The sequence below is a fragment of the Chloroflexota bacterium genome, from assembly GCA_016235055.1.
Lineage (GTDB): Bacteria > Chloroflexota > Anaerolineae > JACRMK01 > JACRMK01 > JACRMK01.
This window is the reverse complement of record JACRMK010000020.1, coordinates 57,672-138,861: the sequence shown is the minus strand read 5'-3', so window position 1 is coordinate 138,861 and position 81,190 is coordinate 57,672. Positions and strand designations below refer to the sequence as shown.

General features: G+C 64.3%; 72 protein-coding genes, 3 tRNA genes and 3 rRNA genes (1 of these 78 running past the window's edge). 50 read left to right on the top strand and 28 right to left on the bottom strand.

Translation table 11 applies throughout. The annotated features are described in order from the left end of the window. Window positions 1-530: 530 nt before the first annotated feature. Entirely contained in the window at window positions 531-1,220 is a 690-nt protein-coding gene (locus HZB53_05770; GenBank protein MBI5877136.1) for a hypothetical protein, read from the bottom strand. Window positions 1,221-1,400: 180 nt separating this feature from the next. On the opposite strand from HZB53_05770, the gene HZB53_05765 reads away from it, so the two are divergent. The 6 genes from HZB53_05765 to HZB53_05740 all read left to right on the top strand — a co-directional run bounded on the left by HZB53_05765 (window position 1,401) and on the right by HZB53_05740 (window position 6,066). Beyond that, window positions 1,401-1,766 carry a DUF1232 domain-containing protein gene (locus tag HZB53_05765; GenBank protein ID MBI5877135.1) on the top strand — a complete coding sequence of 122 codons (366 nt, stop codon included), beginning with the start codon at window positions 1,401-1,403 and terminating at the stop codon, window positions 1,764-1,766. 5 nt (window positions 1,767-1,771) lie between these two features. Then, the gene (locus tag HZB53_05760) at window positions 1,772-2,368 is read left to right on the top strand and encodes a MerR family transcriptional regulator (GenBank protein ID MBI5877134.1); all 597 of its coding nucleotides are present in this window, start codon (window positions 1,772-1,774) and stop codon (window positions 2,366-2,368) included. A 78-nt stretch (window positions 2,369-2,446) separates the two neighbouring features. Next, window positions 2,447-3,487, top strand: a complete 1,041-nt coding sequence (locus HZB53_05755) for a hypothetical protein (GenBank protein ID MBI5877133.1) — start codon at window positions 2,447-2,449, stop codon at window positions 3,485-3,487. A 7-nt stretch (window positions 3,488-3,494) separates the two neighbouring features. Beyond that, window positions 3,495-5,084 carry an AAA family ATPase gene (locus tag HZB53_05750; protein MBI5877132.1) on the top strand — a complete coding sequence of 530 codons (1,590 nt, stop codon included), beginning with the start codon at window positions 3,495-3,497 and terminating at the stop codon, window positions 5,082-5,084. Between the two features lie 5 nt (window positions 5,085-5,089). Beyond that, entirely contained in the window at window positions 5,090-5,740 is a 651-nt protein-coding gene (locus HZB53_05745; protein ID MBI5877131.1) for a dTMP kinase, read from the top strand. Continuing rightward, window positions 5,737-6,066: a cyclic-di-AMP receptor gene (locus HZB53_05740; protein ID MBI5877130.1), complete on the top strand. Its 330-nt coding sequence runs from the start codon at window positions 5,737-5,739 to the stop codon at window positions 6,064-6,066. The genes HZB53_05745 and HZB53_05740 overlap by 4 nt, the downstream gene beginning before the upstream one ends. A gap of 151 nt (window positions 6,067-6,217) precedes the next feature. On the opposite strand, the gene HZB53_05735 is transcribed toward HZB53_05740, so the two are convergent. After that, the gene (locus HZB53_05735; protein MBI5877129.1) at window positions 6,218-6,604 is read right to left on the bottom strand and encodes a zinc ribbon domain-containing protein; all 387 of its coding nucleotides are present in this window, start codon (window positions 6,602-6,604) and stop codon (window positions 6,218-6,220) included. A gap of 70 nt (window positions 6,605-6,674) precedes the next feature. Between HZB53_05735 and HZB53_05730 the strand changes: the two genes are divergently transcribed. The 5 genes from HZB53_05730 to priA are packed head-to-tail and all read left to right on the top strand — an operon-like array spanning window position 6,675 to window position 12,319. Further along, on the top strand, window positions 6,675-6,998 hold the full coding sequence (locus tag HZB53_05730) for a DUF370 domain-containing protein (GenBank protein ID MBI5877128.1): 324 nt from the start codon (window positions 6,675-6,677) through the stop codon (window positions 6,996-6,998). Then, window positions 6,961-7,638: a guanylate kinase gene (locus HZB53_05725; GenBank protein ID MBI5877127.1), complete on the top strand. Its 678-nt coding sequence runs from the start codon at window positions 6,961-6,963 to the stop codon at window positions 7,636-7,638. Before HZB53_05730 ends, HZB53_05725 begins: the two co-directional genes overlap by 38 nt. Window positions 7,639-7,654: 16 nt before the next feature. Next, window positions 7,655-8,908: a rhomboid family intramembrane serine protease gene (locus HZB53_05720; GenBank protein ID MBI5877126.1), complete on the top strand. Its 1,254-nt coding sequence runs from the start codon at window positions 7,655-7,657 to the stop codon at window positions 8,906-8,908. Between the two features lie 41 nt (window positions 8,909-8,949). Then, window positions 8,950-9,780, top strand: coding sequence for an AmmeMemoRadiSam system protein B (amrB, locus tag HZB53_05715; GenBank protein MBI5877125.1), 831 nt, complete (start codon window positions 8,950-8,952; stop codon window positions 9,778-9,780). A 16-nt stretch (window positions 9,781-9,796) separates the two neighbouring features. Beyond that, window positions 9,797-12,319: a primosomal protein N' gene (gene priA / locus HZB53_05710; protein ID MBI5877124.1), complete on the top strand. Its 2,523-nt coding sequence runs from the start codon at window positions 9,797-9,799 to the stop codon at window positions 12,317-12,319. Between the two features lie 71 nt (window positions 12,320-12,390). Here priA and HZB53_05705 read toward each other — a convergent pair whose 3' ends face one another. Further along, window positions 12,391-12,732: a type II toxin-antitoxin system PemK/MazF family toxin gene (locus HZB53_05705; protein ID MBI5877123.1), complete on the bottom strand. Its 342-nt coding sequence runs from the start codon at window positions 12,730-12,732 to the stop codon at window positions 12,391-12,393. Beyond that, window positions 12,729-12,962: a ribbon-helix-helix protein, CopG family gene (locus tag HZB53_05700; GenBank protein MBI5877122.1), complete on the bottom strand. Its 234-nt coding sequence runs from the start codon at window positions 12,960-12,962 to the stop codon at window positions 12,729-12,731. The genes HZB53_05705 and HZB53_05700 overlap by 4 nt, the downstream gene beginning before the upstream one ends. A gap of 494 nt (window positions 12,963-13,456) precedes the next feature. Here HZB53_05700 and HZB53_05695 point away from each other — a divergent pair, with 494 nt between their 5' ends. The 24 genes from HZB53_05695 to rpoD all read left to right on the top strand — a co-directional run bounded on the left by HZB53_05695 (window position 13,457) and on the right by rpoD (window position 42,442). Further along, the gene (locus HZB53_05695) at window positions 13,457-15,169 is read left to right on the top strand and encodes a helicase-associated domain-containing protein (protein MBI5877121.1); all 1,713 of its coding nucleotides are present in this window, start codon (window positions 13,457-13,459) and stop codon (window positions 15,167-15,169) included. A 249-nt stretch (window positions 15,170-15,418) separates the two neighbouring features. Further along, complete coding sequence (locus tag HZB53_05690) at window positions 15,419-16,567, top strand: hypothetical protein (protein MBI5877120.1); 1,149 nt, start codon at window positions 15,419-15,421, stop codon at window positions 16,565-16,567. Further along, window positions 16,552-17,736 (top strand): galactokinase, encoded by a 1,185-nt coding sequence (gene galK, locus HZB53_05685; GenBank protein MBI5877119.1) that lies wholly within the window; start codon window positions 16,552-16,554, stop codon window positions 17,734-17,736. Before HZB53_05690 ends, galK begins: the two co-directional genes overlap by 16 nt. A 348-nt stretch (window positions 17,737-18,084) precedes the next feature. Next, window positions 18,085-19,605: ribosomal RNA gene (locus tag HZB53_05680) — 16S ribosomal RNA — on the top strand. A 127-nt stretch (window positions 19,606-19,732) separates the two neighbouring features. After that, a tRNA-Ile gene (locus tag HZB53_05675) sits at window positions 19,733-19,806 on the top strand. 62 nt (window positions 19,807-19,868) lie between these two features. Further along, window positions 19,869-19,941, top strand: a tRNA-Ala gene (locus HZB53_05670). Window positions 19,942-20,217: 276 nt separating this feature from the next. Then, window positions 20,218-23,201, top strand: a 23S ribosomal RNA gene (locus HZB53_05665). An 88-nt stretch (window positions 23,202-23,289) separates the two neighbouring features. After that, window positions 23,290-23,406: ribosomal RNA gene (gene rrf, locus HZB53_05660) — 5S ribosomal RNA — on the top strand. The 16S, 23S and 5S rRNA genes sit together here with 2 tRNA genes alongside, the layout of an rRNA operon. A 182-nt stretch (window positions 23,407-23,588) precedes the next feature. Continuing rightward, window positions 23,589-24,392 (top strand): RNA methyltransferase, encoded by an 804-nt coding sequence (locus HZB53_05655; GenBank protein ID MBI5877118.1) that lies wholly within the window; start codon window positions 23,589-23,591, stop codon window positions 24,390-24,392. Between the two features lie 49 nt (window positions 24,393-24,441). After that, window positions 24,442-24,732 carry a GIY-YIG nuclease family protein gene (locus HZB53_05650; protein ID MBI5877117.1) on the top strand — a complete coding sequence of 97 codons (291 nt, stop codon included), beginning with the start codon at window positions 24,442-24,444 and terminating at the stop codon, window positions 24,730-24,732. Between the two features lie 180 nt (window positions 24,733-24,912). Beyond that, window positions 24,913-24,983, top strand: a tRNA-Gln gene (locus HZB53_05645). 149 nt (window positions 24,984-25,132) lie between these two features. After that, window positions 25,133-25,672 carry a sigma-70 family RNA polymerase sigma factor gene (locus tag HZB53_05640; GenBank protein ID MBI5877116.1) on the top strand — a complete coding sequence of 180 codons (540 nt, stop codon included), beginning with the start codon at window positions 25,133-25,135 and terminating at the stop codon, window positions 25,670-25,672. A 13-nt stretch (window positions 25,673-25,685) separates the two neighbouring features. After that, entirely contained in the window at window positions 25,686-26,471 is a 786-nt protein-coding gene (locus HZB53_05635) for a hypothetical protein (protein ID MBI5877115.1), read from the top strand. Between the two features lie 435 nt (window positions 26,472-26,906). Further along, a complete protein-coding gene (locus HZB53_05630; GenBank protein ID MBI5877114.1) occupies window positions 26,907-27,881 on the top strand; it encodes a DUF4349 domain-containing protein in 975 nt (324 codons plus the stop codon). Between the two features lie 1,176 nt (window positions 27,882-29,057). Next, window positions 29,058-29,702, top strand: a complete 645-nt coding sequence (locus tag HZB53_05625; GenBank protein ID MBI5877113.1) for a hypothetical protein — start codon at window positions 29,058-29,060, stop codon at window positions 29,700-29,702. Between the two features lie 157 nt (window positions 29,703-29,859). Further along, complete coding sequence (locus HZB53_05620) at window positions 29,860-30,504, top strand: hypothetical protein (GenBank protein ID MBI5877112.1); 645 nt, start codon at window positions 29,860-29,862, stop codon at window positions 30,502-30,504. A 350-nt stretch (window positions 30,505-30,854) separates the two neighbouring features. Further along, on the top strand, window positions 30,855-31,691 hold the full coding sequence (locus HZB53_05615) for an alpha/beta hydrolase (GenBank protein MBI5877111.1): 837 nt from the start codon (window positions 30,855-30,857) through the stop codon (window positions 31,689-31,691). A 172-nt stretch (window positions 31,692-31,863) separates the two neighbouring features. After that, window positions 31,864-33,210 carry a bifunctional UDP-N-acetylglucosamine diphosphorylase/glucosamine-1-phosphate N-acetyltransferase GlmU gene (glmU, locus tag HZB53_05610; GenBank protein ID MBI5877110.1) on the top strand — a complete coding sequence of 449 codons (1,347 nt, stop codon included), beginning with the start codon at window positions 31,864-31,866 and terminating at the stop codon, window positions 33,208-33,210. After that, window positions 33,210-33,602 (top strand): cytidine deaminase, encoded by a 393-nt coding sequence (gene cdd, locus HZB53_05605; protein ID MBI5877109.1) that lies wholly within the window; start codon window positions 33,210-33,212, stop codon window positions 33,600-33,602. The genes glmU and cdd overlap by 1 nt, the downstream gene beginning before the upstream one ends. 216 nt (window positions 33,603-33,818) lie before the next feature. Further along, window positions 33,819-34,580 (top strand): DNA repair protein RecO, encoded by a 762-nt coding sequence (gene recO, locus HZB53_05600; GenBank protein MBI5877108.1) that lies wholly within the window; start codon window positions 33,819-33,821, stop codon window positions 34,578-34,580. A gap of 223 nt (window positions 34,581-34,803) precedes the next feature. Then, window positions 34,804-36,147 (top strand): glycine--tRNA ligase, encoded by a 1,344-nt coding sequence (locus tag HZB53_05595; GenBank protein ID MBI5877107.1) that lies wholly within the window; start codon window positions 34,804-34,806, stop codon window positions 36,145-36,147. A 44-nt stretch (window positions 36,148-36,191) separates the two neighbouring features. Then, complete coding sequence (locus tag HZB53_05590; GenBank protein MBI5877106.1) at window positions 36,192-38,957, top strand: pyruvate, phosphate dikinase; 2,766 nt, start codon at window positions 36,192-36,194, stop codon at window positions 38,955-38,957. A 282-nt stretch (window positions 38,958-39,239) separates the two neighbouring features. Then, a complete protein-coding gene (locus HZB53_05585) occupies window positions 39,240-41,144 on the top strand; it encodes a DNA primase (GenBank protein MBI5877105.1) in 1,905 nt (634 codons plus the stop codon). Beyond that, the gene (gene rpoD / locus HZB53_05580; protein ID MBI5877104.1) at window positions 41,141-42,442 is read left to right on the top strand and encodes an RNA polymerase sigma factor RpoD; all 1,302 of its coding nucleotides are present in this window, start codon (window positions 41,141-41,143) and stop codon (window positions 42,440-42,442) included. The genes HZB53_05585 and rpoD overlap by 4 nt, the downstream gene beginning before the upstream one ends. Window positions 42,443-42,602: 160 nt before the next feature. Here rpoD and HZB53_05575 read toward each other — a convergent pair whose 3' ends face one another. From HZB53_05575 to HZB53_05540, 8 genes are all read right to left on the bottom strand, one after another. Next, window positions 42,603-43,127, bottom strand: a complete 525-nt coding sequence (locus HZB53_05575) for a hypothetical protein (protein MBI5877103.1) — start codon at window positions 43,125-43,127, stop codon at window positions 42,603-42,605. A gap of 20 nt (window positions 43,128-43,147) precedes the next feature. After that, complete coding sequence (locus tag HZB53_05570; protein MBI5877102.1) at window positions 43,148-44,287, bottom strand: acyl-CoA dehydrogenase family protein; 1,140 nt, start codon at window positions 44,285-44,287, stop codon at window positions 43,148-43,150. Between the two features lie 478 nt (window positions 44,288-44,765). Continuing rightward, window positions 44,766-45,542: a hypothetical protein gene (locus HZB53_05565; protein MBI5877101.1), complete on the bottom strand. Its 777-nt coding sequence runs from the start codon at window positions 45,540-45,542 to the stop codon at window positions 44,766-44,768. Further along, on the bottom strand, window positions 45,539-46,789 hold the full coding sequence (locus HZB53_05560; protein MBI5877100.1) for a 4Fe-4S dicluster domain-containing protein: 1,251 nt from the start codon (window positions 46,787-46,789) through the stop codon (window positions 45,539-45,541). The genes HZB53_05565 and HZB53_05560 overlap by 4 nt, the downstream gene beginning before the upstream one ends. A 143-nt stretch (window positions 46,790-46,932) precedes the next feature. After that, window positions 46,933-48,438, bottom strand: a complete 1,506-nt coding sequence (locus tag HZB53_05555) for a hypothetical protein (protein MBI5877099.1) — start codon at window positions 48,436-48,438, stop codon at window positions 46,933-46,935. Window positions 48,439-48,549: 111 nt separating this feature from the next. Continuing rightward, window positions 48,550-49,767 (bottom strand): FAD-binding oxidoreductase, encoded by a 1,218-nt coding sequence (locus HZB53_05550; protein ID MBI5877098.1) that lies wholly within the window; start codon window positions 49,765-49,767, stop codon window positions 48,550-48,552. Between the two features lie 9 nt (window positions 49,768-49,776). Next, window positions 49,777-50,799, bottom strand: a complete 1,023-nt coding sequence (gene add / locus HZB53_05545; protein ID MBI5877097.1) for an adenosine deaminase — start codon at window positions 50,797-50,799, stop codon at window positions 49,777-49,779. A 154-nt stretch (window positions 50,800-50,953) separates the two neighbouring features. Then, window positions 50,954-52,417, bottom strand: coding sequence for an FAD-binding protein (locus HZB53_05540; protein MBI5877096.1), 1,464 nt, complete (start codon window positions 52,415-52,417; stop codon window positions 50,954-50,956). Window positions 52,418-52,645: 228 nt separating this feature from the next. On the opposite strand from HZB53_05540, the gene HZB53_05535 reads away from it, so the two are divergent. The 8 genes from HZB53_05535 (at window position 52,646) to holA (ending at window position 60,830) form a co-directional block, all read left to right on the top strand. Then, window positions 52,646-52,864, top strand: a complete 219-nt coding sequence (locus HZB53_05535; GenBank protein MBI5877095.1) for a cold-shock protein — start codon at window positions 52,646-52,648, stop codon at window positions 52,862-52,864. Window positions 52,865-53,206: 342 nt separating this feature from the next. Then, on the top strand, window positions 53,207-55,099 hold the full coding sequence (gene acs / locus HZB53_05530) for an acetate--CoA ligase (GenBank protein MBI5877094.1): 1,893 nt from the start codon (window positions 53,207-53,209) through the stop codon (window positions 55,097-55,099). A gap of 60 nt (window positions 55,100-55,159) precedes the next feature. Then, window positions 55,160-55,921, top strand: coding sequence for a fumarylacetoacetate hydrolase family protein (locus HZB53_05525; GenBank protein ID MBI5877093.1), 762 nt, complete (start codon window positions 55,160-55,162; stop codon window positions 55,919-55,921). 466 nt (window positions 55,922-56,387) lie between these two features. Then, window positions 56,388-56,813, top strand: coding sequence for a VOC family protein (locus tag HZB53_05520; protein ID MBI5877092.1), 426 nt, complete (start codon window positions 56,388-56,390; stop codon window positions 56,811-56,813). Then, entirely contained in the window at window positions 56,810-57,946 is a 1,137-nt protein-coding gene (locus HZB53_05515; protein ID MBI5877091.1) for a phosphotransferase, read from the top strand. Before HZB53_05520 ends, HZB53_05515 begins: the two co-directional genes overlap by 4 nt. Before the next feature lie 19 nt (window positions 57,947-57,965). Next, window positions 57,966-58,457: a hypothetical protein gene (locus HZB53_05510; protein MBI5877090.1), complete on the top strand. Its 492-nt coding sequence runs from the start codon at window positions 57,966-57,968 to the stop codon at window positions 58,455-58,457. A 9-nt stretch (window positions 58,458-58,466) separates the two neighbouring features. Beyond that, window positions 58,467-59,675, top strand: coding sequence for a class I SAM-dependent methyltransferase (locus tag HZB53_05505; GenBank protein ID MBI5877089.1), 1,209 nt, complete (start codon window positions 58,467-58,469; stop codon window positions 59,673-59,675). Between the two features lie 135 nt (window positions 59,676-59,810). Beyond that, entirely contained in the window at window positions 59,811-60,830 is a 1,020-nt protein-coding gene (gene holA / locus HZB53_05500) for a DNA polymerase III subunit delta (protein MBI5877088.1), read from the top strand. An 88-nt stretch (window positions 60,831-60,918) separates the two neighbouring features. Here holA and HZB53_05495 read toward each other — a convergent pair whose 3' ends face one another. The 8 genes from HZB53_05495 to lexA form a co-directional block, all read right to left on the bottom strand. Then, entirely contained in the window at window positions 60,919-61,353 is a 435-nt protein-coding gene (locus HZB53_05495) for a TfoX/Sxy family protein (protein MBI5877087.1), read from the bottom strand. Between the two features lie 4 nt (window positions 61,354-61,357). Continuing rightward, window positions 61,358-61,624 carry a MoaD/ThiS family protein gene (locus tag HZB53_05490; protein ID MBI5877086.1) on the bottom strand — a complete coding sequence of 89 codons (267 nt, stop codon included), beginning with the start codon at window positions 61,622-61,624 and terminating at the stop codon, window positions 61,358-61,360. Then, a complete protein-coding gene (locus HZB53_05485; protein ID MBI5877085.1) occupies window positions 61,621-62,766 on the bottom strand; it encodes a glycosyl hydrolase in 1,146 nt (381 codons plus the stop codon). Before HZB53_05485 ends, HZB53_05490 begins: the two co-directional genes overlap by 4 nt. A gap of 108 nt (window positions 62,767-62,874) precedes the next feature. Continuing rightward, window positions 62,875-63,237, bottom strand: a complete 363-nt coding sequence (locus HZB53_05480; protein MBI5877084.1) for a VOC family protein — start codon at window positions 63,235-63,237, stop codon at window positions 62,875-62,877. Between the two features lie 98 nt (window positions 63,238-63,335). Further along, window positions 63,336-63,728, bottom strand: coding sequence for a hypothetical protein (locus HZB53_05475; protein ID MBI5877083.1), 393 nt, complete (start codon window positions 63,726-63,728; stop codon window positions 63,336-63,338). Then, complete coding sequence (locus HZB53_05470; protein ID MBI5877082.1) at window positions 63,725-64,018, bottom strand: hypothetical protein; 294 nt, start codon at window positions 64,016-64,018, stop codon at window positions 63,725-63,727. The genes HZB53_05475 and HZB53_05470 overlap by 4 nt, the downstream gene beginning before the upstream one ends. 11 nt (window positions 64,019-64,029) lie before the next feature. Further along, window positions 64,030-65,079 carry a DNA translocase FtsK gene (locus HZB53_05465; GenBank protein MBI5877081.1) on the bottom strand — a complete coding sequence of 350 codons (1,050 nt, stop codon included), beginning with the start codon at window positions 65,077-65,079 and terminating at the stop codon, window positions 64,030-64,032. Between the two features lie 135 nt (window positions 65,080-65,214). Next, window positions 65,215-65,859, bottom strand: a complete 645-nt coding sequence (lexA, locus tag HZB53_05460; GenBank protein MBI5877080.1) for a transcriptional repressor LexA — start codon at window positions 65,857-65,859, stop codon at window positions 65,215-65,217. 479 nt (window positions 65,860-66,338) lie between these two features. Between lexA and HZB53_05455 the strand changes: the two genes are divergently transcribed. The 3 genes from HZB53_05455 (at window position 66,339) to HZB53_05445 (ending at window position 67,691) form a co-directional block, all read left to right on the top strand. Continuing rightward, window positions 66,339-66,572 carry a hypothetical protein gene (locus tag HZB53_05455; protein MBI5877079.1) on the top strand — a complete coding sequence of 78 codons (234 nt, stop codon included), beginning with the start codon at window positions 66,339-66,341 and terminating at the stop codon, window positions 66,570-66,572. Beyond that, window positions 66,569-67,030, top strand: a complete 462-nt coding sequence (sixA, locus tag HZB53_05450; protein ID MBI5877078.1) for a phosphohistidine phosphatase SixA — start codon at window positions 66,569-66,571, stop codon at window positions 67,028-67,030. Before HZB53_05455 ends, sixA begins: the two co-directional genes overlap by 4 nt. 439 nt (window positions 67,031-67,469) lie before the next feature. Next, entirely contained in the window at window positions 67,470-67,691 is a 222-nt protein-coding gene (locus HZB53_05445; protein ID MBI5877077.1) for a hypothetical protein, read from the top strand. Between the two features lie 38 nt (window positions 67,692-67,729). On the opposite strand, the gene HZB53_05440 is transcribed toward HZB53_05445, so the two are convergent. Beyond that, window positions 67,730-69,139 carry an MBL fold metallo-hydrolase gene (locus HZB53_05440; GenBank protein MBI5877076.1) on the bottom strand — a complete coding sequence of 470 codons (1,410 nt, stop codon included), beginning with the start codon at window positions 69,137-69,139 and terminating at the stop codon, window positions 67,730-67,732. 130 nt (window positions 69,140-69,269) lie between these two features. Beyond that, a complete protein-coding gene (locus HZB53_05435; protein MBI5877075.1) occupies window positions 69,270-71,219 on the bottom strand; it encodes a carboxypeptidase regulatory-like domain-containing protein in 1,950 nt (649 codons plus the stop codon). Between the two features lie 348 nt (window positions 71,220-71,567). Between HZB53_05435 and dnaA the strand changes: the two genes are divergently transcribed. Beyond that, window positions 71,568-72,956: a chromosomal replication initiator protein DnaA gene (gene dnaA / locus HZB53_05430; GenBank protein ID MBI5877074.1), complete on the top strand. Its 1,389-nt coding sequence runs from the start codon at window positions 71,568-71,570 to the stop codon at window positions 72,954-72,956. A 279-nt stretch (window positions 72,957-73,235) separates the two neighbouring features. On the opposite strand, the gene HZB53_05425 is transcribed toward dnaA, so the two are convergent. Next, window positions 73,236-74,852 (bottom strand): Na/Pi cotransporter family protein, encoded by a 1,617-nt coding sequence (locus HZB53_05425; protein MBI5877073.1) that lies wholly within the window; start codon window positions 74,850-74,852, stop codon window positions 73,236-73,238. Between the two features lie 110 nt (window positions 74,853-74,962). On the opposite strand from HZB53_05425, the gene HZB53_05420 reads away from it, so the two are divergent. The 3 genes from HZB53_05420 to HZB53_05410 are packed head-to-tail and all read left to right on the top strand — an operon-like array spanning window position 74,963 to window position 77,433. Beyond that, entirely contained in the window at window positions 74,963-75,583 is a 621-nt protein-coding gene (locus tag HZB53_05420; GenBank protein MBI5877072.1) for a M23 family metallopeptidase, read from the top strand. Between the two features lie 18 nt (window positions 75,584-75,601). Continuing rightward, window positions 75,602-76,399: an N-acetylmuramoyl-L-alanine amidase gene (locus HZB53_05415; protein ID MBI5877071.1), complete on the top strand. Its 798-nt coding sequence runs from the start codon at window positions 75,602-75,604 to the stop codon at window positions 76,397-76,399. 59 nt (window positions 76,400-76,458) lie between these two features. Next, entirely contained in the window at window positions 76,459-77,433 is a 975-nt protein-coding gene (locus HZB53_05410) for a Rieske 2Fe-2S domain-containing protein (GenBank protein ID MBI5877070.1), read from the top strand. 309 nt (window positions 77,434-77,742) lie between these two features. On the opposite strand, the gene HZB53_05405 is transcribed toward HZB53_05410, so the two are convergent. The 5 genes from HZB53_05405 to HZB53_05385 form a co-directional block, all read right to left on the bottom strand. Further along, window positions 77,743-78,315, bottom strand: a complete 573-nt coding sequence (locus tag HZB53_05405) for a hypothetical protein (GenBank protein MBI5877069.1) — start codon at window positions 78,313-78,315, stop codon at window positions 77,743-77,745. Between the two features lie 38 nt (window positions 78,316-78,353). Then, complete coding sequence (locus HZB53_05400; protein MBI5877068.1) at window positions 78,354-79,262, bottom strand: acetamidase/formamidase family protein; 909 nt, start codon at window positions 79,260-79,262, stop codon at window positions 78,354-78,356. Beyond that, window positions 79,259-79,837 carry a GNAT family N-acetyltransferase gene (locus HZB53_05395; GenBank protein ID MBI5877067.1) on the bottom strand — a complete coding sequence of 193 codons (579 nt, stop codon included), beginning with the start codon at window positions 79,835-79,837 and terminating at the stop codon, window positions 79,259-79,261. Before HZB53_05395 ends, HZB53_05400 begins: the two co-directional genes overlap by 4 nt. Further along, on the bottom strand, window positions 79,834-80,787 hold the full coding sequence (gene speB, locus HZB53_05390; protein MBI5877066.1) for an agmatinase: 954 nt from the start codon (window positions 80,785-80,787) through the stop codon (window positions 79,834-79,836). Before speB ends, HZB53_05395 begins: the two co-directional genes overlap by 4 nt. Window positions 80,788-81,057: 270 nt before the next feature. Continuing rightward, window positions 81,058-81,190 carry the 3' portion of a RidA family protein gene (locus tag HZB53_05385; protein MBI5877065.1) on the bottom strand. Its footprint extends 338 nt past the window's final position, so 133 of the gene's 471 nt are visible here — the last part of the coding sequence; its start codon lies beyond the right edge, outside the window; the stop codon is at window positions 81,058-81,060.

Below are 81,190 nucleotides of genomic sequence, written 5' to 3'. Positions count from 1 at the left end.
CAGTACTCAGCATGGGCGTTGATCGATTGGTTGACCCGCTCAACCGCATGGGATGACGCCACAGGCAGACTCGCTCACATACATCAACCCCACCCCCGACCCCTCCCCGCTTTCGCGGGGAGGGGCGAAAAACAAAGGGGAGGTGCGCGGCGGCGCAGCCGCCGCGCACCTCCCCAAGAACGATTCCCCTTCTCCCCCGCAACGCGGGGGAGAAGGGGCCAGGGGATGAGGGGGCGAGGCACTGCAGGTAAGCTGTTAATTGAGAGTTCAATACGGGCCGTGCCAGAAACATCGTGCATGCGGCTATCGCGTGGTTGTCTTGGCCAGATATGCAATGAATACCCGTCCGCAGACGTGGTAAACAATTACAATCCGCGAATAACGCGAATGGACAACCTGCCCGCGGCTGCCTGAACTGCTCATCACGCAAACCGCAAAGCGCGCCAAGAGCGCAAAGACAAGGCCTGCTTTCGTCTCCGCGCGCTCTGCGTGCTTTGCGGTGAGTCCCCTGTTGTGCGCGCGGGCTGCTGCTAATGGTCGGACATCCAGCGCAGATGCCAGCCATAAATGCCCACGACCAGCGTGAAGAAGAACAGGTCGCGTCCATAGACGTGAAGCCCGTACAAACCGTGCAGCGCCGCCGGCGCGGCGCCGAGCCAGGCGATGTCGAGCGAGATCATGAAAGCGAACGCGCCAAGGATAATCAGGGCCAACAGTCCCGACGCGGCGATGACCTTGACATACGAATCTTGCTTGACAGCGTACAGGAGCGCGCCGTACCGGACGTATGTCACCGCGCAGTGCAACAACACGCCGCCGGCCGCCACAAAGACATAGGTGTTGTTGAGAATCGAGTAGGCCGGGGTTGCGTCAAAACCCGCGAGGTAGAGGGTGATGGCGCCGCACAGCACGCCGGTGACCAGCACCACGCCGACTCCTTTCCCCAGCTGGCTCGTGAGTTCCGGCAGCACCAGCGACGCCTGACGCATGGCATCGGGGATGGTAAACTCACGCGCGGGTGCGAAAGACGCCAGGTGCCCGGCGGCGGCTACGACGAAGATCGCGCCGGCCAGGAGCCACGCCTCCCCGTCCGGGCGGACGCGGTTCGTTGCGTGCATGAACGCGGCGAGCTCCGCGTAGAGGCAGGCAAAGCCCAGCGAGCTGACGACCGCGAAACCGCGGTATCTGTCCATGACCGAATGCACCGCCGGTGCCGTCATAATTTCCTCCGCACAGGGAAAGTTGCCACGAGTGCAGGGCTAGCGTACGGGTAAACGCCCGTGCTGTCAATCTGTGATGCCAACCGGGCACAAATCTCGGGCACGCGCAAAGGGTATTGCCAAAAATATTTTTGTCCCATATAATACCCAAAGGACACCGTATTGACAGTAAGAGACGCCATGAATAGCCCAACCACGAATAATACGCCCGATCGTGCCGGCCTGCTGCAGGAGTTGATCCGCAACGCAAGCCTGGCCTGGCGGCTGCTGGTCGATTCGCGCGTGCCGCTGCTGGCGAAGCTGCTGCCGGCCGGCGTGCTCCTTTACGTGCTGTCGCCGGTTGATCTGGTGCCGGATGTGATCCCGTTGTTCGGGCAGTTGGACGACCTGTTGGCGATTGTGCTCGGCGTGCGCGCATTCATCGCGTTATGCCCGCCGGAACTGGTGCGCTTTTACCAGAGCGGGGCGCACGGCTATGCGCCGCCGGACGATAGCCATGACGACAAGACTGTGGATGGCACATTTCGCGTTATGGATGACCGCTAAGGGCGATGGATTCCACATTCTATAACGCCGACGATGTCGCCGCACAGTTGCAGGTTACGCCCGACGTGCTGCGACACTGGACACGAGAGTTTGCCGCACAGCTTTCGGTGTCGGCGGCCGGCTCCAGCTATTATCGTTACACGGCCGACGACCTGCGGCGCTTGCGGACTGTCCGCGACTTGCTCGGTCAGGGCAAATCCATGGATGAGGTGACGAGCCATTTGGCGCCAGACACACATAACGCAGCCGCAACGCCGGACCCGGTTCAGCCGGCGCCCGGCTCGGCCGTCGTCATTCACCCGGGCGACCCCGATAGCGGGACCGGCTCCATGGTCCTGCGCGAGGTGCTGACCGGGTTTGCGGCCGGCCAGGAAGCGATTCTGAACAGCCAACAGGCCAACCGCAATCTGATGGGCGTCGTGATTCAGGATAACTTCAGCCTGAAAGAGGAGAACGCCAAGCTCCGCGAGCGGATGATGAAGCTCGAGCAGGAACTGAACGAGTTGAAGCGCCAGCAGGCCGAGCAGCGCGCGCATTTGGAGCTCCGGCTGCGGCAGGTCGAGCAGCGGCGCGACTGGCTGAGCCGCCTGGTGGGGTTTTAGGCGCAGCGAGCGCGCCATTGCGGCCAGACGGCCGGCAGGTCGCTGGCCGGCTGGCCGTTTTTGTTACCCGGCGATCCCATGATACGCAGCTTCAGTTTGCAGGATGCGGCGCTGGTTTCGCAGTTGCAGTCCAGCGGAACCACTCTGGACCTGCGCCGCGCCCTGCTCTGGCCGCAAAATTCGCTGGCCTCTGCCGTCATGACGTTCATGCCGCTGGGGCGGCACGGCGCGCGCACGCTGGTCATGCGCGAGTCGCTCAATGGCGCGCCCGTTGCCGGTTTCGTGCAGTACCGCGAGCGGCACAGCCAGCCGGAAGCCGATATCCTGTTCTGCGCGCCCGCCATCGACCGCGCCGATGCGGAGGCGAATGGCCAGCATATCTGGCACCGCCTGATGTCCGCGCTAACGGTGCGGCTGGGCGAGGGCGGCTGCCAGCGCCTGTATGCCCGCGTGCTCGACGGCGCGTCGGAGCTGGATCTGTTCTGGCAGTTGGGGTTCAGCGCCTATGCCCGCGAGCGGGTCTTCGCCCGTGAGGGAATGCCCGCCGATCCGCCGCGTGCCGCGTCAGTGTGGCGGCCGCAGCGCTCGCGCGACGCCTGGGCGGTCGGGCAGTTGTATGCCGCCGTTACGCCGAAGCTGGTGCAGCAAGCCGAGAATCTGCCGCGCGCCGACGCGCTGGCGCCATACCGCGAGAGCTTCGGCTACGGCATCGACCGGCGCTACGTCGTTGCGCAGGCGGACGAGATCAGCGCCTCGCTGCGGGTCATTCGCGGCCAGCAGCGTTGCTGGCTGCAGTTGATGATCAACCCGGCGGCGCTTGACCGCGCCGACGAACTGGTGCGCGACGCGCTCGCGCTCGCGCCCGCCGGTGCGCAGGCGGCGTACCTGAGCGTGCGCGAATACCAGAGCGAACTGCAGGGCGCGATTCGCCGCGCCGGTTTTGCCGATTTTGAATCCGAGATGATGATGGTGAAACACACCACCGTCATGGTCAAGAAGGCGGTGCTGAAGCCGCTGCCCGTCATTGAGGGCATCGAGGTGCGCCCGACGGGCATCTGGCGGCACACGCCGCGCACGTCGGCGTCCGCGCCGGCCGAACGCGCTCCGCTGGCCCGCTGAAACTTCTATGCAATATCAAACCACAGACGATCTGGAACTGCTGCTGGCGGTCCTGCCGCCGTACATCATCGACGCGCTGCGCAAGGAAGACAAGTTCGACCGGCTCCTTGAAGTGGTGCTCGATCTGGGGCGCCGCCCGGAGGCGCGCTACGTCGGTCGCGAGATCGACCTGAGCGAGCATGAGGTGACGTCGGCCGAGCTGGAGTATCTCACCGGCCGCATCGGCGACTTCGGCGACGACAACCGCGCCGGGATCGAGCGCACGCTGCACCGCATCTCTGCGATTCGCAACCGCAAGGGGCGTGTTGTCGGGCTGACCTGCCGCGTCGGCCGCGCTGTGTACGGCACGCTCGAGATCATGCAGGACATCATCGAAGAGGGTAAGAGCGTGCTGCTGCTGGGCCGGCCGGGCGTCGGCAAGACCACGGTCCTGCGCGAAGCCGCGCGGGTGCTCGGCAACAGCAAGCGTGTCGTGATCGTGGACACCTCCAACGAGATCGGCGGCGATGGCGACATCCCGCACCCGGCGATCGGCCGCGCGCGCCGCATGCAGGTGGCCACGCCCGCCCTGCAGCACGAGGTGATGATCGAGGCGGTCGAGAACCACATGCCGCAGGTCATCGTCATCGACGAGATCGGCCGCGAGCTCGAAGCCGAGGCCGCCCGCACGATTGCCGAGCGCGGCGTGCAGTTGATCGGCACGGCGCACGGCAACTCGCTCGACAATCTGATGATGAACCCGACGCTGGCCGACCTGATCGGCGGCATCCAGAGCGTGACACTCTCCGACGAGGAAGCGCGCCGCCGCGGCACGCAAAAGTCGATTCTTGAACGCAAGGCGCCGCCGACGTTCGAGGTGATTGTCGAGATTCAGGATCGCGACCACTTCGCCGTGCACCACGACGTGATGAAGGCGGTGGACATGCTGCTGCGCGGCCGGCAGATACCGCCGGAACTGCGCTTCCGCGACGCCGACGGGCAGATTCGCATCGAGAATGCGCCGCCGCCCGCTCCCGCGCCGCAGGCGCGCGCGGCGCACGCCGACCATGCCGAGCGCCCGTTGCCCGTCGCGCATCCGTCGCCCGTGTTTGAAGCACGCGCGCCCGCCGCGGCGCTGCAGCCGGTGCGCACGCTACGCGCTTACCCGTATGGCGTCAGCCAGTCACGCATGCAGCAGGCCGCGCGGCGTTTGCAGGTGCCCGTGCTGACCACGACCGAGCTTGACGACGCCGATGTGGTGCTGACGCTCAAGAACTATTACCGCAAACGGCCGCAGCGCATCGCCGAGGCCGAGCGGCGCGGCGTGCCGATCTACGTCCTGCGCGCCAACAGCCCGCTGCAGATTGAAAGCTGCCTGGCGGAAATCTTCGGCGTCGAGCGGCGCGAGCAAGCGTCGCCCGACGACGAAGCGGAGGCTGAAACACGCGCGGCCATCAACGAGATACTGGCCGGCCGCCGCGGCTCCGTGGAGCTCGCGCCGCAGGGGCCGGTGGTGCGCCGCATGCAGCATGAAATGGCGCGCGAGGCCAACCTGCTATCGCGCAGCCACGGCAAGGACCCGCGGCGCGGCGTGCGCATCTTCCACAACAACGGCTAGGCGGCGTGTTCATTACGTTTGAGGGGCCGGAAGGCAGCGGCAAGACCACCCAGATTCGCCGCCTGCACGCGGAGTTGACCGCGCGCGGCGTGCCCGTCGTGCTGACGCGCGAGCCGGGCGGCACGCCGATCGGCGAGATGGTGCGCCACATCATCCTCTCGCCGGAGCACGCGGAGATGAGCGCCGTCACCGAATTCCTGCTCTTTTCGGCGTCGCGGGCGCAGTTGGTTGCCCAGTTCGTGCGGCCGCACCTGGCCGCCGGTGCGATCGTGCTGTGCGACCGCTTCGCCGACTCGTCGCTGGCCTATCAGGGGTATGCGCGCGGGCTGGATCTCGCTGCGCTGCGCGCCGTCACGCAATTCGCCACGAGCGGTCTGACGCCGGACCACACGTTCTATTTTGATCTCGACGTGCGGGTGGGGTTGCAGCGCAAACAGCACGCCGATCAACAACTGGATCGACTTGACGGGCAGGCACTGGAGTTCCACGAGCGGGTGCGGCGCGGGTATCTGGAGATGGCGGCGCAGGCGCCGGAGCGCTGGGTCGTGATCGACGCGGCGGCCGGGCCGGATGCGGTGCAGGCGGAGCTGCAGCGGCACATGACGGCGCTGCTCGCTGCGCGCGAGCGGTTCTCGTCCCTCAAGGAGGACGCATGAAACTGGTTGTCAGCATTGTGAATGGCGACGACGAGCACGACCTGACCGAGGCCCTGAAGAAGGCCGGCTTCCAGTCCACGAAGATCAGCACGACGGGCGGCTTCCTGCGCGCCGGCAATGTGACGATCCTCATCGGCGTCGAGGATGACAAGCTGACCCGCGTGATCGACCTGATCCGCGATAATTGCCATCGCCGCACGCAGTACGTCAACCCGCTGCCGCCGGTCATGGAGCCGGGCGAGCTGTACATGCCCAACCCGGTCGAAGTGGAGGTGGGCGGCGCGACGATCTTCGTGCTGAACGTGGAGAAGGCCGAGCGCGTATAGGGTCGTGTCGCTATAGCGGTTTGCGGAATGATCCGATATGGTGCTGCACGACGCATGTAGGGACAGGCCTTTGGCCTGTCCGCTGGGCAGGTCAAAGACCTGCCCCTACCCGGCGAACCGCATGGCGTGCCCGATGTTTCTGCAAGATGCTCTAGGCGGGCAGGTCGCCGCCGAGCGCGCCGTCGAGTTGGTCGCCCATGGACGACTCGATCGACTCCGGGCTTTCGCCCGCTTCGAGCCGGTCGACCATCTCGCCGAATTCGGGCGGCATCTCCTCGCCGGCCTCGTCGCCCATGTGGCGCATCATGCGCGCCACGCTGCGCGGATCGTCCTCGTCGAAGTTGGCGAGGCCGGTCGGATCGGCCAGCGCATCGAGGCGCGATGCCTCGGAGCGCAGCACGGCCACGCGCGTGAGCAGTCGCTTCTGGTCGGTCGCGCCGCAGTGCGGGCAGGCCGGCGCCTCCGGCGGGTTGAAGCCGCGCACTGTGTAGGCGTTGCGCCGCCGGCATTGCGCGCAGCGGTATTCGTAGGTGGGCATGCAGACTCCTGACGTATGATGCCATCCGATTATAAACCAGGTTCGCGCCGGCGCTGAAGCCGAGGCCTCTATGCATACCGAGTTCGTGCACGTGGGTTACGGCGGCAACATCGCGGTGCATCGCGTGCTGGTCGTGGCCAGCCCTGACTCCGCGCCGCTCAAGCGCCTGATTCGCGAGGCGACCAAAGAGTCGCGCATCATCAACCTGACGTACGGCCGCAAGGCCAAGTGCGTCATCGTGCTGGACAGCGGGCATATCGTGCTGGCCGCGTTCCAGCCGCAGATCATCTTGCGGCGCATCGCCTTGCTGCGCGCCGGCGGCGCGCAGATTGACTTGGGTGCTGCCGAGCTTGCCAATGCGCCCGCGGCCGAGGAGGCCCAACGTGAGCACTGATTCCGGGGCTGGCGTGTTGCCGGCCGATCTCGATCCGTACCGGCGGGTGGAATCGCCGCTGGTGATCGTGATTTCGGGACCCTCCGGCGTGGGCAAAGATGCCACCCTGAAGAAAATGAAGGAAATCGGCTACCCGTTTCACTTCGTCGTCACGGCGACGACGCGCCCCAAGCGCGACCACGAAGTGGACGGCGTGGACTACTTCTTCATGGGCGTGGGCGATTTTGCGCACTTGATCGAGCAGGGCGAACTGCTCGAGTATGCCGTCGTCTACGGGCAGTACAAGGGCATCCCCAAGCAGCAGGTGCGCGAGGCGCTGTCCAGCGGCAGGGACGTGCTCATGCGCATCGACGTGCAGGGCGCGGCGACCATGCGGCGAATTATGCCCGAGGCGGTCTTCATCTTCCTGACCGCCGAGTCCGAGGATGCGCTGGTGAAGCGACTGCTGGAGCGCAAGACCGAGTCGCCCGAGAACCTGAAGATTCGCGTGGCGACCGCCCGCGAGGAGTTGAAGCGCATCACCGAATTCGACTATGTGGTGGTGAACCGCGAGTGCAACCTGAAAGAGACAGCGTACGCCATCGCGTCGATCATCAGCGCGGAGAAATGCCGCGTCAAGCCGCGCGTCGTGCGGCTGTGAGCGCGCCGTTCCACCCATGAGCACGCCCCCCGACGCGCCGGCAACGCCCGGCCCGCTGTACTGCTACCGCCACCCCGAGCGCGAGACGCTGCTGCGCTGCGCCCGCTGCGACCGGCCGATCTGCGCGGAGTGCCAGGTGCGGCACCCGGTCGGCATCCGTTGCCCGGAATGCTCGCCGATGCGGCAGAGCGGCGCCGTCAACACGCGCCTGGCCTCGCGGCAGGCGGTGGTCACGTACGCGATCCTGGCGATCAACGTCGCCATCTGGGGTCTGATGGAGCTGACCGGCGGCTCCGCGAATACGGCCAACCTGGTGCGCTTTGGCGCCAAAGTCAACGTCCTCATCAACGATGGACAGGTCTGGCGGCTGCTGTCCGCTATGTTCCTGCACATCGGCTTCATCCATCTGGCGGTCAACTCGTATTCGCTGTACAACCTGGGCGCACTCCTGGAGCCGCTGCTCGGCTGGCGGCGTTATCTGACACTGTACGTGCTGGCCGGCCTGTGTGGCAGCCTGTCCAGTTACTGGTTCAACCCGCGCGCGACGTCGGCCGGCGCGTCGGGCGCTATATTCGGCTTGGTCGGCGCCATCGGCATGTTCTTCTTCCTGCACCGCAAGGTCTTTGGCGAAGCGGCGCGCCGGATGATGATCAATGTCGCGATGATCGCGGCCATCAACCTGTTCTTCGGTTTCAGCACGCGTGGCATCGATAACTTCGCGCACCTCGGCGGCCTTTTCGGCGGGCTGGTGCTCGGCGCCATTCTCTCGCCGCGCTATGGCGGCATGCTGCTTGACCGCCCGCAACTCTACGCCAAGGACGACTCGCCGCTGCGCGCATGGCTGCTGGCGCTGCTCTTCGCCCTCGGGCTCGCTGTGGCGACCTTCATGGCCATCCGGGTGAATGCCGAGTCGGCTGGAACCTACTTTGCGCGCGGGGAAACGTATTACTGGGACGACCGCACCGATGAGGCCGCGTTGCAGTTCCAGCAAGCGCTGGAGCGCGATCCCGCGCTGGCCGACGCGCACTACTATCTGGGCCTGATTGCGATTGGCCGCAACGATTTGGCGGGGGCGGCGCGCTCGTTCGAGGCGTCGGTGCGCGGCGATCCGTCCGACGCGTCGGCGCAGTTCAATCTCGGCCTGTGCTACGAGCAACTGACGCGGAGCGCCGACGCCCGCGCTGCTTACCAGCGCGCTTACGACCTGGCGCACGACGACGATTTGCGCACCCGCGCCGAGACCGCCCTGAACCGGCTCGCGCCTCGCTGAGCGTGCCGGCCCGGCGCGCTGCGCACAAAGGAGCGTGTGTCATGGTTGCGCATGCAGCAATCCGGCATTCCCCCATTGCCGGAACATGGTACCCCGGCACGGCGCGCGCGCTGCGCGCGACACTCGACGAATTCATGTTGGCCGTCCCGCCCCAAACCTTGTCTGGCGACCTGCGCGCCCTCATCGCGCCGCATGCCGGTTACGCCTACTCCGGTCCCACGGCGGCGCACAGCTACCGCCAACTGGCCGGGCGCGCATACGATACGGTGGTCGTCGCCGGGCCGAGTCATTTCGCCTGGGTTGGCGACTTCGCCATCTCCGCCGAGAGCGCCTACGAAACGCCGCTCGGCACGGTGCCACTGGACACGGAGTGGATTGCGGCGTTGGAGCGCCTGCTGCCGATGCGGCGCGTGCGCGGCGACCGCGAGCACTCGATCGAGATTCAATTGCCGTTTCTACAGCACATGCTGGGCGACTTCCGCTTCGTGCCGCTCCTGATGAACGCCGACACGCTCGACGCCTGCGCCGCACTGGGCCGCGCCATCGCGGACGTCTCGCGCGGCAAACGCATACTGCTGGTCGCCAGCAGCGATATGAACCACATGGACAACTACACCGACGTCCAGCAGTATGACGCGAACGTGCTACGCGCGATCGAGACGTTCGATCTGCTGTCGATGGCCGCCGTGCTGCTCGACCCGGCCTATACCGTCTGCGGGCGCGCGCCGGTGCTGACCATGGCGGCGGCCGCGCAGGCACTCGGGGCCGCGCGCGCGCAGGTCCTGCACCACACGACATCCGGCGATGTAACCGGCCGCACCGAGCCCGGTAATTACACCGTGGGCTACCTCAGCGCGGCGATGGTCGCCTGAGCGCCGGCGCGCACCGATGTTTGCCGAGATTGTCGTCAATGCCCCGCTGAGCCGTCGTCGCGTGCCGTTCGTCGAGCGCACCGAGGGCTTTGCCGCGCTCGCGCAGACGTTCACCTATAGCATCCCGCCGGCGCTCGAAGGCCGCTTGCAGCCCGGCCACCTCGTCACCGTGCCGTTTGGCCCGCGCAAGCTGCAGGGCATCGTCGTGGCGCTTTCGGCGCAGACGGCGGTCGAGAAGGTCAAGGACGTCTTCGACCTGGTCGATCCGCTGCCGGTGCTCTCCGCCGCGCAGGTCGCGCTGGCGCAGTGGATGAGCGACACCTACTTCGCGCCGCTGATCGACTGTGTGCTGCAGATGTTCCCGCCGGGGTTGGAATCGGAGGTGCAGACGCTGATCGTGCTAAACCCGAATGCGCCGGACGGTGTGGCGGGCGACAATGCGGCACAGCAGGCGCTGCTGGAACGGTTGCAACGCGACCGGCAGGCGCCGCTCGACGATCTGGTGAAGGGCGCGTCCAAGACGGAGACGCTGCGCGCTATTGACTCGCTCGTGCGCAAAGGGCTGGCGTCCAAGCAGTCGGTGTTGTTGCCGCCACGCGCCCGCGCGCAGACCGAGCGCACCGTGCGCCTGATCGCCGAGCCGACGCCGGAACTATTACAGGCGGTAAAGGGTGATCGGCAGAAAGCGGTCCTGCAGTACCTGGTCGCGCAGGGCGGCCTGTCGGCGGTCAAGACGGTGCGCGAAGTGCGCGATGCGACGCACGCCCCGCAGGACACATTGGCCACCCTGGAGCGCGCCAACTATATCCGTGTTGACCAGCGCGAGACGTTCCGCGACCCGCTGCGCGGCATGATCGTCGAGCCTGCGGCGGCGCCTGACCTGACGCCGGACCAGCAGACGGTCTGGGACGCCATCCGGCCCGCGCTCGATGGCGCAGAACCGGCGTCGACGACATTCCTATTGCACGGCGTGACTGGCAGCGGCAAGACCGAGATCTACCTGCGCGCGGTCGCGGAAACGATCGCGCGCAGCCGGCAGGCGATTGTGCTGGTGCCGGAGATCGCGCTGACGCCGCAGACCATCCGGCGCTTCGCCGCCCGCTTCGGCAGCCGCGTGACGATCGCGCACAGCCAGCTTGGCCTCGGCGAGCGCTACGACCAGTGGCGGCGCATGCGCGCGGGCGCGATCGATGTGGTCGTTGGGCCGCGCTCGGCCGTCTTTGCGCCGCTGCCGCGCCTCGGCCTGATCGTCCTCGACGAGGAGCACGAGGGTAGTTACAAGCAGGACCGCGCCCCGCATTACCACGCGCGCGAAACGGCGCGCCAGTACGCCGCGCTGTGCGGCGCGACGGTAATCCTCGGCAGCGCCACGCCGTCGCTGGAGTCGATGTTTCAGGCGCGCCAGGGCGCGTACCGCCTGCTCACGCTCCCCCAGCGCATCGAGACGCGCCTGCCGGGCGCAGGCCCGCAGGCGGCGGCGATCAACCGGCAGCCGCTGATCGTCAATCTGGAACTGCCGCACGTGGACATTGTGGATATGCGCGCCGAGTTGAAGGCGGGCAACACGAGCATCTTTTCGCGCGCCTTGCGCGATGCGCTGAGCGAGACGCTCGAAGCGCGCCAGCAGGCGATCCTGTTCCTCAACCGGCGCGGCGCGGCGACGTTCGTGATGTGCCGCGACTGCGGCCATGTGCTCAAGTGCCGCAGGTGTGACAACGCCCTGACGTACCATTCCGACGAGTCCGAACTGATCTGTCACCATTGCGGGCGGCGTTACGGCATGCCCGCGTTGTGTCCGGCCTGCGGCAGCAAGCGTATCCGGCAGTTCGGCGCCGGCACGCAGAAGGTGGAGGAAGTCGTCTCGCAGTTGTTCCCCACGGCGCGCACGCTGCGCTGGGATCGCGACGTGACCGGCGCGCGCGGCGCGCACGATGAACTGCTGCGACGCTTCGCCTCGCACGAAGCTGATGTGCTGATCGGCACGCAGATGATCGCCAAGGGACTCGACCTGCCGCTCGTGACGCTGGTCGGCGCGGTCTCGGCCGATACCGGTTTGAACCTGCCGGACTTCCGCGCCGGCGAGCGCACGTTCCAGTTGCTGACCCAGGTGGCCGGGCGCGCCGGACGCAGCCGCCTGTCGGGCCGCGCGATCCTGCAAACGTACATGCCCGGCTACCCCGTCATCACCGCTGCCGCGCGGCACGACTACGCGGCGTTCTACGAGGCGGAGATCGAGTTTCGCCGCCGCCTGCACTACCCGCCGTTCAGCCGCCTGATCCGGCTGATCTTTGCGGGCGCGCCGGACGCGCGCGTACAGTCCGAGGCCGAATCGCTGCACCGCAACCTATCCCAGCGCGTGCGCCAACTTGGGCTGGCCGGCCTGGAAATCATCGGCCCCGCGCCCTGCTTCAACCACAAGCTGCGCGGCATGTTTCGCTGGCAGGTGATCGTCAAAGGCGCCAATCCGCACGCGCTGCTGCGCGCGTTCAACCTGCCGGTCGGCTGGCACGTGGACGTGGATCCGGTGAGCGTGCTGTAAAGCAAATCCCAAGTCCCAACCTCCAAATCCCAAACACAGACGTTCGAGCTTGCTTGCGGGGGTACGTTCAGCTATCTGTGCTCTGGCAGAGGAATATCGACCGCGATGGCAAGCGCCTGATTGAGGGCGTTGAGCTTTGCGGGTGCCAATTGGCCGACGTAATTGGTAAGGGCCGATTTGAGGATGCTCACCAGTTCATCACAGTGTATACTGCTGTCGTGTTTCAATCCCTCGTCTGGGCCGACCGGGATCTGCGTGGATAGCCCATCGTAAGATGTGTATACCGGCGCGCAAATGACCGTCGAGTAACGCGAGTCGATCAGCACTTGGCGGCTCACGACGACGAAAACGCGCTGGCGTTTGGGGTCGCTGTCTGTGGCGCGCGACACCCGATAGAACTCGCCGCGTTTCATACGGACGCCTGGAAAGCCAGCACCTCTTCTGCTTCGGCGTTCAACCGATCGGCGTGCTGGTTCAGAATAGCCAGATCTTTTGCATTCTGTTCGGCGCGCGCCAACTGCACGAGATACGCACGCACAGCCGTCTCGATCAGATCCGAGCGGCTTGTGCGGGCCCGATGAGCTTGGCGGTCGACGACGCGCAGTGTGGCTTCAGATAGTGTGATTGATGTCTTGACTTTCATACTACTAAGATACTACCGATGATCGTGCGCGTCAAGTTTGTTGAAACCTCTGTACGCCATAGGGATCTGCATATCTCCTGCGTACTTGTTTACCGGGTAGTTGTCATGAGTGTCTAACCAGCCGTACTCCGCATGGGCGTTGATCGATGGCTTGGCCCGCTCGACCGCGTGGGATGACGCCACGGGCAGACTCGTTCAAATACATCAACCTCACCCCCGCCACCCCTGTGCCCGCGCCTGCGGCGCGTTGGCACGGCTTCGCCGTGCGGCGCAGGGCAGGCCTCCCCGCGCCGCGGGAGAGAAGGGGCCAGGGGATGAGGGGTGCAGGTACTCCTGCAAGCTCTCAATTGCGAGTTAAATACGGGTCGTGCCAGAAGTATCGTGCATGTGACCATCGCGTGGCTGCCTGGGCTGGACACGCGACAATGCTAATGAATACCCGTCTGCAGACGCGGTAAACAATTACTCTCCTCCCAATGCTATAATTACCGCCAATGAAATCCCTTCGCGAAGCCCTGCTGGAGCAACCGCCCGCTTTGTTGCGCGGCATCGCGTCGCTCAACGGCATTGTGCTGCCGGAAGGCGGCGCGCGCGACCAGTGGGCGACGTCGCTTGCGGAAGAACTGGCGAACCCCGAAGTGATTGAGCGTGCCTGGCGGTCATTGTCCGAGGTCGAGCGCGCTGCGCTGTCGCGGGTGATCGCGAACGGTGGGCGCATCAAGGCGTTCCAGATGCTGCGCGACTACGGCGAGATCCGCCCGTTTGGCCCGGTGGCGCTCTCGCGTGACAAGCCGTGGCTGTCGCCGGTTAACATCACCGAAAAGCTCTGGTATCTGGGGCTGATTCATCACGCGTACGACATGCTTGGCGAGTCGCGCGGCGAGATCTACTTCGTCCCCGACGTGATCATGCAGTACCTGCCGAAAGCCGAAGCCGGCGATTTCGCCGTGCGGCACGCGCCGACGCCGGATGCCGCGCAGGATGATGACGACGCGCTCATGTGGGATCTGTTCATCCTCATGGCGTGGGTGGTCCGCGAGGAGCCGCCGCTGGACACGCACACCGACCTCAATCCGGCGGACCTGTACCGGCTGCACGCGCAATTGACGGTGCCCGACTCAATTGGCGAGAGCGGCGTTGCCGCCGCCCCGCGCCTGTCGTTCCTGTTGCGTATTGCGCGCTCCGCGCGGCTGATCAAGCGAGTGACCGCGACCGGCCTGCGCCTCGGCCCCGATGCGAAGACATGGCTGCGTCTGAAGCGCGAGAAGCGGCGCCTGGCGCTGGTCGAGGCCTGGCGGCGCGAGCGAAGCTGGAATGAGCTGCACTACGTGCCGTCGCTCAAGGTGCAGGAGACCGGCTGGCGCAATGACCCCGGCCTGGCGCGCACGACCGCGCTCGACTATCTGGCGCGTTGCCCGCGCGGCGCCTGGCTCTCGCTGCCGTCGTTCGTGTCGGAGGTCAAACGGCTCGCGCCGGACTTCCAGCGGCCCGACGGCGATTACGACCGCTGGCATATCCGCGACGCGCGTACCGACAAGCTGTTGCTCGGCTTCGCGCAGTGGGACCACATTGAAGGCGCGCAACTGACGTTCCTGTTCGAGGGACCGCTGCGCTGGCTCGGCATCGTCCGGCTCGGCGGCAAGCCGGGCGAGGCGCGCGCGTTCCAACTCACGCCGTTTGGCGAGTGCGTGCTCGGCCTCAACCCGGCGGAACTGCCGGAGCCGAAGGAACAGTCGTTCGTCGTGCAAGGCGATTTCGAGGTACTGGTGCCGCGCGACGCGTCGTTCTATGCGCGCTTCCAGCTCGAGCGCGCGGCGGAGCGGGTGCAGTGGGACCGCACGAGCACCTACCGCCTGACGCGCGACTCGATCACGCGCCTGCTGCGGCGCAACGCCACCATCGACCAGGTCCTGGCGTTCCTGAAGCGCGTGGCGCGGCCGCCGTTTCCGCGCAACGTCGAATACACGCTGCGTGAGTGGGCAACGAAGTACGGTGAGATCACGCTGCGCCGCGCCGCCATCCTGCACACGCGCAACCGCAACCTGCTGACCGAGTTGCAGCAGCACCCGGAACTGAGCGCCTACATCATCGAGGTGATCTCGCCGACGGTCGCGCTGGTCGTGCCGGAACGGCTGGACGAGTTGCACAAGCGCCTGCAGGCGCTGCATTATTCGCCGCGTATCGAGGAGAACGATTCGCAGCACTAGGGCGAAATGATGCGCGCGATTTTATCCTCTGCATACCATCTTCCGATCGCTGTCTGGACCGTTGTGGCCATCCTGTCGGTCACGGCATTAGGCGCCAGTTGTCGGCTGTCCGGTGCGCCCACCGCGATGGCGCCTGTGACCATGGGGCCGCCGACGCTCGCGCCCAGCCGTACGCCGGTCCCGGTTCCAAGCCACACGCTATCCCCCGCGTCATCGGCCACGCCGTCGCTAAGCGCGAACTCAACGCGTATGCCAACCGTGACAGTGACGCCGCGCGCCGCAATGCCCGTTGCGACGCCGCCGGCGCGCCCGGCGCGCTTTGACGGCTTTCCCGGGGCGATCCTGGATTACCTGAACATGTACGGCGCGGATTCGTCCGCGCTGCTTGCCCTGCTGCGAAGCTGGGGCGCCCTGCACTGGGAGATTCCGAAGCCGAACTTGACGGAAGCACGGAACGTCGTGGTGGACGATCTGGACGGCGACGGTCGGGCGGAAATCGTCGTTGCCATCGTGTCGCCGGAGGATTGCTGCCTATCGATGCTCCTCATCTATGCGCGTTCCGGGGCGACCTATCGTCTTGCCCAGCAGGTGGGCGCCGCGAACCGTTCTGGGTCAGACGTGGCAATCCAATCGCTGCACATCCTCGCTGTGCGCGATCTAACGGGGGATGATCGACCCGAATTGGTTTACACTCCGTGGTTCTGCGGCGCACACACCTGCGGTGCAGACGTGAACATCGTTCGCTGGGATGGCGAGCGACTGGTGTCGTTACTGACCCAGCCTGCCAACATGGCCGAACCCGAGATCCGCTTCGTCGAAAGCGGGCACGGCACGGTGGACCTGGTCATGTATGGTGGACTGATCAACTCAGCGGGCGCCGGCACCATGCGCGCCCGTACGGACGTGTATCGCTGGAACGGCGACAAGTTCACCCTGTTCGCGACGACCGTTGACGCATCGAACCTTTTGTATTTTAAGGTTGTGGACGCGAACACGGAATTCGCTGCCGGACGCTACGCTGCGGCCATCGACCTGTACTGGGAGGTCATCCAGAATCCACGCCTGAAGACGAGCGGCGACTGGCGCGGCGTGCCGACGGAACGGGATGACCTGCTGGCGTTTGCGCGTTTCCGCGTCGGCGTTGCCTACCTGCTCACCGGCGACCGACCCCGGGCGCAGGCGGCGCACGACGAATTGCCGAGACGCCAGCCCGATCATGTATACGCCGAGGTGGTCCGCCGGTTCTGGGCTGCCTATCCGACTCAGGCCAGCATCGCCGCGGGATGCGCTGCAGTGACTGATTTCGCGCGCACCGATCAGCGGGTTGCTGATGTTCTCAAAGGGTTTGGTTATGGTAACCCAAATATTAGAGCTGAGGATGTATGCCCGATTCGCTAGCTGAGGGTCAAGTCGGCGATGCAGCACAGCGGCTGCGCGCCGCGTTTCGCTCCCGCTACCAGGCGGAGCCCGCGCTGGTTGCGCGCGCGCCGGGCCGCGTCAACCTGATTGGCGAGCACACCGACTACAATGATGGCTTTGTCATGCCGCTGGCGATCGACCGCGCGGTGTGGATTGCCGCGCGGCCGCGCGACGACGGGCGCGTGTCGCTGCACTCGCTCAATTTCGGATGCGACGACGAGTTTGCGCTCGACGGCATTGCGCGCGCGGGAGGGGCGGCGGCCTGGAGCAACTACCTGCGCGGTGTGGCGGTCATGCTGCAGCAGGCCGGTCACCGGCTGCGCGGCATGGATGCGGTTGTCTGGGGCGATGTCCCGGTCGGTTCCGGCCTATCGTCCTCGGCGGCGGTGCAGGTGGCTGCGGCGCTGTCGTATGCCGCCGTGTCGGGGCTGAGCATTGCGCCGGTCGAAGTGGCGCGGCTGACGCAGCGCGCTGAAGTGGAGTTTGTCGGCGTCAACTGCGGGATTATGGACCAGATGATTTGCGTGCTCGGCCAGGCCGGGCACGCGCTGCTGATCGACTGCCGTTCGCTGGAGTATTGCGCGGTGCCGATCCCGGACGGGGTGGCGATTCTGGTGGCCGACACGATGAAGCGGCGCGAACTGGTCGATTCACATTACAACACCCGGCGCGCCGAGTGTGCAGAGGGTGCGGAGCGGCTCGGCGTCAGCAGCCTGCGCGACGTTACACCGGACCAGTTCCGGCGGCAGCAGGCCAGCCTGCCCGAGCCGGTGCGCAGCCGCTGCCGGCACGTTATCGGCGAGAATGTGCGTGTCGAACGCTGCCTGGAAGCGTTACAGGCCGGCGATCTGCGCGGCGTGGGCGCGCTGCTCAACCAGTCGCATGCCAGCCTGCGCGATGACTACGACGTCAGTTGCCGTGAACTCGACGTGATGGTGGCTGCAGCACAGTTGTTGCCCGGCGTGTACGGTGCGCGCATGACGGGAGCCGGTTTCGGCGGGTGTACCGTCAATCTGGTGGAACAGGAGCAGGCCGATTGGGTGGCTGCCGAGTTGGCGGCGACGTACAAGGAGCAAATAGGCATTTACCCGACTGTTTATGTGTGTCATGCCACCGATGGAGCTTTGATCGTTACTGAAAGATTCTGAGAGTATTTTTCACAAACCACTTGACAAGGTGGGAACGCTATGATATATTACTCTACGCAGTACGGAATAGTGATCTCGTTCGCAATACGGCGAAACGATCTAACAATTTCAGAAATCCAAGGAGGCAACAGGGAACGAAAGTCATAGGTTGTTTCTGACAACATGTGCGGTTCCTTGTTTGCCGCCGAAGAGTCATCTCGGCGGTGTTTTTGTCTCTGGATGATCTGTGCAGCAGGACTGAAGGATTCCGCCGAGAGGCGGAGAGCACTTTAACAACTGAAGAGTGGTAGAGATTCGTGTGAGCATGGCTCTATACCCCGTTATACGATCGCGAGCAATCGCGAACAATTTACGGAGAGTTTGATCCTGGCTCAGGATGAACGCTGGCGGCGTGCCTCATGCATGCAAGTCGAACGGGGACTTTTTGGGTAGCAATACTTGGGAAGTCCTAGTGGCGATCGGGTGAGTAACACGTAGGTGACCTACCCTGAAGTGGGGGATAACGGTCCGAAAGGACTGCTAATACCCCGTGTGATTGGCGATCCATTTTGTCAATGATAGGTTTCGCAAGATTCCGCTTCAGGAGGGGCCTGCGGCCCATCAGGTAGTTGGTGGGGTAATGGCCTACCAAGCCGATGACGGGTAACTAGTCTGAGAGGACGATTAGTCACACTGGCACTGACACACGGGCCAGACTCCTACGGGAGGCAGCAGCAGGGAATATTGCACAATGGGCGAAAGCCTGATGCAGCAACGCCGCGTGAAGGATGAAGGCCTTCGGGTCGTAAACTTCTTTTGTAGAGGACGAGAAGGGACGGTACTCTGCGAATAAGACACGGCTAACTACGTGCCAGCAGCCGCGGTAATACGTAGGTGTCGAGCGTTATTCGGATTTACTGGGCGTAAAGAGCACCGAGGTGGCTTCTTAAGTTGGATGTGAAATCTCCTGGCTTAACTGGGAGACGCCATTCAAAACTGGGGAGCTTGAGGTCAGCAGGGGAAAGTGGAATTCCCGGTGTAGTGGTGGAATGCGTAGAGATCGGGAGGAACACCAGTGGCGAAAGCGACTTTCTGGGCTGCACCTGACACTCTAGTGCGAAAGCGTGGGGAGCAAACAGGATTAGATACCCTGGTAGTCCACGCCCTAAACGATGGATACTAGGTGTGGGGGGTATTGACCCCCTCCGTGCCGAAGCCAACGCGTTAAGTATCCCGCCTGGGGACTACGGCCGCAAGGTTAAAACTCAAAGGAATTGACGGGGGCCCGCACAAGCAGCGGAGCGTGTGGTTCAATTCGATGCAACACGAAGAACCTTACCTAGGCTTGACATGCAAGTGGTAGCGAAGCGAAAGCGGAGCGACCCGCAAGGGAGCTTGCACAGGTGTTGCATGGCTGTCGTCAGCTCGTGCCGTGAGGTGTTGGGTTAAGTCCCGCAACGAGCGCAACCCTCGTCGTTAGTTACATGTGTCTAGCGAGACTGCCGAGATAAACTCGGAGGAAGGTGGGGATGACGTCAAGTCAGCATGACCTTTATGCCTAGGGCTACACACACGCTACAATGGGCAGCCACAGCAGGTTGCGAAGCCGCGAGGCGGAGCCAATCCTCAAAACTGCCCTCAGTTCAGATTGCAGGCTGCAACTCGCCTGCATGAAGTCGGAGTTGCTAGTAAACGCGGGTCAGCTATACCGCGTTGAATACGTTCCCGGGCCTTGTACACACCGCCCGTCACGTCATGGGAGCTGGCAACACCTGAAGCCGGTGGGCTAACCCGCAAGGGAAGCAGCCGTCGAAGGTGGGGCTGGTGACTGGGACGAAGTCGTAACAAGGTAGCTGTACCGGAAGGTGCGGCTGGATCACCTCCTTTCTAGGGATTTAGGCGAGGGCTTGCCCGAGCCGATTTCCAGGTCAATCGTCATCGCAAGATGACGCCTTGTTTTGCCGTGTTTCTACAATCTCTACCACTTCTCAGTTGTTAAGGCGCTCGACAAAGGCACGGGCCTTTAGCTCAGCTGGTTAGAGCGCAGTCCTGATAAGACTGAGGTCTCTGGTTCGAGCCCAGGAAGGCCCACTCGCGCAGTCCAGCGTTTGCGGCTCCAGGTCTGACGACGGCCAATAGCCAGTTTACGATCCGGGGCCGTAGTTTAGCTGGGAGAACGCTTCCTTTGCAAGGAAGAGGTCAGGGGTTCGAATCCCCTCGGCTCCATGTCTTGACAGACGAGGAAACGCGCTTATAATTTAGATTGTATGGCATATATGATCGCGGCGGTGAAAATCGCATAGCGTAACATCGGACACTGCGGCAGACACTCCGGCCTGACGTAATGTCTGGCCGATTTTTGTCTCTCGGTGCGGCCCCTGTGGGCTGCCGGCGCGCAAGCGTCGTCAGCCTCTAGCGGCCGAAAGGCTTAATCAGCTGGAGTGCAGCAAGCACTTTAATAACTAAATAGCGTGTGTAAATCTTCACACCGAATCGCGTTGGTGCCAAGCTACTAAGGGCGTACGGTGGATGCCTTGGCACGAAGAGCCGAAGAAGGGCGTAGTTGGTTGCGATAAGCCGCGGGGAGTCGCCAGCAGACGTTATATCCGCGGATGCCCGAATGGGGAAACCCGGCAGGCGTCATGGCCTGTCACTGTTCAGTGAATACATAGCTGAACGGAGGTAAGCGGGGGAACTGAAACATCTAAGTACCCCGAGGAAGATAAATTCTGCGAGTAGTGGCGAGCGAAAGCGGAATAGTCCAAACTCGTCTCATGTCAAGCCTGCAGGCGTTGTGAGACGGGGGTAATAGGATACGATCGCGCAGTTGCAGCTGCGTAAAACAGTGACAAATTCGATCTCAAGTCGAGCAGTTCAGGAAAGACTGACCGTAGAGGGTGATAGTCCCGTAGACGTGCGGATCGAACTGTTTTCGTTTTCCTGAGTACCACGGGGCACGCTAATCCTGTGGGAATTCGCCAGGTCCACCTGGTAAGACTAAATACTCTTCGTGACCGATAGTGAACTAGTACCGTGAGGGAAAGGTTAAAAGAACGGCGGTGAGCCGAGTGAAATAGAACCTGAAACCGTATGCCTACAAGCAGTCGGAGCGCGGTGCCCGTAAGGGCCGCGTGACGGCGTGCCTCTTGGAGAATGAACCGGCGAGTTATTGTGCGTCGCGAGGTTAAGGGAGACACACCCGAAGCCGTAGCGAAAGCGAGTCTGAACAGGGCGTTCAGTGGCGCACAGTAGACCCGAAACCAAGTGAGCTACCCATGGGCAGAGTGAAGCGGCGGTAACACGTCGTGGAGGCTCGAACCCGCTACTGTTGCAAAAGTTTGGGATGACCTGTGGGTAGTTGGTGAAATGCCTAACGAACTTGGAGATAGCTGGTTCTCCCCGAAATAGCTTTAGGGCTAGCCCTTGGCGTTTAATGGCGGAGGTAGAGCACTGGATTGGCTAGGGGGCAAATAGCTTACCGAACCAAACCAAACTCCGAATGCCGCCATTCCATAGCCGGGGAGTTGGTCCGTGGGGGATGAGCTTCATGGACAAAAGGGAAAAAGCCCAGATCATCAGCTAAGGTCCCGAAATGTAGACTAAGTGGGAAAGGATGTGGGATTACTCAGACAGCCAGGAGGTTGGCTCAGAAGCAGCCACCCTTCAAAGAGTGCGTAATAGCTCACTGGTCTAGTGATCCTGCGCCGATAATATAACGGGGCTCAAGTCTACTACCGAAGCTGTGGGCCAGACGGTCGTCGTCTGGCGGTAGGGGAGCGTTCTGCTCGAACGATGACGGTCGTTCTTTGCTGAGAAGCCGGACCGTGAGGACTGGTGGAGCGAGCAGAAGTGAGAATGCCGGTATGAGTAGCGTAATCCCTGCGAGAAACAGGGACACCGTAAACCTGAGGTTTCCGACGGAAGGTTAATCCGCGTCGGGTTAGTCGGGCCTAAGCCGAGGCCGAAGGGCGTAGGCGATGGACAACAGGTTAATATTCCTGTACCACGAAAGATCGTTATCAGAGATGGAGTGACGCAGTAGGGTAGGTGGGCCGGCCTATTGGACATTGGTCGGTCTAAGCGCAAAGGCGTTGAGGGTGGTAGGCAAATCCGCCACCTGAGCTGAAGCGTGGGCGAGGCGCAAGCCAGAAGCCACTGAGCCCAAGCTGCCGAGAAAAGCTTCTATCGAGATCGACGTGCCCGTACCGCAAACCGACTCTGGTGGGTGGGTAGAATATACCAAGGTGATCGGGGAAACCCTCGTTAAGGAACTAGGCAAAATAGCTCCGTAACTTCGGGAGAAGGAGCGCCTTGGAGCGTGTTGAGCGCTCTGAGGCCGCAGTGAAAGGGCCCTACTGACTGTTTAACAAAAACACAGGTCTCTGCGAAAGCGCAAGCTGACGTATAGGGGCTGACTCCTGCCCAGTGCTGGAAGGTTAAGGGGATTGGTTAGCCGCAAGGCGAAGCTTTGAACCGAAGCCCCAGTGAACGGCGGCCGTAACTATAACGGTCCTAAGGTAGCGAAATTCCTTGTCGGGTAAGTTCCGACCCGCACGAATGGAGTAACAAGTGGGGCGCTGTCTCAACGAGGGACCCGGCGAAATTGAAATAGGTGTGAAGATGCATCTTTCCCGCACTAGGACAAAAAGACCCCGTGGAGCTTTACTATACCTTGACATTGAGTAAGGGCTTGATCTGCGTAGGATAGGTGGGAGCCGACGAAGCTGGGCTTGCGGGCTCGGTGGAGGCGTCGTTGAAATACCACCCTGATTGAGTCTTGACCCTAACCGGCGCGCCTGAATCGGCCGCTGAAACAGTGTCAGGCGGGTAGTTTGACTGGGGCGGTCGCCTCACAAAATGTAACTGAGGCGCCCAAAGGTTCCCTCAGGCTGAATGGAAACCAGCCATAGAGTGCAAAGGCATAAGGGAGCTTGACTGCGAGACCCACAAGTCGAGCAGGGACGAAAGTCGGGCTTAGTGATCCCACGGTACTGAGTGGAAGGGCCGTGGCTTAACGGACAAAAGCTACCCCGGGGATAACAGGCTGATCTTGCCCAAGAGTTCACATCGACGGCAAGGTTTGGCACCTCGATGTCGGCTCGGCGCATCCTGGGGCGGTAGTACGTCCCAAGGGTTTGGCTGTTCGCCAATTAAAGCGTTACGCGAGCTGGGTTCAGAACGTCGTGAGACAGTTCGGTCTCTATCCAGTGTGGGCGCAGGTGACTTGAGGGGGGCTGACTCTAGTACGAGAGGACCGAGTTGGACAGACCTCTGGTGTGTCGGTTGTTCCGCCAGGAGCATTGCCGAGTAGCCAACGTCTGGTTGCGATAACCGCTGAATGCATCTAAGTGGGAAGCGCGCCCCAAGATTAGGTCACCCATGGCTTAAGCCAGTAAGACCGCAGGTAGACCACCTGTTACTATAGGCGGCAAGTGTAAGGCAGTAATGCTCAGCTAAGCCGTACTAATGGTCGAGGGCTTGATACATCGACGCGATTCACTGTGTAGGTTTGCCACGCTATTTAGTTATTAGTTGCTAGCGATTAGTTGCTAGTTACTAGCTGCTCATCGTTCTCTTGGTGATTTGAGCGGAGGGGGCACACCCGGTCCCATCTCGAACCCGGCCGTTAAGCCCTCCAGCGCCGATGGTACTTGGACCGCAAGGTCCTGGGAGAGTAGGCCATCGCCAGGGGAACTGCAATCATTCGCGAGCGACCGCAAGGTCGCTCGCGCTTTTTTTTGTCCACGAAGGGACACGAAGTGTCACGAAAGCCTGCGCGCGGCACGTGCTGGTCTTCACCTTTACTTCCTCGCTCTGGCTCGCTTCTTGTGTCTTCGTGTCCCTTCGTGGATTTCAGGTAGAATACACTCGCTATGCCCCTCCAAATCACCAGTCTGCAAAACCCGCGCGTTAAGCAGGTCGTGCGCCTGCGCGACAAGCGCGACCGCATCCGCGAATGGCTGATGCTGGTCGAGGGCCGCGACGAGCTGCTGATGGCGCTCGAAAGCGGCGCCGTGCCGCGCACCTGCTACTATTGCCCCGCGCAGATTCGCGATGCCGACCAGGCGCAGATCCTGGCGCGCCTCGCCGGCATCGGCGCCGAGCTCGTCGAGGTCGCGGAGCCGGTCTTTGCGAAGATGGCTTACCGCGAGAACCCGGACGGCTGGCTGGCCGTCTTCCCGCGCCCGGACCGCACCCTGTCCGGCCTGCGCCTGCCGCCCGCGCCGCTGCTCGTCGTCGCCGAGGCGGTCGAGAAGCCCGGCAACCTGGGCGCGATCCTGCGCTCCGCCGACGCCGCCGGCGTCGATGCGGTGCTCGTCTGCGATCCGGTCACCGATGTCAGCAATCCGAACGTGGTTCGTGCCTCGCGCGGCACCGTCTTCACCGTGCCGGTTGTCGAGTCGCCGGCCGCCGACGCCTTCCGCTGGCTGCGCGAGCGCGGCATCCGCATCGTCGCCGCGACGCCGCACGCCTCGATCGACTTCACGGCCGCCGACCTGCGCGGCTCGGTGGCGATCGCCGTCGGCGCGGAGGACATGGGCCTCTCGCCGCTCTGGATGGACGGGGCCGATGTCGCCGTGCGCATTCCGATGCGCGGGCGCGTCAACTCGCTCAACGTCGCCACCTCCGCGACGCTGATGATGTACGAGGCCTTGCGCCAGCGCTCTACCGGGTAGGGTGGGGTTGTCATGCCGGCGAAAGCCGGCATCCAGATTAGGCGCTGCGATGACCAAGCAACCCTGCGTCTATCTGCTCGCGAGTCGCCGCAATGGCACCCTCTATGTCAGCGTAACCTCGAATCTGTTGCGCCGTGTGTGGCAGCACAAGAGTGACGAGGTCGATGGTTTCACCAAGCGGTACAGTGTACATTTACTCGTTTGGTATGAGTTACACGACAGTATGGCGAGTGCCATTGCCCGCGCGAAGACCATCAAAGAATGGAAGCGGAAGTGGAAATTGGAGTTGATCGAAGCGTCCAATCCGGAGTGGCTCGACCTGTCAGTCGATTTGGCTTGACTGGATTCCGGCGGTGCTCTGCGGCCTCAAGCCGCAGAGCGTTAACCGCCCGCTGGCCCGAAGCCAGCGGGCAACCCGCCGGAATGACGTCTGGGATTCGCAGCGAGCATTGGGTAAGCAGTGGATCAATCGCGCGGCAATTTGGGGGGCGCTTCCGGCTATGTTAAAATGACTCATCAGTGGGGCGTGGTGCAGTGGTAGCACATCGGACTTTGGATCCGCTGACGGTGGTTCGAATCCATCCGCCCCAGTCTGCGTCACAATCAGCCGAGACAACCGTCTCGGCTTTTCTATTGCGCGCAACCCTCTGTTTTCTGCATACCCTGTCATATTTCTTCCCGCCATCCGTTATTATTAGCAGAAGCACATCATCGATGTTAACACGATCTGGAGTGTGTCTGTGACTTTCCTGTGGCGCTCATCGCCAGGCGAGGCTCCGCTGGCCGATGCCGATTCATTTGCCGCGATGTACGAGAAGAATCATCTGCACGTCTTTCGCTTCCTGATGGCGCTCTGCGGCGGGCAAGCCCAGGACGCGGAAGACATGACAGCCGAGACGTTCCTGCGCGCCTGGGACGCGCGGCGGCGCTTCCGTGGAGATGCCGATGCCGTATTGCGCTGGCTGTTCACCATCGCGCGGCGCATCCTGATCGACCGCCGCCGCTACGCCGGGGCCCGCCCTGAGGCTGACCTGGACGAAAACGCGCCGGACGACGCGCCCGAATCCGAGGCGATTCTGTTGCGCGCGGAGCAGATGCAGGAGGTTGTGCAGGCGTTGCAGCGCCTGCCGGTCGCCCAGCGCGAAATGGTCGTCCTACGCTATGTGATGGGCTGGCGCGTCAATGCGATCGCCGCGCACCTGCAGATGCCGGAGAACACGGTCTCGGTGTCGTTGCGGCGCGCCCTGCAGCATCTACAACGCTGGCTGTCGCCAGCCTGAGGAGGAGTTCACGATGAATAACAAGCAGAATGATCGGCGCTCGCTGGCGGACCTGCTGCGCGGCTATGCGCCCCGCCCGGGCCCGGCGTTTCAGGCGCGCATGACCGATGCGCCGTGGCAGAAGCCGGCACGCGCGCCGGGATGGGGACTCTGGCCGCGGCTGGCCGTCGTGGCGGCGAGTCTCCTTCTGATCGCCGTGGCGGTCACGCTGGCGACCCCGGAAGCGCGCGCTTCGCTGTCAAGCTGGCTCGGGCTGGGCGTCAGCCCGTCCGCGGTGGTGACGCCGCCCGCCGTGATGCCGGCCGATCTGGTGTCGAGCGCGAAACTGTCGGAGATTTCGCAGAGCGCCGGCTGGACGGCTGCCGCGCCCGGCTGGGTGCCCGAAGGGTATCGCTTCGGGCAGGCCAACTATGATACACGTAACGGCCTGGTGTATATGTCGTTCCTGGCGACGCGGCAACTGCCCGGCGGCGACCCGAAGCTGACGCAGACGAAGGCGCTGTCGCTGGTGCAGGCGCGCCAGAACACGCTGATCCCCTTGCAGGTCGCGCCGACCACGAGCGTGCAGGACGTGACGGTGAACAAGCAGCCCGCCGCCTATGCCGTCGGCGCGTGGAAGTCGGAGTTTGTGCCCAAGGCCGGCGAGCCCGGCGGCGGCCACATGGAGTCGCGCTGGCGCGGCGACCTGGCCGTGCAGAACGTCTTCTGGCAGGTCGGCGCGGTATACGTGGTGCTCATCAGCGATGACGCAGCCGTGACGCGCCAGGATCTGCTGAAGGTGGCCGACAGCGTGCGGTAAGTCTGAATGTGAGGGCAGGCCGGTGTCGCGGAAAAATGTCGCAGACGCCCGATCTGCCGGCATGCCCAAACAGTCATTGCGAGGAGCGCCGTTTGCGACGAAGCAACGCTAAAGCACCGCTTCGCTGTATCCTCAACGCGGAAGTCGAGATTGCTTCGTCGGCACAAAACGCCTCCTCGCAATGACCATCCGAGCAGCGACACGCTGACGAGCTTCGAGAGTTTGCCGGTATACCCGGGGTAAGGCAGCGAACTGGCTCCTGTCCGGGTGCCTGTGGTAAAATGAGTCGAGACAACCGTCTCGGCTTTTTTATACGGTGGAACTTCAGCCGCTCCGGCGGCGTCTCTTCTTCAGGCAACGGCAAACCCGCCGCGCGTCACGGCGCGCGCCGTAGCGTGCAACGGGTCAACGGACCATGCGACACTGGAGGAGCCCATGCAGAAGAACTCCGTGCAGTATACGCTCGTCGGCGCGGTCGTCATCGCTCTGATCGCCTTGAGCAGTTGCGGCGGCGCGCCGACGCCTTCATCGGCGGCGCCGTATGCGGCGGCCGCGACCAGCGCCCCGGCCATGCCGACGACCGCAGCGGCAGCCGCCCCAACGGCCGCCGGCCGCAGCGCCGCTCCGGCCCCGGCGGCCGCAGCAACCAGCGCCCCGCAGGCCAGCGCTGGCGGCGCGCCGGCGAACGCCGCGCCGATCGATCGCAAGATCATCAAGAACGCCCAGCTTTCGATCGTCGTCGAGAATGTCGACACGGCGGTGATGCGCCTGACCGGCATCGCCTCCGATGTCGGCGGCTACCTGGTCGGCAGCCGCACCTTCGTGGAGGGCAACCGCAAGGGCGGCCAGGTGACGCTCTCCGTGCCGGTCGACAACTTCGAGCCGTCGCTGAACCTGGTGCGCAAGGTCGCGCTCACGATCGAGAACGACGTCGCCACCAGCAGCGACGTGACCGAGCAGTTCGTCGACCTGCAGTCGCGCCTCATCAACCTGCAGGCGACCGAGGCGCGCATCCGCGAGTTCCTGGTCAAGGCGCAGACCGTCGACGAGGCGCTGAAGGTCAACGCGCAGTTGAGCGACATCAGCCGGCAGATCGAGGAGATCAAGGGCAAGCTGAACGCGATGAACGCGCGCACGGCGTACTCGACGATCACGGTCGATATGCGCGAACTGGTGCCGACGCCGACCCCGACGGCCACCCCGACGGTGACGCCGACGCCCACCGCGACGCCGACCGCCACGCCCAACGTCTGGCATCCCGATCAGACATTAACGACGGCCGTGACGGCCCAGACCAACATCCTGCGCCAGCTCGGCGACGCGCTGATCTGGTTCGGCGTGATCCTGCTGCCGTACCTGCTGGTTGCCCTGCTGGTGTTCGTCGTCATCCGGCGGCTCGTGCGTAAGTAGCGGCCGTCGCTATGTGGTACAATGAGCCGAGACCACCGTCTCGGCTTTTTGTTGTTATCCGTGCCGTGCAGCGTCTCTTGGGCTACCGATCGCTGGCAAGTGATGGAAACACAGTCGATGACAACTCCGAGCGCAGCCCTCAATCGCGGGCGCACTCAGCCCGGCTGGACGTTCTTGCTGCTCTGGTTCGCGGCGACCTTTGTAGGCATGCTCCTTTATGGTCTTCCGGTCGGCGCCGTCCAAATCGCCCTGGGCTTGGATCGTCTGGACGACCCTCAACGTGCCGGCGAAGTCACCGCGTGGATGCTGCCGCCAGCCGCCGTCCTGTGTGGCGCCGCCATGGGCGCGACCATCGGCCTGGCGCAGTGGTTGGTGTTGCGCCGGGCGTTGAAGCGCATCGCGGGTGGGTGGCGGCCACGGCGGCCGGGTACGCCTCCATCGGCCTGCTGCCCCTCCTCGCGGGCTTCTTTCAACCGGGCTGGCCGGATTGGGCATTCACGCTGATCATCAACGATAAGATGCACTGGCTCGCACGGGTGGCATGGCCGGCAGCATCGTGGCCGGCCGGGGCCATCACGCTGACCATGTTTGGGGCCGTGCTGGGGATCATGCAGTGGCTGGTACTGCGCCGACGCGTCTATCAAGTGGGCTGGTGGATCGCGATCAGCACGGGAGGCTGGGCGCTGGCGGCGGTTCTGAGTATTGTGCCCTCTGACATTTTAGTCGTTTTAGCGTCGTGGATGGTGCCGATGATAGGCACCGGCGCCGGCACGGCGAAAGTTGGTGATGCGCCAGGGACGCACACTCGCGCATGGAAATGGCCGTGTCGGTGTAGGGACGGGTCTTTGACCCGTCCGGTTGGCCAGGTCAAAGACCTGGCCCTACGCCTAGAGTTGCCTATTTCCATGGGAGTTGGTGATGCGCCAGGGACGCACACTCGCGCATGGAAATGGCCGTGTCGGTGAAGGGACGGGTCTTTGACCCGTCCGGTTGGCCAGGTCAAAGACCTGGCCCTACGCCTAGAGTTACCTATTTCCATGGGAGCCGGCATCCAGTCCACAATCCTGGACTCCGGCTTCCGCCGGAGTGACGATGTGACGTATTGGTACGACGAACTGATCGGGTATCGCTCTGATCGGGAGTCGCGCCACGAAAGCATTGAGCAAGGAGGCACACATGATAGCAGGAGAGAATAGAAAGCCCGCGTGGCTCTTCTATCCCGCATGGGTGATCGTGAGTGCGATCAGCTTGCCGATCGCGTGGGTCATCGCCTGGGCCATCATGGCTCAGGTCGTGAAAGCCGTGGGGGACACGATCCAGGTGGGAGGACAAAGCCACATCACTGAAGATTTCCTGTTCATCTATTTCATCTTGCCCGTACTGGGGCTGGTGGCCGGTTTGCTCCAATATCTTTTGCTCCGCCGCTATCTGCCGCGCATGGCGTGGTGGGTTGCGGCCACGGCGCTCGGTTGGTCGCTGTTGTCCGCGCTGATGGGTGTCGTCACGTTCTCGGCGGGCGTCGTGCCGCCCGCCGTCGTCATTGCGCTGATCGGCGTGGCGACTGGCGTACCCCAGTGGCTGGTGCTGCGCCGGCGTGTGCCACGCGCGGCGCTGTGGATTCTGGCCAGCGTGCTCGGCTGGGGCATCGCGTTCCTCCCCCTCGGATCCAGCGCGAGCCAGGCGGGGGCGCTGACTGTGGCGTTGCTGCCATCGATCGCTGCGAGCATTGCCTGGTGGCTGCTGCTGGATAAGCTGCCGCAACGCGAGCGCAGCGGGGGCAATGCTCCACGCGACACGTCGGCACCAATCGGCGTCCGTTAGCGCGGGGCGTTTGGACCACGAAGCGCACGAAATGCCGCGATAGACGCGAAAGGTGCGCGCTTTCGCGCTTTTCGCGCCCTTTCGTGCCGTTCGTGGTCCAAACGCCCGACGCCTGTGATAGAATGGCTTTGCCGGTGTCGATGGTTCAAGGAGACTTATGCATCGCTTTCTGTCTCTGTGTGTTATGGCCGTCTGGCTCGTTGCCTGCGACGTGTCGCCCTATGGAAACGCGCCAGATGCGTTGCCGTCCATCGCTCACGTTGGAAGAGTTGTGGAAGTCACCGAAATCTCGATTCACGAGCAACGGGGTGAGTTTCGAACCTTCACGGACTGGTCTGCCCTGACCATCGTTGGCCAATACGACTTGATGCCGGTGACCACTGGATATACGGGTACAGCCAGTTTTTCGGTGCGCGGTGCCTACGGTGATTGGAACAATGTGGCGACGGCGACCGAGAGCCTCACGCTTCCAAAATCAATCGTCTCACAGTTTCTTTCAATGCTGGCTGCATCGCCAGTTACGGCTGTGATCTATAGGGCTGTCCCAACGAGGACTGAAAGCTTGTCGTACGAAATCTCTATTGACATTGCCGCTTTCAATAACCGCACTTTTGATAACACAACGGTTTTCCGCTCGACTTCTCATGAGGCGGGCCGCGTCCCCTGGTTGGTGTCCGTGAGCGGCGGTAAACAGGGCATGATTGACGTGGATACGCCACAGAAAGCTTATGACGTTCTACGGCCGTATTTGAAGCAAGACGTGCAACGCAAGATGATTGATGCGGCAAAGGGGAGCAAGTAGCGCACTGGCGATGCGCGGAGGCTTTGGAACACGAAGCACACGAAACGGACGCGATAGACGCGAAAGGGTGCCGCGCATACCGTTTCGCGGTTTTCGCGGTCTTTCGTGCTGTTCGCGGTCCAAGCGGTTGACGCCCCGTTCTCGCGCTGATTTGCGCAGACATGGTGGAAAGCGATAAACTGATCGCATTCAGCGGAGATTAAATTCGCGCGATTCGGTTCGCGTGCGGCCAAAGCTTATGAGGTTATCACGGACGTCTTCGGGTCAGCTGCGATCGAGGTGTCCCGGCAAGAGGATCGGCCTCGATACGCAGGTTGACCATAGCCTTCGCAACTAACGGGAGAACCACGATGACGCACGGCAGCCTTGTGCAGGAAAAGAACGTCATGTTGAACGGCTTGCGGTTCTATTACCGCGATTGGCCAAACGATGCCGCACCAGTATTAGTCATCTTGCCCGGTTTGTCGGAAACCGCGCACTCCTGGGATTCTTTCGCCAGGGCGATGCAGGATCGCTTTCGTGTGTTGGTTCTTGACCAGCGCGGGCACGGTCGCACCGAGTGGGCCACCGATTATCGCATTGAAAGATGGGTGGAAGACATCGACGCCTTTGCGTTGGCGCTGCAATTGCCGTCATTCGCTTTGCTCGGACACTCAATGGGCGGCAGAAATGCGTGGTTCTATATGGCAGCGCATCCAGAGGCGGTAACGAAACTGATCATCGGTGACATCGCGCCACAGATTGGCCCGGGAATACTGCCGGCAGGTACCACGTCGGATGATGTGCCGGAGCATAAGGTATTCAACAATGTGGAGTCGGCAATTCAAGAAAGGCAGGCACATTCCCCGACCGTAGGCCCTGAGGAAATCCGCTCGACCGGACTTGCCAACCTGATTCAACGCGCAGACGGCCACTGGACTTATCGGTGGGATCCCATCCTGATGTCGCCAAGTCTGTCGAAACGGTATCCCGGAGCAGGCGCGGAATGGGCTGCGCTCCGAAAGATCGCCTGCCCCACATTGCTGGTGTTGGCTTCCGAAACCGAAATCGAACCGGAGACATCGGGTCGCATGGCCGCCGAGATGGCAAATTGCCAGATCGTTACGATACCCAACTGCGGTCACTACTTGCAGGGCGAAAACTTGAGCGGCTTGGTTTCCGCCGTGCGCAGCTTTCTTCAAGTATGACCAAAAGCTGGGAACGAACCCTTTGTTGAAAACAGCTGGCACTCTGCAATTGCCCTAGATCAGAAGGCCCTTGGGTTCGATGTGAGTGATGTGAGTCCGCCCGCCCCGGCCTGCGTTATAATCAACTGAGACTGTAGTCTCAGTTTTTTGTTATCTGCCCACGAGGTACCCCATGAACACACTCGCCGTCGTGCTCGCCGCCGGGATGGGCACGCGCATGAAATCCAAAACGCCGAAGGTGCTGCACCGCATCGCCGGGCGGCCGATGGTGATGTACGCCGTCCGCACCGCCGCTGAAGTGACCGGCGCGACGCCGGTGGTCGTCGTCGGCCACGAGCGCGAGACGGTGCAGGCGGTCGTCGGCGACGCGGCCCGCTTCGTCCTGCAAGGCGAACAGCGCGGCACCGGCCACGCCGTGCTCGTCGCGCGCGACGCCCTGCGCGAGGCCGACACGGTGATCGTGCTGTACGGCGACACGCCGTTCGTCAAGCCCGACACCCTGCGCCGCCTGATCGAACTGCACGTCGCGACGAATGCCAAAGTCTCGCCGCTTACCGTCGTGTCCGACGATTCGATGGCGTTCGGGCGCATCACACGCGACGCCGGCGGGCAGATCACCGGCATCGTCGAGGAAGCGGTCGCCACGCCGGAGCAACTGCGCATCCGCGAACTGAACTGCGGCATCTACTGCTTCGACGCCGCGTGGCTGTGGGCCAACCTGCCCGCGCTGCCGCTGCGCCCCAAGGGCGAGTACTACCTGACCGACACGGTCGAGTTGGCGGTGCGGCAGGGCGAGCGGATCGCCTCGCTGACGATCGACGACATCGCCGAGGTGATCGGCATCAACGACCGGGTGCTGCTGGCGCGCGCCGAGAAACTCGTGCGCGCGCAGATCCGCGAGCGCTGGATGCGCGCCGGCGTCACGCTGGCCGACCCCGATACGACCTACATCGATGCCGACGTGGAGATCGCGCGCGACGTGACGATTTTGCCGAACACGCACCTGCAAGGCGCGTGCGTCATCGGCGAGGACGCCGTGATCGGCCCCAACAGCATCGTGCGCGACTCGCGCATCGGCGCGCGCTGCGTCGTCACCGCCTCGGTTGTCGAGGAGGCGGTCATGGACGACGACGCCAATATCGGGCCGTACAGCCACCTGCGCCCCGGCGCGCAGATCGGCAGCTTCACGCACCTCGGCAACTTCGTGGAGGTCAAGAACTCGACCGTCGGCCGGCACGTCTCGGTCGGTCACTTCAGCTACATCGGCGATGCCACGCTCGGCGACCGCGTCAACATCGGCGCGGGCACGATCACGATGAACTATGACGGCGTGCGCAAGAACCATACCGAGATCGGCGACGATGCGTTCATCGGCTGCGATTCGCTGCTGCGCGCGCCGGTGACGGTGGGGGCGGGCGCGACGACCGGCGGCGGGTCGGTGGTGACCAAAGACGTGCCGCCGCGCACGGTCGCGGTCGGCATGCCGGCGCGGGTCATCCGGCGCAAGGATGGAGCATAATGGACGCACACGATCAGGAACTGCTGGCGGCGGCGCGCGCCGCCTGGGAACGGGCGTATGCGCCATATTCGCGCTACGCCGTGGGGGCTGCCCTGCGCGGCAAGTCGGGGCGCATCTATCCCGGCGCCAACGTGGAGAATGCGGTCTACCCGCTGACGATCTGCGCCGAGCGCACGGCGGTCGTCACGGCCGTATCGAGCGGTGAGCGCGAGTTCACGGCGATCGCGGTCGTGACGGCCAACGGCGGGACGCCGTGCGGCGCGTGCCGGCAGGTGCTGGTCGAGTTCGCGCCCGGCCTGCGCATCATCGTCGCCGACCTCGACGGGCACGCGACAGTTTATGCGTTGAGCGAGCTGTTGCCGCACAGTTTCGACGCCAGCAAGCTGCCATAAAGTAAATTACCTCGGCCCCTTCCAAAGCTGACGTTACCCTCTCCCTAACCCTCCCCCGCGACGCAAATGTCGCGTCGCAAGGGAGGGGATTAACTCCTTCCCCTGTTCGCTGCCGTTGCGAACGGGGGAAGGCTGGGAAGAGGGCCGGACGTTGGAAGCCCCGTGTGCGGCACCCCCGCAGGTTGCGCAGTTCGATTCGGCAAGTATAATCATGCCATGAGCAGAGAGCGCGTTTATCGGGTCGATGCGCTGATCCTGAAACGCGCCGACATGGGTGAAGCCGACCGCCTGCTGACGATCTACACGCCGGCGCGCGGCAAGCTGCGCGTCGTCGCCAAGGGCGCGCGCAAGCCGCAGAGCCGCAAGAGCGGGCATGTCGAGCTGTTCACGCATGTGAACCTGCAGATCGCGCGCGGCCGCTCGCTGGACATCGTCACGCAGGCCGAGATCATCGACCCGTTCCTGGCGCTGCGGGGCGACCTGTCGCGCACGGCGTATGCGTACTATGCGGCCGAATTGGTCGACCAGTTCGCCGAAGAGGAGCAGGCGAACCCGGCGGTCTTCGACCTGCTGCGCGACGCGTTCGGCTGGATCGGCCAGACGGGCGACCTCTGGCTGACCACCCGTTTCCTGGAGATGCACCTGCTGGCGTTCTTCGGCTACCAGCCGCAACTGCACAACTGCGTGCTGGGCGACGAGCCGATCGAGCCGGTGGACAACTACTTCGATGCGGCGCAGGGCGGCGTGCTCTGCCCGCGCCATGGGGAGGCGCTGAAGGAAGCGCGCCCGCTCTCCCTGAACGCGCTCAAGGCGCTGCGCTTCATGCAGTCGCGCGAGTACGCCGAGGTGATGCGCGTGCAGTTCGGCGCGCCCACGCGGGCCGAGGTCGAAGCGGTCATGCAGCGCTATATCCAGCATGTGCTGGAGCGGCGGCTGAAATCGACCGACTTCCTGCGCCTGCTGGAGCGCACGAGTTAGGGCATTTTGCAAAAACACCGGTACGCCATGCGGTTCGCCGTGTAGGGGCAGGTCTTTGACCTGCCCGCCGGACAGGCCAAAGGCCTGTCCCTACATTCGGCGTGCGGACCTGTGGCGCTATATCGGATTATTCCGCAAACCGCTCTACGGCAGACCTCACAGGTTTCTAAAACCTGTGAGGTCTTGGGTGGTAGCAATCAATTTGAGAGGAACGCAACGCTGAATGACTGACATGGACACGATCGTCTCGCTGTGCAAGCGGCGAGGCTTCATCTTCCCCGGCAGTGAAATCTACGGCGGCCTCGGCGGCATGTGGGACTACGGCCCGCTCGGCGTGCTGCTGAAGAACAACGTCAAGGCCGCCTGGTGGAAGGCGATGGTGCAGGAGCGCGACGATATCGTCGGCATCGACGCGGCGGTGATGATGAACGCCAACGTCTGGCGCGCCAGCGGCCACGCCACGACGTTCAACGATATGATGATCGAGTGCGTCGAGAACCACCACCGCATGCGCGCCGACAAGGTGCAGGGCGACAAATGCCCCGAGTGCGGCTCCGCGCTCGGCGAGGCGCGCCCGTTCAACACCATGTTCCGCACCTGGGTCGGCGCGGTCGAGGACGACAACGCGCAGATCTGGCTGCGGCCGGAGACGGCGCAGGGCATCCTCGTCAACTTCCGCAACGTGCAGGAGACGATGCGTCGCAAACTGCCGTTCGGCATCGCACAGATCGGCAAGGCGTTCCGCAACGAGGTGCAGACCGGCAACTTCATCTTCCGCGACCGCGAGTTCGAACAGATGGAGATGGAGTTCTTCGTCAAGCCGGGCAGTGAGGACGAGTGGCACGAGCACTGGCGCGCCGCGCGGCTGGACTGGTGGGTGAGCACGTTCAACATCCAGCCGGAGCACATTCGCGTCAAGGAGATCCGCCGCGACTTCACGCGCATCCACGGCCCCGATCCTGACGACTTCGAAGCGGAGAAGCCGCCGCACTACTCCAAGGGCAACTACGACATCGAGTACAAGTTCCCGATGGGCTGGAGCGAGGTCGAAGGCATCGCCAGCCGCACGAACTATGACCTGACCGCGCACCAGGAGCGGAGCGGCAAGGACCTGACGTACTTCGAGGATGACACGCAGGCGAAGTATATCCCGTACGTCGTCGAGCCCGCCATGGGCGTGGAGCGCGCCGTGCTGGTTTCGCTGTTTGAAAGCTACCACGAGGAGAAGGTCAAGAACGAAAAGCGCGTCGTGCTCAAGTTCCCGTACGCGCTGGCGCCGTACAAGGCGGCGGTCCTGCCGCTGCTGCGCAACCGGCCCGAGCTGGTCGAGATGGCGCGCGGGATGTCGAAGGACCTCAAGCGCTCCTTCATGGCCGTGTACGACGATACCGGCGCGATCGGCCGCCTCTACCGGCGGCAGGATGAAATCGGCACTCCGTTCTGCATTACCGTCGATGTGCAGTCGCTCGAGGACAAGCAGGTGACGATCCGCGACCGCGACTCGATGCAACAGGTGCGCGTGCCCCTGGCAGACGTCAAAGGCTGGCTGCTGGCGAAGATGCAGTGACCGGCATCATACACCATCGATCTCATTTGCAAGAGGATACGCACATGGCAACCAAGACACAGTCGAAAACGGCGCTCGCTTCACGGGTGACAGGCCCGAAGTGGGTCTACCTGTTCTCGGAAGGCAACGCCAACATGCGCGACCTGCTCGGCGGCAAGGGCGCCGGTGTCGCGGAGATGACGCGCATCGGCCTGCCGGTGCCGCCCGGGTTCACGATCACGACCGAGGCGTGCCTCGACTATTTCGCCAAGGGGCAGAAGCCGCCCAAGGGCATGTGGGAACAGGTGCTGGCGGCGCTGAAGACAGTCGAGAGGAAATCCGGCCGGCTGTTCGGTTCGCCCGACAATCCGCTGCTGGTCTCCGTGCGTTCCGGCGCCAGGTTCTCCATGCCGGGCATGATGGACACCGTGTTGAACATCGGCCTGACGCGCGACACGTTGCAGGGCTTCATCCAGAAGACGAACAACCCGCGCCTCGGCTGGGATGCGTACCGCCGTCTGGTGCAGATGTTCGGGCGCATCGTGCTCGACGTGCCGGCCGAGAACTTCGAGTCGGTGCTGACCGAGTGGAAAGAGCGCAAGCACGTCAAGAGCGACACCGATCTGAACGAAGACGACCTGCAGCAGATTGTCGAGGAGTTCAAACGCATCATCCGCGCCGGGCGCGATATCGAGTTCCCGGAAGATCCGCACCAGCAGTTGCGCATGGCGGTCATGGCCGTGTTCGACTCGTGGTACGGCCGCCGCGCGGTGGACTACCGCCACTCGCAGAAGATATCGGACGCGCTCGGTACCGCCGTCAACGTGCAGATGATGGTCTTCGGCAATACGGGCAACCAGTCAGCCACGGGCGTGGCGTTCACGCGCAACCCGTCGACCGGCGAGAAGGCGGTCTTCGGCGAATACCTGCTCAACGCGCAGGGCGAGGACGTCGTCGCCGGCGTGCGCACGCCGCAGCCGATCGAGCGCATGAAGGCGCAACTGCCGAAGGCGTTCGGGCAGTTCATGGATGTCTGCGCCAAGCTGGAGAAGCACTACAAGGACCTGCAGGACGTCGAGTTCACCATCGAAGAGGGCAAGCTCTGGATGCTGCAGACGCGCTCCGGCAAGCGCACGGCGCAGGCGGCCGTCAAGGTTGCCGTGGACATGGCGAAAGAGAAGCTGATCACGCGCGAGACTGCCGTCATGCGCGTGGAACCGGTGCACGTGGACCAGTTGCTGCATGCGCGCTTCGACGACAAGACCAAAGCGCACGCGAAGACCGAAGGCCGCTTCCTTGGCAAGGGCTTGAACGCCTCGCCCGGCGCGGCGACCGGCGAAGCGGTCTTTGATGCCGATCTCGCCGCGAAGCTCGGCTCCGAAGGCCGCGCCGTGATTCTGGTGCGCCCCGAAACGAACCCCGACGACGTGCATGGCATGCTGAAGGCCAAGGGCATCCTGACCCAGCACGGCGGCGCCACCAGCCACGCGGCCGTCGTGGCGCGCGGCCTGGGCCTGCCGTGCGTGGCCGGCTGCGAAGACATCAAAGTCGACATGCCGAATAAGCGCTTCACGGCGGCCGGCAAGGTGGTGCAGGAGGGCGCGATCATCTCGATTGACGGCGCGACCGGCGAAGTCTTCGCGGGCGCGCTGGACATGACGCGGCCGGCGTTTGAGGACCAGAAGGACCTGCAAATCCTGCTGGGGTGGGCCGATGGCTTCCGCCGCCTCGGCGTGTGGGCCAATGCGGACTACCCGCGCGACGCCGTGCGTGCGCGCACGTTTGGCGCGGAGGGCATCGGCCTCTGCCGCACCGAGCACATGTTCTTCGAGGAGGAGCGCTTACCGATCGTGCGGCGCATGATCCTCGCCAAGACCGACGCGGACCGCGAGCAGGCGCTCAAGCATCTGTTGCCATTCCAGCGCAGCGACTTTGAAGGCATCTTCAAGGCGATGGACGGGCTGCCGGTCATCATCCGCCTGATCGACCCGCCGCTGCACGAGTTCCTGCCCAGCCACGACGAGTTGATGCTCGAGGTGGCGCGCCTGAAGATCGAGCTGGCGCTCGAAGGCGTCTCGACCGATGACCCGGACCGCTACGGGAAACTGAAGACGCAGTTGCTGGAGCGCGAGGAACTGCTGGAAGCGGTGAACCGCATGCGCGAGCAGAACCCGATGCTCGGGCTGCGCGGCTGCCGACTCGGCATCATCATGCCAGGTATCACCCAGATGCAGGTGCGCGCCATCTTCGAAGCCGCCATTAACGTGACCAAGAAGGGCGTCAAAGTTCACCCGGAGATCATGATCCCGCTGGTCGGATATGTTAACGAGCTGAAGTCCCAGCGCACCGCGCTGGAGGCGGTCGCCCAGCAGGTGATGAAGGAGCGCAAGTCGCGCATCCCGTACAAGTTCGGCACGATGATCGAGCTGCCGCGCGCGGCGATGACCGCGAACCAGATCGCGGAGTACGCCGAGTTCTTCTCGTTCGGTACCAACGATCTGACGCAGACCACCTGCGGCTTCTCGCGCGACGACGCCGAGGAGAAGTTCCTGCTCAAGTACGTCGAGGACAAGATTCTGCCGGTCAACCCGTTCCAGACGCTGGACCGCGAGGGCGTCGGGCAGATCATGAGCATCTGCGTGGAGAAGGGGCGCGCCGTGAATCCCAAGCTGGAAATCGGCATCTGCGGCGAGCACGGCGGCGACCCGTCGTCGATCGAGTTCTGCCACGGGCTGGGACTGAACTACGTCTCCTGCTCGCCGTTCCGCGTGCCGGTGGCGCGCCTGGCGGCGGCGCAGGCCGCGCTGGGCCAGATCAGCCGCGACCGCTAGAGCGGTTTGCGAAATAGTCAAACGTAGTGTGGCACGAGGCTGCACGCCGCATGTAGGGACAGGCCTTTGGCCTGTCCGACGGGCAGGTCAAAGACCTGCCCCTACTCGGCGAACCGTATAGCGTGCCCGATGTTTTTGCAGAATGATCTAGAGCGCGTCCACCCGTCAAATTGACGCGTGGCGCTTGCCCCCGGCCTTATGCGGGAGGCGGGCGCCACGCGAGTTGTCTCTGTTTCCGATAGACCCTTCGGGTGTTCACCACACGAAGGGTCTCGTGCCCTTATGACACCTGTCGAGCAGATCAAAGCCAAACTCGATATCGTCGAGTACATCGGTGAAAGCGTGAAGCTGCGCCGCTCGGGCAAGTCGTTCAGCGGCTTCTGCCCGTTCCACGCCAACACGAAAACGCCGTCGTTCTACGTCTTCCCGGAGACGCAGACGTGGCACTGCTTTGGCGCGTGCGGAACGGGTGGCGATATCTTCAACTTCGTGATGAAGCGGGAGAACGTCGAGTTTGCGGAGGCGCTCCGCACGCTGGCCGGGCGCGCCGGCGTCGAACTGAAGGCGCGCGTGCCGGCCGATGCCGAGGAGGACGCGCGCATCCGCCGCCTGCGCGACGTGCTGGAGTCGGCCGTCCGCTACTACCACAACCTGCTCATCAACAGCCCGGCCGCGCAGAGCGTGCGCGAATACCTATCGCGGCGCGACATCAGCGGCGAGTCGATCGTTGCATTTCAGCTGGGCTTCGCGCCGGAGTCGTGGGACGCGCTGGGCAAGTACCTGGCGGGCAAGGGCTTCCTGCCGAAGGACGTGCTCGACGCCGGATTGGCGAGCGAGCGCGAGGGCGGCGGGCAGTACGACCGCTTCCGCAACCGGCTCATGTTCCCGATCCGCGACATCAAGGGGCAGACGATCGGCTTTGGCGCGCGCGCGCTGTCCGACGAGCAGCAGCCGAAGTACCTCAACTCGCCGCAGACGCCGCTGTTCGAGAAATCGGCCGTGTTGTACGGCATCGACATGGCGAAGGACGCCATCCGCGCGGGTCATACGGCCGTCATCGTCGAGGGCTACGTCGACGCGTTGATGGCGCACCAGATGGGCCACAAGAACGTCGTCGCCGCGATGGGCACGGCGCTGACCGAGAGCCAGCTAAAAACCTTGCAGAGATTGGCGAAAAAGTTTATACTTGCACTCGACGCTGATACGGCGGGTTTCGAGGCGATGCGCCGCGGGCTAAGCGTCGCGCATGACGCGCTCGACAAAGAAGCCGTGCCGGTGCCCGTCGGTCGCAACCTGGTCGACTTCGAGAGCCACCTGCAGGCGGAGATCCGAGTGGCGGTTCTGCCGTCGGGCTACGACCCCGACGACCTGCTGCGCGAGGACCCCGCGGCGTGGCAGACGATGCTGGATACGTCGCTGCCTGTGGTAGACTATCTCATTCAGATCGTCACCGCGCCGCTTGACCTGTCGTCGGCCAAAGGCAAATCCGAGGCGGCCGGCACACTCCTGCCGCTGATCCGCTCGATGGCGGACAGCGTGCAGCGCGCGCACTACGTGCAGGAACTGTCGCGCCGGCTGCGTGTTGACGAGCGCGCACTGCTCGAGATGGCGGCGCGCACGACCGAGCCGGCCCCGCGCCCGGCGCGGGCACGGCCGGCGGCCGGACCGAGCGCGCCGGAGCCTCGGACCTTGCAGAGACTCGGGTTGGAAGATTTCTGCCTGTCGATGCTGCTGCGACATCCGGATGAACTGACCGGCGTGGAGCGGCTGGGCCTCATGGCCGACGATTTTGTGCAGAGCGAGAATCGCCAGATTTACGAATCGCTGCGGACGCTGGAGCCAGGCGAGGGGGACGGCCAGCCGGCCGGCCTGCGCCAGCGTCTGAACGAGGCCCTGCATGCGCGCTATGATGCGCTGGTCGACCTGGGTCGTCGTTTCGAACCCCTGATGGTCGAAGAATTGGAAAAATCCGTCCTGCGCTTGCGCGAGCAGGGTCTGCGCCAGCTAATCAACCGGCTGCGCTTCCTCGAAATCGAAGCGCAGGGCGCGGGCGATGCCGGCGAATTGCGGGAGTACCGCCAGCGGATCTCACTGACGACTGAGCAGTTGGACTGGACCCAGTCGGCGCTCCGGGCGCGTACAATGCTGGGCCGCGCAGAATCCGCGGCGAACGAGAAAACGGTATGAGCGAGAACGAAACGGGCGTGCTGGAGAAGTACCCGGCACTGGAACAACTGATGGCGAAGGCCGAGAAACACAAGGCCCTCACCGAAAAAGAGATCTTCGAGCTCATTCCGGAGCTGGATGGCGATCCCGAGGCATACGATCCGGTCTACGCGTATCTTGAGCAGCAGGGCATCCGGGTGCTGGCGGAGGATGAGATCGACCTCGACGAGCCGTCGCCGGAACTCATCAAAAAGCTCGAAGAGGAAGCGCCGGAAGCCGATGCCGTCGAGGTCGTCAACGAACTGCTCGCCTCGGAGCACGAGGAGATCAGCGCCGATCCGGTGCGCATGTACCTGCGCGAGATCGGCGCCGAGCCGCTGCTGACCGGCGAAGACGAGGTGATGCTGGCCAAGGCGATGCGCAAGGGCGAAGCCGCCATGCAGAAGCTGCAGGCCGGGCACCATGCGGCCAACGAGGTTGAAAAACTGCACGAGCAGGTGAACGCCGGGCAGCGCGCGCGCAAGCGCCTGTCGGAGGCGAACCTGCGCCTGGTCGTCAGCGTCGCCAAGCGCTTCGTCGGGCGCGGCATGTCGTTCCTCGATCTGATCCAGGAAGGCAACATCGGTCTGATGCGCGCGGTCGAGAAGTTCGACTACCGGCTCGGCTTCAAGTTCAGCACCTACGCGACCTGGTGGATTCGCCAGGCGATCAGCCGCGCCATCGCCGACCAGGCGCGCACGATCCGCATTCCGGTGCACATGGTCGAGACGATCAACAAGGTCTCGCGCGTCTCGCGGCGTCTGCAGCAGGAGTTGGGCCGCGAGCCGACCGACGAGGAGATCGCGCTCGAAATGGGGATGCTGGAAGAGACCGAGAAGAAGGCGGTCGAGGGTGCGTGGTTGAACGGCACGCCGATGGACCCGCTGCTCGGACGCAAGCTGAACCGCATGGCGGTCAAGGTGCGACGTATCCTCTCCGTTTCGCAGGAGCCGATGAGCCTCGAAACGCCGATCGGCACCGAGGAGAACTCGTCGCTGGGCGACTTCATCGAGGACGAGACGGTGCCCGGTCCGGTGGACGCGGCGTCGCTGCAACTGCTGCGCGAGCAGATGAAAGAGGTGCTGGACGGCCTCAGCGAGCGCGAGCGCACCGTCATTGAGCGGCGGTTCGGGCTGAAGGACGGGCAGGCGCGCACGCTGGAAGAGGTCGGGCAGGAGTTCAACGTCACCCGCGAGCGCATTCGCCAGATCGAGGCGAAGGCGCTGCGCAAGCTGCGCCACCCGCAGCGCAGCCGGCGGCTGAAGGACTATCTGACGTAGGCAGTAGCCAGATGGCGCTGGCCGCGGCCAGTGAACCCGTCAGCAGTGAACAGTTTGGCGCGATGCGGCGCAGGCACTGCAGCATAACGATGCGCTCGTAGGGGCGAAGCATCGGCGCGAGTACGCAGATTGCCCACTATCATCCGCCGATGCTTCGCCCCTACACAATCAATCCGCGCAGAGCCTGTTTCAAGCCACCCCATTGTATAGCGGGTTCCAACACATATCGCGGGTCTTTTTCGATGTGTTCAATGAACCTGCAGCACTGCCTTGCGATGGGCGGTACGATCTTCGACCAGTCCCATTCTCTATTCAAGTCCGCAAGCGGAGGATGCGAGTAAGTGAGATGCGTCAGTGCTTTGTTGATCCGGTCACGCCATTGGTTTTCGATCAACGGCGTCACGTGGTCAAATCCGAAATCCTCCGAGATCACGTCGTCGGCGTGATACGGGTAACTCGCGCGCTTCCGCTGGGAGCACTCGAAGAAATCCAACAGCGTGCGCACGTGAAGGAGAATGGCTTCGATGCGGGCGTTCCAAAGGGCGGCGTCCGGTTGTGCTTTCGGCGTGCCGATGTTGTTCCCGCGATCGATTTGGCACAACCAGGCCAACTGCTGCATTTCGTGATGAATGTGCTCGAGCACAGTACGTTTCTGCTGTTCGCTCGGCTCGAACGTATTACGCACGGTTGACCTCCGCTCGCCCGCTACCGTAGCATCTGTCGCGCGATGATCATGCGCTGGATCTGCGAGGTGCCCTCGTAGATCTGCATCACCTTCGCGTCGCGCATCAGTTTCTCGACCGGGTACTCGCGCGAGAAGCCGTAGCCCCCGAAAACCTGCACCGCGTCGGTCGTCACCTTCATGCAGGCGTCGGCGGCGAACGCCTTGGCGGCCGCCGCTTCGAGCGAGTTGCGCTCGCCCTGGTCGACCTTCCACGCCGCGTGCCACGCCAGATGCCGCGCGGCATCGACATTCATGCGCATCTCCGCCAGCATGAACTGGATCGCCTGGTGCTGGGCGATCGGTACGCCGAACGCGCGCCGCTGCTTGGCGTAACCGACGGCGTGCTCCATCGCCGCGCGCGCCACGCCGATCGCCGAGGCGGCCACGCCGGGCCGCGATTTGTCGAACGCGGCCATCGCGATGCGGAAGGCGTCGCCCTCGCGCCCGACCCGGTTGGCGGCCGGCACCACGACATTGTCCAGCACCACTTCCGCCGTGTTGGACGCGCGCTGGCCCATCATGTCTTCCTTGCGCGGCACGGACAGCCCGGCGCTGGCGCGCGGTACGATAAAGGCGCTCATACCGTCGTGCCCCTTCGCCTTGTCAGTGTACGCGAAGACAATGGTCCAGTCGCAGACGCCCCCCGCGGTGATGAATCGCTTGTTGCCTTTCAGCACATAATCGCCGCCATGCGCCGTCGCCGTCGTCTGAATGCCCGCCACGTCGGAGCCGGCGGCCGGCTCGGTCACGGCGTACGATGCCAGCGTGAGCTCGCGCGCCAGCGGCGGCAGCCAGTGGGACTTCTGCTCGTCGCTGCCGCCTGCCAGCAGGACGCCCGCGGCGAGGCTTGTGATGAAGATCGACCCCGCGATGCCGGAGCAGCCCCAGGATAGCTCCTCCTGCGCGATGACCTGATCCAGCACGCCCAGGCCGGGACCGCCGTACGTGGGCGGTATGTTCATGTTCATCAGGCCGAGCGCGAACGCCTTGCGCAGCACCGGCCACGGAAACTCCGCGTTGCGGTCGTACTCCGCGGCTACCGGGCGGATCTCCTGCTCGGCAAATTCATGCGCCAGCTTCTGCAGCGCCTTCTGCTCGTCGCTCAGCCGGAAGTCAACCATGAGGCGCTCCTCGTGAAAACATAATTGTTTACCGCGTCTGCAGATGGGTATTCATTGGCATTGCCGCATGTTTGGCCCAGACAACCACGCGATATTATATTTCTGGCACGACCCGTATTGAACTCTCAATTGGGGGCTTGCCGTACACACCGCCCCCTCATCCCCTGGCCCCTTCTCCCCCGCGTTGCGGGGGAGAAGGGGAATCATTCCTGGGGATTGGCGCGGCGGCTTCGCCGCCGCGCCAATCCCATTTGTTTTTCGCCCCTCCCTGCGAAGCGGGGAGGGGTCGGGGGTGGGGTTGATGTATTTGAGCGCGTCTGCTCGTGCCGCCATCCCACGCGGTCGAGCGGGTCAACCAATCGATCAGTGCCCATGCTGAATACGGCTGGTCAGGCACTCATGACAACTACCCGGTAAACAAGTACGTGAAAACAGTAGACCCTTCGGGTTTCCAAAACCCGAAGGGTCTGCGTTGTGGCTATGCCGCTGGGCCGGGGTGATCGGGCGCAGGCCCCTGGTCGTCGGGCGCTAGTAGCTCTTGCGGCGTCGCCGCGCCGCAATTGGGGCAGGCGAACTTCGTTTCGGCCGGGATGTACGAGCGCCCGCAGAACGGGCAGGTCACCGGCTGGGGTGGCGGCGGCTCCGTCGGCACCGGTACTTCCCTGATGACCTCGTGCGTTACCGTCTGCGCGGGGCCGCCGATGTTCATGAAGATCGGCATGCTGCCGCCGCTGTACGAACTGCCTCCGCTGGATGAACTTCCGCCGCTAACAAAGCTGCCAATGCCGTCCAGCACCGAGCCGCCACCTTTGGACGAGGAGCCACTGGACGAACTGCTGCCCTTCGACGATGAGCCGCCCTTGCTGTCACCCAGCAGCGCGAACAGCACGGCGACGATGACGACGGCCGCCACGGTGAGGAAGACGATGACTGCGGTCAGCCGGAGCGCCTTGGGCACATCGTAGAGCTCGTAGCCGTAGGAGAACAGGAACACCGAGCCGATATAGACCGGCGCGAGCAGACAGAGGAAGTTGGTCGCCTGTGTATCGGCCATGCTGCCGTCGAGCAGCCACGCATAGCAGACGTAGACGATCAGCGCGAGCGATGCCAGCGCAAACAGACCGCCGGGAATCAGCAGGTAAAGCGGCTTGCCGGGCAGGCTGTCGTCCTTGTGGTACTGCTTGACCTCCTGCGCTTTGTTGCGCACGGCGCGGTCGGCGTATTGCGACTTGTAGCGGCCCTGGGTCTGGCTCATGCGTGACGTGCCTCCGTGGTTTCGTATGCGCGGTCCAGCAGTTCGATGACGTGCATCACCTCGGCTTTGATGCCCGCGCGCTGCACGCCCAACTGTAATTGTAGCATGCAACCGGCATTGGCCGTCACGATGATCTCAGGCTGGGTGGCGCCGGCGTTGGCCATCTTCGCGTCGAGTACCTGCATGGCGATGTCGGGATGCGTGATGTTGTAGATGCCGGCGCTGCCGCAGCAACGGTCGGAGTCGCGCATCTCGATGATCTGCAGCCCCGGGATCGCGCCGAGCAACTGGCGCGGCTGGCTGCGCACGTTCTGACCGTGCGCGAGGTGGCACGGGTCCTGGTAGGTGATGCGTTTGCGGATGGCGCGCGTGGGCGGCTCGATGCCTCGCGCGGCCAGGAACTCGCTGACGTCCTGCACCTGGCGGGCGAACTGCGCGGCCGGCTCGCGCCACGCCGGGTCGTCTTTCAGCAGTTCGCCGTACTCTTTCATGGATACGCCGCACCCGGCCGCGTTGACGATGATGGCGTCGAATGGCGGGTTGGCTGCGAACGCCGCGATGTTGCGCCGCGCCATCGCCTTGGCGGTCGACCGCTCGCCGGCGTGCGCCGCCAGCGCGCCGCAGCAGATCTGCTCGCGCGGCACCACGACTTCAAAGCCGTTGCGGTTCAGCACGCGGATGGTCGCCGTATTGACCGGCGCATAGACGGTGCCCATTACGCAGCCCGACAACATGGCGACGCGCCCGCGCTGCCGGCCGGACGCCGGGTAGATACGACCGAGCGGCGTGAAGCGGCTCGGCAGGCGCGGCAGCAGCCGCTCCGAATCGCGCAGTTTGGCCGGCACCAGCTTCAGCCGGTGAGCCAGGGATTGAATGCCGCTCTGCTGGTAAAGCCGGATCAGCGACGCGGCGAACCGCAGCTTGAAATTGCTAGCGAACAACTGCTTGAAGACAAGCCAGCGCACGAAACGCTCAAGGCGCGACTGCGGCATATGCTGGGTGACCTGCCAACGCGCGGACTCGACCAACTGGCCGAACTGGACCGTGGCCGGGCAGGCGGTCTGGCAGGCAAGGCAGGCGAGGCAGGCATCCATGTGCTGCGCGAAGTGCGCGTCCACCTCGTAACGCCCCTCGGCCACGCCGCGCATCAGGTACACGCGCCCACGCGGCGAATCCATCTCCCAGCCGAGCACGCGGTACGTCGGGCACGCGTTCAGGCACATGCCGCAGTGCGTGCAGCGCAGCATCTCCGTCGCGCTCGGCGGATCATCGGGCGTGAAGCCGGTCAAAGACAGTTCAGCCTGGTTGCTCACATCTCACCGTTATCAGTGAACAGTGAACAGTCAACCGTGAGCCAACTGTTCACTGTTCACTGTTCACTGCTTTGTGTTCACTGAATTAGCCGTTTGATTTCTGCGACCGCCGCGGTCAGCCGCTCGCTCTCCTGCCGCGTCTGCGTGATGCGCGCCTGCAACTGGCTGATCTGTGCCTGCAATGCACTGATCTGGCGCTGCAGTTCGTCGCGGGTCGGGCCCGTCGTGCCGACCTGGATCGTCTGCATGCCCTGGCGGCTGACGAGCCACGCGATATGCTCGCGCACTAGCCCCGCATAGTACGTGCGCGACTGCGGCGTGCGCAGGCGGATGCCGCCTGTGACTGTCACGGTTTCGCCGGGCTGCAGCGTTCGCCCGAGGCCCCACCGATACGGGTGATCGAGGCCGTCGTGGCCGTCGAAGTCCACGGCGACGCGCACCGCGCCCGGTTGTTCGGTGAACCCGCGCGACTCGAACGAGTCGCCCTCCTCGTACACGAAGCCGGGCGGCGGGTCCTGCGTCAGCAGCGGATCGTCGCTGTCGTTCTTGACCGTGATGCTCACGTTCAGCACCTGCCCGGCTGTCATGGTGGCCGGGGCAAGCTCCACGCCGGTCAGGCTGGGCGGCAGGGGCAGGCGCGGCGGCAGTCCGCCGATGCGCCGCGTTTCGCCGGCGAAGGCCGACCAGGCCGGGCGGCGCGCGCCGTCGGGCGAGACCAGCCCGTAGTCACGGCCCGGCTCGTGCGGCGTCGCCGGAAAGCGGTATGTGAACCAGAAGACGTGCGACGCCACGTCGCTGCCCACATCGTACACGGCGGTCAGCGCTTGCCGGACGTATTCCGCCGCGGCCGACTCGCCGCCGATCTGGTCGAGCGAGACGCCGATCTCCGTGATCCAGATCGGCACGCCCGCCACCGCGCGCACCTCGCGCAGCGCGGCTTCCAGGTCCTGGCCGTACACCGGCCCGCCCCAGTCCGGCGACGGAAAGCCCTTCGCCGAGCGCAGATAGCCGTGCCAGCCGACGCCGTCCAGCGCGATGCCGGCCGCTGCAAGCATGTCGCGCAGGTAGATGGTCAGCGGGCTAATCAAGCCGCCGGAGATGACGGCGAGCGACGGGTTGACGGCCTTCACGCGCTGGACCGTCTCGCGCAATAGTGCGCCGTACTCCTGCGCGCCGAAGCGATGAAAATCGGTGCCGGGATCCCAGTTGTCCGGCTCGTTCAGCACTTCGATGGCCGCGATCCGGCTGCCATAGAAGCGCGCGACCCGCTCGGCGATGCCGGCGACCCGCTGGATCGTCCCATTCCAGTCGGCGCGCATCTCGCCGGGCGAGATCGAGAACGTCTCGTGGTTGATGAGCGCCAGCACCTGCACGCCGGTTCCATCGAGCCGCGCCAGCAGGCGATCGAGCTCGCCGTTCTGTCCGCTGTCGAAGTTCTGGACGTGATCGTTGGCGCCGATGCGGTTGCTGAGCAGGAAACGCACCCAGCGCGTGCCGAGTGCCTGCAACTCGCCGGCGCTCGGTGCATTCTGGTCGGCGTAACCAGGATTGATCGCCAGGCCAATGGCCAGTGGATTAGGCATGTGTCACTCCGTTGTGACAAGACAGTGAACAGTGGGCAGTGAACAGTAAACAGTGAACAGTGGGCACTGGCGTGTTCGGTCTCCACTGTTGACTGTTCACGGTTCACTTTGTTACAGTCCGCCGGCAAAGATGCCCGGATTTAACAAGTTCAATGGGTCGAACTGCGCCTTGAGATGCTGCATGACCGCGAAGTCGGCGCGCGTCGGGCCCCAAACGTCGAGCGTTCCGCGCAGGGCATCGGGCAGGCGCTGCACGACCAGGTAGCCTTGCCGCGCGGTGCGCCAGTCGCGCGCGGTGGCGATCGTCTGCACGACTGCCGCCGGGTCGCCGCGCAGCGCGGCCCAGACCGCTTGCCCGGCGCGCACGAAGACCGCGCAGTCCACGCCCGACTGGCTCGCCAGCGTCTGCAGTCTGCCTGCCGCCTCGGCGGCTTGTGTCGGCAGCACGCGCATTTCGATGATGGCCGCATCCGGGTTCGCCAGCGTGGCGGGCAGGTTGCGGATGCGCGTCCAGAGCGGCTCTTCGTCTGCGCCTTCGAATGTGGCCGCGATGGTCAGCTCTTTTTCTACGCAGAGCGCCGCGAAATCTTTCGCTTGTCGTTCAAGTGTGGCGGGCAGGCTCGCAAACTGCACGACGACGGCCCACGGCGCGCTGCCGGCCTCAAGCAGCACGGCCCGCGCCGACGCCGCATCGACGATCTCGACGGCGCTGGGCGGCGGCGTGCCGCGCATGAGCACGGTCAGGGCCGCCGTCGCAGCGGCCGGCGTTTCGCATGTCGCGATCAGCGTGCGGCTGGCCGGCGGCAGCGGCGAGAGCTTGAACGTCGCCTCGGCGATGACGCCCAGCGTGCCGAGCGAGCCGATGAACAGCTTCGGCATATCGTAGCCGGCGACGTTCTTCACCACCCGCCCGCCGCCCTTGATGATGGTGCCGTCGGCCAGCACCACGCGCGTGCCGAGCAGCCAGTCGCGGGCGGTGCCGTAGCGGAAGCGCAGCGGCCCGTGCGCGTTGGCGGCCAGCACGCCGCCGATCGTCGCGCGCTCCGCCAGCGGCGGGTCGAGCGGCAGGAACTGGCGCTGCGCGCGCAGGTGGGACTGCAGGGCGGCCAGCGTCATGCCGGCCTCGACGGTGATCGTGAGGTTGGCCGGCTCGTACTCGACGACGCGGTTCAACTGCGTCAGGTCGAGCGCGATGTCCACATCGGCGGGCGGCAGAAAGCGGTCCTGCGACGTGTTGCCGCCGCGCGGCGACAGGCGCAGGCCGTCCGCGCTGGCGCGCGCCAGCGTGCGCTGGACGTTGTCGATGATCTGCGGCGTAATGAGGTTCATGGTGGTGTGCTATGCGCTGTCGTTGCGCCAGTTTGGGTCGGAGCGGAACGCCGCGGCCAGCCGCCGCTTCGCGTCCGGCTCCAGCCACGCCGTCTCGATGCCGTTCAGAATGACCTGCCGCACCTCGTCGCGCGAAAAACCCAGGTGCTGCTCCAGCGCGCGGTACTCGTCGGCCAGCGAATTGCCGAACATCTTTGGGTCGTCGGTGTTCACGCTGAACGGGATGCCGCGCTCGAAGAAGAGCCGCGCCGGGTGTTTGTCCACGGACGGGATGACGCCGGTGCGCACGTTCGAGAGCGGGTTGCACTCGATCGGGACGCGGTGCTCCGCCAGATAGTCGATCAGGGCCGGGTCTTCGACAGCGCGCGTGCCGTGGCCGATCCGGTCGGGGTTCAGCGCGCGCAGCGCCCCCCAGATACTGGCGGCGCCGGCCGCCTCGCCGGCGTGCGCGCTGGTGTGGAAGCCGATACGCCGCGCTTCGGCGTAGACCGGGGCGAACGGCTCCGGCGGGAACGCCTGCTCAGAGCCGCCGATGCCGATGCCGATCACGCCCGCGCCCTTGAGCTCGGCGAGTTCCATGAGCAGGCGCAGCCCGTGCAGCGGGCCGAAGTCGCGCACCAGGTCGGGCACCAGTTGAACGGTGATGCCATGCACGCGGTCCAGCCCGGTACGAATCGCCTCGATTAGCGGCTGCGCGCGCAGGCCGTGGCGCGTGAAGTCGGGCGGCGAGCAGAACGCCTCGACGTAGCGCACGTTCTGAGCGGCCAGGTCGCGCGCGATCGCTTCCGCGATGAACGTGAAGTCGTCGTACTCGCGCAGGAAGCGCGTCTGCCAAACCCAGGTCTGGATGAAGTGTGGGAAGTCGCGGTAGACGAACTTGGTTTGCAGCGCGGCCACATCCGGCACATCGGGGTCGCCGCCGTACTTCTGCACCAGCGTCCAGAGCGCGTCGAGCGGGATCGCGCCTTCGAGGTGCAGGTGCAGTTCAACTTTCGGCACGCGGTCATGCCATGTTGCGTTGGGATGCGTCATGCGTTATCTGGGTGATGAAGATCTAATACAAAGTCACAAAGGCGCCAAGAACCTCTATACCGTAGCATAAGGTCCACGAGGTTTTTTCTTTGTGTCTCCGTGTCTCTGTGTTGAGCTTTTCTTTCGGTCGTGTCTACCTTGATCGGTAACGGCTCTAGGGAATCGGCATCCCGCCCCATGCGTCCGACAGTTCCTTGATCGGCCTGCGGATGATCTCGCGCCGGCGGTGCCACGTCTCAATGCACATCTTGGTGGCCGGGAACATCTTACATGGATTGAGCAGGTTGTCGGGATTGAACGCCGCCTTCAGCCGCGTCATCGCGCCGAGGTCGTCGGCGCTGTACAGCTTCGCCATCAGGTCGCGCTTCTCCAGGCCGACGCCGTGCTCGCCGGTAATCGAGCCGCCGGCGTCGATGCACGCCTGCAGGATTTCATTGCCCGCTTCGATGACCTTGATGGTCAGCGCCTCATCGCGCTCGTCGAACAGAATCAGCGGATGCAGGTTGCCATCCCCCGCGTGGAAGACGTTGGCGATGCGCAGTTCGTTCTTGCGCCCGATCTCGCCGATCTGCCGCAAGACCTGCGGCAGCTTGCTGCGCGGGATGACGCCGTCCTGCACATAATAGGATGGGGCCAGGCGGCCCATCGCCCCGAACGCGCCCTTGCGGCCAGACCACAATTTCTCGCGTTCGGCGGCGCCCTGCGGCGCGCGAATATCGGTCGCGCCATTGGCTTCGCAGATCGCGCCGATGCGCTCGCTCAACTCGTCCAGCCCTTCGTTCAAGCCTTCCACGTCGATCAGCAGGACGGCCGCTGCATCGGTCGGGTAGCCGCAGCGCTTGGCCGCCTCGACCGCGACAATCGCCGTGTTGTCCATCATCTCGATCGCGGCGGGAATGGTGCCGTCGGCGATAATCGCGCTGACCGCCTCGCTGGCCTGTTCGACCGTGCCGAAGACGACGAGCAGGGTGCGCACGGCTTCCGCCAGCGGCATCAGCCGGATCACACATTTTGTGACGATGCCGAGCGTGCCTTCGCTGCCGACCAGCACGCCGGTCAGATCGTAGCCGGGCGCGTTGGTGTCGGTCTCGATGACGGCGCCGTCGGGCAGCACGACCTCCAGTCCGATGACGTGATTGGTCGTCATGCCGTAAGCCAGGCAGTGCGGGCCGCCGGAGTTCTCGGCCACGTTGCCGCCGATGGTGCAGGCGCGCTGCGAAGAGGGATCGGGCACGTAGTACAGCCCGTATCCGGCGACGGCCGCCGAGATGTCGGCGTTGACGACGCCGGGCTGCACCGTCGCGCGCATATTCACCGGGTCCACCGCGAGGATGTGGTTCATGCGCGACATGGCAAGCGTGATGCCGCCCTGATCGGCGACGGCGCCGCCGCTCAACCCCGTGCCGGCGCCGCGCGGGAAGAACGGGATGCGCTCGCGCGTGGCAATCTGCGCGATGGCGACGACGTCTTCGGTGGTGCGCGGGAACACGACGAAGTCCGGGCGCCCCTTGTCGATCGAGGCGTCGTACTCGTACAGGGCGAGGTCGGCGGGTTCGTGCAGCACGCCGTCCGGCCCGAGGACGGCGCGCAGCGCAGCGAGAATAGCCTGATGTTCCATAGCGGAATTATAGCATAGCGCGCGGCCGGGTGCAGTGCGCAGGTTGCGCCATTTGACAGGCGCGCACGCTTTTGCTACATTACAGCCGAAGGACGAGGTAAGTACCAGTCGGTTGGCACGATGCAGTCGCCCGCGGCGCCCATGTGCCAAGGGCGATTTTTCGTCGCCGTTGATCGCGCAGGTACCCGCTTCGGTTCCTCGCACATTTTCTCGAAAGGAGTCGGACGCATGGAAGGTCAGCGTGTAACGGGTACCGTGAAGTGGTTCAACGCCGCGAAGGGGTACGGTTTTCTGTCGCAGGAGGGTGGCGAGGATGTGTTTGTGCACTTCTCGGCCATCAGCATGGAAGGCTACAAAGCCCTGCGTGAAGGCCAGGCCGTGGAGTTCACGGTCGAGCGCGGCGCCAAAGGCCTCTCGGCCACCAACGTCGTGCCGCTCAACCCGTAATTCGCCTTGGCAGGCGCCGCTCACGCCTGCCGGTTATTCTTGCTGTCGAGCACTCAGGCCATCTCTTGCCGTCCGGCGGGAGATGGCCCTTTGCGTGGCGGGCCGATTGACGCCCAATTAGCGGGTAGGTTATAATGTCAGCGTTGCCGGTAACGGAACGCTCCGGTTCCCCGCACCCGTTCAATTCACCATCAGGAGGAGACTAGCGTGCCTGCTAAAGCCAAAGCCAAGACCAAGGTCGCGGCCAAGTCCAAAGCTGTACGCGGTAAACCAGCCGCCAGGAAAGCGCGCGTGAGCAAACCCGCCGCCCGCAGCAAACCGGCCGCCCGCGCGCCGCGGCGCATCGCGCCCAAGCCGCCCGCGCTGCACGGCGAAGTGGTGTATCCCGACCCGGCCGTCGTGGACAGCGCGTACATTAAGGACCCGTACACGCTCTACCGCCAGGCAGACAAAGACTATGTCGGTTTCTGGGCCGACCGCGCGAAGGAACTGGAGTGGTTTAGCCCCTGGGAGAAAGTGCTCGACGATTCCGAGAAACCGTTCTACAAATGGTTTACGGGCGGGCGCTTCAATATCGTGCACAATGCGCTTGATCGCCACATGCAGACCTGGCGCCGCAACAAGGCGGCCTTCATCTGGGAAGGCGAGCCCGGCGAGCAGCGCGTGCTGACCTACCACGACGTGTACCGCGAGGTCAACAAGTTCGCCAACGTGCTGAAAGGCCTCGGCGTCGAGAAGGGCGACCGCGTGACGATCTACATGGGCCGCGTGCCGGAGATCGCTATCGCCATGCTGGCGTGCGCGAAGATCGGTGCGGTGCACTCGGTCGTCTATGGCGGCTTCTCGGTGGACGCGCTGGCCGGCCGCATCGTCGACTCGGAGTCGAAGGTCACCATCACACAGGATGGCGCGCGGCTGAACGGCAAGATCGTCGAGTTGAAGAATATTACCGACGCGGCGCTGGAGCGTTCCGGCGTCGTCAAGCATGTGGTCGTCGTGCGCCGCACCGGCGAGCCGGTCAACATGAAGGAAGGCCGCGACCTCTGGTATCACGACCTGATGAAGGACGCCAGCGACAAGTGCGAGACCGCGCAGCTCGATGCCGAGGACATGCTGTACATGCTCTACACCTCGGGCACGACCGGCAAGCCGAAGGCCATCGTGCACACGCACGGCGGCTACGCAGTCGCCATCGCAGCCACGCTCAAGTACGTCTTCGACTTGCGCGACGACGATCGCTGGTGGTGCGCCGCCGACCCCGGCTGGGTGACCGGCCATTCGTACATCGTGTACGCGCCGCTGATCCTCGGCGCGACGAGCATCATGTATGAGGGCGCGCCGACCTACCCGAAGCCGGATCGCTGGTGGGACATCATCGAGCGACACCGCGTCTCCGTGATCTACTGCGCGCCGACGGCGATTCGCGGCTTCATGCGCTTCGGCGAGGAGTGGCCGGCCCGGCACGACATGTCGTCGCTGCGCCTGCTCGGCACCGTGGGCGAACCGATCAACCCGGAGGCGTGGCGCTGGTACCACAAAAACATCGGCGGCGGGCGCTGCCCAATCATGGACACCTGGTGGCAGACCGAGACCGGCTCTTTCCAGATCACGCCGGTGCCGTCGCTGCCGCTGAAGCCGGGCTCCGGCACGCTCCCGTTCTTCGGCCAGCAGGCCGAAATCCTGACCGAAGAGGGCCAGCCGACCAAGCCGAACGAGGAAGGCTTCCTCGTGCTCAAGCGGCCGTGGCCGTCGATGCTGCGCACGCTGTACCGCGACCCCGACCGCTATGTGCACCAGTACTGGAGCAAGTACCCCGGCGTCTACACGACCGGCGACTCGGCGCGCATGGACGAGGACGGCTACTTCTGGATCATCGGCCGCGTCGATGATGTGATCAAGGTCAGCGGCTACCGGCTCGGCACCGCCGAGGTCGAGAGCGCGCTCGTCAGCCATCCGGCCGTGGCCGAGGCGGCCGCCATCGGCCTGCCGCACGAGATCAAAGGCAACGCGATCCATACGTATGTGATCCTGCGCAGCGGCTTTAGCGGCTCGCCGGAACTGGCGGAAGAGCTGCGCCAGCACGTCGGCAAGGAACTGGGCCCGATCGCGCGGCCCGAGAAGGTCGAGTTCGTGCCGAGCCTGCCCAAGACGCGCTCCGGCAAGATCATGCGCCGCGTGTTGAAGGCGCGCGCGCAGGGCCTGCCCGAAGGCGACCTGACGACACTGGAAGAGTAAGCCCATCCACCGCGGCGGACGCCAGCCGCGCTTTCACCAATTCCGACAAGGAGTCACAGCATGAAATACGTACGCTACAAGGCTAACGGCAAGACCTCGTACGGCATCCTGCAGGACGGCAAGATTCTCGAACTGCAGGGCAGCATCTTCGGCAAGCACAAGAAGACCGGCAAGCGCGTCGCGCTGTCGCGCGCCGAGTTGCTCGCGCCGGTCAAGCCCGGCAAGATCATCGCCATCGGCCTGAACTACAAGAGCCACATCGGCAACCGGCCCGCACCCGCCAAGCCGGAGATGTTCATCAAGACGCCGACCTCGATCCAGAATCCGGGCGGCCCGATCGTGCTGCCGAAGGCGAGCAGCCAGGTGAAGATCGAGCCGGAAGGCGAGCTGGTGCTGATCATCGGCAAGAAGGGCAAGCACATCAAGGCCGAGGACGCCAAGAACTACATCTTCGGCTACACCTGCGGCAACGACGTGAGCGAGCGCGACTGGCAGCGCGGCGACCTGCAGTGGGCGCGCGCGAAGTCGTCGGACACGTTCAGCCCGTTCGGCCCGTGCATCGAGACCGAATTCGATTTCATGAACGCGCAACTCGTGACGCGCGTCAACGGCGTCGTCAAGCAGGACCAGACGACCTCCGACCTGCTATTCAACCCGCACCAGATCGTCGAGGAAGTCAGCAAGGTTATGACGCTCGACGTGGGCGACGTGATCTACACCGGCACGCCGGGCACGCCGGAAGCGTTCCACCCGGGCGACGTCTGCGAAGTCGAGATCAGCGGCATCGGCACGCTGTCGAACCCGATCGTCGCGGAAGAATAAGCGCCCTCCTGGCGTGCAGGTAACCGCGTGCAGAGACGCGCGGCGCGGGTGGCCGTATGACCCGCGCTGGCGCGTCTCTCTTGTTGCGCGGGCTTCGGGTGTTCGCCACGCCTGCGTACCCTGCTAGTCGAAGAGTACTTGCAAGTTGGGGATGGCGCTGCGAAAAGCTCGGCGCCTGCGCGTCGGGTGCGCCGGAAAAATGCCGCCGATGGCCGTTCTGGCGGAGCGCCCCAACCGTCATTGCGAGGAGCGACGTTTGCGACGAAGCAATCTCATTGCCACGCCTGCCGAGATTGCTTCGTCGGCACACAACGCCTGCTCGCGATGACCTTTTATGGAACTTCGGCTATGACGTGCGGGTGGGCTCCAACCGTGTGTCAGTTTGCCCTGCGCGGGCCTTCGTACGCTGCGCGAGCACTTTGCTATAATCAACTCTGCTACTTCAAACTCACCCGAACGAGGTCTCATGTTCGACATTCGCGATTACATCGTCAAGTTTGACCACACCGCCATCGGCGTGGCTAATATCGGGGATGCCCTCCCGCTGTACCGCGACCTGCTGGGCGGCAAGCAGGTCGGCAGCGGTATTGCGTTGGAAAAGGGTTTTCAGGCTTTACAACTGGAATACCCGAACGGCAGCAAGATCGAGCTGATCGCGCCGCTCGGCGACGACTCGTTCATGCACAAGTTCCTGCGCGAACGCGGCTCCGGCGTGCATCACCTGACGTTCATCGTCAAGAACCTGGTGCAGTGCGTCGCGCACCTGCGCGGCCTGGGCTATCGCGTCGTGGGCGAAGATTACAGCAACCCCGGCTGGCGCGAGGCGTTCATCTCGCCGGTCAGCGCGCACGGCACGATCGTTCAGCTTGCGGAGTCGGATCGCTACCCATGAGCAGCCGCATTCTCGAATCGGTCGAGCAACTGCTCAGCCGCGACGTGCTCTCGGCGGTGACCGGCCAGCCGGTCGAGTCGGTCGAGGTCGCGCCGCTCGCCGCGCCGCACTTCTCGGGCAACACCCTGGAGTCGGTGCGCGCCATTACGTCCGAGCGTGCCATCCACTTCGTGCTCAAACGCTTCTCGTTCGAGCGCGACTGGGTCATGCGCCTGACGCAGGACTACGAGGTGCGCGAGGTGCAGTTGTTCCGCGGCAACGTCTACACCCGTGTGCCTGACCTGGCGATTGTGCCGGTCGTCGCCGCCGCGCGCGACGGCAAATCGTGGGCCAGCCTGATGGTGGACGTGAGCGACTCGCTGGTGCCGACCGGGCCCGATCCGCTGCCGGCCGCCGACGTGAAGCGCTTCCTCGACCACCTGGCGGCGATTCATGCGCGCTTCATGGAAGACGAGTCGCTGCTCAAGCCGGCGCTCGGCCTGTCGTCGCTGCGCGATTTCATCATGATCCTCTCGCCCGCCTACGTGCGCCGTGAGATCGACGCCGGGCGCAGCCATCCGGTGCTCGAATCGGCTGCGCGCGGCTGGGAGGTATTTGCCGATGTGGCGAAACCCGAGGCGGCGCGCATCATCAAGCGCCTGCAGAGCGACCTGCGGCCGCTGCTGCGCGTGATCGCCCGCGCGCCGCGCACGCTCGTGCACGGCGACTTCAAGTTCTCCAACCTGGGACGCTGGGTGCCGCCCCCGGCGCCGTCGCCCGCGGCGGACGGCCTGCCGGCCTGGACGCCGGAGCCGCGCACCATCGTGCTCGACTGGCAGGATGCGACGTTCGGCTCGCCCCTGCTCGACCTCGGTTACTTCATCGGCATCAACGCGGCGCGCACGCCGTTCGGCCCGGAAGAGGTCTTGCAGGCGTACAAGGACTCGCTGGCGACGTTTGCCTACCCGTATCAGCCGGCCGCGTGGGCGCGCGATTCGGAAGTTGGACTGTTGGCGGGCGGCGCGATGCGCATCGCCTGGAAGGTCGCGCTGGAAACGCAGAGCGACGATGCGGCCGTGCGCGCGCAGGCGGAAGGCGCGCTGGCGTGGTGGTCGGATCAAATCATCCGGGCGGGTCACTGGATCGGCTCGTGAGCGTGACAGGAGGCTTGCGATGAATGTGCTGGACACGGTGCCGGTCGTTTCGACGATCCGGCGCAACCATGGGGCGGAACACGCGACAATCCATGTGCTGGCGTCGCGCGGGCGCCCGCTGGCCATCGCGGGTCATGCAACGCTGGAGGGCTTCAACCTGCTGGGCGAGGTGGCGACGGAAGATGTCGAGACGGCCGCTAACGAGGCGCTGGCCCGGCTGCGGGCCGGCGAAAGCCAGTTGGTCATTCACCCCAACTGCGGCACGAACTTCGCGACGGCCGGCACGGTGGTCGGCGCGGTGGCGTGGCTGGCCAGCATGGGGCGCGGTACGATCAGCAAGCTGCCGCGCGTCATCATCGCCTCGACGATGGCGCTGATCATCGCCATGCCGCTCGGTTTGCTGGTACAGCAGCATGTCACGACCTCGCCGCTGATCGGCGACGCGCGCGTGCTCGGCGTGACCCGCGAGCGGCGCGGCAGCCTGACCGTGCATCATGTGCGGATCGGCTAGCACCGCGCCATGACCAACGAACTGGCCGTCACGCTCAGGCCGGACCGCGACAAGTCGGTGCGCCAGCGGCATCCCTGGGTCTTCAGCGGCGCGGCCGCCAGCGTGACCGGCAACCCGCAGGCGGGCGACACGGTGACCGTGCGCGCCGCCAACGGCGACTTCCTGGCGCGCGCCGCCTTCAGCCCGAAGTCGCAGATCGTCGCGCGTGTCTGGACGTGGGACGAAGCGGAGGCGGTCGACGCGGCGTTTTTCGCGCGGCAGATCGAGCGCGCGATCGCCGCGCGCGCCGCGCTGTCGCGCGTGACCGATGCCGTGCGCTGGGTGAACGCCGAGAGCGACGGACTGCCCGGCCTGATCATTGACCGCTACGGCGCGTTTGCCGTCTGCCAGTTCCTGAGCGCCGGGCCGGATCACTGGAAAGCGGCGATCGTGGAAGCCGTCGCGGCGCAGCCTGGCATTCGCGGCGTATACGAGCGCTCCGATGTGGACGTGCGCGGCAAAGAGGGGCTGAAGGCGGCGACCGGTGTGCTGGCCGGCGACGCGCCGCCGGAGACGATCGAGATCGGCGAATCGCTGCCGGACGCCAACGGCGTCATGCAGCCGCGCCGCTACGGCGTGGATATCGTCCACGGCCATAAGACCGGCTTCTACCTCGACCAGCGCGACAACCGCCGCATCGTCGCCGAGTTGGCGAACGGCTGCGACGTGCTGAACGCGTTCGCATACACCGGCGCGTTCACGATCGCGGCGCTCGGCGCGGGTGCGCGCAGCGTGGTCAGCCTGGACTCGGCGGGGCCGATGCTGGCGCTGGCGGCGCGCAATCTGGCGCTGAACGGCCTGACCGCCGATGGCCTGCGCGAGGGCGACGTGTTCAAGGTGCTGCGCGAGTTCCGCGACAGCGGGCAGACGTTTGACCTGATCATCCTTGACCCGCCGAAGTTCGCGCAGACGCAGATACAGATAAACAAGGCGACGCGCGCGTACAAGGACATCAACTGGCTGGCGTTCCGACTGCTGCGGCCGGGCGGTCATCTTGTCACCTTCTCCTGCTCCGGCATCGTCTCGGCCGACCTATTCCAGAAGGTCGTATTTGGCGCGGCGCTCGACGCCAGGCGCGACGCGCAGGTGATTCGCTGGCTCACGCAGGCCAGCGACCATCCGATGCGCCTGACCTTTCCGGAAGGGTTCTACCTGAAGGGGCTTGTCTGCCGGGTATAAAGCTCATCCGCGAATAACGCGAATCTTCGCCAATCTTTTGTCCACGAAATGACACGAAGAAACACGAAATGAATCAGGCCGCTTATTCGCGCAGATTCGTGTTATTCGCGGAGAAAAGATAATAGCACAATCACCATGACCAACTGCTTTATCTTCCACGGTAACGAAGAGTTCCTGCAATCCGAGGCGCTTAAGGCGCTGCGCGGTAAGCTGGGCGACCCCGGCGTGGCCAGCATGAACACGACGGAGCTTGATGGCCGCAAGCTGGCACTGCCCGACCTGATCGCTGCCGCCGAAGCGATGCCGTTCCTGGGCGACCGACGGCTGGTGCTGGTCGAAGGGTTGCTGGGGCGGCTGGAAGGGCGCGGCGGCAAGGTGCCGAAGGCCGACCAACAGTTCGCCGCCGACCTTATCGCATATCTGCGGCGCGTCTCGCCTTCAACCTGGTTGGTGCTCGACGAGGATCATGCCGTGCTTGACACACACCCGGTGATGCAGTTTGCGCGCGTACACGCCGACATGATCGAGGTGCAGTTCTTTGGCCGCCTGGGCGAGATCGATCTGCGCAAGTGGCTGAGCGCACGCGCGAAGCACCACGGCGGCAGCCTGGCATCGGACGCGCTCGAAAAACTGGCGACCGCCGGCGACGCCGACCTGCGGCTGCTCGACCAGGAGATTGCCAAGCTCGTGACGTTTGCCAACGGCCGTCCCGTCGCGGGCGGCGACGTGGAGCGACTGGTGCACGCGGCGCGCAACGTCGATGTGTTTGCGATGGTGGACGCGCTCGGCCAGCGCGACGGCCGCCGCGCGATCGCGCAGTTTCACGCGCTTGTGGAGGATGGCGAGCCGCCGGCGCGCCTGCTGTTCATGATCACGCGCCAGTTCCGCATGATCATGCAGGCGAAGGACCTGGAGGAGCGCAAAGTCAACCCGGCCGACCGGATGCGTTCGCTTGGCGCGGCGAGTTTCATCGTAAATAAGGTGACGAGGCAGGCGCAGCAATTCACCCGGCCGCAGCTCGATTTGATCTACCGCCGTCTGCTTGAGGTGGACCAGGGCATCAAGACCGGGCAGGCCGAACCGCTGCTGGCGGCCGACATGCTAATCGCGGAGATCACGGCGCGCAGCGGGCCGCGGGCCAGCACGAAGAAATAAACGCGAACCAAAAGACAACACCAAGACACAAAGGCACAATAAATCAGATTTCTTGGTGCCTTTGTGTCTTGGTGTTTCTATGCCGGTATTACGACTTTACGGCTAGCGCCCGCCTCGCCCAAACGGCCAGTTGCTCGCTATCTTCCAGCACGTCGGCAGGCACCTCAAAATGGTGCTTCAAGTAGATGTGTGGTTTGGGGTGGAAAAAATCCATCCCGCGTTCCCGGTAGGCGACCTCGCTCTGCGCGTCGGTCTTGAAGTATAGCCGGCCCTCATAGATCACGCCGAAGAACGCCTCACCGCGATAGAGACCATGCCCACCGAACATGCTCCGCGCAACCACGCCCTGCACCTCGCGCAGTTGATCGACCACAAAGTCGCGGAATGGATCGGGCTTCGGGCCTTTGGCCGGCTTGCGCGGCGCTGCGACCTTCTTCGGCGAACGGGTCTTCCGGTCCGTCGCGGGCTTTTTCGCCGCCGGTTTGACACGCCGCGCGCCGCCGGGTGTTTTGGCTGTGCTCATGCGCCTACCCGCCGCTCAACGCGCCGATGATATGCACCGTGTCCGCCGCGCCCACCGGCGCGCGCAAATTGTCGTCGGCGAGCAGGGTGCTGTTGACGAACATCTTGATATGCTCGCGCACATGGTCCTGCTCGTCCACCACGCGGAAGCGCAGCCCCGGATACTGGCGGTCGAGGTCGCGCAGCACCTCATCCAGCGTGCCGCCATGCGCCTCCACCTCGGCCTGCCCGCCGGTGTAGCCGCGCAGGTGTGTCGAGAGGCGTACTTTCATCGCGGCAACTCCGCGACTTCGACGGCGTACACCTCCGGCAGGTGCTGGACAATGCTCGTCCAGGTGTCGCCCTCGTCGTCGCTGGCGTAGATCTCGCCGTTGGTGGTGCCGAAGTAGACACCGACCGGGTCGTGCCGGTCGGTCGTCAATGCCTGCCGCTTGACGGTCCACCAGGCCTGGCTGCGCGGCAGGCCGCGATCCTGCCGTTTCCAGGACTTTCCGCCGTTGCGCGAGATGAACGCCCCCGGGCGCCCGGCCACATTCGTGCGCGGCCAGACGAGCGTGCCGTCCATCGGGAAGACCCAGAGCGTGTCGGGGTCGAACGGGTGCAACGCCATGCCGAAGCCGATGTCGCCCACTTCTTTTGGCAGGTTCTCGCCGATGCGCGTCCACACTCCCTCGGCGCGATCCATGCGGTACGTGCCGCAGTGGTTCTGCTGGTAGAGCCGGTCGGGCAGCAGTGGGTGCATCTGCAAGTTGTGCGGGTCCTGCCCGAACTCCGGGAACGGATCCGGGTAGAAGTCGGCGCGCGAGCCGTTGTTGAGCGGATGCCACGTATGGCCGCGATCCATCGACTCGAAGACGCCGCCGACCGAGACACCGAAGATAATATGATTTGGGTTGCGCGGGTCGACACGGATCGAATGGACGGTCGCACCGCCCGGAGGTGCGTCCTTGAGAGATCCGACCCACTGACGCCTCAGCGGATTGTCATTGAAGCCGGCCACGCCGTCCCACGTTTCGCCGTTATCCAGGGAACGAAACAGCCCCGGCGGCGAGGAGCCTGCGTACCAGACGCCTTTCTCCAGGTCATGACCAGGCGAGAGCCAGAACACATGCTGAACCGTCTCGCCGTCCTGGCCCTCCGGCGCTTTGGGGAACATCGGCGGCCGGGTCGCTTCCTTCCACGTCGCGCCGCCATCAGTGGAACGGAACACGGTCGGGCCCAGGTGCCCGGTGCGTGCCGCCATCAGCAACGTCTGCCCGTCGCGCGGATCAAGTAGCATGTGGTAAACGATGTTGCCGAGCATGATCGGTCCTTCGACCTTCCACTTCGCCCGCGCCTTGTCGCCGCGCACGATGAACGCGCCCTTGCGCGTGCTGACCAGCAGGGTCACCGGCTCGGTCGAATGGCGATACATGGCGCCGACACCGGTCATGGTGCCCCGCGCCGCTTCCGTGGTTCTTGGCACGTCATTCCTCCGTAAATTCAAGAGACCCGGTTGGCCCGGGTCCCCCTGTAATCCGATCTAGAACAGCGACTGTGAGAACTGAATCTGGTTGCCCTCGGGGTCATAGAACGAGCCCAGCTTGACCATGCCGGGAATCTCCATGAGCTCGTCCACCTTGACGCCGCGGCTCTTCAGCCAGGCATGCGTTGCCGCCGCGTCGTCCACCGACAGCACCGCCGTGCCGCCGCCATTCGTGCCGGTGTCGCCCTGAGCGCGCGTGATGGCCAGGTGCGTCGAGCCGTGCACGCCGTACTCGACCCAGCCCATCTCGTCCGACGCCAGGAAGACCGGCCAGCCGAGGGTCTCGCCGTAGAATTTCTTGGCGCCCTCGAAGTCACGAACCGCATAGAACACGACATACACTTCTTTGAATTGGCTCATAAACTCCCCCTCCCGTTGGGGGACCAACGTTTAGCTGCCAGCGGACGTTTACCAGATTTTACCATGCAAGAGAAAAATCCAAATGTGGTGACGTACGGTTACACAATCGTTTCCTCGTCATCCAGATCGGCTTCACCGACAATCTTGAAGTCGCGCGTGCTGCGCGGCATGCCCATCGCGGCCGAAGGCATATAGGCCGACGCGGGTGAGGGCAGGGGCGTTGGCGCGGCCAGGTACGACTGCGGCTGGATCACCATGATGCGCGGCTGCTCCTCGCGCGGGGCGTACTCGTGCCGCGCGGGCGGCGCCTCGACCGGCATGCGCGTGCGCAGCATCAGCCAGAGCACGACCGCCGTCATCGGCACACTGGCGACGACGCCGATAACCGAGCCGACGATCACGGCCATCGCCTGTTCGGACAGCCGCTGCGACACCAGCAGGGCGAGCGTGACACCGAATGCGGCTGACCCGATCAGAACACCCCGCTTCACCCGCCGCCTCCGGCGCGATCGAGGATGCGGCTGGCCGCGCGCCGCCCCGCGCCATGGCCGGCTTCCAGGCGCGGCATCGATAGCGCGCGCTCGTCATTCATTCGCGGGGCGCTGATGCCGAAGGCGATGGCGACCGCGCGCAGCGCATCGCCGTAGCCCGAACGGTAGCTCTGTGACGTTGGCGATTCGCCCACCAGCGACACCAGTTGGGCGTGTGTGTCCTGGCTCGTCTCGCTCAACGCCAGCAGGGTGTTGCGGATATCGTCCTTGAACCACACGTCGAGACTCATGGCTCTGCTCCTCAATTCATGCGCGCGGGGCTGACGATCATGCGCCCGGCAGGCTGGTGGACTGACTGGACGATCTCTTTGATCTCGTCGCGCGAGGCGTAGGCGCTCTGGAAGCGAATGACGTGTCCTTCGGCAATCACCAGAAACTCGCCGTGACCGCCCAGTTTCTCGGCGCCGGTGCCGCCGATGCCGGCCGCCACTCGTGCATCTTCGGGGCTGGCAACCTTGCCGACCAGACGCGTCGGGAAGTTGCTTTTCACGACGCTGCTCATCGCTTTGCTGCTCGGCTTCTGCGTGGCGGCGATGACGTGAATGCCGGCCTGCCGACCGCGCTGCACCAGCCGCACCAGCGGTTGCTCGATCGCCTTGCCGCCGGATTGCAGCAGGTCGGCCAGTTCGTCGATGGCGACCACCACGCGCGGCCGCGAGACGTTCTCGGCGTCGCGCCGTTCCATGTGCATGACGAGCCGCTCCAGCACCTGTGCCGCGTCACCCGGATCGCGCACGACCGGGTAGAGCAGGTGCGGCAGGTCGGCCAACTGCTCGAAACCGCGTCCTTTGGGGTCGATCAGCACGACGCGCAGGTCCGAGGTGCGGTTGAAGCGCGCCAACGACAGCAGCATGCTGCGCACCAGCGCCGTCTTGCCGGAGCCGGTGGTGCCCGAGACCAGCACATGCGCGATCGAGGCGCTCGACAAGCGCAGCAGCAGCGGCTGGCCGTCCGTGCTCAGGCCGAGCACGCTGACCGCCGACGGCAGGCTGCCCAGCCGCCGGCACAGCTTCGTCAGTGACACCGGCTCGCCGTCGTCGCGCGGCATCTCGATCTGCACCGCGCCGCCGTCGCGCTGGATGCGCACCGACGCGGCGCCCAGCGCCAGCGCGATCTCCTCGGCCAGGCTCTGCAACTTGTTGAGCCGTACGTTCGGCGCCAGGTTCAGGTTGAAGCGCACCACGCGCGGCGTCACGATGCCGCCCGAGACCATCGCCGGCAGCTTGTGCTGGGCGAGGACCATCTCGATGCGGTCGGCGTGAAGGTTGAGTCGGGTCGTTCGATTGGGCATAGAACACCTGTGCTAAGAAGAGCATATACCCGATTGGGATACGCTGTCAAGCACTTTGGGAAAAGATTGGGAAAAGAAAAACGCCGCATCCATCGAAGTGATGGATGCGGCGTGGGCAGATCAGTTGGTGCGGGATCAGGCGGCCATCTGTCGGATGACGGCGACCACCTTGCCCTGGACTTCGATGTTGGCGGCGCTGACGTAGATCGGCTTCATGCGCGGGTTGGCCGGCTGCAGGCGCACGCGGCCGCGCTCGCGGTAGATGCGCTTCAACGTGGTTTCGTTGCGGTCTTTCAGCCGCACGCCGACCATGTCGCCGTTGTGCACGTCGCTCGGCTTCTTCATGACGACGATGTCGCCGTCGTTGACGAGCGCGTCAATCATCGAGTCGCCCTTGACGCGCAGCGCGAACAGCCCTTCCTGCGGGCGCACGATGTCGCGCGTCAACTCGACCATGTCCTGCGGGATGTCCGCGAACGAGTCGTCCGGCACGGGCATCGGCTTGCTGGCGACGATCGTGCCGACCATCGGCACACGGAAGCGCTCGGACGGCTCGCTGCGCGCCGCCGAGGGGCCGGCCAGCCGAATGCCGCGCGAGATGGTCGGGTTGCGCTCCAGGTGTCCCTCGCGCTCCAGTTTGAGCAAGTTGTAGTTGACGACTGAGGTCGAACTGATGCCGATGTTCTGGCCGATCTCGCGAATGCTCGGCGGGTAGCCGTGCGCTTGGCCGAAGTCGCGGATGAAATTCAAGATGTTTTCCTGCTTGGCGGTCAGTGCCATCGGGCCCTCCTGGGGCATGCGCCTGTTTGTTCCGAATGTATGTTCTGACCATCATTATATGCGAACACCCGTTCGGTGTCAAGCGCCATTTTCCCCGCCAGCGATTCTCATTTTGGCTTTGGACGGGCACTTTCTAATGCTGTGTGCTGTGCGCCGGCCCTCAAGCGCTTGTTACACAAGCTGGCTCGACGAGAAAGCGGCGTTGCCCTCCCCGCTAGCTTTTCCCCTGCTCCCCCGCGCACGCGGGGGAGCAGGGGCCAGGGGATGAGAGGGGGCAACTTTATGGCCAGACTCCAAAATGAGAATTGCTGTTTCCCGCCTCGCGAGTGCCGCCATCGTCGCGGATGGCGTCCCGGAGTCTCAGAATCTTTGAGGTGCGGCCGATACGGGTAATCGGCGTGGTTATGTCCTTGCGCGATAGGGGCTGGCATCGCTATAATGGCAGTCATGGAAACCGGAACTGACGATCGGCGCAACCGATGAGCATCGCGCAGAGCTTTGTCACCTGTCTGTGCATGAGCGGCATGATCGGCGCGATGGCACTGATGATGCTGGTGATGGGAATTTTCCGGCGCGGCGCCGAGGGGCTCGACGACGCAGCCGCGAACATGCTGAAGGCCGGCGGGCTGATCATCCTGGCCTTGCTGGTCGCGTTGTGGGTGTGGGCATGGCCTCGCATCCCGCCCGGCACGTTGGAGAAACTGCTGCGATGAAGCTCTATCTCATGCGCCACGGCATCGCCGACTGGCCCGACTGGGATCGACCGGACGACGAGCGCCCACTGAACACGAAGGGTCGCCGGCAAATGGAGGCGGTCGCGGCGGCGTTGGTTGCGCGCGGCATCCAACCCGGCGCGGTGCTGACCAGTCCGCTGCCGCGCGCGCAGCAGACCGCCGAGATCGTCGCGTCCGCGTTCGGCCTGACGGCCAGCGTGGAGCCGGCGCTGGCCCCTGGCTTTGACGCCACGCAGTTGCCGCAATTGCTGGAACGGCACACAGGCGCTGACCTGATGATTGTGGGCCACGAGCCCGACCTCAGCGAAGCGGTCGCCGCGCTGACCGGCGGCGTGGTCGCGATGAAGAAAGCGGCGGTCGCCTGCGTGGGCCTGACGTCGGACCGCCCGCCGCGCGGAGCACTGCTCTGGCTCGCCCCGCCGAAGGTGCTGCTTTAGACTCAATTCTGCAAAGAGGCAGACCCTCGGATGGATTTCAGATTGAGGTAGAAGGGTATCTGGGGCACAACAAGACGTCACTCGCGCGGAAGCGGGAGTGCAGGGACAGCACCGCTGGATGCCCGCTTTCGCGGGCATGACGAGCTATGTTTCTCAGCAATTCTCATTTTGGAGTCGGCTGCCAATATGCCCCCTCAGCCCCTGCCCCTGCTCCCCCGCGCGCGCGGGGGAGCAGGGGAAAAGCTAACGGGGAGGGCAGCGCCACTTTTTCGGCGGGCCAGCTTGCGTGACAAGCGCCGCGGGGGAGCAGGGGAAAAGCTAACGGGGAGGGCAGCGCCACTTTTTCGGCGGGCCAGCTTGCGTGACAAGCGCCTGAGAGCCAGCGCATCGCAAGCGGCATTGGAAAGTACCCGTACAAAGCCAAATTGAGAATTGCTGTATGTTTCTCTCACGCTTTGACACGCGCAAGTCGCGGTGCTATGCTGGGGCTGTGTTAGCCTCACCGGTGCTGCACGGCGCGTCCGGCCTTTGGGATGAAGCGATCCTGGTCATCGAGGGGATCGTCGTGGTCGCGCTCGTCATCGCATACATTCGCGGACGCAAGCGGCCCAAGCAACCGCCCGCCGAGCCGCCGGCGGACACGCCGGGCGAAATCGTCTGAGATGCAACCACCAGCCTTTCGAGGCTGGTGGTTTGGTTTCAAGCGGCCGGCAGATCGACAAACTCGCCCTGCCGCGCCAGGCGCACGCGCGGCGCGCCGGCCGCCGTGAGCGCGGCGGCCAGCGCCTTCTGCGCCTCCGGCTCGCCGTGCACCAGGAACAGGTCGCGCACCTTGGGCAGGTTCATCGCCGACGCCCAATCCATCAACTCGCTGTGGTCGGCATGCGCCGAGAAGCCGGTCAGGGTCACGACCTCCGCTCGCAAGTTGAACTCCTCGCCGAAGATGCGCACGACCGGCTGCTTGTCCATGATGCGGCGGCCGAGCGTGTTCTCCGCCATATAGCCGACGACCAGCACAGTGTTGCGCGGATCGCCGATCGTGTGCGCCAGGTGGTGCTGGACGCGTCCGGCTTCGGCCATGCCGCTGGCGGCGATGATGATCAGCGGCCCGGCCATCGCATTCAGCGCCTTGGAGTCGTCCACGTTGCGCGTGTAGATCAGTTGATCGAACGTGAACGCGTTGTGGTCGGCATCGTGCCGCATGAAGCCGAGCAGTTCGTCGTTGAAGCAGTCGGCGTGCGTGCGGAACGCCTCGGTGACGTTGATCGCCAGCGGGCTGTCGACGTAGATTGGCAGCGGCGGAATGCAGCCGCTCGTGTGCAGGCGATTCAACGCGTATACCAGTTCCTGCGTGCGGCCAACGGCGAACGCGGGGATAATCAGCTTGCCGCCCCGCCCGGCCGTGCGTTGAACGACCTGGCACAACTCGTCGTCGGTCAGCTCGATCGGGCCGTGCTCGCGGCCGCCGTAGGTGCTCTCCATCACCAGCACGTCGGCGCTGTCGAGTCGCTCGGGCGGCCGCAGAATGCGCGAGACCGGGCGGCCGAGGTCGCCGCTGAAGACGAAGCGCGTCTCGCGGCCGGCTTCGCGCGCGCGGATGTCGCAGATGGCCGAGCCGAGGATGTGGCCGGCGTCGCGCAGCGTCAACGCGACGCCGGACGCGATGTCAAAGGTGTAATCGTAGCCGACGCCGACAAAATGACGCAGGCTGCGCATGGCCTCATTGATCGAGTACAGCGGCTCGACCAGCGGCTGGCCCTCCGTGGCGCGGCGGCGGTTGACGTATGCCGTGTCGCTCTCCTGAATCTTCGCCGAGTCGAGCAGGATCGCGCGCGCCACGTCGGCGGTCGCCTGCGTGCAGTAGATCGGCCCGCGATAGCCGCCGTTGATCAGCACCGGAATGACGCCGACATGATCGAGATGCGCGTGCGAGAGCACCACCGCATCGATGTCGCGCGCGTTGAACGGCAGGTTCCGGTTGCGGTCGAACGACTCCTGGCGCTTGCCCTGGAACAGGCCGCAGTCGAAGAGAATGCGCTTGCCGTTGACCTGCAGGACGTGCATCGAGCCGGTCACGGTGCCGGCCGCGCCATAGGCGACGAATTTCATTTTTCAGTCCTTGGAGCGAAGTGCGGGCGGAACGCCGTCTCCATGTGCGAATTACGCGCATGATAGCGCCGTCGATCTCAAGAGCGCTTGTTCCTTTGCGTTCTTGGCGCACTTTGCGGTTGGTTTGGGACTACGGGCCGAACAGCGCGGCATCATAGACGCCGCCGGCGTTCCAGAATGTCCAGCCGGCCGCGCCGGCTTCATTGGCGGCCTGTTTCTGCAGGAGATACTCGCGCAGCGAGTAGGTCGGGTTGCGGCCAGGGTAGGCTTGCAGCCACGGGCGCACCGGCGTCGAGACGCGATCCATGGCGTTCTTCACGCTGCGATAGATCACCTCGTACGGGTGCGCCGGCGGGTTGGCGTACCCCAGATTGTCCGCCGAGAACGTCGACGGGTAGATCATCGGCTGGATGTAGTCCACGCGCGGGGCGATGTCCTCGATGTGCTGGCCGATGCCCATGTCTTCCTTCGTCCAGACCGTCATGCCAAATATGTCGGCGGATATGAAGATCGGATACGGCTTGAGCGCGCGGTTCACCTCGTTGAGGAACGCACGCAGCGTGGCGGCGCGCGTCTCGGGCGTGTTCGGCTGGCTGAAGGCGATGTCGCTGACGTTGCCGTCCGACGGGAAGCGGATATAGTCGAACTGCACCTCGTCGAAGCCGAGCTTCGCGATCTCGGCGGCGATATTGATATTGTACGTCCACACCTCGCGCAGATACGGGTTCACCCAGGCCAGGCTCTCGCCATCTTTCCAGATCTTGCCGCCGCGCGTCTTGACCGCCAGATCGGGCCGCTTCTGTGCCAGCGGGTCGTCCTTGAACGTGACGAGCCGCGCGATGACGTAGATGTTGCGCGCGTGCGCCTGGCGCAGCAACTCGCGTACGTCCATGTGGACGTCCGGCGAGGCGAGCGCCTTGAGTTGCGCGCCCTCGGGATTGAACGCCAGTTTGCCGCGATCGCTCTTGACATCGACGACGATCGCATTCAGCTCGGTGCGGTCCACCAGATCGAAGATGCCGCGTATCTTGCTCTCGTTGGCCAGCAGCCCGAACGGCACATAGACGCCGCGCGCCGCGAACGGCGTCATGGCGATTTCGGCGGTCGGGGCCGGCGGCACGGCCATGTCGTTGATCGCGTATCCGGCCGCCTTGATCTTGAGACGCGCGCCTGGCTTGACCTCCGCGAGGCCAAACTTGCCGTCGTCGTTGGTGCTGATCGCCGCCACGCCGTCTACGAATACCATGGCACCGGCGATCGGTTTGCCGCTGCGCGCGCTCTTGACGACGCCGCGGAACGCCGCCGGCTTCAGCGCCAGCTCGACGACCGCCTGCCCGCTATAGGCGGTCTCGGCGCCGGCGTAGTCTTCGAACGTGGCGGCGATGCGCGCGCCCGGCGCCGGTTCGCGCAGGCTAACGCGCCCCTGCGCGTCGGCGGTATACTTGACGCCGCCGACCATGATCGTGGCGGGCAGCGGTTTGTTCTGGTCGGCGCTGCTGACGGCGACGACGATCATGCGCGCCGTGAGCGTGAAGTCGAGTACGGCGCTGCCCGGCCACACGATCTCCTGCGGGTAGTAGCCGGTGGCCTCGGCTTTGATCTTTGCGCCCGGCTCGATGCGCTCCAGGCGGAAGCGCCCGTCATCGGCGCTCTGCGCCGTCGCATCGTCCGCGCTCAACAGCGCCGCAGCAACCGGTTTCTGCGTCGCGCTGTCGCGCACGACGCCCGCGACGGCATACGGCCGCAGCACCACATCGAGCGCAAACTCATTGAGCGCCGGGTCGGTGGCCGCGAAGATGCCCGTGGTCGTCTGGTACCCGCGCGCCTGCACGGAGACGGTCAGCGCGCCGCTGTTGACGCCGATGCGATAGCGGCCGTCGTCGGCGGTCTTGATCTCGCGCGGCGCGTCGGTCGCCGACGCCACCCGGACAACCGCGCCGGGCACCGGCAGCCGCGTGCGCTCCTCGGAGACGAGTCCCGCCAACTGGTTGGCGTAGCGCCCGCCCTGCGTCCACGTCAGCGCCGCACCCAGCACAAGCAGCGCCAGCAGGGCGCCGCCGGCGATGGGCGCGTTTTTCATGGTGAACAGACGGAGCATTGCATGTGGCACGAGGAAAATTATAGCACAGCCACGCCTGAACCTGTGGATGCTGTGCATAAGCCGGTGCGGGCTGTGTATAACTACGCACCGTGATCGGCGCATATTCACAGGGGCGCGCGCACGCCCTGCACACGCTGTTGAAAACCTGTCAACAGCTGTGGAGAGGCTTGTGGAGAGCAATCTTAAAATGCGGTACTCGGCCGCACAAATTTAAGATTACCCTCTTGTCATGTCGTGCTGACAATGCTATCATCGCGGGTACTGGAACACGTTGAACGGGCAGCCGCATCGCCGGCGAACGTGATGGCCAGCCAGAGACCCGCACCGATGCATGCAACGCGCAGCGAACCTCAACCGCAGCAGATCTGGCGCGCCGTCCTCGGCGAGCTGCAGATGCAGATGCCGCGCGCTACATTCGAGACGTGGGTCAAGAATACGACGGTCGTCTCGTATGAGGACGGCGCGTTTGTGATCGGCGTGCCGAACACGTACGCCGTGGAGTGGCTGGAAAACCGGCTGATGGGCACGATCAAGCGCTCGGCGGCGAACGTCATGCGCCGGTCGGTCGATTTGCGTTTCATCGTCAAGCCGTCTATCATCATGGGCACCGAGCCGCCTATGCCTTTGTCCAACCAGCCCGGCCTGCCCTCCATCAGCGACGAGGAACTGCCCGTCGTGCAGTTGCCGACGACGGTGCTGAACCCCAAGCTGATGTTCAGCGCGTTCATCGTCGGCGCCAGCAATCGCCTGGCGCATGCCGCCGCGCAGGCCGTCGCCAACAATCCCGCGTTCGCCTACAACCCGCTGGTGATCTATGGCGGCGTCGGCCTCGGCAAGACGCACCTGCTGCACGCCATCGGGCATGTTGCGCAGTCCAAGAACATGCGCGTGATGTACGTCTCGTCCGAGAAGTTCACCAACGACCTCGTCAACTCAATCCGCACCCAGAAGACCGAGGAGTTCCGGCGCACCTACCGCAGCATCGACGTGCTGCTGGTGGACGACATCCAGTTCATCGCCGGCAAGGAAGGCACGCAGGAAGAGTTTTTCCACACCTTCAACAGCCTGCAGGCCGCCAACAAGCAGATCGTGATGACCAGCGACCGTCCGCCGAAGGCGATCCAGTTGCTGGAGGAGCGCTTGCGCTCGCGGTTCGAAGGCGGCATGATCGCCGACATCCAGCCGCCCGACCTGGAAACGCGCATCGCCATCATGCGTTCGAAGGCCGAGAGCCTCTCCATTCAGGTGCCGGAAGAGGTGCTGACGCATATCGCCCAGCGCGTCCAGAGCAATATCCGCGAATTGGAAGGCGCGCTGACACGCGTGGTCGGGCGGGCCGAACTGCTCAACCAGCCGCTGACGATGGAACTGGCGGTATCGGCGCTGGAAGACGTGCTGATGTACAAAGGCGCGCACAGCGTGGATGATGTGATCGCCGTTGTCGCCCGCTTCTACCATCTCGAGATCGAGCAGTTGCGCGGGCGCGACCGCAGCAAGGAAGTGGCCTATGCGCGGCAGATCGCCATGTATCTGGCGCGCGAGGAGACCGAATCGTCCCTGCCGCAGATCGGCACCGCGCTGGGCGGCCGCGACCATACGACGGTCATGTACGGCTACGACAAAATCGCCCAGCAGATTGAGCGCGATGAGCAACTGCGGCGCGAAGTGCTCACCGTCAAGGGCATGCTATACAATAATCGGGCCGAGCGCGTATAAAAAGCCCTAGAAATAGTAAAGCAAACGAGAGTCGATATCGGCTCTCATTTTTGTTTACACAATACATTGAATGTGGAGTCAACTAGCTGTTTATTGTGGATAAGCCTGCCTATTCTGTGGATAACCGTCCCCAATTGGGGATAACTCTTGTCAGCGCAAAGTAGACTCATACAATGGGTTGTGTCGATTCGGACGGCAACCACTAGAAGTGCTACCGAATATGCCACAATTTGAGGGCGTAGGAGTGGTTGCGGCTGGAAATGAGATCGCAACGCCCGGCTAAATTTCGCCCAAAACGACGTAGGCGATGTTCGTGGCGTGAGAGTTGATCCGCTTCAGGTCGTTCAGCGCATCGAGATGGATCGATGACGTTTCGATGCTTTCGGGCAGGCCGGCGTGCAGGCGGGCAATATGCGCCTGACGCAACTCGCGCTCGACCTGGTTGATGCGCGACTTGTGCCGCAGCACCTTCTGCGCCAGGTCGTTGTTCTGCGCCGTAAAGGCAGCCACGGAGAGCGTCAGGTTCTCGTTGACCTTGTCGAACAGGTCTTTAATCTCCCGCTGGCCGTCCTGCGAAAACGTCAGCTTGTTCTCCGCTTTCTTCTGCGCCAGCAGCATCAGGCTCTTGCTGATGATGTCCCCGATATGCTCCAAGTCGCTGGTCATGTAAATCAGCCCAACTTCCTGGCGCGACAATTCCGGCGAGAGGTTATGCTCCACGAGGCGCGTCAGGAAGTTCTTGATCGCCACCTCCAGCGCATCCACCTGATCGTCGCGGCGAATGATGTCGTCGATCAACTCGTCGTCATTCTCGAAAAGCGCCCGGGGCGAGTCGAGCAGCATGCCGTGCACGGTGTCGGCCATGCGCAGCGCCTCGCGGGTGGCCTGGCCGATCGCCAGCGCCGGCGTGTCGAGCACGCGCTCGTCGAGATAGCGCGGCGCAAACACCTCGTCCTGGGTGCGCGAATCCGGCACAATCTGCCGAATCAGCCACGCGAAGGGCCGGGAGAGCGGGTATACAATGAGCGTAATGCCGACGTTGAACAGCGTGTGCATGTTGGCGATCTGGCGCGGCAGGTCGGGCGCCGTGGCGCGCACAAACGGGATCAGCCAGCCCATCAGCGGGAAGAAGACCACCACGCCGACGACCTTGAACAGCGCGTGCGCGACGGCGACGCGCTGCGCTTCGCGCGGCGCGCCGATCGAGGAGAACAGCGCGGTCGCGCTGGTGCCGACGTTGGCGCCGAACACGATCGGCAGGGCCAACTCCAGCGGCACCAATCCCTGCGACGCAAAGGTGATCGCCAGCCCGATGGTGCCGGCGCTCGAATGGATGATGACCGTGAGCAGGCCCGCCAGGAAGATCACCCAGACCGGGTTGTTGGCCAGCCCCATGGCGATGTCTCGAACGGCCGGCAGGTCCTTGAGCGGCGCCGTCGCGTCGCTGATCAATTTGATGCCGAGGAAGATAAACCCGAAACCGAGGAAGACCTGCCCGAGGTAGTTGTACGGTTTGCGGCGGGTCGCCAGCATCAGTGGTACGCCCAGCGAAACCAGCACGAGCGCATACTGCGTGATATTGAAGGCCAGCAACTGCACGGTGACGGTCGCGCCGATATCGGCGCCGAGGATCACGCCGATGGTCTGCTCCAGCCCCATGAAGCCCGCGCTCACGAAGCCGACGAGCATGACGGTGGTGGCCGACGACGATTGCAGGAACGCCGTGACTACCGCCCCGACGATCACCCCCAGCCACTGCCGGCTTGTCAGCGTGCTGAGCAGGTGGCGCAGGCGCGTGCCGGCGGCCTGCTGCAGGCCGTCGCCGGCCAGCCGCATACCGTAGAGCAGAACGGAGGTTCCGCCAATAACGCCGAAGGTGATCTGGTTGATGTCCATGCGCGCCGTGCTGCCCTCACCAAACGTGCGCGCTCGGACACGGGCCGCACGCGATTGGCAGTATAATGGCTTTGCATTGTATCTGTATTCGTGCGAAGATGCAAGAGTCCATGGAACAATCTCCGCTGACCCGTCGCGCGTTTCTTAAATCCGGCGCCGCCGCCATCGCGGCCATGACACTGGCGGCTATGTTGCCGGCGCCGTCCGGTGCCGCCACGCTCGTCGACCCGTACCGCGGCGTGGTGCCGATGGCGTTCCCGATCCGGCGCGGGCTGTACTGGATCTTCAACAACTGGCACGTCTCGCGCGTTGGCGCGATCCTGCCGTACAATCACCGGTTGCGCGCGTGGCTGCGCGCGCACGACGGCATCGACATCTTCGCGCCGCGCGGCAGCACGCTCTACGCCTGCACGAGCGGCACGGTGGTGTCGTACGCGCGCCCGTACAATGTGTATGGCAACACAGTCTGGATCCGGGATGCGTCCGGTTACCTGTTCTTCTACTGTCACCTCGATCGCGTGTACGTCTCTCCGGGGCAGCGCGTGAACACCAGCACGGTGGTCGGCACGCTCGGCAAGACCGGCAACGCCGCCGGCACGCCGGCGCACCTGCACTTCGAGTTGCACTATCCGGCGGGCAACACCTATGCGTGCGCCCGCTGCTCGCCGGGCAAGGCCGCGAGCGCCATCAACCCGTATGCCAGCCTGCGCGCGGCCACGCCGCGCCGGTAAGGATCATTCCGAACCCTCATGAAACAAAGCTACCGCAGGTGTCTTGCGGCGCTGGCCGCCGCATGTTTCGTATGCATCACGAATGTCGCCGTGCTTCCGGCGTCGCCAGCCTCCGCGCAAACATCGGCGCGCACGTACACCGTTTTCCTTGACCCGGGGCATGGCAGTGGCGACGGCGGCGCGACATCGTACCTGGCCGACGGCACGCAGGTGCGCGAGGCCAGCGTGTCGCTCTCGATTGCGCTCAAGACCACCGAACTGCTGCGCGCGGGCGGCCTGCGCGTCGTGCTGTCGCGCGAGCAGGAGTACCGTTCCGGGCACGGCGACGACTCCAATGCCGATGGCCGCACAAACTATCGCGACGACCTGCTGGACGTCGTGGACATGGCCAACGACAGCAAGGCCGATCTGTTTATCTCCATGCACCACAACGGCTCGGTCAACGCCGACGCATCGGGCGTCGAGGTCTACTACTGCTCGGATCGCGCGTTCGCCGCGCAGAGCGCCAAACTGGCCGACCTAGTGCAGGCCAATCTGATGCAGGGCCTGCGCGACATCGGCTACGAAGCGCAGGCTCGCGGCGTGAAAGACGACGCGTGGCTGTATAGCTATCGCAGTGTCCGCGGGCACCTGTACGTGCTGGGGCCGGAGCAGCGGCGCGGCCACCCGCGCGCCACGGCCATGCCGGGCGTGCTGGGCGAGGCGTTGTTCGTGTCGAACCCGGCCGAGGCGCAGCTCCTCGCCTCGGAGGGCGGGCAGTGGGCGATCGCGCGCGGCTACGCCAACGCCGTCGTCACGTACTTCGCGGGGCTGTAGGACGACGCACTCCCCCGACGCATAACGCGACCGGGTACCGCACACGGGAGAGGGAATTCATGACGCTCAGAATGCTGCACGAGGACCAGAAGTTGCAGGTGTCGGCGGAGCACGGGCGCTACTTCCGTTACCTGTCCGACTTCGTCGGCTTCACCGCCGAGGACGCCGAGACGATCCGGCGCACGAAGCCGATCATCGCGAAGCACGTCACGGAGATCGTCGACAAGTTTTATGCGCACGTGCTGCGCTACCCGCCGACGCGCAAGTTCTTCCTCAAGAGCGATGGCGCCATCGACCAGCCGTACCTGGAGATGCGCATGCGCCACCAGGCGAACTTCTGGCTGCGCACCGCCGACGGCGTGTTCGACGACGAATACGCCAGCTACGTCGACTACGTGGGCCGGGCGCATACCTCGCGCGGCGCCGACCCGCGCATCTACATCGCCGAGCGCTACGTGATCGGCCAGGTCGGCTTCATGTCGCATGCCGTCGCCGAGGCGCTCACGAAAGAGCTGCGCCACACGGACGAGGACTTTGAACTGCAGGCGATCGACGCGTGGCACAAGCTGATGATGCTTCTGCTTGAAATGCTGGCGCGCGCCTACGGCCACGAGCGCGAAGAGGAGACGTTCGAGCCGCTGGTACCCATTGACGAAGCGCAGGTCCAATCGCTGTCGAGCGAAGCGGTACACCTGGAAGTGGACAAGGATAAGGCAGTGCCGCGCAAGGCGGTGCGTGTGGCGCGCACCGGCGAGATCGCCGACGGCGACCGGCGGCTGATCGAGCACGCGGGTAAGTCGATCGGTGTGTTCCACCACAAGGGACAGTGGTACGCGCTCTGCAACCAGTGCCTGCATCGCGGCGGCCCGGTCGCGACCGGCACGCTGGACGGCGACACGCTGACCTGCCCGTGGCACGGCTTCCAGTACAACGTCACCACCGGGCAGTTGCTGGTCGACCCGAACGCGCGGCTGGAGACCTACCCGGTCGAGATCCGCGACGATGAGATATTCTTGCTAATACCAGTCGGGTAGCGGCCTGTCAATCGATTTGCGTCTATCAAAAAGCCGGCGAGGCCACTCTGGCCTCGCCGGCTTTTGTTTTCACACGAACTGTGGCCGAACATGCGCAGATCGCCATGTCGTCAAAGGCCGGCATCCAGATCGGCTCCACTGGGAACCGGCTTTCGCCGGAGTGACGATACGGTGTGCCAGACATCAAGCATAGATATAGAGAACGCTCTCAACAGCAAATTGCGGCAGAGGCTCAGTCGGCGATGCGCAGTTAGCAGCCTATCAATGTGCCAACAACGGTGGCCGACGCTTGCCCCCTGTTTGAACTGGTCAACGAATCAAAAACGGGATAGGGCCAAATCCAGTCCATCTACGTGCTATTTCAAGCCAAAATCCTTGATAATCTTTGTCCATCGCTCGTTTCATTTCATCAAGCGTATGCGCATCATAGAACCAGACTTCGATGAACGTCATGTCAGGCGTCATTTCGAGTTTCCCATCCGCTCGGCGATCGAAGATTGCTTCAAGCCCTAGCTGGATGTAGTACAGATGGACTCTGTAAGTCTCAACTCTGGCGCCAGGCAAGTTATGGCCAATAACAAGAGTTGGCGAGCCAACTTTGTTAACGAATTCCGCGACGGTCAACGTAATGGTATTGCCAGGCAAATAAGCAGAACATCCGCTTTGTGCATCACATAGCCCGTCCTCCAGATTGACCCCCAACGCAGAGCGAAGTTCAGCAATGCGAGAAGCGTATTTTCTGCTGGTTGGTGCCGTACTGTCGACAGGTTTTAAGTCCAGCGATACAGTTCCATAGATAATGACCAACGCGCTCAGCAATCCCAATACCACGAGCGCTACACCTGAAAGCCGTTGTATCCGCTCCAGCATTGACTGGTGCATGGCAAAGCCCCCTTCCGCTAGCAGCTAGCGGCTAGGTGCTAGTTGCTAGCGACTAGCGGCCGCACGATCGCGTGCACGCCGCGCGCCTGATTGACGATCTGCGTCACGCGCAGATCGACCAGCATGCTGGCCAGCGCCAGCGCCTCCGGCCGCTCCGCGCCGGTCTGTGCGACGATCAGATCCAGCGCGCCGTCGAGCGCCTGGTCGGCCGCCTTGTTCAGGTCTTCGTCGAAGCCCATGGCGATCCAGCCGGCGGGCGTCAACGCGCGCGGCATCTTAAGCGGCATGTCGTCACGCAGACGGAAGGTCAGCACGGCGCGCTCCATCGGGCACTCGATCGCCGTGCCGCTCACCTCGCCGTCGCCCTGCGCGGCGTGCCCGTCGCCGGTGCTGAACAGCGCGCCATCCACCTCGATCGGCAGGTAGAGCGTACTGCCGCTGACCAGTTCCTTGAGGTCCATGTTGCCGCCGACGCGGCGCGGCGGCGTGGTGCTGTGCACACCGGGCGCGCCCGGCGCGTTGCCCATCACGCCCATGAACGGCGACAGGCGCACGACATGCCCGTACTGGTCGGTCGCGGTGCCGGTCTCGGCGTCGATCTGCCACTCCAGCCGCGCGTGCCGGGTGATGCCGAGGTGCCCGTAGAGCCGCGCGCCGGTCCAGCCGACCCGCCCAGGGCGCAGTTCGCCGATCTGGATCTCCAGCGTCATGCCCGGCCGTGCGCCCTCGATGTAGACTGGGCCGGAGAGCGCATGTCCGCGGTCCAACTCGGGGTGGCGCGCGAAGTCCGGGTCGCGGATGCCGAGGAACGGGTCGTAGCGCCACGACGGGTCGAACGTGGTGAAGTGGACACTGTCGCCGTCGGCGATGCGCAGAACGGGCGGCAGGTCGGGGCTGAAGTGGCCGTGAAGCGTCTCGCGTCCGAACGGCAAGGTGTGAACGGTCATGGACGGAACTCCCCGCGCAGCATGGCGAAGACCATGGTGTCGCGCAGACTGCCGGAATCGGGCGCGCGCGAATCGGAGCGCGTAATGCCTTCGAGTGTGTAGCCGCAACGGCGCGCCACCGCCGCGCTGCGGGTGTTCAGTGCATCGCAGCGGATGACGATGCGCTCCGCGCCCAGCATCTCGAAGCCGAAGCGGGTAATGGCGCGCACGGCCTCGCTGATGTAGCCTCGCCCCACAAAGCGCGTGCGGCACCAGTAGCCGATCTCGAACGCGGGCACCATCCAATCGTGCGCGTGCAGACCGCTGGCGCCGACGAACGTTTCCGTGTCTTTCAGCCACAGGCGCATGCCGAAGTCGCGGCGCTCGAGGTACTGCGCGCGCGTATGCCGCGAGAACTCCTCGGAGTCCTCGACGGTTGGCGGCGTCTGCGCCCACGGCATCCATTGCTGCAACTCTGCGATGGATTCCTGGATCGCCGCATTCATTGGCGCGCCGTCGCCGAAGTGGGGCGCGCGGATCGTCAGGCGCTCGGTGTCGAACGACTCGGGGATGTCGAGCAGAATCGGACGTTTCATCGAATGTGCTTTCTCTGCCAGGCGAGCAGGGCGATCATTTCCCACGCAACATTGGCGCCGAGCAGCGCGGTAATCTGCCCGGCGTTGTCATACGACGGCAGCACTTCGACCACGTCGAACGCGACGAAGTTGAGGCCGGTCAGGCCGCGCAGCGCCTGCTGCCCCTCCGCGCTCGTGAACCCGCCGACCTCCGGCGTGCCGGTGCCGGGCGCATACGCCGGATCGAAGAAGTCGATATCGAACGAGAGGAAGGTTGGGCCGTCGCCGATCGTGCGGCGGACAGCATCAATCACTTTCGGGATGCCCAGCGCGCGCACGTCGTCGGCCACCAGCACCTCGAAGCCGAAGTCACGCGCCTGCTGGATATCGTCCGGGGCGTACAGCGGGCCGCGCATGCCGACCTGAATGACGCGGCGCGTATCGAGCAATCCTTCCTCGACGGCGCGGCGGATCGGCGTGCCGTGCGTATACTTGTGCCCGAAGTACGAATCCCAGACGTCGCCGTGCGCGTCGAACTGCACCAGTCCGAGCGGCCCGTGTTTGCGGGCGGCGGCGCGCAGTTCGGCCAGCACGACCGAGTGGTCGCCGCCGATGGTGATCGGCGTCACCCCGGCGTCGTGCAGTGGCCGGAGAAATGCCTCGATCTTCTCGTACGAGTGCTCGATGAAGCCGGGCACGACGGGCGCATCGCCGTAATCGACGCCGGAAAGATGGTCGAAGATGTTGACGTCGAGCGCGTGGTGGTACGGCCGCAGGAGCGCGGACTGCGAGCGGACGGACTCCGGGCCGAAGCGGGTGCCGACCCGCCACGACGCGCCGGTGTCGAACGGCAGCCCGGCGACGGCGAAGTCCACGCCGGCCGTGTCCGTCACATGCGGCAGGCGCATGAACGTGCGCACGCCGCTGAAGCGCGGCGATTCAAGCGAATTGGCGGGCGCGTAGCGGGGCATTGGCACTCCTTATCCTCGAACGCACGAAGGAAATCCAAAAGAGACTAACCGCAGAGCACGCAGAGTAAACCCGTTTTTTTCTCTGCGTCCTCTGCGCTCTCTGCGGCGAAAGGTTTTCCTTTGCGTGCTTTGCGTCCTTTGCGGTTTAGACGGTTTTCGATTTTGCGTGGCGCGAAAAGAGCACCACAGAGCCACAGAAGCACAGAGAAAAGCGCTGGGGTTTCTCTGCGTTCTCTGCGCCCTCTGCGGTAAAGGATTTTGTCTTTTGCGCTACGCAAACTCGGCGATCATTTCCAGTTCGACGGCGATGCCCATCGGCAGGCTGGCCATGCCGACGGCCGAACGCGCGTGTTTGCCGCGCTCCGGACCCCAGAGCGTTTCGAGCAAGTCGGACGCGCCATTG

Bases quoted from the DNA above. Each gene is read 5' to 3' on its own strand.
- HZB53_05655 (MBI5877118.1), top strand. From the start codon at position 23,589: ATGCCCCTCCAAATCACCAGTCTGCAAAACCCGCGCGTTAAGCAGGTC.
- HZB53_05730 (MBI5877128.1), top strand. From the start codon at position 6,675: ATGCATACCGAGTTCGTGCACGTGGGTTACGGCGGCAACATCGCGGTG.
- HZB53_05650 (MBI5877117.1), top strand. From the start codon at position 24,442: ATGACCAAGCAACCCTGCGTCTATCTGCTCGCGAGTCGCCGCAATGGC.
- HZB53_05520 (MBI5877092.1), top strand. From the start codon at position 56,388: ATGTTCGACATTCGCGATTACATCGTCAAGTTTGACCACACCGCCATC.
- HZB53_05630 (MBI5877114.1), top strand. From the start codon at position 26,907: ATGCAGAAGAACTCCGTGCAGTATACGCTCGTCGGCGCGGTCGTCATC.
- HZB53_05490 (MBI5877086.1), bottom strand. From the start codon at position 61,624: ATGAAAGTACGCCTCTCGACACACCTGCGCGGCTACACCGGCGGGCAG.
- HZB53_05735 (MBI5877129.1), bottom strand. From the start codon at position 6,604: ATGCCCACCTACGAATACCGCTGCGCGCAATGCCGGCGGCGCAACGCC.
- HZB53_05750 (MBI5877132.1), top strand. From the start codon at position 3,495: ATGCAATATCAAACCACAGACGATCTGGAACTGCTGCTGGCGGTCCTG.
- HZB53_05555 (MBI5877099.1), bottom strand. From the start codon at position 48,438: ATGCCTAATCCACTGGCCATTGGCCTGGCGATCAATCCTGGTTACGCC.
- HZB53_05525 (MBI5877093.1), top strand. From the start codon at position 55,160: ATGAAATACGTACGCTACAAGGCTAACGGCAAGACCTCGTACGGCATC.
- HZB53_05765 (MBI5877135.1), top strand. From the start codon at position 1,401: ATGAATAGCCCAACCACGAATAATACGCCCGATCGTGCCGGCCTGCTG.
- HZB53_05705 (MBI5877123.1), bottom strand. From the start codon at position 12,732: ATGAAACGCGGCGAGTTCTATCGGGTGTCGCGCGCCACAGACAGCGAC.
- glmU (MBI5877110.1), top strand. From the start codon at position 31,864: ATGAACACACTCGCCGTCGTGCTCGCCGCCGGGATGGGCACGCGCATG.
- HZB53_05400 (MBI5877068.1), bottom strand. From the start codon at position 79,262: ATGACCGTTCACACCTTGCCGTTCGGACGCGAGACGCTTCACGGCCAC.
- HZB53_05420 (MBI5877072.1), top strand. From the start codon at position 74,963: ATGGAACAATCTCCGCTGACCCGTCGCGCGTTTCTTAAATCCGGCGCC.
- amrB (MBI5877125.1), top strand. From the start codon at position 8,950: ATGGTTGCGCATGCAGCAATCCGGCATTCCCCCATTGCCGGAACATGG.
- HZB53_05740 (MBI5877130.1), top strand. From the start codon at position 5,737: ATGAAACTGGTTGTCAGCATTGTGAATGGCGACGACGAGCACGACCTG.
- HZB53_05625 (MBI5877113.1), top strand. From the start codon at position 29,058: ATGATAGCAGGAGAGAATAGAAAGCCCGCGTGGCTCTTCTATCCCGCA.
- HZB53_05690 (MBI5877120.1), top strand. From the start codon at position 15,419: ATGCCAACCGTGACAGTGACGCCGCGCGCCGCAATGCCCGTTGCGACG.
- HZB53_05515 (MBI5877091.1), top strand. From the start codon at position 56,810: ATGAGCAGCCGCATTCTCGAATCGGTCGAGCAACTGCTCAGCCGCGAC.
- HZB53_05725 (MBI5877127.1), top strand. From the start codon at position 6,961: ATGCGCCCGCGGCCGAGGAGGCCCAACGTGAGCACTGATTCCGGGGCT.
- holA (MBI5877088.1), top strand. From the start codon at position 59,811: ATGACCAACTGCTTTATCTTCCACGGTAACGAAGAGTTCCTGCAATCC.
- HZB53_05565 (MBI5877101.1), bottom strand. From the start codon at position 45,542: ATGAGCCAGACCCAGGGCCGCTACAAGTCGCAATACGCCGACCGCGCC.
- HZB53_05585 (MBI5877105.1), top strand. From the start codon at position 39,240: ATGACACCTGTCGAGCAGATCAAAGCCAAACTCGATATCGTCGAGTAC.
- HZB53_05590 (MBI5877106.1), top strand. From the start codon at position 36,192: ATGGCAACCAAGACACAGTCGAAAACGGCGCTCGCTTCACGGGTGACA.
- speB (MBI5877066.1), bottom strand. From the start codon at position 80,787: ATGCCCCGCTACGCGCCCGCCAATTCGCTTGAATCGCCGCGCTTCAGC.
- HZB53_05465 (MBI5877081.1), bottom strand. From the start codon at position 65,079: ATGCCCAATCGAACGACCCGACTCAACCTTCACGCCGACCGCATCGAG.
- HZB53_05455 (MBI5877079.1), top strand. From the start codon at position 66,339: ATGAGCATCGCGCAGAGCTTTGTCACCTGTCTGTGCATGAGCGGCATG.
- HZB53_05485 (MBI5877085.1), bottom strand. From the start codon at position 62,766: ATGTATCGCCATTCGACCGAGCCGGTGACCCTGCTGGTCAGCACGCGC.
- HZB53_05550 (MBI5877098.1), bottom strand. From the start codon at position 49,767: ATGAACCTCATTACGCCGCAGATCATCGACAACGTCCAGCGCACGCTG.
- HZB53_05505 (MBI5877089.1), top strand. From the start codon at position 58,467: ATGACCAACGAACTGGCCGTCACGCTCAGGCCGGACCGCGACAAGTCG.
- priA (MBI5877124.1), top strand. From the start codon at position 9,797: ATGTTTGCCGAGATTGTCGTCAATGCCCCGCTGAGCCGTCGTCGCGTG.
- HZB53_05445 (MBI5877077.1), top strand. From the start codon at position 67,470: ATGTTTCTCTCACGCTTTGACACGCGCAAGTCGCGGTGCTATGCTGGG.
- lexA (MBI5877080.1), bottom strand. From the start codon at position 65,859: ATGGCACTGACCGCCAAGCAGGAAAACATCTTGAATTTCATCCGCGAC.
- HZB53_05720 (MBI5877126.1), top strand. From the start codon at position 7,655: ATGAGCACGCCCCCCGACGCGCCGGCAACGCCCGGCCCGCTGTACTGC.
- HZB53_05495 (MBI5877087.1), bottom strand. From the start codon at position 61,353: ATGAGCACAGCCAAAACACCCGGCGGCGCGCGGCGTGTCAAACCGGCG.
- cdd (MBI5877109.1), top strand. From the start codon at position 33,210: ATGGACGCACACGATCAGGAACTGCTGGCGGCGGCGCGCGCCGCCTGG.
- HZB53_05415 (MBI5877071.1), top strand. From the start codon at position 75,602: ATGAAACAAAGCTACCGCAGGTGTCTTGCGGCGCTGGCCGCCGCATGT.
- HZB53_05480 (MBI5877084.1), bottom strand. From the start codon at position 63,237: ATGAGCCAATTCAAAGAAGTGTATGTCGTGTTCTATGCGGTTCGTGAC.
- HZB53_05770 (MBI5877136.1), bottom strand. From the start codon at position 1,220: ATGACGGCACCGGCGGTGCATTCGGTCATGGACAGATACCGCGGTTTC.
- HZB53_05540 (MBI5877096.1), bottom strand. From the start codon at position 52,417: ATGGAACATCAGGCTATTCTCGCTGCGCTGCGCGCCGTCCTCGGGCCG.
- HZB53_05440 (MBI5877076.1), bottom strand. From the start codon at position 69,139: ATGAAATTCGTCGCCTATGGCGCGGCCGGCACCGTGACCGGCTCGATG.
- HZB53_05700 (MBI5877122.1), bottom strand. From the start codon at position 12,962: ATGAAAGTCAAGACATCAATCACACTATCTGAAGCCACACTGCGCGTC.
- HZB53_05395 (MBI5877067.1), bottom strand. From the start codon at position 79,837: ATGAAACGTCCGATTCTGCTCGACATCCCCGAGTCGTTCGACACCGAG.
- HZB53_05595 (MBI5877107.1), top strand. From the start codon at position 34,804: ATGACTGACATGGACACGATCGTCTCGCTGTGCAAGCGGCGAGGCTTC.
- HZB53_05425 (MBI5877073.1), bottom strand. From the start codon at position 74,852: ATGGACATCAACCAGATCACCTTCGGCGTTATTGGCGGAACCTCCGTT.
- recO (MBI5877108.1), top strand. From the start codon at position 33,819: ATGAGCAGAGAGCGCGTTTATCGGGTCGATGCGCTGATCCTGAAACGC.
- HZB53_05470 (MBI5877082.1), bottom strand. From the start codon at position 64,018: ATGAGTCTCGACGTGTGGTTCAAGGACGATATCCGCAACACCCTGCTG.
- HZB53_05405 (MBI5877069.1), bottom strand. From the start codon at position 78,315: ATGCACCAGTCAATGCTGGAGCGGATACAACGGCTTTCAGGTGTAGCG.
- HZB53_05755 (MBI5877133.1), top strand. From the start codon at position 2,447: ATGATACGCAGCTTCAGTTTGCAGGATGCGGCGCTGGTTTCGCAGTTG.
- HZB53_05615 (MBI5877111.1), top strand. From the start codon at position 30,855: ATGACGCACGGCAGCCTTGTGCAGGAAAAGAACGTCATGTTGAACGGC.
- add (MBI5877097.1), bottom strand. From the start codon at position 50,799: ATGACGCATCCCAACGCAACATGGCATGACCGCGTGCCGAAAGTTGAA.
- rpoD (MBI5877104.1), top strand. From the start codon at position 41,141: ATGAGCGAGAACGAAACGGGCGTGCTGGAGAAGTACCCGGCACTGGAA.
- dnaA (MBI5877074.1), top strand. From the start codon at position 71,568: ATGCATGCAACGCGCAGCGAACCTCAACCGCAGCAGATCTGGCGCGCC.
- HZB53_05535 (MBI5877095.1), top strand. From the start codon at position 52,646: ATGGAAGGTCAGCGTGTAACGGGTACCGTGAAGTGGTTCAACGCCGCG.
- HZB53_05560 (MBI5877100.1), bottom strand. From the start codon at position 46,789: ATGCTGCGCTGCACGCACTGCGGCATGTGCCTGAACGCGTGCCCGACG.
- HZB53_05570 (MBI5877102.1), bottom strand. From the start codon at position 44,287: ATGGTTGACTTCCGGCTGAGCGACGAGCAGAAGGCGCTGCAGAAGCTG.
- galK (MBI5877119.1), top strand. From the start codon at position 16,552: ATGCCCGATTCGCTAGCTGAGGGTCAAGTCGGCGATGCAGCACAGCGG.
- HZB53_05510 (MBI5877090.1), top strand. From the start codon at position 57,966: ATGAATGTGCTGGACACGGTGCCGGTCGTTTCGACGATCCGGCGCAAC.
- HZB53_05620 (MBI5877112.1), top strand. From the start codon at position 29,860: ATGCATCGCTTTCTGTCTCTGTGTGTTATGGCCGTCTGGCTCGTTGCC.
- sixA (MBI5877078.1), top strand. From the start codon at position 66,569: ATGAAGCTCTATCTCATGCGCCACGGCATCGCCGACTGGCCCGACTGG.
- HZB53_05635 (MBI5877115.1), top strand. From the start codon at position 25,686: ATGAATAACAAGCAGAATGATCGGCGCTCGCTGGCGGACCTGCTGCGC.
- HZB53_05695 (MBI5877121.1), top strand. From the start codon at position 13,457: ATGAAATCCCTTCGCGAAGCCCTGCTGGAGCAACCGCCCGCTTTGTTG.
- HZB53_05410 (MBI5877070.1), top strand. From the start codon at position 76,459: ATGACGCTCAGAATGCTGCACGAGGACCAGAAGTTGCAGGTGTCGGCG.
- HZB53_05435 (MBI5877075.1), bottom strand. From the start codon at position 71,219: ATGAAAAACGCGCCCATCGCCGGCGGCGCCCTGCTGGCGCTGCTTGTG.
- HZB53_05760 (MBI5877134.1), top strand. From the start codon at position 1,772: ATGGATTCCACATTCTATAACGCCGACGATGTCGCCGCACAGTTGCAG.